Below are 115,343 nucleotides of genomic sequence, written 5' to 3'. Positions count from 1 at the left end.
GAACAAACCTTTGTAGCTTCCATTAAATGGTCGAATAAGTTTTCGTTTTTAATGGCTGCTTCTTGTAATTTGTTAAGATGCTCGTTTACTTTTGCTTCGTGAAACTGGTGCAAGTTATCGAGCATCGTAATCTGATATTGTTTTTCTTCTTCGGTGGCGCGAATTACTTCTGCCGGAATTACCGTTGGAGAACCTTTTGAACTCAGGAACGTGTTGACACCCACAATTGGGAAATCTCCGTTGTGTTTCAGGGTTTCGTAATACAAACTTTCTTCCTGAATTTTAGAACGCTGGTACATCGTTTCCATTGCACCAAGAACACCTCCACGTTCTGTGATTCGGTCGAATTCTTGCAGAACTGCCGCTTCTACCAAATCCGTCAATTCTTCGATTATGAAAGATCCCTGAATTGGGTTTTCGTTTTTCGCCAGACCTAATTCTTTATTAATAATCAACTGAATTGCCATCGCACGACGCACAGATTCTTCGGTTGGTGTTGTAATTGCTTCATCATAAGCATTTGTGTGCAATGAATTACAGTTGTCGTAAATCGCATACAAAGCCTGCAAAGTGGTTCTGATATCATTAAAATCAATTTCCTGCGCGTGCAACGAACGTCCCGAAGTCTGAATATGATACTTTAGCATTTGTGCTCTTTCGTTGGCCCCGTATTTGTTTTTCATGGCTTTTGCCCAGATTTTACGTGCCACACGACCAATAACCGAATATTCAGGATCTACTCCGTTCGAGAAGAAGAACGATAAATTAGGTCCAAAATCGTTGATGCTCATGCCGCGGCTCAAATAATATTCTACGTAAGTGAAACCATTAGAAAGCGTGAATGCCAATTGTGTAATTGGGTTCGCTCCTGCCTCGGCAATATGATATCCTGAAATCGAAACCGAATAGAAATTACGAACGTTTTTGGTAATAAAATATTCCTGAACATCACCCATTAATCTCAATGCAAATTCGGTGGAGAAAATACAGGTGTTTTGCGCCTGATCTTCTTTTAGAATATCGGCCTGAACCGTACCACGAACTTGCGATAATGTTTTGGCTTTAATATCATTATACATTTCCTGAGGCAAAACCTGATCTCCGGTAACTCCCAAAAGCATTAATCCTAAACCATTGTTTCCTTCTGGTAAATCGCCTTGATATTTAGGGCGTTCTAATCCGCTTTCTTTGTATATTTTGTTGATTTTAGCTTCAACTTCTTTTTCAAGTTCGTTCGCTTTGATATAATATTCGCATTGCTGATCGATCGCCGCATTCATAAAGAATCCCAACAACATTGGCGCAGGCCCATTTATGGTCATACTTACCGATGTCAAAGCATGAACCAAATCGAAACCTGAGTATAGCTTTTTGGCATCATCAAGACAACAGATCGAAACTCCTGCATTTCCAATTTTTCCGTAAATATCAGGACGAATATCCGGATCATTTCCGTATAAAGTCACACTATCAAAAGCTGTCGAAAGTCGTTTTGCCGGCAATCCTGCGCTCACATAATGAAAACGTTTGTTGGTTCTTTCCGGTCCACCCTCGCCTGCAAACATTCTTGACGGATCTTCGCCTTCACGTTTAAAAGGATACAATCCTGAAGCAAAAGGAAATTCTCCCGGAACATTTTCCTGCAAATTCCAACGCAGGATATCACCCCACGCTTCGTATTTAGGCAAAGCTATTTTAGGAATCTGTAAATGTGATAAACTCTCTGTATGTGTCGCGATTTTAATTTCTTTATCACGAACTTTAAACGTGTAAACCGGATTTTTGTATTTGTTTACTTTCTCGTCCCAATTCAGGATAATTTCCCAATTGTAGGGATCTAAGTCCATTTTTACTTTATCAAATTGATTCAGTAAAAGGTTAAGAAAGATTCTATTTTCGTCAAGTCCTTGCGCTGCACTCAGGATGACACTATCGTCATCGATTCCTGCTTTATTGATTTGCGGAACTTTTCCTGAAACCGATTCTATGGTTTTAAAGATTCCGTATAGTTTCTGCGCTACTTTTTGTTGCGAAAGTGCACTTTCGTCATACGATCTGTTACTCTCTGCAATTTCAGATAAATAACGGGTTCTGTGTGGTGGAATCACGAAGATTTTCTCGCTCATTTCGCGTGTGATCTCAAAAGTCGATTTTAATTCAGAATCTGTTTTTTCGACAATCTTATCCATGATCGCTTTATAAAGCGTGTTCATTCCCGGATCGTTAAACTGTGAAGCAATGGTTCCAAATACCGGCATTTCGTCAGGATTTTTATCCCATAAATTATGGTTTCTTTGGTATTGTTTTTTAACGTCGCGAATTGCGTCAAGTGCGCCTCTTTTGTCAAACTTATTCAACGCTACTAAATCAGCAAAATCAAGCATGTCGATTTTCTCCAATTGTGTTGCTGCTCCAAATTCTGGCGTCATTACATATAAGGATACATCAGAATGATCCATAATCTCAGTATCTGATTGCCCAATTCCTGAAGTTTCCAAGATAATCAAATCATATTTTGCTGCTTTTAGAACCTGAATCGCTTCGGCTACATATTTTGACAAAGCCAGGTTTGATTGACGTGTTGCCAATGAACGCATATAAACGCGAGGATTATTTATGGCATTCATTCTAATTCTGTCTCCTAAAAGTGCTCCGCCCGTTTTACGTTTCGAAGGATCGACAGAAATCAATCCGATAGTTTTCTCCGGGAAATCAATCAAAAATCGACGAACCAATTCATCTACCAAAGATGATTTTCCTGCTCCACCAGTTCCGGTAATTCCAAGAACCGGAATTTTAGAGTTGGTATTGCTGGTATGTATTTTATCAAAAACAGGTTTTGCAATCTCAGGGAAATTCTCCGCTGCCGAAATTAATCGTGCAATGGCGGTTGGAATTTTGTTTTCGATGTGATCGATTTCTCCGTTTAGTTTATCCCCAATAGGATAATCTGAACGTTCTACCAAATCGTTGATCATTCCTTGTAAACCTAAAGAACGACCATCATCAGGAGAATAAATTCTGGTAATACCATAATCCTGTAATTCAGCAATTTCGCTTGGCAGGATTACACCGCCTCCACCGCCAAAAATCTTAATATGTCCCGCTCCTTTTTCCTGAAGCAAGTCATACATATATTTAAAGTATTCATTGTGACCTCCTTGGTATGAAGTCATTGCAATGGCATTTGCATCTTCCTGAATAGCGGTATTTACCACTTCTTCGACACTTCGATCGTGACCCAGATGTATCACTTCGACTCCGGTTGACTGAATAATACGACGCATGATATTGATCGCTGCGTCATGGCCGTCAAAAAGAGATGCTGCTGTAACAATTCTTACTTTATTTTTAGGAATATATGGTATTTGTTGCTCCATTTTATGAATATGATAATTTTAAGGGAGCAATTTACAAAATATTTTAATATTTGGTTATTGTTATAGCTTTATGTTAACAAAAAAATAAATGTTTTTTTAATCTATACGTGTAACTATTTCAATCGTTATCGTATATATCCTATACAAGTATTATAGATTTTTTGATAACATGGTAATCTTGAAAAATTTAAACAGAATACAACAACTTGTTTTCCAGCATCATAAAGTAATTTAGCAGGGTAGAAAAGCCCCAAATTTTTACCTAAAACTTTTACATTAAATAGTAAACGTAAAAATTTAAAAAAATGAAAACATTATATCCAATCGCCCTAATTTTAAGCTTGAGTTTTTTTGTATCTTCTTTTAAGACATCTGAAAACGAAATCCTTTTACACAAAAAAACTTCAACTATTGCAACCATTTACAACTCAGATTCTGATGTAGACGCACTTTCGAATGATTTCTTTAAAAGATATTCGGATTTAAAAAAATATAAATCTGATGTAATGTCATTATACAAAAACAGAACTTTGGGAACTATATGGTTCGATGAAGATGACATTAACGAATTTGGATCTGTATTATATGAGAAAGCAAAAAAAACGAATGATTTAGCTATTCCTTATCAAAATGAAATTGACGCGCTTTTTTCTTCATCAGAATCAAAACTATCAAAAACGGATGCAGATATGCTTTTGAGTTCTTTATATGTTGCTTATGCAAAAAAAACAAATTCAGACTCTAAGAAAAAAGTGTCCTATGATGCTATGTTGAAAGATTTTTTAAATTACAGCACGATCGAAGAAGCAACTGCTTCAACAACAACTGTAGATGCTAAAGTAGAATATGATCAGTATTATAAATTGCAGGACGTTCTAAAAAAATATAAAAAAATGGAACGTTCTAATAAATGGAAACCTATTGTTCCGGAAGAAACACATTATAAAGATTTACGTCCGGATGCCGTTTCGAAAACAATTGCACAGGTTAGAACCCGTTTGTACTTATTAGGAGATTTAAAAACTAACTCTAAAAGCGATGTTTATGATCGTGAATTGATGGATGCCGTAATGAAATATAAAGTTCGTAATGGTTTTAAACCTAACTATATTTTAGCAGAGGAACATATCAAGGAAATGAACGTACCGCTTTCTGATAAAATGGAGACGCTAAAACTTAATATGGAAAGATGTCGCGCTATTTCGGCTCAGATTGCTGCCAGCGATGAGTATGTTTTGGTAAATGTTCCGTCGTATGAATTAATTTATGTTAAAAACGGAAAGGTACAATTGACCTCAAGTGTATTTGTTGGCGCGCCATTGACTAAAACAACCATTTTTAACGGTGAAATTGACAGAATCGTTTTTAGTCCTTACTGGACTGTTCCGCAAAGTATTGTAAACAATGAATTGAAAGGTAAAATTGCTGCAGATAAAAATTATCTTGCAGATAAAAATATGGAAATAGTAAATGGTCAGGTAAGACAAAAACCGGGACCTGATAATTCTCTGGGATTGGTAAAATTTATGTTTCCAAATCCAGATGATATTTATATGCATGATACACCGTCTAAAACATTGTTCGATTTCGAGAAAAGAACTTTCAGCCATGGTTGTATCAATGTAAAAATGGCAAAAGAACTAGCGATTGCAATGCTTAAAGATTATCCGGAATGGACTCCCGACAAAATTGATAAAGCTATGGAAGGTAAAACAGAAAACAGTTTTAAATTATCTAAAAAAGTGCCTATTTACATCACTTACTTTACTTCATTGGTAAATGAAAATGGAGAAATTGGTTTCTATCAGGATGTTTATGAAAGAGATAGTGATTTAAGTAAAACTCTTTTACCTCAGTCAGAAGTGGTGGCTAACTAACAACATAATTTAAAATATTAAGTGGCTTGTTTCTTTTTTGAAGCAAGTCACTTTTTTTATGTCATTTATATTTCAGCTTTATATTTTCTAAGATAAAATCAGAATCGAATTTAGTCTTAAAATTATATCTATCAAAAAAACTTACTTCCCTGAGCGTCATCTGTAAAAATAAAAAAATACCCTAAATTATTATTTTAAAAACTTTTATTGATAATAATACTTAGTAATTAAAAAGACTTTTGCACTATAAATTGATAATGAAACTAAGATTGCTTTTTCAAGACAAAAATATCTTACGATTACCAGTCAATTTTAATTAAATGGATTTTTAATGAAGACATCAAAGATTATAAAAGTTATAATTTCTTTACTGCTTATTATCCTCTTGGTATGGATCATATCTTCGATGGTAGTTCCTTCCAGCGCTCAGGGCTTAAATATAATGAGCATACTTCTTATCTCTCCTTATATTTTTTTAGCAATATTACTTTTTTCGATTATAGCGATATACCGCAATAAAAAACAAAAAACCTGGTGGGTTATTTTAGTAATAACGATTGTACTGCTTGCGATATCGATTATTTCTTTATCGGTCTTTTTAGGATTACCATTTGGAGCCGGAACAAACTAATTTTTGAAGATGAAAAATAACAAAAAAATTGCCCTAATCTTAAGTCTGATCTCTCTGGTATTATTAATTAGCACGATGATATTTAGCTATATAGTAATAGAATCTGACAATGTAGATATAAATCCTATTAGTGCAGCTTGTATATATCCTCTTCTTCTTTTATCAGCATTGCTATTATCCATAATAGCGGTTAGCCTAAACAAAAAACAAATTCTGGGATGGATAATATTAATATTAGTTCTAATACCATTTATAATGTCAATTTATTTATTTGCGGGCTTAGGAGATCTTCCGCTGGGAGCTGGAACTCGCTAAACTTTATACAATAAAACAATAATTAAAATGCAAGACAAACATAAAAAAGCAAAAATTCTAAGTACAATTTCAATAAGTATAATTGCTGTTTTGGTATTGTTGGTATTGATCGCACCAACCGGATTTGAATATTTTAGCAAAATAGCAATATTGACCAATTCTATCGTTCCGCTTACCGTTTCATCTTTATTAACCATAATAGCACTATTTCTAAATAAAAAACAAGTATTAGGTTGGCTCTCATTAGTATTTAATATCGCTTTCTTTTTAGTAGCGATTTATTACATAGTTCTGATGAGCCGACTATTTTGCTAAATAGACTTTTATTTTTTTTCGAATAAAGAACAAGTCATGCACCCGGAATATTATTTAAAAAAGGAAAAATTGCAATTGTTAAAAAAACACCCAAAATGAGAAAATTCGATTTAGAAGCATTTGAAAAACATAAAAAAGATAACAATACCTACTGCCGATATATTACTAAAAATACTAATGGCGATACTATTGAAATTTTCCTTACAGAACATAAAGACTCTTATCAACAAACGATTATTTACTTAAATACACCTATAAAACAGAGATTTATGTATCATAAAAAAACGTTGACTCTAATAAAAGAAATAGAAAGTTTTTATGATTGTATTATTGGTTTTCAAAGAGAATACGATGATGAACAGGAACTTATAAAAGAAATCAATAATGATGAGCCTTATAAATTTAGCTGGCAGGACTTGGTAAACAAAATGAAAAACGAATACCAAATAGACTTGATGGATGAAAAAGAACAAATTAAAAACAATACTCAGGTGACATTTTTATCCAGAAACTCTCAAACAATGAAGTATTCTATTAGTATGCCATGCGAATTTACTCCACATGGAGTAATTGAAGAAAAATTCGAGATTGACGCCATTACAGGAAATACCATTTATCATATTGGGAACAAAAGAAACAAACATTCCGATTTATTATAAATATTATCATAATAAAAGAAACAGCATATAAATTGCGATTCCTTTTCAAAATAATCAGTTTAACATCGAGTTCTTTCTCAAAAATATTAATAACAAAACCTTTTAAACCATGAAAATCACAACCATTAAATCATTTTTATTCTTTATTGTTTTAGGCTTAACAGCTTGTTCTTCTAATGATTCTGACAATGACGAAACTACTATTCCTAAACAAAATTCGTACGATTATTATGTTGATGCAGCAATGCAAAAATCAATCAACCAACTTGGTATAACCATTCACAAAGGTTCGACTCCTCCTAACGTAGAAGGCATTTATAAAATTGATCCCTTTCGCTGTACTATGTCTAATTTTACTGATGCATTGTTAGGTGTCACTCTTGGTACATCAACACTTACATTATCCAACCAAAATACAGCCAAATTAAGTGTTGATTTCAAAAATCTTACTATTTACACTAATGACTCTACAAATGAAATATGGGAAGGAAAAGGTTCTTTTATATCTGGTGAAGGCAATAAATTCTCAATCCTGCTGCATAGCAATGGCGAACTAGACAGAGGCTCTTATATCGCAAAATACCAAAATCTGATTATTTTATCCGGAGAACTTGACATACAAAACAATCAGATTAAAGGAATCAAAGATGTACAAATGGCATCGATTATGTCTGATGATTATGGCGATCCACATACCACTTTGATAGAAATTGGACAAGGCCGTTTGTTTACTAATAGTTATGCCGCCGTGAAGTAATTAAAATTCGTTTAAATAGAATTATCTTGATTTTCAATCTAAAAATCATTTGTATTTAAATCTTAATTAACAGTATCTTTCTATCTTTAAACCTGAATCTAAAATAAAATTTATTTATGGAAGACGATTATGTTGAAGTAAGAAAAAGTTGGTGGGAGAGAAACTGGAAATGGTTTGTACCAACAGGATGCGTAAGCCTATTGTTGATTTTTGTACTGTTTATAGTCAGTATTTTCTTTGGAGTTACCTCAATGATGACAAATTCTGATGCTTATAAAGAAGCAATGACCAAAGCACAAAAGAACAAAGTGGTAATTGAAAAACTGGGAAGTCCCATTGAAGATGACGGAATGACTTCGGGCAGTATTAATACAGCAAACGGCGACAGCGGAAATTGTGATTTACAAATTCCGATCAAAGGACCTAAAGGAAAAGCGACTTTATTTGTTGTTGCTGAAAAAAAAGGTACCTGGAAGTATAGCGAAATGACGGTTGTTATTCAAAATACAAAAGAGGAAATTGATTTACTCAAAAAATAATTACATAAAAATTCAGGCAGATTTCTTTAATTAGGTATCTGCCTTTTTTATTGATAAAATAAAACCAGATATAGTATCTTTATAGGCAACAAATTTCCAATCATGAATATCCGCCTAATAGCTTTATTATTTTTTTTAAATTTTTATCCCTCAGTATTTTCTCAAACAAATACCATAATTCATAAAACAGTAAACCAATCCTCTGCAGAGAATGACAATCAGGATATTTATATAAAAATATTGTGGTTAGACCAAAACGGTAGTCTCCAGCTTAATACGAATTATATTAAAACATTAACAGAGCCGCAACGCGCAGCCTTAGGATACATTGCAACTGATGTTAGTAATGAATGTTATTGGGATGGAGAAAAAAAAGCAGATGAAAGTAATTTAAAATGTAAATTTCTCTCGGCGCTAAATTTAGGTTATCAATGCTCTGAAAAACATGTATCATTTTTGAAAAAATGGTTTAGCGAAGATCAAAAAGTTTTGGCAAGACTGCAATATTGTCAAAAAACAGAATCCTCATCAAAAATTCAGGATCGTTTTTCCGAAATTAAAATGATTACTACTAAGGATACCATCAAAATTCTTTACAGTGCAATTGGTGAAGATTCTGAAAAACAAAAAATATGGAGATGGCAAGAAGAATCAACTTATTCTTTTACAAAAACCGGAATTAAACAAATAAACCGTAAAAACATTAATGGCGAGTATAACTAAAACTGTATTTACTGACCAAAAACAAATGAAATTATTTTTGTTATATCTTAGTTTTCTGCAATGTATTTGCGCAACTGCACAATCTGACGCTCAGTATCATGCCTACACAAACAGTATAAAACAATTCTCAAAACCTGTCCGGATTTTATCTAATTATATTAATAAAGAAGGTAATGGCCCGATTGAATTTACAAATGCTAAAAAACAAATACTACGTTTTAGGGTAATGAATCAAAAATTACAAATACAACATGGCGGCGTTGTTTATCAGCTTTTTTATTATAAAAATGATTATTTACAGCGAATTGAAACATTTGATATTAATGGCAATTTAGCAGGAGAAAGAGAATCAAAAAATGAAGCCGGAATAACGTTTATTATTGAAAAGCCAGCTTTATACTTAAAGAAAAAGAAACTCATTGATGCTGAAGAAGGAAACATTGATTTAAAGGATGATACCAGCGAAAAAATTATAAGGGTAGAATTATTCGATCATAATAATCTGCCCATAAGAGAGTTTCAACCTACTTATATCTCAAGCAAAATGTATTGGAATTATAATGTCAGGATGTATTGGCCGTAATTTTAAGGTTCTGAGTGGCTAAGATTCTAAGTTATTTCAAACGTAATTTATCTCATTCCGGAGATAAAAGATCACAAAACCTTGCAAAATTAATTAGATCAAAATTATGGCAAAAGAGCTAATCGCTGCCCAACTAACTTCTCTTTGGATTGGTGGTTTTTTCTTTTGGATCATAAAAGGTTTCAAAGGAAAATTAAAGGACCAATTTATATTACAATTCGAAAAAAGAAACATTTGGTCGGGTTATGTTATCCAACTCCTACTTGTAGTGATATTTGCTTTTTTAATGATTCGACAAGAACTTTAAAAATACAAAAACCGTAATATAATGAGAAACATAAATCTTCTAATCCAGCCCAATAGAACTGAAAATCCTTTTGCTTTTTCCTTTAAAAAGTATAAGAGCACTTCACTTAATATTTATTTTATTTGGTGTTCAGTGAACCTCGTTTAAAACGGACGCCAGCACTAATGTTAATTTTAAAACAAATTGTTTGTTCTGCCTAAAGAAAATTGTGGCTTTGTTTTTGAATAAGTAGTATTTTTGAAACTTAATAAAAACTACTAATGAAAAAGATTTTAATATTATCTCTTCTATTTTCTCTAATTTCCCATGCTCAGGTAAAGGAAACTTTAGCACAAAAACTATCAAAATTATCTACTCAACTTTCAGGAGTTGGCGGAGTTGATATTGCTTCTGGATTAAAAGAGGCTTTAAATAAAGGAATTACACAACAAGTGAGTAAATTGACTGCCGAGGATGGTTTTTATAAAAATGAAGCTGTAAAAATATTAATGCCGGAAGAATTGCAAAAAGTCGATGCTACATTGCGCAGAATCGGATTATCATCTCTTGCTGATGAAGGGATTAAAGTATTAAATCGTGCTGCTGAAGATGCTGTAAAAGAAGCTACTCCAATTTTTGTTTCGGCTGTAAAAAACATGTCGTTTACAGATGCTAAAAACATCTTATTAGGAAATGAAAGTGCTGCAACCAGTTATCTGCAAAAAGGTACTACAACTGCTTTGTACGGAAAATTTAATCCGGTAATTAAAAGCTCTTTCGCAAAAGTGGGCGCTGATGTAGTCTGGAAAAATATCATCAATAAATACAATACTATTCCTCTGGTAAAAAAAGTAAATCCTGATTTGACTGATTATACAACGAATCAAGCATTGGCGGGTGTTTTTAAAATGATTGCTGTCGAAGAAAAAGATATTCGTACCAATATTAATGCAAGAACAACGCCTTTACTACAAAAAGTATTTGCAATGCAGGACAAAAAATAATTTTTTTGTCGTTTAAACCGTTTTATCCGTAATTACCGGTCGTGCATTTAAGCGATTAAACAAATTAACAATTAACCGATTAACTATTAACTTGAAATGCAAAAAATAACCATTCTGATTCACTGCAAAGACCAAAAAGGAATTATCGCCGCAGTGACGACTTTTATCGCTAAAGTAGAAGGAAACATAATCTATATCGACCAACATGTTGATGTAGAACAAAATGTATTTTTTATGCGATTAGAATGTGAACTGACCAATCATAATATAACAATTGAAGGTCTGAAAGCTGATTTTGATAAAACTATTGCGTCTGATTTTAATATGTCTTGGGATTTGTACAATCAGGAACAAAAACCAAAAATGGCATTGTTTGTATCTAAATACGACCACTGTTTATTCGATATTTTAGGACGTTACAGTGCCGGGGAACTAAATGTTGAAATTCCGGTAATTATAAGCAATCATAATGATTTAAGATCGATTGCAGAACGTTTTGACATTCCGTTTCACTGTGTACCTTTTACAAAAGAAACTAAGGAAGAAGGCGAAGCCAAACAAATTGAATTATTACAGCGATATCAAATTAACTTTATCGTTTTGGCCCGCTATATGCAGATTATTACACCTAAACTGATTGCACTTTACGAAAATAAAATCATCAATATTCATCATTCGTTTTTACCTGCTTTTCCAGGTGCAAAACCGTATCACTCCGCTTTTAAACGTGGTGTGAAAATTATTGGGGCAACCAGTCATTATGTTACGGCAGAATTAGATGAAGGTCCGATTATCGAACAGGATATTGCGAGAGTTTCACACATACATTCCGTTGATGATTTTATCATGAAAGGTCGTGATTTGGAACGTATTGTTCTGGCTCGCGCTATAAAGCTGCATGCAGAACGTAAGACAATGGTTTATAGTAACAAGACAGTTGTTTTTTCTTAGTAACAACTAAGTTTCTAAGTTTTTTTTAACCGTAAAATACGCGAAAAGTTACGCAAAGGCCGCTAAGTTTTTTATGTTTAATGTTGATGATTTTACGAAGATCGCAAAGCTTTGTCTATAATTATTGGCCACGGATTAGGCAGATTTAGACTGGTTTTCACTGGTTTTCACTGGTTTATTTTCTGTAAATCTAACTATTAAACCAAACTGAATCCGCCCCCTACACTATAGATAAAGTCAAAGGCTTTTATAGTTCCGAAGGAACAAATTATATTGTAGGGCTGGACTTTAGTCCAGTTTACATAAAAATATTTATTTATATCAAATAGCAAACCCGATAAATTTTAAAGATCTATCGGGTTATTTTTTTGAAATATGTTGAGGATTTAGAAAACCGAATCTTTGTCAAAATTTAAAACTTTGATAAAGATTGTTGTCTCTATAAAAACCTATCTCACTTCGATTAGTAATCTTGGATCAGAAAAATTATTTACTTCCTCCATGGTCATTCCCAGCGCATTTGCAACTCCTGTTCCGTATGCCGGATCAGCTTTATAGCAATTTCTGATGTGACGTACCTGAATGAATTTCTGCGCCCCTCCTACTTGTCCGGCGGTATTTTTGAACAACAATTGTTTTTTCTCATCGGTTAGTAAACGGAATAATAAACCTGGCTGAGTAAAATAATCGTTATCATCATCCCTGAAATTATGCGCATATGCATCGCCATGAAGTGCCAATGGTGGTTCTTTGAATTCAGGTTGTTCCTGCCATTCTCCAAAACTATTTGGTTCGTAATGTTTACGTCCTCCATTATTTCCGTCTACACGCATTGCACCATCTCTGTGAAATGTATTATACGGACATCTGGATGAGTTTACGGGAATTTGATAATTGTTTACTCCTAAACGGTAACGATGCGCATCTCCATAAGAAAACAAACGCGCCTGCAGCATTTTATCCGGCGAAAAACTAATTCCGGGAGGTACGTGCGCCGGATTAAAAGCAGCTTGTTCTACCTCAGCAAAATAGTTTTCAGGATTTTTATTTAATTCGAACTCTCCAACAGGAATTAAAGGAAAATCTCCTTTTAACCAAACTTTAGTCAAATCAAAAGGATGGAAACGATATGTAGATGCTTGTTCTTCGCTCATGATTTGAACGAACATTTTCCATTTTGGAAAATTACCTTCTTCTATCGCATCAAACAAATCTCTTTGATGACTTTCTCTGTCGCCACCTACTAACACAGCAGCTTCTTCATCAGATAAATTATCAATTCCTTGTTGCGATACAAAGTGAAATTTTACATAATTTCTTTCGTTTTGAGCATTCAGGAAACTAAAAGTATGACTCCCAAATCCGTGCATTTGTCTGTACGATCTCGGAATTCCCCTATCACTCATTACAATTGTAACCTGATGTAAAGATTCAGGTAATAAAGTCCAAAAATCCCAATTGTTATCAGCACTTCTTAAATTAGTTCTTGGATCACGTTTTACAGCGTGATTTAAATCTGGAAACTTCATTGGATCACGAAAAAAGAAAACGGGTGTATTATTACCTACCAAATCCCAATTTCCTTCGTTTGTATAAAATTTCAAAGCAAAACCACGAATGTCTCTTTCGGCGTCAGCGGCACCTCTTTCACCTGCAACTGTTGAAAAACGGGCAAACATCTCTGTTTTCTTTCCAATTTCCGAAAATATATCAGCTCTTGTGTATTTTGAGATATCATGAGTTACAGTAAAAGTCCCATAAGCCCCGGACCCTTTCGCATGCATTCTTCGTTCCGGAATTACTTCGCGGTCAAAATGCGCCATTTTTTCTAAAAACCAAAAATCTTGCAATAAAACAGGTCCACGAGGTCCTGCTGTTTGAATATTTTGATTGTCCGGAACGGGAGTTCCTGTTGCAGTTGTTAATTTTTTGTTTAAATCCATATTGCTGATATTTAATGTTTTATCAAATATACAAACTTATATATACGATATTCATAACCAAAATTGATTGTTATTATATTTTAATAATTAAAAACTATTTAATATTACAGAAAGCTCAGAAACAAGTATTCTAAAATCTTAACTTATGTTCAACAAAGTAATAACAAAACCTTAACAGCTAAACGTTCATATATATCTGATCTTTGTAGTGTAATAAACTGGTTATTTATTATTTTGGTTTTGGTTAGTTAAATGATGCCGGCGTCTTCGAGATGCCGGCATTCTTTTTTTATAGCAAGTTTTGTTTTTTGCTCCAAGTTTTCTTTGTTTCAGGTTTTCTTTGTTTGCTTCGCCTGTTCGGCTTTCAGCCTCGGGTCAGGTTGCTTGACTTTGAACTTAGTTTTACCACAGAGTTTCACAAAGTATTTTCTATTATACAATATAGTATACATAAAGCTTTGTGAAACTCTGTGAAATCTTCGTGTTACTCTGTCGTAAAAAAATGTGGTAAAAAAACTATCCAACAACTTGAAACCTGACCCGAGTCTGAATACAACCTGAAACTTCCTTTCCTCATTTTGGATACAACTACAAGAGATTTAGATACTTTATAAAAGTAATACTCACGGATCTTTGTCTTATAATTTTCAAACTAAAAACTTAAAACAGAAATTATGAGTACTATCCACAAAATAAAATTAGGAAATCAAGGGCTTGTTGTTCCCAATATTGGTTTAGGCTGTATGGGAATGACTCAGATTGCCGGTGCTGACATTTATGGTAAGGCCGATGAAAAAGAAGCGATTGCTACTATTCACCGTTCGCTTGAATTGGGCGGAAACTTTTTAGACACCGCAGATTTGTATGGACCTCTACACAACGAAAGATTAATTGCAAAAGCCATAAAAGGCAATAGAAACGCTTATAGTATTGCTACTAAATTTGGTTTTGAAATTGACGATAACGAACAGCTTACCTGGAAATTTAACGGTAAAAAAGATTATGTAAAGAAAGCGGTAGAACGTTCTCTAAAAAACTTAGGAACAGATTATATCGATTTGTATTATTTGCACAGACTTGATCCAAATACACCAATCGAAGAAACTGTTGCTGCTATGGCAGAATTGGTTAAAGAAGGAAAAGTAGGTTATATTGGCTTATCTGAAGTTTCATCCCAAACCATTCGCAAAGCCCATGCAGTTCATCCTCTAACTGCTATTCAAACCGAATATTCTTTATTTGAAAGAAGTGCCGAAGATGATGGAATATTAGAAACCCTTAAAGAATTAGGAATTGGTTTTGTTGCTTATTCTCCGCTTGGAAGAGGTTTTATTTCGGGAGATATTAAAAGCCCTAATGATTTCCCGGATGATGATTTTAGAAAAGCGTTACCTCGTTTTCAGGGACAACAATTCGAGAAAAACATTCAATTGGTAAATGAAATCAAAAAAATGGCTGAAGAAAAAGAAATAACAGCTTCTCAATTGGCAATTTCATGGATTGTTTCGAAAAATATCCTGCCTATTCCGGGAACAAAACGAGTAAAATATGTCGAAGAGAATATTGCCGCAGCCCAAACAACGCTAACTAAGCAAGAAATGGATCGTTTAGAAAAAATCATACCACTGGGAACCGAAACCGGAATGCGTTATGATGCCGCTAATATGGCTTCTGTTGACCAATAATACTTTGAGATGTCGCGCAGATGGTACTGATTCGCTAAAGCGAAAACGCAGATTTATAAAGATTTTTTTATCGTAAATTTTATTGTTTGCGTATTTCAGGCAAAGCCGAAAGTTTGAAAGTAATCATAAAACCAAATCATTAATTTCTTAGGAAAAGTTATCTTTACGATAGCTTTTCCTTTGTATATTTTATTTGAATATCCTATCTCTCTTATCATGAAAAAAGAAGCCCATATTCCGTATACTATTCACTCGATTTCAGAAATGCATTCCCTGCTAAAGATTCCAAAGCCGGAACATCCTTTAGTAAGTTTTGTCGATTTAAGTAAAATAAGCTGCCATTTTGATGACAATCTAAAAAGTGTTGTTTATGATTTCTATACGGTTTGCATTAAAAAAGGTTTTACCGGAAAAATGCGATACGGACAAAATTATTATGATTTTGATGAAGGCGTAATGACTTTTATGTCACCCGGACAGGTTATTTCTACTGAAGTTTCTGTTGACACTTCTGTGTATGGAGCCATGTTGGTGATTCATCCTGACTTTATCCAAAACTATCCTTTGGCCAAAAACATTAAAGATTACGGCTACTTCTCGTATGCAGTAAATGAAGCTTTGCATCTTTCTGACAAGGAGGAAACGATGGTTAGAAACATTATGCAAAACATCGAACAAGAATACACGTCCTCTATTGATGCTTTTAGTCAGGACGTCATGGTTTCGCATATCGAATTGCTTCTTAATTATTGCAATCGTTTTTACAACCGCCAATTCATCACCCGAAAAAGTGCCAACAACACACTTTTGACTAAATTAGAAACCTTGCTTTGTGACTATTTTGAAAGTGATAAAGTACAGCAATTCGGATTGCCAACTGTCGCTTATATCTCTGATGAATTAAATGTTTCCCCTAATTACCTTAGTGATATGTTACGTTCTCAAACTGGTCAAAGTACACAACATCACATTCATAATAAAATTATCGAAAAAGCAAAAGAATTGCTCAGTACCACATCTTTAAGCGTAAGTGAAATGGCGTATCAACTGGGTTTTGAATATCCGCAATCTTTCAATAAATTATTTAAAAGCAAAACCAATGTCTCGCCTTTAGAATTCAGAAGTTCGTTTAATTAATTTTTAAATTAAAAAACCTATTTTATTCGCAAAGATTCGCAAAGACTTACGCAAAGTTCGCAAAGGTTTATTTGATAATATATAAGTAGGTAAAGTTCGAAAAGCTAAATCAACACAAAACTTTGCGAACTTCTCTTTTTTATAAAAACTTAATAGTAAAAAACTTTACGGACTTTGCAGTAAAATTATGTTCTAAGTCATGCAAACCTGAAACTTGAAACAAGATAAACCTGAAACTAATTTTTCAGTCTTTCGTGCAGAATTTTAAAATACGGAAAAGCCTTGAGTAATCTACTCCCGTGCCAGGAGAACATTTCGCCATCTACAAAAATAGTTTTGGCGTGATGTGTAAATCTTCCAATCTCAAAAGCGTCTTCTTCTTTAAAAGGATAGGGTTCTGATGAAAGTAAAACCAAATCAGGATCACCTTCAATGCGCATTTTTTTTATTTCGACTTCAGGATAACGCCCTTTGTCTTCGTAGATATTCGAGAAGTGATTTAACTTTAATAATTCATTAATATAAGTATCTTTTCCTGCTACCATAAACGGATTTTTCCAGATAAAATAAGCTGCTTTCTGTACCGGAATATCCTGAACATATTTTTTGAAATCGCTTAAAGCGAAAGCCAGTTTGTCATTCCATTTATGAGATTCTGTCCTGCAATTAAAGAGTTGTCCAAAATCTGAAATCATTTGAAAATTATCTTCTATCGTAATAATATTCGTTACCCAAACCGGACAAATCGCACTTAATTGATCGACGATTTCCTGTGTGTTTTCTTCTTTATTGCAAATAATAATATCAGGCTGAAGCAATTTAATCTTCTCAAAATGGATTTTCTTGGTTCCACCCACCATTTTCTTAGTCGATTTTAAATGATACGGATGTACACAAAACTTGGTGATTCCTATGATTTTTTCTTCTAAACCTAAATCATACAGTAATTCTGTTTGAGAAGGCACTAAAGAAATAATACGTTTAGGGGTTTTCTCAAAAGAATGTAAAGTACCAAGCTGATCAGATAATTGTTTCATTTGAATTTTGTTTCAGGTTTTCTTTGTTTCAAGTTTTATGATTGTGTTTTTCTACCACAGAGTTACACAAAGTTTTTCACAGAGAAACTCGAAGAAAAATAAAGCAAAAAACTTTGTGAAGCTTTGCGAAAAACTTTGTGTAACTCTGTGGTAAATTGTGTTCAAAGTAAAACCTTAAACCTGAAAGTTTAAACGAATAATTTCTTCCATTTCCTTTTGTACTTTCAATGCTTCTTCTCTTGCTTTTTCGGCAAAGTCAGTTCCTTTTGAGGCGTAGATAATCGCTCTTGCTGAATTTACTAATAAACCAACTTGATCGTTCATTCCGTATTTGCAAACTTCAGATAAACTTCCGCCCTGAGCGCCAATTCCGGGAACTAATAAGAAGCTATCCGGAACAATTTTTCTGATATCAGCAAAATATTCGGCTTTTGTAGCACCAACCACATACATTAAATTGTGGCTATTTTTCCATGTTTTAGAAGTTTCTAAAACCTGTTTGTATAATTCTTTTCCGTTTGTTGTCAACGTCTGAAAATCAAAAGCACCTTCGTTAGAAGTTAGTGCTAACATGATAGTATGTTTGTTTTCGAAAGCCAAAAATGGCTCTACCGAATCTTTTCCCATATAAGGAGCAACAGTTACACTATCAAAATTCAGGTCTTCAAAAAAAGCTTTCGCATACATGCTGGACGTATTTCCTATATCGCCACGTTTTGCATCTGCAATCGTGAAAATTTCAGGAAAATTCTCATTGATATAGTTGATTGTTTTTTGCAAAGACATCCATCCTTTTATACCATAAGCTTCAAAAAATGCAGTGTTGGGTTTGTATCCCACAGCCAAATCATGTGTAGCATCGATTATGGCTTTATTGAATTCGAAAATAGGATCTTCGGTTTCTAATAAATGAGATGGAATTTTACTTAGATCGGGATCTAATCCAACGCATAAAAATGATTTTTTTAAAAGGATTTGTTCGTGTAGTTGTTGTGTTGTCATTCTTGTTTTTTTAGTTCTTCTACTACTTTAGAAAGGATTCTATTTTAGAAGTACGCAAAAATAAAAAAAGCCATTCAATTACGAATGGCTTTTTAGTTTTATATTCAATTCAGGCTTACAAATTACCTAAATAAACAATTTCTGTTCTTCTGTTCTCTGCTCTTCCGGCAGCAGTTTTATTAGATGCAACTGGTTTTGTTGCTCCAAAACCTTGCGAAGTCAGATTATCCGGATTTACTCCTTTGGCAATCAAGGCATCCATAACTACTTTTGCTCGCGCTTCAGATAATTTCTGGTTTGCTTTAGGATTTCCAACATTATCAGTATGTCCGTTGATCGCAAATTTAGCATTTGGATAATTTTTCAAAATCTCTTTGATCGCGTCTAACCTTCCTGAGGTTACACCTTTTTTAGCATCGCTTAACGTTGCTTTTCCTGTAACGAAAAAGATCGATTTAGCTTCTACTTTTAATTTCTCCAGAGTAGCTTTTGTAACCTTAGGACAACCTTTATTTTCTGCAGGGCCAGCAATTAGCGGACATTCGTCGATATTATCCGGAACTCCGTCTTTATCTGCATCTAAAATCGGGCAACCTTTATTTTCTGCAGGACCTGCAATAGTTGGGCAAGCATCATCTTTGTCTAAAACGCCATCTCCATCTGTATCCGGCCAAGGACAGCCTTTGTTTTCTACCGGACCGGCAATTGTTGGGCAAGCATCTACATTATCGAGCAGCGTATCTCCGTCAGAATCTTTCCAGGGACAACCTTTATTCTCTGCAGGACCAGCAACATCCGGACAGGCATCGTCTTTATCAAAAACACCATCTTTATCTGTATCCGGCCAAGGGCATCCGTTGTTTTCTACAGGACCCGCTACTTTTCTACAAGCATCTTCTTTATCTATGATTCCGTCTCCGTCTGTATCTTTGAATTTCTTTTCATAAACCGGAATTTTCATCCCTAGATAAAAATCAGCTGCTTTTGAATCTTTCGAGGCTAAATTGGTAAGAATAGAACCAGAACCAATAAAGAAAGCTCCAGCGCGTAATCCTGAACCAACCTGCATTCCGCTATACTCCATATACGTTATTGGCACATAAAAACTGAACCATCTGCTTTCGTAGCGAGGTGTCAGGGTGATACGATCAGCGATTCCGTAACCATTTATTTTATTGGCAGAAACCATATTGATATCTCCGTTAAGATTCAGGTAGAATTTCTTGTACATATTCCAGTCTACATCAGCGTGAAGTGCTGTAGGCAAGTTTGTTTTTGTACCTTTTATAGAAGCTATTTTAGTATAATGCTCATTCAGGAAATCATAGAAATTGCCCGCATCATTAATCATTTCCTGAGTGATGGTACCATTTACATTGTAAACATCCTCTCTTGAATTTTTATAATTAATTGATCCGATATCGGTAACAGATAATCCAAAACGTAATTTGTATTTGTTTAAATCCCTAAAATTATTGTCGGCCGATTTTGCCTTGCTCAAATCATATTGATCATAATCCGGTCTCCATTCGTACACCAATCCAAAATCAAAACCAAATCCCATTGACTTTGGGTCAAAATCATAATCCTCTTTTGCTTCGAAATCCTGACTTGTTCCCACAGTAATTTGTCCGTTAGAGACAAGAGTTCCCTGTTCAGGATTTACTGTATTTTCATTATAGACAACACTAACATCCTTGCCTTTTACATATCCGTTTACACCACCCTGCAAATATTTGGCTGTTAAACCTCCTTTTAAAAAATGCTGGTCTTTTTGGTATAAAACTGTTGCATACGAAAGTCCAACTTCTGCCCAGGTGTTTGAAGCTCCGTTTGGATTACCGGCATTAAAATTAAAATCGCTTGCTTTATCCAGACCGTCTTTTACCTGATCTACAAGGCTACCGTTTATATTTCTTAGATTAGTCACAGATCTTGCGCGCGTAAATAACGCAATAGTATGCTTGGGAGCAATATTGAACATGAAAGAAGGTCCCATAATATCAAAATTAGCAATACCATTATTGGCACTTTTTGGCGTTATTTTAGACTGGCTGTCAAAATCATATCCTTTCTTATAAGTATCAAAAATGTTTACTCCATATAAGTCATTTCCTACTGAGCCGCTTATAGAAAACAAATTAACATCAGTTTTAAAACGAGAATCGGCAATAGAAGCCGGATTAAAAAGCACACTTTGTACACCTGCATAATTATCATGCGTATACCCAATATAAGACTGGGCTGTGGCCGAAAATGAAATTGCAATAAGTATTAAACTAAGTAATTTTTTTTTCATTAAAATTTTGGTTTTTATATAAATTCGGGGGCAAAACTACACTTTTAGATCTACACAAAGGTTACCGTAACATTGAATTCATGTAACATCTGGTATTAATTATGTAAGAAAAATTTAATGGTTGTATTCTATTTTTGATAACGAACATAAAATCAAACAATTATGACTCCACATATCGGAATAACGCCAGAAAACTTAAAGAAGAGTACCTCTATATTAGCCACGATTTTATCTAATGAAATGACGCTTTACGTAAAAACGAGAAAATTTCATTGGAATATTTCCGGAAATAGTTTTATGGAGTTGCATAAATTGTTTGAAGAACAGTATCGAATTTTAGAAGCTAATATTGATGAAGTTGCTGAACGCATTAGCCAGCTTGGCGAAAAAACGATTGGAACAATGAATGAGTTTATCGAAAATTCTACTCTAAAAGAATCTCCAAAAGAATATGCTTCGCAAAAACACATGCTTGGAGAGCTTTTAGAAAACCATGAACAATTGGTAACCGAATTTAGAGAATATGTTCCGGCTTTTGAGAGTGACAATAACAATGATATTGGTTCTGCTGATTTTGTGACTGGTTTGCTTCAACAACACGAAAAAATGGCTTGGGTTTTGCGCCGTTATCAGGTCTAAAAAAAACATCAAATGTGAATTATGAAACGCTTTTCAAAATTCATATAACAAGCAAACAAAGAAGATTTCGGAATTTTACAATATTATAAATACAAAAAACTATATCATGAATACTACAGAAATAAAAGGTAACTGGAATGAGTTAAAAGGAAAATTGAAACAACAATATGCAGATCTTACTGATGATGATTTGTTGTACGATGAAGGAAAAGAAGACGAAATGTACGGAAAACTTCAACAAAAACTCGGAAAAACTAAAGATGAGGTTCGCAAAATCATTGCAGATTTGTAAGACCTTATAAATCAACTACAAATACCGTCTAGTACAACAATATTAGGCGGTATTTTTTTGAGACTTTTATTTAAATTCATTCATATGCTTCATTGCTTGCAAGCATTAAACTCTGTAACCAAAAATAAATTAATTATCTTTAACAAAATTTCTATAAAATGAAACTATTTATAAAGTTCGACATCAACACTATTTGCTCACTTTTTTTGAAACAAAACCTGGAACAACAAAATGTTAATTTTACAACTCTGGGATTTGGCGAGATAGAAATTGCTGACAATATAGATGCTGATGCACTCGAGACTTTAAAAAATAATTTATTGCCTTGTGGTTTTGAAGTTGTTGAAAATCAGAAAAGTGTTCTGGTTCAAAAAATAAAAGACGCTATAATCGAGCTTGTTTTCATGGAAGACAGCAATAATTATAAAAGTTCTGTGTTTCTAGCAGAGAAATTAAACCACAGTTACGGCTATTTATCAAATGTTTTTTCGGAAGTGACTTACTCGTCTATCGAAAATTTTATCATTTTACAGAAAATTGAAAGAGCCAAACAATTAATTATTATTAATGAAATGAGTTTGACCGAAATTGCTTTTTTACTTAACTACTCGAGTGTTGCGCATTTGAGTACTCAGTTTAAGAATACAACCGGAATTACGCCATCGGCTTTTCAGAGGATAATTAAGAAACGTAGAGAAAATTTAAAATAAAACCCAAATACCACACTAAAATGCAAAAAAACGCATTATACATTTTATTGGCTGATGATGATGAAGATGATCGTCTTTTTTTTAAGGATGCTTTTGAAGAAATAAAAATTCAGACAAAAGTAGACTTTGTTCATGACGGAATGCAATTAATGGAGCATTTGATGGATCCAAATGCGAAATTACCCGATATATTGTTTCTGGATTTGAATATGCCTAAAAAAACAGGTAAAGAATGTTTGATCGAAATTAAAAAAACGGAACACCTTAAAAATATTATTATTGCCATTTATTCTACTTCATCATCAGAAGAGGATATTGAGGATACTTTTATTCAGGGTGCCAATATTTATATCAAAAAACCAAGCGATTTTAACACGCTTAAAAAAATAATTAATGAAGTCGTTACAGTAAACTGGCACTACCATACCTCTGGGTTAAACCGTGATAATTTTCTGCTTCGATTAAAATAATAGCATACCAATGAAATGGATACCAAATTTTAATTCTTCAAACTCATTGAGAGTTATTTTTGTAATCGCGGTTTTCATTCTGTTATTTCTTTCATCTATTGCTTACAAACACAATAAGGATTTAGACGAATCCAGCAAAGTTGTAATGCATACGTACGAAATAAACATTCAATTAGAGCGATTAATGTCGGCGATTAAGGATGCTGAAACAGGGCAGCGTGGTTATATAATTACACGAAATGCACGATTTTTGACGCCTTATATTTATTCGCGTGATAAAGTAAACACTTCATTTATTACCTTAAAAAAACTTACTACGGACAATCCGAAACAGCAAAAAAATCTTGAAAAATTATTTAAGCTAATTATTCAGCGTTTTGTTTCTTTTGAAAATTGTCTAAAATACAGCGATCCTAAAACATATGATAAGCGAAAACTCGACAATCATATGTTTGGTGGTCGAATCCTGATGGAAAACATTCGTTTTCAGGTGGACGAAATGAACGATATCGAGAAAAATTATCTGGCAAAAAGACTTAAGATTTATGCTGCAGAAATTTCCTTGAGTCCCCTATTTTCTATTTCCCTGTTTTTGGTTGCGTTACTTTTTATTCTGTTGGCTTACAGACAAATTAGCCGTGATTTTGAACGTTTGAAAATCTACAATAAAAAACTTTTGATTTCGAGCGGACTAATGGCTGAATCTGAAAGCATTGGTAAATTCAGCACCTGGCAATGGGATTTAGATTCTGACAAAATCGATTATTCAGACAATCAATATCGTTTACTGGGTTATGAGCCAAATGCGTTTGTGCCTGTAAAAGAAACTTTTCTTGAGTTTGTACATCCTGATGACAAAGAAAAGGTAGCGAAATCTATGGAAAACATTGTCGAGAAAAAACAACTACCATTTGTTTACTATAAAATTACACGTCCGGATTATGAAATAAGATATTTTAAATCTACCGGAAAACTTTTGACGGATCAACAAGGAAGCAAAATTTTACTTGGAATTAATTTTGATATTACCGATGAACATTTACTGAACATCGAACTTCAGGAACGTAACAGAGAATTAGAAAAAAGCAATAAAGAACTGGCGTCATTTAATCATGTTGCAAGTCATGATTTGCAGGAACCTCTTAGAAAAATACAAACTTTTGTATCCCGAATTTCTGAAGCCGATAAAGCGGTTTTATCTGAAAGTGCCAAAGCTTATATTTCTAAAATAGAAGTTTCGGCAAAAAGGATGCGTGTTTTAATAGACGACTTACTTTTATTCTCGAGAACGAATACAACCAAAAAAGAGTTTATAAAACTAAGCTTAAATGAACTTCTTGAAAATGCCGAATCTGAACTGGCTGAAATCATCGAAGAAAAGAAAGCTGTTATTACAGTTTCTAAATTGCCTAAGCTGGCGGTTATTCCGTACCAAATCGAACAGCTTTTCATAAACCTGATTGGAAATTCCTTAAAATACAGTCAACCGGATACGGTACCTGAAATTAAGATTGAAAGTGAAAAAGTAAACTCGGCAGATTATCCGGATTTATTAGAGCCCAATGTAAAGAAATTTCATAAAATTACCTTTACTGATAACGGAATGGGGTTTGATCCTCAGTTCAAGGAAACCATATTTGTTTTGTTTCAGCGTTTGCACTCTAAAACAGATTATCCCGGAACCGGAATTGGCCTGGCGATTTGCAAAAAAATCGTAGACAATCACAAAGGTCATATTATAGCCGATAGTACACCTAATAAAGGTTCGGTTTTTACAGTGTTTCTTCCGGAGTAGTTTTTTTTAGTTTACAGTTTACTGTCGCAGTTTACAGTTTAAAAAAAAATTGCAGTCACAGCTTACAGTCACAATTTTAAACTGATCACTGAGACTGATTACTGACACTGATTACTGAGACTAAATACTGATCACTGAGGCTGATTACTGAGACTGAAAACTCCCCAAAAAAAAATCTGTAAGAAAAAGAATTTTACTTTATTATAAAAAAATATAAAAGGAAGCCATCAGTCGAACTGATGGTTTCCTTTTTTTATGGACAAATTTTTCTTCAATAATTACCTGTAAAACAAAGAACTGAAAGCGCAAATAATCTCATTATGGGAATTATATAAACATTCGTTTTTATGCTGTAAAGCAAAACGTATGATTCGTTAGCATCTTTGTAATGTAATACTTTATGAAGTAATAATGAAAGCAGCGCCCCAATTGAAAGCGATATTTTTTAGATTTTTTTTATTGATAATTTTAGTTTGTATTTCATCATGCAAGAAAACCAATCCAATAGAAAATTCATTAAAAAGTGAAGCTTTTGTAAAAACGGAAAAAGAAGAAATCGAAGCTTTCTTTTTTATTGCAACAGCAAATGTGACTAAATCAATTATTTCAAAAAGCCAAATTGCACAACAAAAAAGTTCAGATTTTGCGATACAGGATTTAAGTCGAAAAACAGAGATCGAACAAACAGAATTGTTACAGGAAGTTTCAAAATTAGCCAATAAAAAGCTCATTATTATTACTGAAATAAATGCAACACACAAAAGAGATTTATACGATTTGATCGATTCTAACATTACAAGTTTTAACAAAATTTATTTGACTTCTATGGCTGAATCTTTAAAAGAACAAATTAATCTGTTTGAATCAATTTCGAAAGAGACGAACGACAAGGAAATACTAAAAATTGTATTGCACTATTTACCTGAACAATATCAGATCTTACGCGAAATGCAAAGGATCAACAACGAGATTATTTAAATGCCTATATATCTATTATTAACTAAATTATTTTAACTATGAAAATGCAATCAAATTTTTTATGCGCCTTAACACTTTTTTTAACAGCTTCATTTGGAATGCTACACGCTCAGGACAATAATGTAAACACAGAATTTGGTATAAAGGGAGGATTCAATATGTCGAACCTATATCAAAGCAATGCTGATGACAATAATGTATTATACGGATTTAACGCCGGGGTTTATGCAACATTACCTATTTCTGATTATATCGCCATTCAACCAGAGATTTTGTTCACTACAAAGGGTGCAAAATTAGAATATGACAGTGCTTTACTTTCTGGAGACGCAAAATTCAAACTTAATTATATCGAAGTTCCTTTATTAGTAAGAGTAAATATTACTAAAAACTTTAATATTCATGCCGGTGGTTATGCTTCATATTTAGTAAGTTCTAAAGTAACTGGTAGCGGAGATGTTAGTTTTGAACAAGACATTGACAGAGATGACCTCAACAAGTTTGATGCTGGTATTGCAGCAGGTGTTGGAGTAGATTTTGACCCAATCAGTATTGGTGTACGTTACAACTACGGATTAACAAATGTTGGTAAAGAAAGAACTGATGCAATAACAGGAACAACTTATACATTTCCGGATGCAAAAAACAGCAACCTGACTGTATACTTATCATACAAGTTAAACTAGAAAACAATTATTAACCCCTTAATATAAAAACCATGTCTAATTTATTATATACAATCGCAGTAATTCTGGTTATTCTTTGGGCTCTTGGGTTCTTTGTTTATAGCTTAGGAAGTATCATTCATATATTATTAGTCATTGCCATTATCGCAATACTATTCAGACTTATCAAAGGTCGTGAAGTTTAAAAAAAATCAACATTATAAATAATAATTATATTAATCACTAAATCAAATATTATGAAAGCAAGTAACACAATTTTAGGAATTTTAGGAGCTGCAGCTGCAGGAGCGTTTTTAGGTGTATTATTCGCACCGGACAAAGGATCAAACACTAGAAAAAAAATCAAAGATAAATCGAAAGATTACGGAGATGATTTAAAATCAAAACTTGACGGTATCGTTAGTACTCTTTCTTCAAATGGTAAAGAAATCATCGAAGAAGGAAAAGCAAAATTCAACCAGGCAAAAGAAGATTTTAATGCTGTCAAAGATGAAGCAAAAAATGTAAAAACGAACTACTAAGAAGTGAAATTTTTAAATCATAAATACCCTCTATCATGGAATCAGATGCAACAACAAACGAGAACTTAAATCTTTATGAAAAAGCAGAAAACTATACCAAAACGAGTTTAGAGTTAATTAAACTCAAAACGGTATCAGCCACAGCAGATGTCTTATCAACATTAACATCAAGAATAGCAGTTGGCGCTGTTGTTGCATTTTTTACCTTGTTCCTGAACATTGGGATTAGTTTATGGCTTGGAAAAGTACTTGGAGAGTATTATTACGGTTTTTTTGCCGTGGCATTATTTTACCTCATTGTTGCCATTGTCATGCACAAGGCGCAGCATAAGCTTATTAAAACTCCTATTGGAAACATGATTGTTTCCAGTATTCTTAAAGAAACTAAAAAAGACATTAAATCTGATTCAAATTAATCGAAAAACTAAAAAAGACTGTTATGGAAACTATTTATACACTTGATTCATTAGATCAGAAGATACGTTTATTAGAAGATCGACAGGACGCCGAGTGGTGCGCCATTAAGGATGAAATCGATGAAATTAAGCACAACTTAAAACCTCTTAACCTCATCAGGAATACCGTTGAAGAAATCAACGAAACAGTAGGTTTCAAAAGCAATCTGGCACAATCTGCCATAAGCATCGGGATAGGTTACCTCGCAAAAAGATTTGTTGTAGGTAAAAGCACTTCGATGTTCAAAGGCATTTTTGGATCGCTATTGCAACTTGTCGTTACTAATTTAGTTTCTAAACCACATCATGAATCCCCAAACGAGGAATCATCACAAAAAGAATAATCAAAAGAGTAATTGTCTAACTAAAAATTATATATTATGGAAAAGCTTAGCGAAATAGTATTAAAAAATGGTGTGTACATGTACTCAAATCTATATAAATGTTTTGAATATACGAGAGTATTTCTAGGTATCTAACTTGCTTTATACGTTTTATAAACAAACGGTTAAACAGTTAATATCCTTCACTATATATTTTTTTATTAAGGTTCAAAGGTACTAAGTTACAAAGGCGCAAAGGTTTCTTTGCAAGTCTAAAATAAGACTTATTACTGAACCAAAAAAGAGACTATTTCATATCTGAGATAGTCTCTTTTTCTTTAGAAGTGCAAAGGAACTAAGGTTCAAAGCGACAAAGGTTTCTTTGTAATCGTATAATAAGACTTCACTTCTTTTTCTCTATGGTTTTTTCGTTGATGAATATCTAAGTAAAAAAGATAACAAAAATCAAATCATTCGAACAAAAAAACAGCCTGTTTCACACAAGTGAAACAGGCTGTTTTTATAATTTAAAGAACTCCTAAAAGACACATTTGCTTTGCCTCCCTAAAACCTTTGAACCTTTGAACCTTCTTTAGAAAACTTCCGAAGCTTCTTTCAATTTCTCCATATTGTTTACCAATTGTAACTCGGCAACAATTTTCTGAATGTCACCATTCATAATATTTCCTAAATCGTATAATGTCAAACCAACTCTGTGATCTGTCACACGACCTTGTGCGTAGTTGTAAGTACGAATCTTAGCAGATCTGTCTCCAGAACTTACCTGAGATGTACGTTTTGTAGCATCTTCGGCCTCTTTCTTCGCCAATTCTTGTTCGTATAAACGAGAACGTAAAACCGTTAAGGCTTTATCTTTGTTTTTATGCTGTGATTTCTGATCCTGACACTGCGCCACTAATCCCGTAGGAATGTGCGTTAAACGTACCGCAGATTTCGTAGTATTTACAGATTGTCCGCCAGGTCCTGATGAACAGAAGAAATCAACACGAACATCGTTCATATCAATTTGTACATCAAACTCTTCCGCTTCCGGCAAAACCATTACCGTTGCTGCAGATGTATGCACACGACCCTGAGTTTCTGTCTGAGGAACACGTTGTACACGGTGTACTCCGGCTTCAAACTTCAAAGTTCCGTAAACATCCTCTCCGGATACCTCAAAAATAACCTCTTTGAAACCTCCAGAAGTTCCTTCGTTCATATCAACCACAGATGTTCTCCATCCTTGGTTCTCGCAATACTTTGTATACATTCTAAATAAATCTCCTGCAAAGATACTCGCTTCATCCCCACCCGTTCCGGCACGAATCTCGACCATCACGTTTTTAGCATCTTCTGGATCTTTAGGGATCAACATAAACTTGATTTCTTCCTCAAGTTCTGGCAATCTTTGTTTTGCTTCATCTAGTTGCATTTTGGCCATTTCGGTCATATCTGCATCACTTCCATCCGCAATAATTTCGTTTGCCTCATCTATATTAGCCATCAAAAGCACATATTCATCACGCTTTTCAGCCAATGCTTTCAGGTTTTTGTACTCTTGATTCAATTGCACATAACGTTTCTGATCAGAAATAACATCCGGCTGGATAATTAAGTCTGAAATCTCGTCGAAACGTTGTTTTACTATTTGAAGTCTATCTAACATTTTCTAATTCCTTTTATTGGAGTGCAAATTTACGAAATTTTTGTTTAAAATTCTATTATTGATTTATTGTGTTTTTTGAGGGGGAAATTTAGTGGGATTGTGATTGTTTTTAGGAGCCTGTTTCCTGCTATCCGTTACAATCTTTTGTTCCGAACTCCGGCACAAAAGGATTTTCACTTCTATCAGGGCTAGGGGTTTTATATCCTTTTCAGTGGTTTTAGAAATGAAGATTACAAAGTAGTTTTAGGATCAATTCTATTTTTAGCATTAAGTATATTCCTCCACATTCTTAAACTTCGCACGGTTAATGAAATTATTGTTGTAGAAGATGGTTTACAAAAAACAACTTTAGTTTCAGGTAAGGTAGAATTTATTCCTTTTTCGTCAATTGTAAGTATTCAAACAGAACGCATTCAAGGATTTTATAGTGAGTTAGGACAAATTACTATAGGTTATTTTGAAAGTACAGTTCTTCTTGAAAATGGTACACAATTATTTATTAACCCAGACTATGACAATCATCTGGAGATTGTTGTCGCAGTTAGGCATAATATTTAAAAAATGAAAACTCATTTTATAGACTCGTTGACTAATGAAAATTTTAAGGAAATCCAGCCGCAGTCTGTTTCCACCCGATTACGAAGTATTGCTGCTTAAAATCGTAATCATATCTGTAAATTCGAAAAAGCTAGATTCCTATTGTCGCTATTTTAAATTTGAATAACTTCACAAAATACAAAAAGTCTTAAATTTAAAGTTCGAACAGCATTTAGAAACAGTTTATGAAAAACAATTTTACATTGGGAATAATAGTCTTTTTAATAGGTATTATGACTAGCTGCAAAAGCGAAAATCAGGATTTTAAATTGTATTCCTGCGAATTTGATCAGTTTCAATATAACGACTCCCTCAACTACAGCAAATGGATTGATAACAAAGAAGATGCCCTGAAGACAAAACTTAATTTTGGTTCAGCACTCGACAAAAGAAATCTGGATAGTTTATACAAAGAAACTGCACAGTTTTTATTTATAGTTGGCGGCGGCGGAATCTATGTAGATATAGGTGATTGCACACCGAAAATTAAAAATGATACCTTACTTATAAAATACAAAGTAGATTTTACTACTGGTGCTGTAGGCGAAGCAGCTGCAACTTTTGCTTGTTTAGAAATCAACAAACAAAAATATCCAAACTACAAAAACATGAAAGTAATATATGTAAATCAGGATTTATAAAATGAAAATTATTCTGGAAAGAAATTTAGATTTCAAACAATTTCAAAATTTAATTGCTTTGACTTTTGTCACGGGAATGATGTTTTTGGGAATGGTTAACTCGGTTGATTTTAAATCTTATTATAGTTTTGAGATCATTTTATTTTTTTTGACTGCAATCTTCATTTCGATCTTATTTACCAAGAAAGGTTTATTTATAGAAAACCATAAACTTTATAATGTAGTTTTTTTATTTGGATTCAAGCTTCGAAAAACCCTTATCGAGATCTCAGATTTTCAACAACTTTTTGTGACCCAAGGAAACCTTTCAACTAATTATGCGTATACTTACAACATAAAAGCATTACGTAATTGGGAGCCGGATTTAAACTATTCGATACGTTGTTTTAATATATTTACGGCTGACGAAAATAAAACTAATAAAAAAAAGATTTTGACTTTGACTAAACCTGAAAAAGTAAAATTGGCAATTGATTTTATCGTTAAAAACACAAAACTAAATTATTAGCAAAACCATACTATTAGTGCAACTACGACCCCCTGACTACGAAGTATTTCTTCTTAAAAATCATAATCACACCTGTAGAGTCTAAAAAGCTGACATTCCTAATTGGCGCAAGCCTTATGACAACCTAAAAAAAAATACATTGGCAGAAACATATTTGACATCAATAAAGAAAAAAGAATATTGGACATATTATGTTTTAGGGATTTTAGCCTTTTTATCTCTAGCCATATTCTGTTTTACTAAATATACGCCCGAAAATCATTCAAGAAACATCTGCCTTATTTTATCCATCGTATTTATAATTATCTCTTTAATTTGTAGTTATAATCTAATTTCAATAAAATCCTTTTGTATTGCAAACAACAATTTAACTGTTACGTTATATGGAAAAGTAATAAAAAATTATAATCTGAATGATGTGGAAAGTTGCACCCAAAAACAACATAAAGGAAGATATGAAAAATGGGAAACCTTAACATTGTATATTAAAACTGGTGAAAAAATAAAAATTTCAAGCAGTATTTATGATAATTATTTCGAACTAAAAAATGAACTTACAAGAAACAAAGTTCGAAATTTCAAGATCGAAGAATTAACGGAACAAAAATTCGGTTTAAAAGTAGCTTTGTTCTTATTACTAATAGGGTTTTTATTCCTTTTCGGTGCTTACAATTCATCACAAGTTAAAGATATCAACGTCCAAGATATTATTGTTTTTGGTGATAAAACTTCAGAACATATTCAATACATTAAAAATAAAAATAGCTATATCAAGATTAATGTAGAAAACTACCCTAATTTAAACTTCATAATAAATGGCAACGAGATAAATGCTACTTCTAGAAACGATTTAATGGATAAGATAAAAGTAGGAGATTCTATATTTATTGGAATTAATAAATCCGAATATAAACGAAAATTAATTAAAGTAGACTCCTTATCATTTGCTGACAAATATTTTTTTAATGAAAACATTAACATTGTTAGTTTAAAATCATCAAAAAAAGATTACTTAAAATTATCGGATGTAAATACTATTCAATCAGATCGTAAATATTGGAACTTTGTTATATTTGGCTTTTTCGGACTAATAATGATTCTGGCAGGAATATTTGGAATACAAAAATCAATAGAAAATCAGGATTTGTAATTAACATCACCAAAATTCCAAAATAAACGAACTAAAAACATCATGAAAAAACTATACTTTAACCTTTTATTACTAACGCTTTTTCCGTTGCATTCCTTTTGCCAACAAAACCTAGTTAATTCTTCTTCGATTAAGGAAGAGATAATAGATCACGAAGACGGAAAAATTGAAGACGGCAAGTACAAATGCAACTTATTCGATTGGCAAATTGAAATTCCCGAAGGCTTTATAATAACATCAAAAGAAAGAGCAAAAGAATTAGAAGACAAAGGTTACGAAGCTATGAAGGAACATGCCACAGAAGGAAAAAATATTACCCGAACTAGTACAACTTTAATCAGTTTTGAAAAAGACAAATTCAATATTTTCAGCGCCAACTACGAGTCTTTAATCGGTAAAAAAAAGATGACGTTTGATGAATACAAAGCTTTTATGCTTAAATTACTGGATGAAACCTATTCTGGTAAAGGAATAAAATATGACATTGCAAAAAGTGATTTAAAACTAGGTAAATATGACTTTAATAAAATTTTAGTTCATCTGTATCATCCTAAAACTGACGTACTAATTTTAACTCAGGAATTTTACAGTTCTTATATAAACAACCATTTGTATACGGCTGGTATCAACTATCAAAGCGAAGATTTAGGTTATATTCTAAGCTACAATTTTATTAAATCTTTTAAATCAGTGCAATAGTCATTCTTGGGTAAAAAACTCCCCGCTCTGCGATCGCCGTGGCGAAGTCTCCCGACTTCATGCCCACTTCAATAAACCACAAAGAAATAAAATCATATTATTGCAATAAACTTTAGGCAAAATAAAAAAAGCTACCAGAAAATAATTCCGGTAGCTTTTATAAAATAATGAAATCTTTGAACAAGCTTTTACAACTTTGCGTTCTTCGATAAGATATAATCGTTGTATTAAAGAGAACTTATATAAGTAGCACTTGTATCTTTATTTGGTTTCCAATTAGCATTTGAATACTCTACATCATCTACTATTATTTTAAGAGTAGGCGCGTTATCTAATAAATTAATTCCATTAATTTTTTTGTTATTACCATTTTTTAAATTTAATATAGTTAATAGATTGTTATTACAAGCAAAATAATTTCCCTCTACCGCCGCAACAAGCGGATTTTTAGAAAGATCTAAAGAAATCAATTTATTATAAGGACAATGAAAATTGGTTAGTTTTGGATTGTTGCTCAAATCCAAACCAGAAATAAGATTGTTTGGACAATATAATGTTACAAGGTTGACATTTTTACTAACATTTAATGTCGTTATTTTGTTTCCACTACATGTAATCATAAATAAAAGTGTGTTCGCACTCAAATCTAAGGTTGTTAGATTATTGCCATCACAAGATAGATTTTTTAGAGCTGCATTTTTAGAAAGGTCTAGCGTAGTTAGATTGTTGTTCTCTGTCCATAAGACTTCTAAAGCAGTATTTTTAGAAACATCTAACGCATTCAATTTACCACCTTCGCTAAATAGCTTTAATAGTGCTGTATTTTTAGATAAATCTATAGTAGTAATATTACCACTGAAACTTAATTCTTTTAATAAAGTATTCTTAGAGAGATCTAAAGTAGTTAGCGGATTTTTGCTACATTGTAATGTAGTCAAAGCAGTAAGATTTGAAAGATCTAAATTGGCGATTAAATTATCACTAATTTTTAATATTTCTAAAGCGGTATTTTTAGAAATATTTATTGTCGTTATTTTGTTGTATGAAACATTTATTTCTTTTAAGGCAAGATTTTTAGAAAGGTCTAATGATGTTAATCTTATATTAGAAGTAGTGTATAAGTTTGAATAAAAGAAACTTTCTAAAGCTTTAAAATCCTGAATCCCTGTGAGATCTGCAATGCCTGAATCATTTATATTCAACTCTTTAACCTTACTAATTTTATAAGTTGGTATACTTCCGTCAACAGGGGCAACATCATACCCATATTTAATTAATACTTCTTCAAATTTAGCATCTGGTATTAGGGTCTTTAGGGAAGGATCACCTCCCATAATTACCGATACATTTATTGTCTGTCCGGCTAGTACAACAGCTGGAGTAGTTTGACTAATATACAAAGGAAAGGAACTTACCAAACTAATGGTTCCTGCTGGTATGTTGCTAAATGTAAAATTACCATCAGCTCCAACAGTAGCACTTTTATCTTCCTGACCTGTTTGTTTTAAAATTACAGTTACGCCTACAAGATAATCACCATTTTCTACTGTAGTTATATTTCCTTTTACTGTACCAGGAGATGGTTTTATTACATCTGGAGCGTCATCTTTATTGCATGAAGTAGTTAAAGCAAATAGTGATAGAAATAAGAACAGGATCTTGCTTAATTTTTCAAATTTAAAAAATTCAATTGTGTAATGTTTTGTCATAGGTTTTGAGGTTAATTAGTTCGCATTTTTGCTAATTTCAAAACTAGGGTAATTAATAGACATTTTTTTACGGCTTCACGTAATGAACTTAAATTCAAACCAATTACTTTTGATAAAACCTTTTGATTCTTTTTTTTAACCAACAAAAAACCAAACTAATGAGACTATTACTAACAACCTTATTTTTAATTTTCAATCTAACAATATTCGCACAATCGAACAATTTCGCTGGCAATTATACGCGTTCACTAGACGAAGAAGGAAAACATATCATAGAATATAAACTGACCTTAAATCAGGACGGAACATTCGAATTTCATTCGTATTCGAAAATGCAGGGCGGAACTCCACCGGAAGTCAATAAATACGGAAAGGGAAAATGGAGTGCAAAAGATAATATGATTACTTTTTCTTCTAACAAAAATGAAGATTTTGATGAAAAATATACGCTGGATTTTAATAAATCAATGGCAAGATTCATAACCAAAAATCCAAGAGACAAAAGTGACAAAATAGTAAAAACAAAACTTCAGTTTTTAGAATCAGGAATTGACTGGATGGAAAGAATCGATGTTTTTAAAGTATAAATAATTCAATTTGTCATCAGTAAAAAAAAGCCACAAGAAAAACTTTTTGTGGCTTTTTTATAACAGGAAAAAATCAATCTTTGTGTAAACGGGAGACTTTGTTTTGCATACATATAAATTAACAATAATTTTATGAACGACCGTAATAAAATAAACATAAACCAGAAATGAAAAATATTATTACAATACTTCTTTTATTAAGCACTGCAATGTTTACAAGTTGTTATGGACAGACCAAACCCATTGGAGAAGAACCTTTAAACTTAGAAAGCTTTGATTTTGATACCAAGATATTAGACTTATATCCTGAGAAAAACAAGAGTAAAGAATATAACGGTTATTATGAAATAAAAGGAACGGTACATTCTCAATTGGTCGCAAAAGACACTACTTATATAAATGAATATTCAGAAAATAAAAAAGCAATTGGTTTAGAGTATTGTCAAAAAAGTTCAACCTCAATTGATACAATGGCAGTATTTGAAAATCAGCAGTTCCAGAAGGTTAATGTAGCCACAACAATAAATGGTACAATAAAAGTAATAAATGCTGTTGCTGATGAAATTACGTCAAAACAATGTGATGGATTAATTACCAAATTAGTCAAAAAATATGGCAAGCCTAAAAAATTGAAGAATAATTGGAATGAAACTTTTACAATATATGAGTGGACCACTAAAAACAAAATTATAAGGTTTGTGTCTGCTTTTGATGATGAAAGCACAACTATGAAAATAGTAATTCATAAAGAGAATAAAACGATTGCATCGGGAGAGAAAGAACCACACTATGTTGGTTATTTGTTCATCATCAACCCTTTATTAAAAGCCGAAGTTTTTGGTAAAATGAAAACAGGAGATTTTGTTTATCTTGACGAAAAAATGGACTAAAAACTACCTTCACAAAAAATGAAAAAAATTGTATTTAAGTTTTGGATAATTAATTTCCTGATAAGCGTTGCATTATTTTTTATCTATAATATGGTGATTGCAGCAACAAAAACGGTGGATGGAAATTTATTCGAAAAATTGATCCAGATTTTAGAACTGTTATTAAATATGGGATTTGCATTTATATATTTTATTGCGATGGCTATTTCTTCTTTTGTACTTCTTCTAAATTTGGTAGAAAAGATTAGAAATAATTTCTATCTGTCACTTTCAACATTTTTAGGAATACCACTATTTTGTTTTATCCTTATCATTAGTAATGTATTGATTGATATTCGCTTACATAATTTTACTATTTTGACAACGCTTGCCATTTTTTCAACAATTGGTTTGTTGCTTACCACAATACAATTTTTATTGTTCAGAAAAAGAATTAACAAAATACAAGTTCAATAAAAAAACTGCTTACAAAACGAGTTTTTGTATCAAACAGACTGAAGTTTAAAATTTAACAACCCTTTTTCAATTGAACTTTAGTAACAATATTGGCTTTATACTTCAATTTTTTGACTGATCGCAAAGTACCTAAATCATTATATACAAACACAATGAGACATTATATACTTACAACCATTTTACTTTTGGCTTTTTGTGCTTGTAATAACCTTGACAAACAAAAAAAGAATGTTGCAATAATCTCTAATGATAGTTTTTTGCAAGACAAAAATGACAGTACAAAGACAACAAAGCAAATTCTTAATAAATTATTACCGAGTGTTTTAGCATTAGCTAAAGCTGACACTTCCGCATTTTATTATGGTAAAAATGTAATCGAAAAAGACAGCTTATCGAGGCAATTATTAGTGGTTAAATAGTAACTTCGTCATCCAGTAACATGAATGGCAACTCGTGGAAAGAAATTTATTATTATTCAGACAAAACTAATACGATCAAATATGCAGGTTCGTTTTCAACTGACTATGAAGTAAAAAAACAAAAAAAGCAAATCGAAGAAACATACGAAGGCAGCTGGTATATGGATCAATCCAAAACACTTTATGAGTGGCGTAGCGAGAAGTTAGTTCCAATAAAACAAATTATCCTGGCTCACGAGCAAAATACTTATGAAAACGGAAAACTGACTTTTGAGTATTACGAAAATTCGATCAATGAAATTGAAGGACTGAAATTGAAATTTAAAGAACCTTACACCAGTGACAAAAAACAAAAAGATCTTTGGGACAATTTTTTTACCAAATAATAAAAGATTGCTTGCCTGTAACATAGCAACTTTTGTATAAATTCCCGACCACAGAAAAACATTTAAAAATCTGTACATCAGCTTAAAAAAAAAGTACCAAAATGAAAACACTTGTTCTTATATCAATTTTAGTATTCTGTCTTTCTTGTAATAACAAGAATACAAAAACAGTTGAAAAATCAGGCCATCCAAAAGAGGTAAAAAAAACAATTTATGAGACTAAAATTAAATCCGACAGTACTGTTATTAAAGATTTCCTAAATGAAGTTATGAAAGAAGAAGATATTCTTTTTAACGGAAAATTAAAAAGATATTTTTCTATAAGTGAATTTGAAGAAGTATTTGGAAAAGCAGACAGCATTAAATTAATATCAGAAGAGGGACCTTGCTTTTCTATTTTCGAAAACAAAGATGGAAGTTCAGATATGGAAGATAAATATCTGTATAAAGATGGTTCACGATTTGAAAACACAAAAGACAAAGTAGCCGTTGATAAATTTAGATTTACAGAAAATAATTTTATTTTGTTTAAAGGAATCAAATTAAACTCGTCTATACCAATAAGTGACTTACAAAAAATATTTCCGAATGCAACAAAAAGCATCGGAAATATGGATGTATATAAAGAAGGAAAACTACAAGTAATTCAGTTAAGAGAGGACGAAAATAATATTTATTACGGATACATAAATTTATTTATTAAAAATGGAAAATTATATTTTATGCATTGGTGGTATCCTTGTTAAAAATACCTAACATACAACATTGGCTCAGCTGAATTTAAAAAATACTCAAGAATAAAACACTAAATAAAAAAGCTACAAAAATTATTGCACTTTTTTGTAACCGGAAAAAACCAATCTTTGTCAAAACGGATTATATGTTTTATTATCTAAAAAAAAACTATAATTTTAAAAATATACAAATGAAAATACTATTGTTCCTTCTCTTTAACTTTTCATCTCTTTTTGCTCAAAATAAAAGTATTACAGTTTATAAAGAATATTATGAGAACAGTTCGGCAATTAAAGTTAAAGGTTTCATGTCTGACAAAGGCACTAAAGAGGGTTTATGGAACTCATATACAAAAAATGGTATGCTGGTAATAACAGGGAATTTTGAAAATAATCGAGAAATAGGTGTTTGGAAAGAATTTTACGACAGTGGAAAAATACTGAAAACCCTAAACTATATAAATGGGAAGAAAGCTTTGCAAAAATATTATTATGAAAACGGAACACTAATTTCTGAAACAGACTATATCAATGGAAAAAAGGAAGGTGAAGTAATTGTTTATTGGGAAAACGGAAAAATAAAATCCAAAGAGAATTATCTACATAATAATCAAATTGGTAAGTTCAGTGTTTTTTCTAAAAATGAAATTTTGGTAGTTGAAGGAACTTACTCAAACGACTCAAAAGAAATAGGAATTTGGAAATACAATTTCTCTGATGGAACCTTACGCCAAGAGATTGATTATACCTCAGAAATAGAAAAAAAAGAAACCACTTATGACAGTAGTGGGAAAATTACGGACATTAAGTACGAAAAACGATTATAGTATATTTTATAAGACACACTATCAATAAAAGCCAAAAAACATGCCCCAAACCACTACCGAAACATTAAAACCAAAACAACATTTTGAAATCCTGGACGGATTAAGAGGAGTAGCCGCTTTGGCAATTGTCTTTTTTCATTTTATGGAAATCGTTTATCCTCCCAAAGAAAATTTTATCGCCCACGGTTTCCTCGCAGTTGACTTTTTCTTTTGTCTCTCGGGATTTGTTATTGCTTACGCTTACAATGACCGTATTGACAAAATGAAACTTACCGACTTCTTTAAATTAAGATTAATCAGATTACATCCTTTGGTTGTTTTTGGCTCTGTATTGGGTTTGTTGACTTTTTTATTTGACCCGTTTGGCGGACATCCTGAAGCCTACGAAACCGGCAAAGTGATATTGATCTTTCTGGCTTCGGTTTTTCTAATTCCGTTTCCGGCAATGGCAGATCGTTATTTCAATTTATTTGGTTTAAATGCGCCTGGCTGGTCCTTGTTTTGGGAATATGTGGCTAATATTTTTTATGCCCTTTTTCTATACAAACTAAGCCGTCGTTCCCTTTTTATATTAACCCTTTTTGCAGCAGCAGGAATATGTTTTGTCAGTCATCGTGCGGGAGGTTCCCTAATGGGCGGATGGAGCGGAGAAACCTTTTGGGATGGCTGTGCCCGTATTTCGTACTCGTTTTTAGCAGGAATGCTCATCTACCGCTCCAATTGGATTATTAAATCAAAACTGGGGTTTATCGGTTTATCTGTATTATTGCTTTTAACGTTCTTTATCCCTTTTTCAGATTTCAATTGGCAAACAGAACCTTTTGTAGTACTACTCTATTTTCCATTACTGATCGTATTAGGCGCCGGAGCAACTCTAAAGCCCGTATTCAGAAAACTATGTATCTTCTTCGGAAAAATATCGTATCCGTTATACATGACGCATTACGCAGCCATGTGGATATTTGCCAACTATTACACCAAATATAAACCTGAAACAGGTCAACTGGCTTTGATTATGTTTATTGGAACATTGCTTTTATTAGGTGTTGCCTATTTGACAATGATTTTCTACGATATCCCTATTCGAAAATATCTTACGGATAGGAGAAAGAAGATTTAAAATACATTTCGCGTAAAGTTTTATTTAAAGCCACTGATTAAAAGGATTGAAGTGATTTTTTTGTTTCACGCAGATTTAAAAAAATATTTAAGCAGATGGTCGCAGATTTATAGAATCAAAATTAGATATGACTTAATTTGCACGATCTGCGCGAAAACAAAAAACTTTGCAACTCTGGGCGATTAAATTTTAAGCATATTAAACTTAGTAATCTGAGAATTTGGCGCAAAGTTCAAAATTTTAACACAGAAAAAAATTAAGTTTCGGCAAGATTAACAAAACTGCTTGAAAACTTTGCGCCTTCGAGCCTTTGCATGATTAATTTTCAATATCTTTTAATCCCACCACTTCCAATTGCATCCCAAAACTCCAATTCAAAAAAAATATAAAGAATATTTGCGTCTCTGATCCCGATAGCCATCGAGATTCGAGATCGTAATATAAAAAAAAGTGCCTTAGTGGTAAAAACAAATAAACTAATGAAAGTAAAAAACTTATTGATCCTGATTTTTCTAATATTTACAAAACAGGTAAAATCTCAAAATAAGATTGATGGAATTTTCAAAATAAAAATTGAAGAATCTATGATTTCGAGAGGAGACAATTTTCCTGATTTTGAAGTACAAAAAGATAGTTTAGATAAGCTTTTATTTGCGCTTCATAAAGGTTTCTCCCTAAACAATTTTCAAGATTTCGCAAAGTTTGATGATGAAAAAATGTCAAAGTTAATCGCCTTTTTAGAATCTAAAAATTGGCTTCATAAGATCAATAATCAATACAAACCCACCGTTTTTATTTCTGATGCAAAAGACGGAGAGTTACTTTATAAATATGCAAAACCAATTTCAAAAAAAATAACTAAATCAATCTTTAAAAAATTACCGGAAATAAAATCGTTATTCGAAAAAACGGCAATTTCAAAAACTGAAAGTTTTGAAAAATGGTCCTTTCTTATTTTAAGTGATGTCTTACTGGATTCCTGGCAAATTAATAATGTAGAAAAAGAATTTCTTAAACAAAACAACAGGCCTTTAAGAAATGGAAACCATTATTATTTCAGAATCAGCGAAAATACAAATTCGCAAATTGAATCTTTTGGAATTTACGGTAATCAAACGAAGGAAATTGATAATAAATATATCAGTGTTTATGGCAATAACAGAAACAATCTGAAAACTGCCTCGATCGAAAATAATATTACGAAATCAGCAAAAAGACCTATGTAAAATTAGGTTACAACAAAGAGATCTCTTTTGAAGAATTTTTTATTTGGCGGTATCATTTCATTTATACACAATCGACAAACGAAATGAACAAAAATGGAATTCTAACAATCCCGGCATATGGCAATTTTGAATATATTTTAGAAGAATAAACAAATACTCAAAGAAATATTCCTTTTGGCAAGATTGAAAAAAAATCACTTCACACAGATTATACAGATTAAAGTTTTCTTTCACGCAGATTTAAAAAGATTGAAGCACATGCTCGCAGATTTATATAATCAAATTTAAATCTGCCTTAATCTGCACGATCTGCGTGAAATAAAGAAAAAAAATTGCGTCTTTGCTCCCGATAACTATCAGGATTGCGCGATTAAAAAAACCTTTGTCCCTTTGCCTGTTTGCCACTTTGTCCCTATATAATTTCAATACCAATTTCTAAATCCCTAATTTCGCATTCAAATAAGAAGGAGAAAAATGAAGGTCTGTATTGCTGAAAAACCAAGTGTAGCACGCGAAATCGCATCCGTTTTGGGAGCCAATACCAAACATGATGGATATTTTGAAGGAAACGGTTATGCGGTGACCTACACATTTGGGCATTTATGTACCTTAAAAGAACCAAACGACTATAAACCGCACTGGAAAAGCTGGGATTTGAACAACTTACCTATGCTTCCGGAGAAATTCGAAACCAAAGTAGTTCAGAATTCAGGAATCCAAAAACAGTTCAAAATTGTAAAAAGCTTATTCGACAAAGCCGAGTTGGTCATTAACTGCGGGGATGCCGGGCAAGAAGGAGAACTGATTCAGCGTTGGGTTATGAACGAAGCCAATTACAAAGGCGAAGTACAGCGTTTATGGATTTCGTCCTTAACAACCGAAGCGATAAAAGAAGGTTTCGAAAACTTAAAACCCTCTGAAAACTACGATAATTTATTCTACGCCGGATTTTCAAGAGCCATTGGCGACTGGTTATTGGGTATGAATGCCACACGATTATACACCGTAAAACATGGTGGATACAAACAAGTTTTGTCTATTGGCCGTGTACAAACGCCCACATTGGCAATGGTTGTAGATCGCTGGAAAGAAATTGAAAATTTTAAACCTCAACCCTATTGGGAATTACAGACTCTATACAGAGAAACCCTTTTTAGTTATGAAGATGGTCGTTTCCTGAAAAAAGAAGATGGAGAATTATTAGCCAATAAAGTCAAAGAAAGCGAATTCGAAATTGTTTCGGTCGAGAAAAAGAACGGAAATGAGTTTGCGCCTAAACTATTTGATTTAACGGGTTTACAAGTATATTGCAATACCAAGTTTGGGTTTTCGGCAGATGAAACGCTTAAAATCGTGCAGACTTTGTACGAGCAAAAAGTAGTGACGTATCCCAGAGTTGATACGACTTTTCTACCCAATGACATTTATCCGAAAGTACCGGGAATTTTGCAAAAATTAACCAAATACGCCGAATTAGCGCAACCTCTTTTAGAAAAAAAGATTAAAAAATCACCTAAGGTTTTCAACGATAAAAAAGTTACGGATCACCATGCTATTATTCCAACCGGAATAGAAAGTAATTTACAATACAATCAGCAGCAGGTTTACGATATTATTACAAGACGTTTTATTGCCGTTTTTTATGATGATTGTCTGGTGGCCAATACTACAGTAATTGGAAAAGCAGCCGAAGTACACTTTAAAACCACCGGAAAAGAAATCCTAAAAAAAGGATTCCGTGTTGTTTTTGAAGACCCGAATGCCAAAGAAAAAGAAGCCGATTTGTTACCGAGTTTTGTTGTGGGAGAAAAAGGTCCGCACGAACCTTCGTTTTTAGAAAAAGAGACCAAACCACCCAATCAGTTTACGGAGGCAACTTTACTGCGTGCCATGGAAACTGCAGGAAAACAAGTAGATGACGAAGATTTGCGAGAATTGATGAAAGAAAATGGTATTGGTCGTCCGTCTACACGTGCGAATATTATCGAAACACTTTTTAAACGTCAGTACATTGTTCGAAATAAAAAACAGGTTTTACCAACACCAACAGGGATTCAGCTTATTGATACGATTCAGAATGAATTGATCAAATCGGCTGAATTGACAGGTTCCTGGGAGAAGCAGCTTAAAGATATCGAAAAAGGCACTTTTACCGCTGGAGCGTTTATCAAAAACATGAAGCGAATGGTCGAGGCTTTGGTTACCGAAGTACGAAGCGAAACCCGACATGCTAATATTTCGCATGCTGCCGCTACTCAAAAAGAAGTAGTGAAAGTTGAAAAAAAGAAAGCTGCAGGAATTCTGGCTGAAACTTGTCCGAAGTGCCAGAAAGCAACTCTTATAAAAGGAAAATCAGCCTACGGATGTGGAAACTATAAAGCAGGTTGTGATTTTTTACTACCGAATACTTTTGCAGAGAAAAAAATATCCGAAAACCAATATTTAAGATTGGTTCAAAAAGGATCAACCGTAAACATAAAAGGTTTCAAAACCGATGAAGGAATTGTTGAAGGCTTGATTCGTTTTGAAGAAAACTACAAACTAAAATTAGAAGTCAAAAAAACAGCTCTAAAAGCCAAACCTGTCGCAACAACAGATTCTGATGCCTTAACGTGCCCAAAATGTAAAAAAGGAACGATCATGAAAGGAAAAACGGCTTATGGTTGTGGAGATTATAAACTGGGTTGTGATTTTAAAGTGACTTTTGATGATGTTAGGGCAAAACTAAAAAATCAAAAACCTACTAAGGAATTGGTATACGCTATATTGAGCGAGAGTATATAATTTTTTTAGCCACGAATTGCACAAATTAGCACGAATTTTTTTTTACGCAGATTTAAAAAGATTTAATTTTGATTTAATTATATAAATCTGTGAGAATCTGCTCAAATCTTTTTAAATCTGCGTGAAATAAAATCATTTCAATTTATAGCGAGTTTTCTATTTACAATTTGAATAATAATTCGTGGAAATTAGTGCAATTCGTGACAAACTTTTTTTTAATATCTTAGCTTCTCAATTTAACATCAAAAACCGTAAATATGTTTCAGAAAATTACTCTTTTAATGCTTTTAGTTACCGTTATTTCTTGTCAAAAAAAAGAATCTGTAGAAAAAGATAAAATCAAAATAGCAGATTGGCTTATCGGAAACTGGGAAAACAAATCTCCGGATGGTGTTATAACAGAAAGCTGGACAAGACTTAACGATAGCTCTTTTACTGCCTCTTCTTATTTTATTAAAGGAAAAGATACTTTGCATTTCGAAACCATTGTTTTAGCTCAAAAAGGAGAAACACTGACTTATTTTGCAACCGTAAAAGGTCAGAATGATGATAAACCGGTAGCATTTCCTTCAACCGCCGAATCTGACAAGCAATTGGTTTTCGAAAATCCAAAACACGATTATCCTCAAAAAATCACTTACACAAAAGGAGCTGATAATACTTTGACTGCAGAAATTTCAGGAAAATTAGATGGAAAAGTAAGTTCTGAAAAATTTGTTTTGGTTAAGAAATAATGATCTCACGAAGTCTTTTTTTGACGCGTATAATCATAATTTAATTTGACTTTTTTTAATGCACATAATCGTAATCGAATTTGATATTTTTTTTAACTGGACTTCAGTCCAGCCCTAGAATATTGGTCGAGCCTACGGCTTTTTTTGGAGTCTTAAAATTTCTTAGGAATCGATTATAGTATAGCAATGTCTGAAACTTCGGGATTATAATTAGACTTATAAAAGCTTCTTATTAATCTAATTTCAACCAAACTCTAGTATATAAAGAACCTTCGGTTCGATTCATTTTGTAAGGCTGGACTTTAGTCCAGCGCAAAAAAGTCGATAAAAAAAAACTACTCATTCTCCCCAATCTTATTCACCATCAAAATCATCAGGATACCTAAAAGTGCCATGATCAAAAACGCCCATTTCATACTTAAGTATTCAGAGATAAACCCCACCATTGGCGGCACCAATAAAAAACCAAGGTAACCAATAGTAGAAATCGATGTTAATGCAGAACCACTGCTTAGTTTCGACGATCTTCCGGCAATACTAAATACTAACGGAACCACACATGAAACCCCAACGCCAATTAATACATATCCAAAAATTGTTGGGTAAATAAAAGGCAATAGAAAACAAACTAAAAACCCTACAGTGATAAAAATACCACTGTAAAGCAAGATTCGTTTCGTACCAAACTTCATCACTCCATAATCGCCAAACAAGCGTCCTAAGGTTACCGCAGTAGCGAAAAATACAAATGCAGCACTGGTTAACTTTGGAGAAGCGTGCAGTATATTTTCAAAATAGATCCCACTCCAGTCGTACATCGTATTTTCGCAAGCCATAGAGACAAAGCAAATTATGGCAAACTTGACCAGATTTTTTTCCGGCATCGAAAAGAACTTCTTTTTTACCGGTACAGGCTGATTATGAATACTCAATGGATAAAAACAAGCCGTAAGACCGAGCATAAAAATACTTACTCCCAATAAATGTTCTGATGGTGCAATATGCTTGGTTACCATAACATATCCTAAACCAGCTCCTGCAAAAACGGCAATACTCCAAACGGCATGAAAACGGGTTATGATCGATTGCGGATATAATTTTTGAACCTCAAGCGATTGTGCATTAATAGACAGATTGAAAATATTACGAGATGCCCCAAAGATTAAAAGGATAATCACCAATTGCCATACAAAAGCAGCTAAACCAGGCAAAGCCAATACAATATTAAACATGATGGCTCCTAACAGCATCACATACCGACTACTGTATTTATTTAATAGTTTTCCTGTAAACGGCATTGTGAGCATTAAACCAATCGGAAAAGCAAATAAAACAGTTCCAAACTGAGCTTCAGATAAATGCAACTGTGCTTTTATATGCGGAATTCGGGAGACCCACGAAGAATATCCAAATCCGGAAAGGAAAAAAAATACAGTGTTGGCTATACGGAATCCCCTGGGGGTGTTTTGTAATTTTTTAAAAAAGGGTAAAATCATGAAGAGCATTTCTTTATAAGGCTACAAAATTAAGGTTTTGAAGTGTAACTTCTACCCTTTTCATGTTTTTTAATAAAAGCCCGAAAATATTATTTGTCTTGTTATTTTGAATAAATTCTAAAATAAAATTGACAAAATATGGCAATAGGCAGATTAAATCAAGTCTTTGCAAAACCAATTAAAGAGTTCAGAATTTGATACAGGTGCAAATTATTTAGATAAAATTCTATGTTCGAAAACAATGATTTTTTACATTTCATCGTGCATAATGCTAAGCTAATTTATCATGACCAGAAGTGCTTTTGATCTGGGAGAAAAGTCAAGATTATAACAAACGAAATTGTATTGTTACTCTTTTTTTAAGTTTTTATTTTTAATTATTCTAAATAAGACTTAAGTTTGTGAAAAATATTTTAATTAATAAAATTTAAACTTCATCCTATGAAATCTAAAACTTTAAAATCAATAGCATTTTTACTTTTAATGTTGGTTGCCACCCCACAATTATTTGCTCACGCTCTCTGGATCGAAACCAAAGCTACCGGAACAAAAGGAAAAGCTCAGGAAATTTCAGTTTATTTTGGAGAATTTTCAGATAATGACATTACAAAAGCAGACAAATGGTTCTCTGATTTGAAGGACTTTACTTTGGTATTGGTTTCTCCTTCAAAAAAGGAAACAAAACTTACTTCAAAAGCTTTAGACAATAAATATCAAGCGTTTTTTACTCCGGATGAAGATGGAGTTTATACTGTTGTAATGCACCACAAGGTAAAAGATGTTTACGGAACTATGGTTTTAGATTACAATTCAAGCGCTACTGTTGTAGTTGGAAATAAAACTGCAGGAAATTATGCAACTGCCAACAATAATGTTATTGGTGTGTTTAGCGAAAATGCTGACATAGCAAAAAAGAATGTCAAAATTGATGGTTTTGCATTATATGAAGGTGTTGCTGCAAAAGAGCAAAAAATAAAAGTAATTGCTCCCAATGGTTGGGAAAAAGAATTATGGACAAACGACAAAGGTCAATTTTCATTTACACCAATCTGGACTGGAAATTATATGGTAGAATTTGCTTATACTGAGAAAGCTGCCGGAGAACACAATGGCAAAAAATACGATGAAATCTGGAAAATGGCTACTTACTTTGTTACAGTTAAATAATTTTCAAACTGCTTTTTTCAGCTAAAAAATAAAGAAATTTTTCTTCACTCAAAACCTTGTTCTCTTAACAAGGTTTTTTTGTACAAAGACGTGACATAATTCAAAATATTATTTAGAACTATTCTTTATTAATAAAGAATTAAAATCGGAATAGCAAAATCTTAAGCTAATCTTAATAAAAAACTAAGAAAGATTTAAGCGAGAAAATGTCTTGTTAAATTTTGTTAAAACATCTATGTGCCCTTATATTTGCAAAAAAAATAGTTATTCTTATTCAATCTAAATAAATACCATGAAATATAATTTACTACTCGCTTTATCCTTGCTTAGTTTTGCCTCATATAGTCAGGAGTACGCTGCTGCAGAAAATACTTCGGCTGTAAATGATACTGTAAAAAACAAAAAGGGAGAAACTCTTAATGAAGTTTTAATTACTACAAACAAACCTAAAAAGCCAATTGAAGCTGCTCGTTCAGGTATTAAAGTAATGGACTTGCCACAAAGTGTTCAGATTATTGGAAATGATGTTATCATACAACAACAAGCTATCAGACTTAGTGAAGTGGTAAAAAACCTAAATGGTGTTTATGTAGGATCAGCTCGTGGTGGTGCTCAGGAGTCATTCTTTTCAAGAGGTTATGATATGGGTGCCAATAATATGTTTAAAAACGGTTTTCGTTTCAGCAGCGGATCTATGCCTGAAGTTTCTTCTTTAGAAAAAGTAGAATTCTTAAAAGGAAGTGCTGCTTTATTATACGGTAACGTTGCTCCGGGAGGAATCCTGAACATGGTTACAAAAACACCTCAGTTTACAAAAGGTGGAGAAGTTTCTATGCAAATGGGAAGCAATTCTTTTTATAAACCATCAATTGATATCTACGGGCCATTAAATAAATACATTGCTTTTCGTTTTACAGGTACGTATGAGAACTCAGAAAGCTTTAGAGATATCGTAAAAAACGAACGTTATTACATCAATCCATCGTTTTTATTTAAAGTAAGCGACAAAACTCAAATTACACTACAAGGAGATTATCTTAGTTATGACTGGACTCCGGATTTTGGAACTGGAATTATTGGTAAAGAAATTGCTGATGTGCCACGAAGCAAATACTTAGGAGCACTTTGGTCTTACGGAAAAACAACTCAAACAAGTATTTCTGCTTTAGTAAACCATAATTTTAATGATAACTGGAAATTGAATTTCAATACTTCATTCCAAAACTATGACAGAACTTCTAAAGGAACTGAACGTGTTTCTATTGATATTACGATCCCGAATTATAAAGATGGAGATTACATTCGTCCGTTAGGTCAAAATCACAACTTTGAGCAAATCATGGGACAACAATTGAGCTTACAAGGGATTTTTTATACTGGAAAAGTGAAACATCAGGTTTTTACCGGTGTTGATTTTGAAAACTCATTTACACAAGCCTATACTTATGCCTTTGATGAAAAAATGGTAAAAGATGCTAAAGGAAAATTCATTGCAAATGCATACGATCGCGTAAATATTTATGACCTTATTTACGATAATCAACGTATGGATATCCCAAATGCAAATGCAACTAAACTTGTAAATACAGATTCGAATCGTTTTGGGGTTTACGCTCAGGATTTAATCTCGATTACAGACCAATTTAAAGTTTTAGCAGGATTACGCTGGTCATGGCAGGAAACTCAAGCAACAACAACTGATTATACTAAAACACCAATTACAGTTGCAGAAGGACAAAAACTAACAGATCAGGCTTTTTCTCCTAAAGTAGGTTTAGTATATCAGCCAACAAAAAACACGTCTTTGTTTGCAAGTTATTCTAACTCATTTACGCCAAACACAGGAACAACTGTTGATTTACAACCAATAAAACCATCTATTATTGATCAATACGAAGCAGGTATCAAGAAAGATTTCTGGAGAGGTTTATTGAGCACAAACGTTACAGTATACCAGATCACAAACAGCAACCTGGCACAAACAGCTGAATTTAAAGCTGACGGAACGCCAAACTCAGATACAAACGTAAAAGTATTAAGTGGAGAAACTAAAAGTAAAGGTGTTGAAGTTGATATTACAGCAAGACCAGTTGAAGGTTTGAACATTATTGCAGGTTATAGCTACAACGATATGCGCTACACAAAAACTTCAGGATTAAACGGAAGTTTTATCGAAGGGGATCGTTTAGTAAGAACACCGGCAAACACGGCAAATTTAAGTTTCTTCTACACGCTGCAAGATGGTTTCCTTAAAGGTGTTTCTGTTGGAGCAATAGGTAATTATATCGGAAAAAGAACCGGTGGATGGAATAACCTAATAGTAATTAACCCTACTACAGGAGTTCAAACTATCAATGATAGAGAAATTCCTTTAGAAGCTTACACAACAATTGATATATCTGCAGGATATACCTGGAGAAAGATCTCAATATTATGCAAATTATCAAACATTACAAACGAATTGAATTATACGGTTCACGAAAATTATAGTGTGAATCCAATTGCACCACGTCAGGTAATGACAAGCTTAAGATATAAGTTCTAAAAATTTGAATTAGATTTTAATCTGCCAGGGCTTTTTCTACCTTTTTGAAGAATAGAAGAAGCTTTTGGACTTTAATACAAAACCTCATTTATTATCGTTAAATGAGTTTTTTTGTTTTTAATCGTCAAAATTTTAATTCGTGAATTCGTGACAGAAAATATTCATACAAAATAAAACCCGACACATTCAAAAAAACATGTCGGGTTTGTATCTAAAAAGTAAAACTGATCTTATTTCAATCCAGCAATACTTTGCTCTATAGTAGTGATTTTTGCTAAAGCATCAGCTTCTTTTTGTCTTTCGTTAGCCAAAACTTTTTCCGGTGCACCACCAACAAATTTTTCATTTGATAATTTTGACTGAACTGATTTTAAGAAACCTTGCGTATACACCAACTCTGCAGTTAGTTTTGCAATTTCAGCTTCAACATCAATATTTCCTCCTGAAATTGGAATGAAATATTCATTTGATTTTACACGAAAAGACAATGCTCCGTCTACTTTAGCAGAAACATATTCGAAAGCCGAGATATTTCCTAGTTTCGTTACGATTGTATCGAAGTAAGTTGTAAGACTCTCACTATTGATTCCTTTTAATTCGATAGCATCTTTAAACGGAATATTTTTATCTTTTCTAATGGTTCTGATTCCTGAAATTACTTCAATAGTACTTTCAAAATCAGTAATTAAACCTGCGTTAAAAGGTTTTAATTCTGGCCATGTCGAAACGATCAAAGCTTCTTCAGGAGTTCTGTCAGCAATTAAATGCCAAATTTCCTCTGTTAAGAAAGGCATGAAAGGATGAAGTAATTTTAAATTACTTTCTAACATTTCGATCGCTTTATCAAACGTTGCTTTGTCAATTGGCTGTTGGTATGCAGGTTTGATCATCTCTAAAAACCAAGAACAGAAATCATCCCAAACCAATTTGTAGATCGCCATTAAAGAATCTGAAATTCTGTATTTTTCAAAATTATCTTCGATATCAACTAAGGTTTGCTGCAACTTGGCTTCGTACCATTCGATGGCTACTTTTGATGATTCCGGTTGTGGAATAGTTTCAGAAACTTCCCATCCTTTTATCAATTTAAAGGCATTCCATATCTTATTAGAGAATGCTTTTCCCTGATTACATAATTCTTCATCAAACATAATGTCGTTTCCTGCAGAAGCACTTAAAAGCAATCCTACACGAACACCATCTGCACCAAATTTCTCGATCAAGTCTAAAGGATCAGGAGAATTTCCTAATGATTTAGACATTTTACGACGTTGTTTATCACGTACTAAACCTGTTAGATATACATTTGTAAATGGTTTTTCACCAGCATATTCATAACCGGCAATAATCATTCTGGCAACCCAGAAAAACAAAATATCCGGACCTGTAACCAAGTCGTTTGTTGGATAATAATACTTAAAATCTTCACTTTCAGGATCCATGATTCCGCCAAAAACTGACATTGGCCATAACCAGGATGAGAACCATGTGTCTAGAGCATCAACATCTTGTCTTAAATCTTTTGTTTCAAGTTTTAGGTTTGAAGTTCTTTCTTTAGCTAAAGCTAGCGCCTCTTCGATAGTTTCTGCAACTACAAAATCTTCTTTTCCGTCTCCGTAATAATAAGCCGGAATTTGTTGTCCCCACCATAACTGACGGGAAATATTCCAATCACGAATATTGTTTAACCAATGTGCGTAAGTGTTTTCGAAACGTTTTGGGTGTAATTTAATATCTCCATCAACCAAAACAGATTTAATTGCGGGTTTTACTAAATCTTCCATTTTCAAAAACCATTGATCTGATAATCTTGGTTCGATTACCGCTTTAGTTCTTTCAGACGTTCCAACTTTATTTAAGTGGATTTCGGTTTTTGCCAAAGCTCCAATTTCTTCTAATTCTTTTGCAATTTCGATACGAACCACAAAACGATCTTTCCCTTGGTAATGCAATCCAAAACTATTTAATGTAGCATCTTCATTAAAAATATCAACGATTTCAAGATTGTGTTTCTCTCCTAACGCTTTATCATTCATGTCATGCGCCGGAGTTACTTTTAAGCATCCGGTTCCAAATTCTACATCTACATATTCATCTTCGATAATCGGGATTACTCTTCCACAAATAGGGACAATCGCTTTTTTACCTTTCAAATGAGTAAAACGTTCGTCATTTGGGTTGATACAAATAGCAGTATCTCCAAAGATAGTCTCAGGACGTGTTGTCGCAATAGTCAAGAAATCTTCTGAACCTTCGATTTTATATTTCAAGAAAAATAATTTTCCTTGTTGTTCTTCATAAATAACCTCTTCGTCAGACAAAGTTGTTTTTGCTTCAGGATCCCAGTTTACCATACGGTACCCTCTGTAGATTAATCCTTTATTATATAGGTCAACAAAAGACTTAATTACAGAAGCTGACATATCAGGATCCATAGTAAATTTCGTTCTTTCCCAATCGCAGGAAGCACCTAATTTTTTAAGCTGATCCAGGATTACTCCACCATATTTATCTGTCCATTCCCAGGCATGTGCCAAAAATTCTTCGCGGGTTAAATCATTTTTATTGATTCCTTCTGCTTTTAATTTTGCTACAACTTTGGCCTCAGTTGCAATAGAAGCGTGATCCGTTCCCGGAACCCAACAAGCATTGAAACCTTTAAGACGTGCTCTACGAATCAAAACATCCTGAATGGTATTGTTCAGCATATGCCCCATGTGCAAGACTCCAGTGACATTTGGTGGCGGGATTACAATTGTATAAGGTGTTCTATGATCTGGTTCTGAATGAAAATAGTTGTTTTTCATCCAGTAATCATACCATTTATTCTCGATCGTCTTAGCGTCAAATTGTGCTGGAATACTCATTTATTATAGATATGTTTAATCGTTAATTCGTTTTAATTGTTTAACCGTGGATTTGTTTAACTGTTTGTTTTTTTGCGTCCGTAACAAAATTTACAGAACTTCAATTGATTAAACAAATTAACATTTAAACAATTAAACAAAAACTTGGTTCAATTTTTGTAATTATATTTGACAGCAAAAGTAAATAATTAAGTACACTATAAAAAGAGAATTAATAATTTGTGTGTTAATTAAAAGAATGTATATTTACTTACAACTTAAAAACAATTTCAAAATGAAAAATGTAGCCTCTTTTATTGCTGTCGTATTGTTTAGCGCAATAGGTTATGCACAAAACGGCCCAAAAATTGAATTTGCAGCCCAAGACAATACCATTGATTATGGTAAAATTTCAAAAAGTGACAACGGAGTTCGCTCTTTTGAATTTACAAACACAGGAGATGCACCGCTTTTAGTAACCGGCGCAGAATCTACAGTAAGTTCTATAGTAGTCACCAAACCCGCAGCAGCAGTAATGCCCGGTAAAAAAGGTAAAATTGATGTAAAATACAACATGGCTTCCGGTCCAATTCGCAAAACAATTACCGTTGAAACCAATGCTGTCAACTACCCTGATGGTAGAGTCGCCTTAAAAATCAAAGGTGAAGTTTTATAACAAAACAAAAATCTAAAAATAGTAAAAGCCGTTCTTAAAAGGAACGGCTTTTTTTGTAACTATATTTTAAATTAAACCCGACAGGTTATTGAAATCTGTTGGGTTTGCTTATAGATAGTGAGTATCTAAATTGTCAAATCTTTGTCAAAGTTCTAAAACTTTTAGTAACAGCATTACTTGTGTGATTTCTCCTCTGTCGAAATGAACAAGATTGTGGCTAGTTTTGTGCTTTCTCAACGCATTCAGAAGTTGAAAATTTATATTTTACACGATCAAAATCGATAGGTTTATCTTTTACCAAATAAGTAACGCCCATCGTAGTTTGCATGGTTCCGTTTCCTAAAATAAGTTGGTTGTCACGTTTTAAAAATGCCATCGGATTTTTGAACGTCTGATTTTTATTTGTTTTTTCCTTAAAAGTATAATCTACAAATAATGTATCTCCTTTAAATTCTCCTTTAAGTTCTCCTATTTTCTCTGGCGCATTAGCAACTTTCATTACCATATCCCCTCCAATTTTACCGTTCTTTAAAGTATTTAATTTTAAATCGATTGTATCTTTTTCATACACCGCTTTATAGCATTCTGTACTTACGACTTTTTCAGCTTCGGCCTGAGCAGCTTCAGCTTCTTTTTTTTGTTTTTCATCATTTTTACAGCTTTGCAGTCCAATCAAAGACAAAAGCAAACAAGATATGACTAACTTTTTCATAGATTATTTTTTAGGTTCGTTGTTATCTTATAAAGTTAAATAAAAAAGAAGCTAAAAAAAAGACTTCTGAATTAAAATTAAAAAACTAACAAGTTTTAATCCCGAGGCTTCGGGCAATGTCATTAAGTTAATGAGAAATCAAGAAAATTATTTAACCGTTTAATCAAGAAAGTAATTAGAAAAATCCATTTTTATCAGCGTTTTCGCTTTAGCGAATCAGTAAAATCAGCGTCTAATTTTGACGCGGATAAAACAGATTTACTTCGTAAAAACGCAGATAAAAAACAGATTTGATTTGCAATAATTTTATTTTCTAAAAACTTAAATTAATGAAATCGGGTTTCAGGACTTTTAGGTTAACTTATTGTAAGTAAAAGAAGTCTATAAATTCTTAATAACAAATTCAGATCTTCTGTTTAATTCGTGCTCTTCCTCTGAGCAGGCATCATCTGTTTTGCATTTTATGATAGGCACAGATTCTCCGTAACCTTTTGCCTGAACTCTCTTTGCATTAATCCCTAATTCTATGATAAAATCCCTGGTTGAATTAGCTCGTTTTTGAGACAAATTTTCATTAAACTTTTCATTTCCCCGAGAATCTGTATGAGATCCTATTTCGATAACCATGTCAGGATATTTCTTCATTAATGCTACAACACGACCTAAAATAACTTTAGATTCTTTACGGATGTACCATAAATTGTAGTCAAAATAAATAGGATCCGTTTTTATGATTAATCTGTCTTTGTTGTCTTTAATAACGTCCTTTTCTTCTACTAAAATCTGTTTTATTTTTTCCTTTTTCTTGATTTCTGTTGCTGCAGCTTCTTCAGCTTTTTCTTTCTTCTTTATTTCTGCTGCTGCAATCTGATCTTCTTTCGTTTTTTTCTGCGCTACTTTTAACGCAATAACATCTAATGCTTCCCTTTCTTTTTTACGTCCTCTTTCAAGTTCTTCCTCTTTCTTTTTTGTTTCTGCAATTTGCTGTTGTTCTAATTTTATAATCTCAACAGATTTCAATGCCATCGAAGCATCATTGCTTGCGTTTCTGGTTTTCCCAGAAGATAATGATCTCGATTCGCTAGTATACTTTTCTTTAGAAGCCAAAACCGTAAACGAACTCTCGCAAGAAACTGTAAAACTAAATTTTCCGTCTGCTGCTGTAGTAACTGTCTTCAAAGTCTTTTTATCAGTATCCTGCAAGATTACAATTGCATTCTCTAAAGATAAATGAGTATCAATATCTGTAATCGTTCCTGCAATAAACTGTTTGCAATCTTCTACAATCAATTCTTTAGTTTCTTTAAACCAATAAATATCGTCACTCCCTTTTCCGCCTTCCCTATTCGATGCAAAAAAACCTTCTTTAGTATTTGTATCTATAATAAACGAAAAATCATCGCGATTTGAGTTTAATGGCAAACCTATATTTACAGGTTTCGAATATTCATTTCCGCTAATTTCCGAAACAAAAACATCAAGAGATCCATATCCTAAATGCCCATTCGAAGAAAAATAAAGTTTGTTATCTGACAAAGCAAAAGGAAACTGCTCTCTTTTATCTGTATTAATAATAGGCCCCAGGTTTTTGGGTGTATCAAATGCTCCTTTATTAATATTGACTGAATAAATATCGAAAGAACCAAATGTTCCCGGCATATCTGAAGCAAAATACAGTACTTTTTCATCAGTGCTCAGAGCTGGATGTTCTACTGAATAATTAGGACTATTAAATGGTAGTGATACAACATTTACCCATTTTCCATTAATCAATTCAGCTTTAAAAATTTGAAGGTTTGAGATTTTTTTATCGTCTGTTTTCTTGCTTCCTTTTTTAGAATTATTTCGCGTAAAATAAATTGTCTTGCCATCTTTTGTAAAAACAGCGTTGGATTCATGCATTCCCGTTTTTAATTCTTTAGCAAAATAATGTACAATAGAATCGGCTGAATTAATATTCTTTATCGGAATTTCGACTAAATTCAAATAGGTTTCATTGTCCCATTTGAACTTTTTATCAAACAATCCCGGTTTGAGTTTTACGCCTGCAAAAACCAGATTATCATTATACTTTACAGCTCCAAATTCAGAATTTGGTGTATTGATGGCTAAATTTTTAATATCAAATCGTTGCCCGATTGCAGAAACATTTTCTAATATCTTAATCTCTTTTTCAAAATTAGCAACATCATTAGCATTTGCAGATTTTGCATAATAGTCTTTTAATGCTGCATCTGCATCTTCATAACTATTGCTTGCTTTTAAAGTCTGAGCATACCTGAAATAATAATTCCTATCTAAATCATTATTATATTTTTGAATTAAAAGTCTGTAATAGCGTTGCGCTTTTATCAAATCGTTGGTATAAAAATAAGAGTCAGCAAGATTTTTTATAACTTCCTGTGAAGGTTTGTTCTCAATCAACTTTTCATATAAAACAATTGCTTCACTATAATAAGTTTTGTCAAAAAATCTTTTTGCCCTTGCCAATTCAAGATCCTGAGCATTTATAAACTGTATTGAAAATACGAATATAATAACGAGTAGTTTTTTCACATTTTTCATTTTAGAAGAATCTTGGTGATTTATCATATCCTTTTCCTAATAAATCCAAATTAAAAAGCAGCATAATTTCATGTGTTCCGGAATTAAACTGCCCCATATTCGAAAGTGTATGATCATACGCATAACCAACTCTAAGTGAAGGCGTAACATTTATATTCATTAAAGCGCTCACGGCATCGTTTACTCTGTAAGCAGCACCTAATTCGAACTTATTATTATACAAAACATTGGCTGTAAGGTCTACAGAAATTGGAGCGCCTGATACAAACCTTGACATAAACGCCGGTTTTAGCTTTACCATATCATTGATCTCAAAAACATATCCTGCAGTCAAAAAAGTATGAATTGCTTCTGATCCGTAAGCATTAATCCTTGATTTCTCTTCGATGTGTTTTGAACTTAATAAATTTGGCGCTGATAATCCTACGTAGAAATTATCCCTAAAATAATAGGCACCTACTCCAATGTTGGGTCTCGTCACGTTTATATTATCGGCGAAAGCCAAATCTGTTTCCGCGTCACTAAATTTAAATCCGTTAAAATTAGTTTGAAGCGAAGTAAAACCTGCCTTTAGCCCTAACGAAAGTTTATTTTTCCCGCCTAAATTTAAGACGTAAGCAAAATCAGCGTAGAAATTATTCTCCTTTTTAGCGCCGTCACCAATATCATCTGAAACTAATGACAAACCCACCTCGACTTTATCAGTCACAGCAGTATGCCCAAAAAAAGTAAATGTTTTTGGAGCACCAACAGCGCCCACCCATTGCGTTCTGTACAATCCACCAAGGTTTAACATTGCAGGAACTCCAGTTGCATAGGCCGGATTTACAACACTCATATTGTACATATAATGTGTGTATTCCGGATCTTGTTGCGCTGAGGCTGATGTTATATAAAAGAGAAAAGATATAAAGAGTATTATTTTTTTCATTTGAAAATTATATTAATAATATAAAAAGAAATTATCGGTTTAGGTAAAGTCGGCCTTGTTGCGCTTTTCTATTGTCTTTATTAAAATTGACAATATAAAAATAGACTCCATTTGGCGCTATTCCGCCACCAAAACCTGCCGATTCAGAATTTCTTCCGTCCCAATTGGCTGTATTTGCATTTCCTTTAAACATTACATTTCCGTATCTATTGAAAATTTCAATCGTATAATCCGGATATAAAAATTCAATATCAGGAATCCTGAAAGTATCGTTTACATTGTCTCCGTTTGGCGAAAACCCGTCTGGAATAAAAAATGCATATTGCGCAGGATCACAATCTGATAATGAAACTGAAACTTCCAGATAATCATCAGAAATACAATTAGTCACATTCGAAAGATCAAATCCGTAATAAGTCGCTTTATGAACCAATAATGTTGTCGAAGTCAGTAAATTTCCATTATTTTCAGCATCATACCAGGCAACGCTGGCACCTACATTGGTAGCTTTTGATAAATCAGCAACAGTTGGATTTTTCAAACCACAAAAATCTGTACCTCCGGGATTTAAAATGGGAGCCGGTACATCATTTACAAGCACCGAAATCATATTAGGAGGCGATATACAACTTGCAGGAGAGGTTTCTCTTATATAATAATCTTCTGATTTCAACACATAGCTATCAGCAAGCGGCGTTGTTGACGTTGCAGAACTATACCATTTATATTGAGAACCCCGTGGAGTTAAATTTGCAATTGTCGCTCTGTCGACTTTGCAAAATTCCTGATTTCCGGCAATTGGCGCGGCCGGAATAGAATTTATTATAAAACTATCTAATACACTTACCAAAGTACTACCACAACTTGTTGCATCATTTGTTACATAAGTAATCGAGATTGTAGTAGAACCTGTGTTTACAAGTAAATTTGATGGAATTACAAAACTGGCATTTCCGTTTAAAACATTCAAATCCACGTTTTGTTCTACCGAAGGATTACTCTCTAAAAGCAAATAAGAAAGTTTTGCTTTGGCTAAATTTCCTAATCCTGAAACTACAGCGGTAAACACTCCGTTTAAACAATTATTATTGACTAATATTTTTATATTTGCAGCAGCAGGCAAAGGATTAATAGTCACGTTGCCAATAACATTTGCTGTATTAGTACATTGCGGAGTTGGGTTTGTAATATTGGTGATAGTAGTAATAGTAATTACAGACAATCCGCTTTTTGCGTTTAAGTTTCCAGGGATTTCAAAAGTTGCTTTACCACCCACAGCCTTAATATTTGCCGTTTGCGCTGTCGCTAAATTATCGCCATTGATATTGTAAACAATACGATAATCACCATCAGTTAATTGAGTTGCATTCGAAATTTGAATTGTTGCATTATTATTTTGACAAACTGGACTGGCGGTTATTACAGCATTATTCAAACGCGGCAACGGATAAATATTTAAATCAGAAGAAAAAGGACTAAACATATTGGCACACAATCCTTTGCCACTTAGCGGGATAATACTTGTAACAGTTACAGTATATTTACCGACTCTTTTAAAATAAGAAGATTCGATTAGAAAATCAGCTATTCCGTTTATGAAATTTGCTGTTATACTTTCTGATCCTCCGGTTGGTCCTGCAACACTATATGTAATTTTATATTCTCCATTGGGAATATTCTGTGGTCCTTGCGTAATTTTTGCAGAATAAGCAGCAGTAGCAATATCGCTTTCGCAAATATCCTTAGCTATAGCAATTTTTGTACCTGTAAAATCAATCTTTTTTTCGAGTGTAATTGTTACATAGGCAGTTTTATCTTTACAAACATTCTGGTTAGGAACGGCAAAAACAGTATACTCATAATTATATTGGCTCGCACCGTAGGTATCAAACAATTGCTTAAGATTGATATTATGATCGGATCTTGTCGTGATATCAGGACCCTTCCAAACACCGTCAGGATCTTCACCTGTAAGCAGTTCGAACATATCAAAGTTAGTGTAACCGTCCAGATCAGTAGTACCGCATAATCGTAATTCTATTGATTTCCCCTGTTCAGGTGTCCTTACTATAGTTACAAATACAGTTGTAACGAGTGGTGTTAACGGGCACTCAGGCACGACTGGCACTTCATACGTAAATTTACGGGTTATTGTTTCTTCTATTTTTCCAATTTCTAATAAGGACGATCCTAAAATTCTCCCTGAAGCATCTCTCCAGATTCCGTTTTCATGCGGTCCCATAACTGTACTATCAAATGCCGTAAAAAGATTAAAACCTCCCGCTTCACTACATACAGTAGCTTTAGATCCAATTCCTGCATAAGCGCCAATAGTAAGAGTTATAGTCGATTTATTATCTACACATCCTGCAACATCGGGAGCAGTATACGTATAATGATAAACACCACCTTTTCTAATAAGCTGTGCGTTTAGATTTCCTGTAATCGAGTCCAGGCCTCTAAAGTTATTATCGTCAGACCATTTTCCTCCTGCAATAGGAGAACCGTCTAATAAGGAAAATAAAGAAAGGGTTTTATTAGCTGCATCCTGAATATCACAAATTATTTTTTGTGCATCATTCCCTGCACATTGTGCAGCCATTTGTGAAGGTAAAACCGATAAAAAAACAAAAAACAATACAAATAGTAAGAAATTAGTGTAGTTTTTGATCATAAAATGCTATTTTTCGATAAACATAATAAAATAATAATGTTCATACATCAAAAAACATGATTTAATAGTCAAATTTTCACAAAATTCAATCAATTCCGAAAATATACATTAATCACAGATAATTTTGTTTAAATCTTAAACAATTATGAATAAGTATTTTACAACTCATCTTCAAGCTTAAATCTGAATTTTAAAATCACACTATTTCTTTCTACTTCGAGATTAATCCAAATATCTTCTTCTGATTTTAAAAGTGTATTGATCTGTTGCAATGAATATTTATAGGGAACATTTTTATTGATACTCACTATAATGTCCCCTTTTTGCAAACCGCATTTTTCTGCTGCAGAATTTTTACGAATATTTACAATCTCATAAACAGGTTTTAAGGAAAACTTATATTTAAACTCCCCATCTTTTTTATTATCAGCTTGAACCTCCTCTAAAGTCGTCGCAACTTTTACCATTTCTAAATGAACCGTTTCCTGAACCCATTGCAGTCCGTTGTGCTGAATGGTAATTCCACTTTTATTATATGTGAAGGGTTCTGAAAATTTATTGTTTTTTTTAAGATATAGCTTCTTATCCGCATAATCTAAAACCACTGTAAACCTTTTTAGAACTTCCCCCCCAACAGACCCAATCCGATCCGGAACCATATTTACGTTCTTGATAGAACTTGAATCCGGAAACGATACAATTGGCTTTTTAAAATTAAAGTCGGCAATTAAAAAATTATCAATTTTAGCGCGATGCCCTTCGATATCCCCACTAAAACCTTTTCCTAAAAAATCAGGAAAATTCTTTTTAGGTAACTTAATTTTATTGTTTTCAAAAATCCAAAAAGCATCACTATTTCCTATATCAATAAGTAGTTTTGCAGGTATGGTAACTGTATCTACAATTGCTTTGGCATAAATATAGGGCTTAGATCTTTCGATAGTTATGGGAATTGCTTTAAACTTCTTATCCAGCCTTTTACGAGTTTCCTCATTATTAAGATAAACTACAATTCTCTTTTTTTGATAATTGACCTCTACTATATTATTTTTAAAAAATTTATATCCTATAATACCATTTACCGGAATACCTATATGTGAAGACAAATTAAAACTTTGATCTAAAATTATATACACTAAATGATTTCCTGATTTTAAACCATGCGTTTCTAAAATATTATTGGTCGATTTTAATCCTTCGATTTCTACTTCACTCCCTAATCCTCTCAGTTTTATTTTTTCAATGTTTTTAAAACTCACTTCCTGTCTTTCTTCCATACTGAACAAAATTGTTTCTTCGACACCGGAATCAAGTAGAAAGTTTAATTCAATGCCGTTTACTTTTATAGGAATAAAAACAAGGTTATTAATCAGCTTAAAAGGAATAGTAACCTTCTTATTGCGGTTTTCGATTAAGAAATCACCTTGGGCCAAAAGCGTAAAAGATGTTAAAAGCCCAAAAAACACTATAAAATATTTTTTCATTGATAATATTTTATGATAAAATTACTAAAAATATTGATATTTGACACATTTTAATAAGTACCCGTAATGTTTACGTTAAATTCGAAAAAAAAACGCAAATTTGCACTTCAATAATAAAAACTCATGCCAACAATTTCTCACAAAGGCAGAAACATGCCCGAATCACCGATACGTAAACTTGCTCCTTTTGCAGATGCTGCAAAACAAAAAGGAAAAAAAGTGTATCATTTAAACATTGGTCAACCGGATATCAAGACACCCGAAGTGGCCATCGAGGCGGTAAAAAATATTGATTTAACTATTATAGAATACAGTCCGTCTGCAGGATATGAAAGTTATAGAAAAAAATTAGCAAATTTTTACCAGCGTCAAAACGTAAATGTTAACTCAGAAGACATCATTATTACTACTGGTGGCTCTGAAGCCTTATTGTTTGCATTAGCCACAATTACAGATCCGGGAGATGAAATTATTATTCCTGAACCTTTTTATGCGAACTACCATGCATTTGCCTCTTCTACGAGCGCAACTGTAGTTCCTGTAATTTCGACTATCGAAAGTGCTTTTGCTTTGCCAAGTATCGAGACGGTTGAAAAATTGATTACACCAAAAACAAAAGCGATATTAATTTGTAATCCCGGTAATCCAACGGGTTATTTATATTCAGAAGGTGAAATTAAGCAACTAGCAGGTTTAATTAAAAAACACGATTTATATTTAATTGCTGACGAGGTATATCGTGAGTTTTTATACGATGGAGATGATGTTCATTTTTCTGTAATGAATCTTGAAGATGTACAGCAAAATGTTATTATGGTCGACTCTGTTTCAAAACGTTACAGTATGTGTGGCGCAAGAATTGGCTGTCTGGCAACAAAAAATAAAGACGTACTGTCTACGGTAATGAAGTTTGCCCAAGCGCGTTTAAGCCCGCCTACAATTGAGCAAATTGCCTGCGAAGCTGCAATAGACACACCACAGAGTTATTTTGATGAAGTAATCTCTGAATATAAAGGACGCCGCGACACACTAATTACTGAATTGAATAAAATTGAAGGTGTTATTGTCACTAAACCAAAAGGCGCATTTTATTGCATTGCACAATTGCCAATAGAAAATGCCGATGATTTTGCACAATGGCTTCTTGAAACGTATGACCTGAACGGAGAAACTGTAATGGTTGCTCCTGCTGCCGGATTTTATTCGACACCGGGAATGGGACTTAATCAGGTAAGAATTGCCTATGTCTTAAACAAAAAAGATTTAATTACTGCTGTAAACATTTTAAAAGAAGCTCTTTTAGTTTACAACAAGAAATAATAACAAAAATCAAGGACTCTCAAAAGGCAATAACGTACTATGTTATTGCCTTTTGTATTTTATAAAAAATTAGCATTTTGATTTTAATTTAAATTATATCTAAAAAGGAATAATTAAATAGTAAAAACGATAGAAAAGGTTTCCTTTTTATTAATTATCTTTACCGCCTTAAAAAGATATACCCATATTAATAGTAGTTTTTAATGATAAATAACGAAGATTTTTTAGACGAAATAGGAGACAATCATTTTAGCAGTAACGCACAAAATCCTGTAAGACAGGATGCTTTCGACTTAAGTGATGAAGAAAAAATAGAAAAAATAAAAAAAGATGTTGAAAACATTCTACAAACTTTAGGAATGGATTTGACGGACGACAGCATAAAAGGTACTCCAAACCGAGTTGCAAAAATGTTTGTTAAGGAAATTTTTGGAGGTCTTAACCCTACAAAAAAGCCAAAAGCTTCAACTTTTGACAATAATTACAAGTACGGCGAAATGTTGGTAGAGAAAAACATTACTGTTTATTCTACCTGCGAACATCATTTATTACCGATTATCGGACGTGCGCATGTTGCCTATATTTCAAGCGGAAGAGTGATTGGTTTGTCTAAAATGAACCGAATTGTAGAATATTATGCTAAGAGACCTCAGGTTCAAGAGCGTTTGACGATGCAAATTGTTCAGGAATTACAAATCGCTTTAGGTACAGATGATGTTGCTTGTGTTATCGATGCCAAACATCTTTGTGTAAATTCAAGAGGAATTAAAGATATCGAAAGCAGCACTGTAACGTCTGAATTTGGTGGAAAATTTAAAGATCCTCAAACAAAAAGAGAATTTTTAGACTACATTAAATTGGATACACAGTTCTAAAAAAGTTTATTGTTTATAGTTTGTTGTTATGGCAAAAATAGAAAAATTCGAAGATTTAGAAATTTGGAGATTGGCCTGGACAATCTGTCAAAAAATCGAATTCCTAATCCAAAATACAAACTTAAAGACAAATTATTCTTTAAAAGATCAAATTGACAGAAGCTCAGGTTCTATTATAGACAATATTGCTGAAGGTTTTGAACGAAATGGTAATAGAGAATTTATTCAACTTCTGAGCATTGCAAAAGGTTCAGCCGGAGAAGTAAAATCGCAATCGTATCGAGCTTTTTGATAAAAAAAATGATTATGAAGAGCAACATTTAGAATTAAATGAAATAGCTGAATTAGAAAAGAACAAAATCGGAGCGATGATGAACTATTTAAACAATTGCGAAATCAAAGGATTAAAATTCAAATAGTTTTTTTCCGACTCAAAACTAAAAACAACAAACCATAAACAACAAACCATAAACAACAAACGATAAAGTAAATATGCCACTATACACAAGTCAACATCTAAAAATATACAATTCACTTTCAGGTGAAAAAGAAAATTTCAATCCTATTCATGAAGGAAATGTTGGAATGTATGTTTGCGGACCTACAGTTTATAGCAATGTGCACTTAGGAAATGTGAGGACTTTTATGTCTTTTGACGTGATATTCAGGTATTTTTCACATCTTGATTACAAAGTTCGTTATGTTCGAAATATTACTGATGTTGGACATATTGTAGATGATGTAGATGAAGGTGAAGATAAGATCGCTAAAAAAGCGCGTTTAGAGCAACTTGAACCTATGGAGGTTGTACAGCGCTATACGGTAGATTTTCATGATATCCTGAAATCTTTTAACTTTTTGCCGCCAAGCATCGAACCAACAGCGACTGGACATATTATTGAGCAGATCGAAATCATCAAAAAAATTATCGCTACCGGAATTGGTTACGAAGCCAACGGGTCTGTTTATTTTGATGTTGTAAAATATAATGAAACAAATAATTACGGAATATTAAGCGGTAGAAATATCGAAGATATGCTAACGAATACCCGTGATCTTGATGGACAATCTGACAAAAGAAACCCACAGGATTTTGCACTTTGGAAAAAGGCAGAACCAGAGCATATCATGAGATGGCCTTCGCCATGGAGTGATGGTTTCCCGGGCTGGCATCTTGAATGTACTGCTATGAGTACCAAATATCTTGGGAATCACTTTGACATTCACGGAGGTGGAATGGATTTAAAATTTCCTCACCATGAATGCGAAATCGCTCAGAACGAAGCTTGTACAGGTCAGTCTCCGGTAAATTACTGGATGCATGCCAATATGCTGACTCTGAACGGAAAGAAAATGGCTAAATCGACTGGAAATAACATTTTACCAGGCGAAATTTTAAGCGGAAATAACAACATTTTAAGCAAAGCATTCTCAGCATCGGTAACTCGTTTCTTCATGTTACAGGCACATTACAGAAGTATTTTAGATTTTTCTGATGATGCAATTGTTGCTGCCGAAAAAGGATATAAAAGATTAATGGAAGCTGTTGACGCATTGCCTGCTATTTCAGCAAGCGCAACGAGTTCTATAGATATTGCTTCCTGGAAACAATTATGTTACGATGCAATGAACGACGATTTTAATACTCCTATTTTAATCGCACAATTGTTCGAAGCTGTTCGTTATATCAATTTATTAAAAGAAGGTAAAGAAACTATCTCTACTGAAGATTTAACTTCATTTACAACCGCAATGAATGCTTTTGTTTTTGATGTTTTAGGCTTAAGCGATGAGAAAGCTGCCGATGCCAATAATGATAAATTAGAAGGCGTTGTCAATATGCTTATCGGAATGAGAAATCAGGCAAGAGCAGACAAAAACTTTGCCCTTTCTGATCAGATTCGTGATCAGTTGATTACTTTAGGTATTCAGCTGAAAGATGGTAAAGAAGGTACAAGTTTTTCTATATAACTATTTATTTTCTAATAAATCATGAAAGTAATCACTCCATTTGTTTTATTAGTACGCTTTTATCAAACTGCAATTTCACCTTTTACACCGGCAAGCTGCAGATTCGAACCTACATGCTCGACTTATATGATTCAAGCCTTGCAAACACACGGATTATTTTATGGCGGCTATCTGGGAATGAAACGAATTTTGAGTTGTCATCCCTGGGGAAGAACTGGCTACGATCCTGTTCCTGAGAAGAAATGTTCACACAAACATTAACTTTTTATAAAGAGGAACTCTGTTTTTAATATTTATTTTTACAAGACACAAAAACAATTTAATATATGACACACTCCTTAAATATCATTTGGAATCCTTCAGAAGGAATCGACTTAGGATTTTTTATGATTCGTTACTACAGTTTAATGTTCGTAATTGCTTTTGGCTTAGGCTGGTTCCTAATGAAAAAGATTTTCGAACGCGAAAATGAATCTATCGACAAATTAGACTCTTTATTTATCTGGACTGTATTAGCTACTTTAATAGGTGCTCGTTTAGGACATGTATTGTTTTATGACTGGGAATATTTTAGAAATCACTTACTTGAAATATTTTTACCTTTTAGATTCGAACCAAAATTTGAATTCACAGGTTTTCAGGGATTAGCAAGTCATGGTGCGGCAATCGCCATTATCATTGCAATGTACTATTACAGCAAAAAAATCTTAAAACGTCCGTTATTATGGATTTTAGACCGTGTAGTAATTCCAGTTGCAAGTGGTGCTATCTTTGTTCGTCTGGGAAACTTTTTTAATTCTGAAATCATTGGAAAAGAAACTGATTCTGCATTTGGAATTCGTTTTTTACACGATCAATTCAGCAAATCCGAAGCTGTAAACGCAACAGGTATTGCAGATCCAAAAGCGGCTTATACAGCAATTGCAACAGACCCTAAGTTCGCTGATTTATTAGCTCAGGTTCCTATAAAACATCCCACACAATTATACGAAGGTATCGCTTATATCTTTGTTTTTGCTATTCTGTATTTCTTGTACTGGAAAACAAATGCAAGACTTAAATCAGGATTATTATTCGGATTGTTTTTAGTTCTTTTATTTGTAGTACGTTTTATCGTAGAGTTTGTAAAAGAAAGCCAAGGCGGTTTCGAGAACGAATTAGGCATTTTCTCAACAGGACAATGGCTAAGCATACCTTTTATCATTATCGGGCTTTTCTTTATCATCAGAGCACAAAGAAATCCTTTAGCAGCATCTTAAAATTTAAACCTCAATATTGTGATAAGCCCGATTTTTGTATCGGGCTTTTTTTTTGCACAAAAACAAATATTTCAGTCTTATTTTTCCAGCAGTTACGATAAGAATTTCATTATTTTAAGAAGCAGAGATTATCCTTGTCAAAACAACTTTCACTCCCGCTGTACACTATATCTTTTCCCTCCTAAAGAAGCAGGAAAAAGGATATCGTTTCCATCCTACCGTGTGGACACAAGTACAAAACAAACACGAATTTCACTAATTGACACTAATTTAGTTTGTGGAATTAATTTCACAAACTAAATTAACCTATTAAAATTTGTGCAAATTCGTGTTCAAAATTGATTAATAATATTTGTGTCCAGACGGTAGGTTTCCATCGGGGCTAAACCAGAACTTTCTGTTTGCAAAAGACGTTTTAGTAAGACTGCATACAAACTTTTCACAATCAACATTACCATAAATCAATACAGAGAAACATACACATACACAGAACTGTAACTTTCATCGAATAAAAAATATAATGCGATAACAAAGCACAAAAAAAAAGATCCGGCTTACGCCGGATCTTTTCATATAAACTAAGATTTTAATTAAACCTTATTATGCTTGTCTTCGATTGTATGTTTTTCATCACCTGAAATCGTGTCTACCAATACTGGTGTAGCGATAAATAATGAAGAATAAGTTCCTACAACAATACCAATCAACATTGCGAAGATAAATCCTCTGATAGACTCACCACCAAAGATAAACATTGTCAATAATACAATGATCATCATTAATGAAGTATTCAACGTTCTTGATAAAGTAGTATTAATAGAAGCGTTTACAATATCTTCAAAACTACCTTTACGGTTTCCGATGATAAACTCTCTAACCCTGTCAAATACAATTACAGTATCATTCATAGAATAACCAATAACGGTAAGAATCGCAGCGATAAAGTGCTGATCCATTTCCATGTGGAAAGGCATGAATTTATAACATAAAGAGTAAATTCCTAATACAAAGATAACGTCATGCGCTACAGCTGCGATCGCACCTAATGAATATTGCCATTTACGGAAAGAAACCATTAAGTATAAGAAAATAGCTGCCATTGCACCAAGAACCGCCCAGTAAGAGTTTGTTTTGATATCCTCAGAGATAGAAGCTCCAACTTTAGACGCTTGCAAAACACCGATTTTTTTACCATCAAACGAGTTGATGAATTTATCGTAAGAAGTGTTTGGGTAATACTTTTGCAATGCATTGTATAACTTTTGATTCACTTCTTCGTCGATAGCAACACCATCTTCTTTAATCTTATATTTTGTAGTGATTTTTAATTGATCATCATCACCTAAAATTTTAGCTTCAACAGGAGTTCCAAAAGCCGCAGATAACTCATCTGAAACTACAGTAGCATCTACCGGTTTTTCAAATTTCACCTGGAAAGTTCTTCCTCCAACAAAATCAACACCTTCATCTAATCCGTTAACGAAGAAAATAGAAGTTAAACTTACCACAACTACAATTGAAGAGAAGATGTAAGTGAATTTTTTGATTTTAATAAAGTCAAAGTGGAAATTAGTAAACCAGTTTTTAGTAATTTTTGTAGAGAAAGTTAAATCTCCTTTTCCAGCAATATTTCTGTCGATAAAGATTCTAGCGATAAAAATTGATGTAAACATTGAAGTTACGATACCAATAAGTAAAGTTAATGCAAAACCTTTAATTGGTCCTGTTCCAAAAATAAACAAGATTGCTCCAGTTAAAACGTGCGTTACGTTCGCATCAATAATAGAACGCATTGCTCCGTGCCATCCGTAAGATTCAGCAACTGCTTCAGATAAAGATTTACCTTCACGCAATTCTTCTTTTGCTCTTTCAAATATAATAATATTCGCATCTACCGCAGTACCTAATGTAAGTACGATACCTGCAATACCTGGTAATGTAAGTACAAAACCAAAACTTGCCATAATTCCGAATAAGAAAAGTAAGTTTAATAATAATGCAAGATTAGCGTACCAACCTGCTTTACCATAATAGAATACCATCCATAAACAAACTAATAAAAATCCTAATACAGATGAAACTGTTCCAGCATCAATTGCAGCCTGACCTAGAGATGGTCCTACAACAGTTGATTGAACGATATCTGCAGAAGCCGGTAATTTACCTGCATTTAATATGTTAGCTAAATCTTTAGTTTCAGCAACATCAAAAGAACCTGTAATTTCAGATCTTCCTCCTGCAATTGGTCCACTAGTTACACCTGGAGCAGAATAAACAATATCATCTAAAACAATAGCAATATAACTTTTTTGAGAAAAAGCTCTACCTGTTAATTCTTCCCAAACTTTAGCTCCCTGACTGTTCATTTGCATAGAAACAGCTGGTTTTCCTAATTGGTCAAAAGTATCTTTTGCATCAGTAACAACACCACCGCTCATCGCAGGAACGTTATCTCTGTTTCCTTTTAATGCATATAATTCAACAGCTTCAATACTTTTTCCTTTAGCATCATTTATAGTAGTTGGCTTACTCCATACAAATTTTGCATAGTGTTGGTCAGCTCCTAATAAAACTCTGATATCTGATCTTTTTAAATACCCGTTTACTACAGCAGTATCTTTTGGAGCGAAATAACCTAAAATTGGTCCACCACCCTGACCTAACATTTTGTCAAATAATGGGTTGTTTCCTTTTTTAGTATCAACTGAATCTTTAGCATCTGTTAATAAAGCATTCAATGAATCTTTAGCAACAACTTTAGTTTCAATTTTTTTAATTTCAGTCTTTTTTAGCGCTTCGTTAGCAGCTACTAAAAAGTTTCCAATTTCTTCAATTTTATAAGTTTCCCAAAACTCTAATTGAGCTTTACCACCTAATAGTTTTTTAATTCTATCTACATCCTTAGCACCTGGAAGCTCTACTAAAATTCTTCCTGTTTCTCCTAATTTCTGGATGTTTGGCTGTGTAACACCAAATTTGTCGATACGCTCTCTTAATACTTTAAAAGCACTTTCAACAGACTCATCAACTTTTCTTTTAATTACTTTTTGAACTTGCGAATCAGACATTTGAAAATCGATTCCACCTTCTCCCTGCAAACTTCTGTTTGCAAAAATATCAGGTGAAGCTAATTTTACAGTTCCTTTTGAATTCGCTTCAAAAGCTTCAAAAAACTTACTTAAATAGGTTTTATTTCCTTCTAAATTTGCAGACGCATCGGCTAATGATTTATTAAATACCGGATTTTTAGAATTATTAGCTAATCCTTTCAAAACATCCTTAATAGAAATTTGAAGAATAACGTTGATTCCTCCTTCTAAGTCAAGACCTTTGTTTAGTTGTTTATTTTTTACTTCATTGTAAGTAAAATCTGAAAAACCAAGATTAAATACTTTTTCTTTACCAATAGAGTCTAAATATTTTAGCTCTTTATCAGGATTATCTCCTGCAAAAGCCTTAGCCTCACTTTTGACATTATTTGCCACAAAAGTGAACGAGAGTTGGTAAATACTTACCAATGCAAATAGAATTGCGAAAAATTTAATAAGTCCTTTATTCTGCATTATTACTAAAAATTAATTATGTTTTATAGTTTGTTTTTGTTTTAAAGTCCCATAAAATAAGCCCTGACATGAATTTTTAAAACTAAAAAATCGAGATCACGAATTACCACATTTTTTTTAAACCGAGCAAATATATAATTAACGAAAAGATTAACCAATTTATTTATTAATTAATCTTAAAAAAAAGACTGCAAAAGTGCAGTCTTTTCCCTTTTTTACGAAAATCGTTATACTAAAATCGATTTTAGAGCATCATTCATACCTCTAACTGCATCTGCACTTTTTGCAAACAAAGCTTTTTCGTGGTCATTTAATTTGATGTCTAAAATTTCTTCAACTCCATTCTTTCCAATTATACATGGAACTCCAATACATATGTCATTTTGCCCGTATTCTCCTTCGACAAAAACAGAACAAGCAATCATTTTCTTCTGATCGTTTAAAATACTGTCGACAAGATACGCAACAGAAGCTCCTGGCGCATACCATGCTGATGTTCCTAAAAGACCTGTAAGAGTAGCTCCGCCAACCATTGTATCAGCAGCTACTTTTTGCAATACCTCTTCTGAAAGAAATTCTGTTACCGGAATTCCGTTATAAGAAGCCAAACGAGTTAAAGGAATCATAGTCGTATCACCGTGACCACCAATAACCATTGCTGAGATATCATTTGCAGGCTTATCAAGAGCCAAAGAAAGATACGTTCTGAAACGAGAACTATCTAACGCTCCACCCATACCTATAATTCTGTTTTTTGGTACTCCGGTAGCTTTTAAAGCTAAATAAGTCATAGTATCCATTGGATTTGAAACTACAACTATTATAGTATTTGGGGAATGTTTTAGAACATTTTCAGCAACTGTTTTCACAATTCCTGCATTTATGCCAATTAATTCCTCACGAGTCATTCCTGGTTTTCTTGGAATTCCTGATGTAATTACTACTACATCACTTCCGGCAGTTTTAGAATAATCGTTAGTCACGCCAGACACTTTGGTATTAAAACCTGTATTTGTCGCACATTGCATAATATCCAACGCTTTCCCTTCGGCAAAACCTTCTTTAATATCCAACAACACTACTTCGCTTGCAATTCCTCTATAAGAAATAACATCTGCACATGTAGCTCCAACATTTCCTGCTCCTACAATGGTAACTTTCATATTTTATACTTTATCGGTTATTAATTAATTTATTTGATAAATAAACAATTCGTTTAATCGTTTAAGTAAATTTAAACAATTAAACGAATTGATGACTAAATATTATTATGCATCGATATTAGCGTAGACTGCATTTTTCTCGATAAATTCTCTACGTGGCGGAACTTCATCTCCCATTAACATTGAGAAAACTCTATCAGCTTCAGCCAGACTATCAATAGTTACCTGACGTAAAGTTCTAAAGCTCGGATCCATTGTAGTTTCCCACAATTGCTCTGCGTTCATCTCTCCAAGACCTTTATAACGCTGAATTCCGGCACTGCCTCCCATTCTTTCGTTTGCCTGATCGCGCTGAACATCATTCCATGCGTATTCTTTTTTGTTTCCTTTTTTAACTAAATATAAAGGTGGTGCTGCGATATAAACGTGACCTTCTTCGATCAATTCTTTCATAAAACGGAAGAAGAATGTTAATATTAAGGTAGAAATGTGACTACCATCGACATCGGCATCACACATGATGATTACCTTATGGTATCTTAGTTTTTCAAGGTTTAATGCTTTACTATCTTCTGCAGTACCTACGGTAACTCCTAAAGCGGTAAAGATGTTACGAATCTCTTCGTTTTCGAATACTTTATGGTGCATCGCTTTTTCGACATTCAAAATCTTACCACGTAATGGTAAAATCGCCTGAAATGCACGATCACGACCTTGTTTTGCTGTTCCACCAGCCGAATCTCCCTCGACAAGGTAAACTTCACATCTTGCAGGATCCTGCTCAGAACAATCTGAAAGTTTTCCAGGTAATCCACCGCCACCCATAACGGTTTTACGCTGTACCATTTCACGTGCCTTTTTAGCAGCATGACGGGCTTGTGCAGCCAAAATTACTTTTTGGATAATGATACGGGCATCATTTGGATTTTCTTCCAAATAGTTTTCTAACATTTCTCCAACTGCCTGAGAAACCGGAGAAACTACTTCTCTGTTTCCTAGTTTTGTTTTGGTCTGACCTTCGAACTGAGGTTCTTGTACTTTTACCGAAATAATAGCCGTTAATCCTTCACGGAAGTCATCTCCCGAAATTTCGAATTTCAACTTGTCCAGCATCCCGGAAGCATCTGCATATTTTTTAAGGGTTCTTGTTAAACCACTTCTAAAACCTTGTAAATGTGTTCCTCCTTCGTGCGTGTTGATATTATTTACATAAGAAAAAATATTCTCTGTATAACTTGTATTATAAATTAAGGCAACCTCAACCGGAATCTCACCTTTTTCGTGGTCCATGCTGATTACGTGAGAGATAATTGGCTCACGGTTACCATCTAAATAACGAATATATTCTTTAAGACCTTCATCTGAATGAAAAACTTCTACTTTAAATTCGCCTTTTTCATCGACTTCTCTTTTGTCCGTAAATGTGATTGTAATTCCTTTATTCAGGAAAGAAAGCTCACGCATACGAGCTGATAGAGTATCATAAGAGAACTCTGTAGTTTGCGTAAAAATTGTTTCGTCAGGATAAAAAGTTACAATAGTTCCTCTTTTTGTAGTTTCTCCAATTTGTTTTACCGGATAAAGCGCTTTTCCTTTTTCATATTCTTGCTCGTACACTTTTCCGTCACTACTGTGAACAGTTGCACGCAAGTGATTTGACAAAGCATTTACTACCGAAACTCCAACACCGTGCAAACCTCCGGAAACTTTATAAGAATCCTTATCAAATTTACCTCCGGCACCAATTTTAGTCATAACAACTTCTAGTGCAGAAACTCCTTCTTTTTTATGTATGTCTACCGGGATTCCACGACCATTATCTTCGACGCTTACAGATCCATCTTCGTTTATTGCAACACCAATAGTATCACAATGCCCTCCCATGGCCTCATCAATAGAGTTATCTACAACTTCATAAACCAAATGATGCAGTCCTCGAACACCCACATCTCCAATATACATCGATGGACGCATTCTTACGTGCTCCATACCTTCTAATGCCTGAATACTATCTGCTGAATAATTGTTCTTCTTGATTTCTTCGCTCATATAATTTATTCTAAAAATGTAATTATTGTCTAACACGCAAATATATAAAAACGCAAATTATATATCCGTTAAAATACTGTTTAAAGCACTTAAGTTATTAACACAATTGTCTTAAAAACCAAAAATAAACTCCAAAAGCCAACTTTAAATTCCAAACTTCATAAATTCCAAATTCCAAATATAGGAATAACACAAAAAAATCAAATAACAACATCTATTATAATCTTGAGAGCAGGATGAAATAAAAAATCCGAAACAACAATTTTAATGTCATTTCGGATTTAAGATTTGGAATTTAAGAAAATTGGAATTTTTCTTTTTTACTATTTCTTATTAAAATCTCCAACATAAATCGAGGTCATTTTATCCAGGCTCAAATACTTTTTCAAAACCGCATTTACCTCTTCTACTTTTAAGGCTTTTACTTTAGTATCCAGAGCATCATAATCTTCCAGAGGAATACCATATTGAAGATAAGTGTTTGTCAAACTCATTAAGGTATCATCAACTCCCAGTCTGGTTTTTCTCTCATTTTGCCAGCTAACCAAATTTGATTTTAATTCATCTGCTGTAAATCCATCTTTTAATGCTTTTGCAATTTCTTCTTTCGTCGCGGTTTCAACGGCATTCTTTTTTGTTGGATTTAAAAACGCATAATAACTCCATGAAGCCACATCACTTATCAATGGTACATCAATAAAAGAGCCTGCTCCATAACTTATTCCTTCTTTTTCTCTTAATCTCATAGGAATTCTGGCACTCAAAAACCCTCCGCTTCCCAGTATCTCATTTGCCATAATAAAGGCAGGATAATCAGGGTTGTTTCTGTCCATTTTAAAATTTATTCTTCCTATGGCAACAGCATTTTCTTTATCAGGAGTAATTACATCCTTGTCCAGTTTCGCTGTTTCAAAATAAGTAGGTAAAGCAAGTTCATATTTCGATTTAGAATTCCATTTTCCAAACGTATTTTCTAAAATCTCTGCTGTTGATTTAGCATCAAGTTCTCCTACAATACTTCCTACCCCATTATTTCCTCCTAAAATATTGGTGTAAAAATCAACTATTTCAGATTGTTTGATCTTTTTAAAAGCATCGATCTGTTCTTGAATTGTCAAGGTATAAAAAATACTTTCTTTAGGGTATTTTGTCGTTTGTCTTGAAATCTCTGTAAACGCGACTGACTGGGGATCATTTAAGTTCGATTCTAAATAAGTATTATAATCACTGATTGTTTTTGTTAGTTCATTTTCCGGAAAAGTAGAATTAACCAGTAAATCTCCCAAAATCTCCATTACCTCCTTAAAATTCTCTTTATAAGTACTAATATTCATGGACAGGGTTTGTCTTGTAAAATTAAAATTGATACTTGATTTTAACTGATCCAGTCTATCCTGAATTTGCTCTTTGGTTTTGCTTTTAGTTCCTGTTTTCAGTAATTGGGCCAGAATACCACCGGCATCAGTTTTACCTGCTAAATCTTTTTGATTGCTTACCGGAAATTTAAAATTAGCCTGAACTTTTCCTCCTTTAATTTCTTTTTTAATCAATCCGTATTTTGCACCATTACTTAGTTTTCCTTCAACTAAATTTTGTTTCAAATTTTTAATCGAAGCTTCAAATGCAGCTGTTTCTTTTTCTAAAGCTTTTCCTTTGTAATCTTTTGTAAAAGCAACTAATTGTTCGTCTGTATATTCAGCAGGTTTTACTCTTTGTTCGTCTTTTGACGGAATAAATACTCCAACTGTTCTATTGTTACTTCTAAAATATTTCTCGGCCACTCTTTGTATATCTTCTTTTGTTAAGTTCTCGACAGCATCCCTGTACAAAAATCCTAATCTGTAATCTCCTGCTCCAATAACTTCAGTAAGATTTATTGCAAACGAAATGGTATTGTTTTTTACACTTTCGATTTGTGTAATAATTTTAGCTTTCGCTCTGCTTACATCTTCATCTGTGTATTTTGTTGAACCTATTTTATCCAGTTCGTCTCTTACAATTTCCTTTGTTGCCTTAATATCTTTATCATTTGGAACTGCTACCCCAAAATATAAAAAGCTGGCATCTCTTGTAATGGGCTGCCAAAAATAAATACTGGATACTTTTTGTGTTTCGACCAATGTTTTATACAAGTAACCTGATGGATCAGCCGTTAAAATCTCTCCTAATGCGTCGATTGCAGCATAATCTTTATCTACATAAGCTGCAGTATGATATAAAGCTCCGATATTTTTGCTGTCTCCTGCTCTTTTAAGCTCTACATATTTTTCGCCATCCTGAGCTGGTTCTATAGTATAAGTTTTATCTAAAACTCTTTTAGGTCTTGGAATCGCACCAAAATATTGCCCTACATATTGTAATGCTTTTTTCTCATCAAACTTACCGGCAATTATTAAAGTTGAATTATCCGGCTGATAATATTTTTCATAAAAAACCCTAAGTCTATTCGCTTTTACGCGTTCAATATCTTCTTTACTTCCAATAGTACTTCTGCCGTAATTGTGCCATAAATAAGCCGCAGAAAGTATTCTTTCCTGCAAAACCCCATCGGGATTGTTTTCTCCTATTTCAAACTCATTTCTTACTACTGAAAATTCCTTACTAAGATCCGTTTGCAAAATGGTCGAATTAACCATTCTGTCTGCCTCCATTTCTATACTCCACTTTAAATTCTCATCATTAGAAGGAAAAATTTCGTAGTAATTAGTGCGATCTAACCAAGTAGTTCCGTTTGCATTTCCTCCTTTATCAGAAAGCATTTTTTTGATGTCACCTAAATTTTTAGTGCTCTTAAAAAGCATGTGCTCCAGTAAATGCGCCATACCTTTTTCTCCGTAACCTTCATTTCTGGAACCTACATTATAAACAATATTTACAATCATATTGCTTTGAGAAGCATCCGGAATCAACAGTACTTTTAATCCGTTATTCAATGAATACTCTTTTACACCTTCTACATTTTTAATGTATTTAGGAGTTTCAATCTTTTTTTGTGCATAAACCGAACTCAATGAAATAAGCGAACAGCATAAAATACTACTTAATAATAAGTTTCTCATAGATTACATTTAAAATTAATTTATTCTTTGGCAATCAAATATAGTATTTTTCTGAACATCAAATTCTAATTTTTATCCCTGAGTTTTGGGACAAAATTCTAAAAATGAGACATAAAAAAATCCGAAACAACATATCTCATGCTGCTTCGGATTTTAAGTATTTATTCTCCAAATTGGAAATTATTTTTTTCTCTTTTTAAAAATTTACGCTACAACTCCCGCTTTAGAAATTTCAATATCTGCTTTTACGTGTGCAGCATTTGCTCTTCCGCTCGGATCCTGATTTTCCTGCCATTTCGGAATCCATTTTCGAACCGTTTGTGCAGCACTAACCTGTGGATAGAATTTATGAAAAATAGATCTGTATAGATAAGCTTCTTTTGTTGTTGGTGAATTGTATGGAAATTCAGCACTTGCTCCGGCTAATTGTTCATCAGAAACCTGGGTAGCACAATATTCAATTAATTCGTCAACCCATTTATATCCCACTCCATCAGAAAACTGTTCTTTTTGTCTCCATAAAATTTCAGTTGGCAAATATGGGTTTTCGGGGGTATCAAATGCTTTTCTTAAAATATATTTTTCAATACCATCATATGTCTTTGGTTGTTTTTCTTCTGTTTTAATTCGAATTGAAACATCTAAAAAATCTTTGTCCAAAAATGGAATTCTAGCCTCTAGTCCGTGTGCCATTGTTGTTTTATCAGCACGTAATAAATCTGCGGTAAACAATTTCTGAACTCTTTCGATTGTTTCATCCTGAAATTCTTCTGTAGATGGCGCATTTCTAAAATACAAATGACCTCCAAAAACTTCATCAGCTCCTTCTCCTGAAAGAATTACTTTAATTCCCTGATCAGCTACTGCTTTTGATAACAAATACATTGGTACGCCAGATCTTACCGAAATGATATCATAAGTTTCGATATGATAAATCACTTTTTCTAAAATAGCAACACCTTCTTCTACCGTAAAATGTATTTCATGATGTTCTGTTCCTAAAAATTCAGCTGCTTTTCTTGCTGCACTATTGTCAGGAGAATCAGTATCTAAACCAATAGAGAAAGAATGTAGTTTTTCTCCGCTTTCCTTCAACAATCGCGCTGCAATTGCTGATGTTAATGAGGAGTCTAATCCTCCTGAAAGTAAAACACCTACCGGCACTTCGCTCATTAAGCGTTTACGAGTTGCCTGTATTAACGATTCACGAACCAGATCAAGATCTAATGCCTGATTAGCATTCGAATGATCTTCATAATCAGGATTATAATATTTTACGAAACCTGTTTTTCCTGTGTAATAATGTCCGGGAGGAAAAGTTGAAAACGATTTGCACTGATCTGCAATTGATTTCATTTCTGACGAAAAATAGATTCTTCCTCTTTCATCCAATCCGTAATATAATGGTTTAACACCAACTGCATCTCTGGCGGCAATATAATTATCACCATCTATGATGACAAAAGCAAAATCGCCATCAAGCATATTACAAAACTTGTATCCAAATTCTTCATACAGATGCACAATTACCTCTGAATCTGATTTTGCTCTAAACGTATGATTTTTTAATACTGTATCTTTTAATTCCTGATAATTATAGATTTCTCCATCATGCACCATCCAGGCTTTATTAGTTCCCTGAATTGGCTGTTTACCCGATTTTAAATCGATAATCGACAGGCTTTCATGACAAATAATACTGCCATTCTCCATAATATGCAAATCACGTTCATCAGGACCACGATGCGACATTCTTTTAGAAAGCTCTTTTACGAGTTGCGGGTCTTTTCCTTTACCAATAACGGCCAATAATCCAGACATACTATTCTATTTTTTATTTATTTTAATTTTCGCTCACATCAAAACAAAGTAAGCCGGGAATAATTTCCTTTATAATCTTCTAATTTTCAGCCCAAACTAATACCAAATAATCTATTTCCTGTAATTATATAGCTACAATACAGGTGATTTGTTTTATTTCAGCGAATGCCAAATATAAAAAAGAAACTTAAACAATTGCTGAAAAAAAAATTTTAAGTATCTGAAATAATAGTTTTTAACATTATTAGACAAGAAAAACGTCCTCAATACTGAGAACGTCTTTCGGAAAAATAATATATACTAATTCTAATAATTCCTGTTTATGCTTGCGCGTAAGCGTCATCATGTACACTTGCCACTGCTCGTCCTGAAGGATCGTTCATGTTTTTGAAAGCTTCATCCCACTCCAGTGCAATTTTTGTACTACAAGCAACACTTGCTTCCTGAGGCACACATAAAGCTGCAGCATCACTAGGAAAATGTTCTGCAAAGATCGAACGATAGTAATATTCTTCTTTAGAAGTTGGTGTTTGCAAAGGGAATTTGAATCTTGCATTTGCCAATTGCTCATCTGAAACTTCTTTGGCTACCACTTCTTTCAAAGTATCAATCCAACTGTATCCTACTCCATCAGAAAATTGCTCTTTTTGTCTCCATGCTACACTTTCCGGCAACATATCTTCAAAAGCTTTACGAACTACCCATTTTTCCATTGGGTGCTCTTTGTTGATCATTTTATCTTGTGGGTTGATGCGCATCGCAACATCCATAAATTCTTTGTCTAAAAACGGAACACGCCCTTCGATTCCCCATGCTGCCAAACTTTTGTTCGCACGCAAACAATCGTACATGTGCAGTTTGCCTAATTTACGAACGTTTTCTTCGTGAAATTCTCTTGCATTTGGCGCTTTGTGGAAATATAAGTAACCTCCAAACAACTCATCTGCACCTTCACCTGATAATACCATTTTGATTCCCATTGATTTAATAACTCTCGCCATTAACCACATTGGAGTTGATGCTCTAACCGTAGTTACATCATACGTTTCCAGGTTATAAATTACATCACGAACTGCATCTAAACCTTCCTGAATTGTAAATTTGATTTCGTGGTGAATTGTTCCGATATGTTTTGCTACAATTTGAGCTGCTGCTAAATCAGGAGAACCATCTAATCCTACTGAGAAAGAGTGCAATTGAGGATACCACGCATCTGTAGTATCATCTGACTCAATACGTTTTTGTGCAAATTTTTTGGCTACAGCCGAAGTAATAGACGAATCTAAACCTCCTGAAAGTAAAACTCCGTAAGGAACATCACTCATTAATTGTCTGTGAACCGCCGCTTCAAGTGCTTCTTTAATTGCAGGAATACTTGTTTCGTTGTCTTTTACAGCATCATAATCTACCCAGTCTCTTTTGTACCATTGTACAAATTCACCGTCTTTACTTGTCATATAATGTCCCGGAGGAAATAACTCAATTTTTGTGCAATATCCTTCTAATGCTTTCAATTCTGAAGCTACATAAAAAGTTCCGTGCTGATCCCAACCAATATACAGCGGAATAATACCCATGTGATCACGAGCAATAAAATACTCATCTTTCTCAACATCATAAATAGCGAATCCGAAAATTCCGTTCATTTCGTCTACAAAGTGTGGTCCTTTTTCTTTGTAAAGTGCTAAAATAACTTCACAGTCACTTTCTGTCTGAAAGTTATATTTTCCTTCAAATTGTTTACGTAATTCTCTGTGGTTGTAAATCTCACCATTTGCAGCCAAAACCAATTTTTTATCTTCTGTAAATAAAGGTTGTTTTCCTGAAGCTGGATCTACAATTGCCAAACGCTCGTGTGAAAGAATTGCTTTATCATTGCTGTAAATTCCGCTCCAGTCCGGTCCGCGGTGACGAATGATTTTAGACATTTCTAATACTTGAGGTCTTAATGTTTCGGCTTTTTGTTTTAGATCAAAGGCACATACGATTCCACACATAACTATATATTTTTATTTGTAAATTTTTATTTTGACAAGGCAAAGATGCGGTATTGGTTACAATTGAAAAACATAAAAGTTTATTTCAGTTATAATTTAAAACCAAAAACTGATATTTACATATAAAATGTAAAATTTTAACAGTAAAAAAAGGCCTGAACTTGAAAATTTCAATTTCAATCTTAAACAAGACACAAAACACAAGGTTTTAAAGAGATATTTGAATTAAATTTCATGATATTCGAAAATCACTGAAAGATTCCTAAAGAGAAGAAGAAAAGTGGATTGGTAATTATTGTTTTCGTCTAATTTAACTAAGTCAAGAGTTTTTAGTTTGTCATCTTGACGAAGAAAAGATCACACTAGAAACTCGACAAAGATTAGCGAAACAGAACTTTCTTCGATTTTTCTTGTCAACCCGATTTCTATAATAATACCTAATCTTTTTTTCAGGAGCTAATCCCGCACCCGAGCCTGAAAGTACGAACTGGCGAAGCAATCCGTTGCAATCTTTTGTAGCTCCCGATAGCTATCGGGATGCCACAAAAGGATTTCCACTTATCGGGGCTAGGCCAGTCATTTCCATAAGAATGTTTTCGGTTAGTATTTCATTTCGAAAAGATTGTGTGGAATCTCTTTATTTATAATCCTGTGTAGTCCCTACGGGACAATTTCATCATGTGATCATTCTTTTTTCTACCGATATTTAACTCCTAAAGGAGTATATATTGTAGAGAAAAAATGTCGGTAGAAAAAATAAACGCGGGAATAAAATTGTCCCGTAGGGACTACACAAAAAATCAAACCTTACAAAACACTCTCAATCGTATAATGCGTCTTATTGATTTCAAATTTAAACCCCACTTTATTCCCCATTAAATGAGATCCAAGGGGAGATTGAGGAGAAAGTGCAATAACATTGATTTCGTCAATTGCAATTTTAGGAAGTGCCACGATTACATACAAATAAATTCCGTTGGCTTTTACCAAGCTGCCCAAAATAATATTTTCAGTAGTTTTTGACGCATCAATTTTATCTAAAATCGCTTTTTGGGTTATCGCTTCTTTTAGTTTATTGGTGAGTTTTTCCTGCTCGATATGCATCATCGACAAAGCCGTTTCGTGTTTGTCACCGGCAGAACCTTTGGCATCGTTTTTAGAATCTTCAGTCAAAGCCGAAATCATATCTCTGAAAACATCTATGCGGTCCTGAACCATTTGCAGGTAATGTGAATGTATTTTTTGTTTGAATTCCATATTGTAGTTTAACCGCAAAGAGCGCTAGGTTTTACGCAAAGGTCGCAATTTTTTTCGCCACGAATTACACAAATTTTCACTAATTATAAAAACAAAGTTCGCAAAGTCTGATATTGAATCAGCTTTGCGAACTTTACATTTTCTCAACATAATGTGAGATAAAATTCCTTGCGGTCTTTGCGGTTAGGAAACCTTAAAAATCAAATTTATAATTTGCTCCTACTAACACCTGAAATCCTTGTACAGGATAATTCAGCCATTTTTCGTACGCTTGGTTTCCTATATTATTCAATTTTAAGAAACAAGTCAAACGTTCGTTGTATTTGTATCCTAAATGTGCATTGGCATCAAAATAACTTTTAAGAGTTGTAATAACCGGATCAGTTCCTAAATCAAGATTCGATTGCATGTCTTTACGCTCTCCTACAAAGAAAACATTCAAACCAGCGTACCATTGTTTTGTAATGTTTACATCAAGATTCGAGCTTATTTTCATCGACGGTAAATTCCAAGCTTCAATTCCGTCGTATTTGTAACTATTAAAAGTTCCGTTGATTCCAAAAGATACATTTCTTGAAAAATCAGCTTTTAATTCCCCATAAAAACGAAATGTTCTAACGTCGTCATAAACTACTCCAAATGAGTTCCCAAAAGCATAATTTTGATTCGAGAAATCCTCTGTATAATCATTCCCTTTGTATAGTGCTTTATCTTTTTCATTCAGATAAGATCCCGTAAGGCTATAATTGATATTGTTTGCTAATTTACCTTTTAAACCTGCAAAAACAGTATATTGATTATTCGTAGGTTTCATATTTAATGTTGGCGATAAAAACGGATTATCGTTTACAAAATCAGCATAAGAATTTTGTTCTAAACCTCCATTTACTCCTGTGTAAAAAATCATCAAATCACCAACTAATTTATACGACGCATTTACTTTTGGATAGATATAAAACTTATTTCCACTGTTTTCAGAATCTAAACCATAGAACAATCCTGCTCCTAATTCTAATGTCCAGTCGTTTTCAAGAATAACAAAACTTGGTTCAATACCAAAATTCGTCAAACTGTATTTTAGAGGTTGTGTATTGTCACGCGCATAATTATGTTCGAAAGATCCGCTTACGTGATCTACAATAATATTGGTGTTGATCGATTGATCCATAACTTCTACTTTGAAAGAAGGCTTTACATAAAAGCGATTCTCTGAAGAAGAAAAACTATCTGAAAAATGCGTAAATTTAGTTGATATTTTACTAAAAATCCCTTCATTAAATTCGACATTTCCTCCTAATGAAATAGTGTTATAAGAATGATTCGGGTTGATTCCTCTAATTAAATCATTACGGGTTTGTCCCGCCAAAGTCGAACCAAATTCAGCCGGTAAACCATACCAGTTGTACAATTGATTTTGGTATCCTAAATCAACATTCCACGACATGTCACGATTGTTTACGCCGTAACCTACATTTAATGCTGTATCATAAAACTCATCATTAAGGTCTACACCTTTAATTCCGCCCTGAGACGAATGGTGACGAAACATTCCTGCTACGTAATCATTATTTCCCAAATCCTGATTTACGAACAATTCAGCATTTAAAGTCCCATAATTACCAACTCCCAAAGTCGCATAATTATTAAATAGTTTTTCTCTTTTTGATTTCTCAACACCTTCTGCTTTTCCTTTTGAAGGCGTAAATGTAGAAGCTACAGGAACTGACAGAATACTATATTTTATAGTTTCTTTAGGCTGATTTCCTGTATCGTCAAGTGACGGAGTTTCTTTTATCTTAAAAGCATCCGAAATTGTTGGCGAATAAGGCTTTACCACATTTACCGTTTCTGTACCTATAGTTTCCTCTTTTTTAATCTGAGAAAACGAAACCTGAACAACAAACAATACTAGTAAAATGATGATTTTATTATGGCAATTAATTTTCATATTTCTTCTTTTTAAGAGTATAGAGAAAAGAATATAGAAAATAGACTATGCTAAATCCTCTTTATTCTACTCAAACTCTTTGTTCTTTATTCTAAAATCTATATTCTATTCTCTTTATTCCTAAGCTTCCCATTCACCTTTTGCAACAAATTGAGCCTTTCCTCCTATTTGAATATCAAACTCGTTGTCGTTTAAACTTCCTTTAAAATAAATCTGAGAGGGACGACCGATATAATCTCCCTGATAATTAATCAATTCAAATTCAGGTTTATGATATTTTAACAAAAAAGCCTGCAAGCATGTACTCGCGCTTCCTGTTGCAGCATCTTCGATCAATTGATTATGTTCAATACACAACATTCTGCTAAACAATTTAAAACCTTCTAAATAATAAAAATATAAAGCCTGATGAGCTGTTTTGCAATTATTTTTAAGCCATTTTTGTGTTTTATCTTTGTCTAAAACCAAATTTTCCAACGCTCTTTTACTGCTTAATCCAACCATTACAAAAGCACTTCCGGTGGTTACTTCCTGAATAGGAAATTGATTTTCAAAATCATGGTTTTCCAGATTACTAAACACTGTAATATCTTCTTTCGAAAAAACATCCCAAAATTTTGGCTGTGCTGCTTTTAACCAAATCAAACCTTCAGACTGATGAATTGCAATTGGCCCAATTGGAACATTTAATTTTATATTCTCCGGCGAATTATTAAATACTTTATTCATCAAAACCCATGAAGTCCCAATTATCGGATGTCCCGCAAATTGCATCTCCTGAGATGGGGTAAATATTTTTATCTCGGCTTTATTATTTTCTTTATCAAGTTTGGTGATAAAAGTGCTCTCGGCGAAGTTAATCTCGCGAGCAATTTGCTGCATTTCTTCAGCACTTAATTTTTCCGCATCCATAAAAACCGCCAATTGATTTCCGGCATATTTTTTATCAGCAAAAACATCAACTATATAAAAGGGTAAACTCATTTTTCTTAAAAGATTTTAAGAGAATAGAATATAGAGAATAGACTTTCCAATCTTTGCTCTTATATCTATTTTCTTTGTTCTATTTTCTTTATTCTATTCTCTTTATACTATTTTCTTTATTCTATTCTCTTTATTCTTTATTCTTTGCTCTTTATTCTATTCTCTATAATTCTTACTTATTAATCGACGAATTCGTTTTAGCTTCTTCTGCTTTAATCGCTGCCAATTCTTTTTTAGCGTCTTCGACAACATCAGGATAATCGGTAAAATTGTTTATTACGTTATCTAAAATGTAAGTTGCCTGATAACTGTCTTTTAATCCGTAGAAGTTTTTAGCCATTAAAACCAAACTCTTCGCTCCGTAATATTTATAAGCTGAATAGTTTTTTGCTAATTTCTGAACTGAAACATTCGAAGCGTCAAACTTGCCTTCTTTCGTTTTAAAATAAGCGTCATAAAACAATGCTTCTGCCGCTAATTCTCCTTTTGATGTTGCTGATAATTTAGCATAAGCAGCTTTTGCTTTGTCTTCATCACCAGTTTGCATTGCCGCGCGTGCTACAATAATCTGAGCATCGGCTTTTACATTTGCATCAGCTTTTATATTTTGCGATACTTTGTCAGCATACACAACTGCATTGTCATAATCTTTTTTATCATAATAACATTTCATCAGGTTTGCTTGTGCAAAGCTTTTGTTTTGAGAGGAATCAGATTCATTTTCTAATCTTACTAAAACCGGAATTGATTTATCACAATCTTTTGCTTTCAGGAAAATCTGCGCTAATTTAGTTAACGATTTCTCTGTAAATTCGTTTCTTGGCTGATCAATTACATATTGATAATTGGCAACTGATTTTGTTTCTGAACCTTCTGTGTAATACAATTGTGCCAAATAATAATTAGCTTCCAGTGAATGTAACCCTGTTGAAAATTTAGTGATATAACCCACAAAACCAGTAATCGCCTGTTTGCTGTTATTTTGGCTGTATTGTTTAAAAGCAGCATCATAAGTATCATTATCCAGTTCTGCATCTGTAACGGCAACAAAGTCCAGAGTACGAACCCATGTTGCATATTCATCTACTTTTCCTGAGTCTACATAAATTAATCTGGCTGTCGAAACTGCTTCCAGAGCTTCCGGTGTTTTTGGGAATTCTGCGGCTACTTTTTTGAATTTTACCAAAGCCTGGTCCTCACGATCTGAGTTGTAATAAATCAAACCTTGTTTGAGAATTGATTTTGAAGTAAAGGCAGCGTTTTTATATTCAGAAATTAACTGATCATAGGTTTTTAGGGCAAGATCATTCTTTTTTTCTGCCACATAACTATTTCCTAATTCATATAAAGCATCATCACGATATTCTGATTTTTTATACATCTGAAGAAAATTATTCAACTCGCCGATTTTCTTATCATTTTTAGACATAAAACCGTACGACATCGCTTTTTGAAACTGAGCATAATCAGCATCAACACCTCTTGCTTCAATTGCTTTTGCGTAAGCTTCATTTGCTGCCGTGTATTTTGACGTTACAAAACGACAATCTCCTAAACGTAAATATGAATCATTCAAACGAACTTTATCTTCTTTAGAATTGTCGATTTGTGCCTGAAACGAATTTCCTGCCTGATCGTATTCTTTTAGTTTAAAATAAGTATATCCAATATTATAATTGATGTTTTTATACTCAGCTGTACTTTTTGATGCAGCCTGGCCTGCAAATTGTTTGTAACTCAATAATGCATTCTGAAAATCACCGGTAACATATTCTGTTTCTGCTTTCCAGAAAGTGGCACGTGCCGTAAACTCAGGTGTTTTTTGTTCGCTGATTGCGCTTTTGAACATTTTTCCTGCTTCCTGATATTCTGATTCGTTATACAATTCTATACCTCTGTAGAAAAGTACTTTTTGATAGGCAGTTTTATTCTCTGCCGATCTGTTTTTCTCTAATAAAACTAAAGCTTCTTTGTAATTTTTAGTCGAAATATAAGAATCTACTAATAATTTCTCTACTTCAGATCTGCTTGAATTGTTTGGGTATTTTTTTAGAAAATCAAGTAAAATTCCCGGAACAGTTTGATAAGCATTTCCGATATCATAACTTACTTTAGCATAATTTAAAGCTGCATCTTCCTGAATTTGTGCATTAAAATCCATTTCAGAAGCATTTTTAAAAGCATTTAATGCTTCTTGCTTTTTACCCGTATTTAAATAACTTAAACCTAAATGGTAATAAGCGTTTTGAGCTACGAAATCTTTTCCTTCGATAATTTTATTGAATTGAGAAATCGCTTTTTCATACTCTTTCTGCTCATAATACGCATATCCTAACTGGTAAAAATCAGTATTGCTCCACTTCCCTTTTTTACCTGCATATTGCTCTAAAAATGGAATCGCTTTGTCATATTGCTTTAGATTGAAATAACTTTCTCCTATAATTTTATTCAGTTCAGATTTTTCAAGTGCATTGGATTTGCTCATTGCTTTCTGCCCCAAATCGATTGCTTTCTGGAAATTTCCCAACTTGAAATTCATGTCAGCCTGATAGTACGAAAGCTTTTCTTTGTACTTTTCTTCGCCTGAAACTTCATCAAAATATTTGGTTGCTTCTTTATAATCATCACCTTCATAAGCCATGAAACCTAAGTAATATTTGGCCTGAGAACCAAATTCAGCAGAGTTTACGACTTTGTTAAAGTAGGTTGTAGCTTCTTTTTTCTTTTTAGCATTGAAATAACTGTAACCTTTCTGGAAATTAAATTTATCCGATTCGGATTTGCTCATGTAACTTTCGTCTACTTTATCAAACCATTGCAACGCTTTAGGATAGTTTCCCTGCTCGAAGAAATATTGAGCAACCTCGATATACGCCTGATTTTGCTTGGTACTTGTTGGATAATCGGTAACAAATTTTTCCATCAGAGCATCAGCATTTGCTTTATTGGTTCTAATGGCGCAATTGGCGATGTAATATGCACAATCAGACTGAACTTCTTCTGTCGTGGCATTGTTTTTTACATACTCAAAGATAAGTTGGGCCGATGCATATTGTTTGTCATTATATAAAGCCAGTGCTTTGTCAAAATCCTTTAAATCATAAGTATAAATAGCCGATTTTTGTGCCGAAACTATGGTCGAAATAAGGATAATTGGTAATAAAAAGAACCAGGAAAGTTTACGCATTTTAATTATATTTAGTATTCAAATGTATCATTTTATACCGTTTATAACGAAACGTTTCAAGCTTTTATTATGAACAAATATTTAACAATGCTTATTTATAAATTAAGTTCAAACCATATAAGACATATAAGTAATTATAAGTTAGGAGTTTTACGGACTTCTTTTCGATAGTAAATCATATACGTTGGTAGAAAGAATTTTTTCAGCATTACGTATCTAAAATGAACTTATATCACTTATATGGTTTAAAATTCATTTCGATATTTTATAAGAAATGATTCAAATTTATTTTGAATACAAGCGTTATCTTATTACTTTTACCAATCAAATCAATTTATTATGTCACAAACCGTACTGTCTCTTAAAGAAGTTACTATATATCAGGAAGGAAGAAAAATTTTATCCCATATTAATTTAGATGTTAACCACGGTGAGTTTATCTATATTATTGGAAAAACAGGTTCCGGAAAAAGTAGTTTCCTAAAAACTTTGTACGGGGATTTGCCTTTAACTGAAGGTGAAGGTCATATTGTTGAATTTGATTTGGCTACTTTAAAAGAAAAAGACATTCCGTATTTGAGACGTAAAATCGGAATTGTATTTCAGGATTTCAAATTACTGCCGGACCGTTCCGTAAAAGACAATATGCTATTTGTTTTGAGAGCTACAGGATGGATTGATAAAGAAGGAATGGAACGCAAAATTGATGAAGTTCTGGACAAAGTTGGTATGAAAGATTACACCAATAAAATGCCACATCAGCTTTCAGGAGGAGAACAACAACGTGTTGCTATTGCAAGAGCTTTATTAAACGATCCTGAATTTATCTTGGCTGATGAACCAACAGGAAACCTTGACCCACAGACCAGTTCTGAAGTTCTGGAAGTATTAAAAAAAATTAACGCAAACGGTAAAACCGTGATCATGGCAACTCATGATTATGCTTTATTGCTAAAATTCCCGTCTAAAACATTGAAATGCGAAGACGAAAGAATTTTTGAAGTAGTACAACGCAGCGTATAATTCTTTCTATTTTAATTCTAATTCTATCCTAATTAAATGTTTTTTGTGCTTGTTCAGCATTTAAAACTACAATTCTGTGATTTTAGGAATTCAATATAAAATCATAATCAGAAATAAAAATTTATTTGGGGAAACACTCTGATAAGTTTGTCATTCTTTTATTCCTTTTATCTCCAAATAAGCAAAGTAATTTTAAGAATGCATAATGTTGCGAAACAATTATTTGTGATCAAATGCCGGTAAAAACCATTTGAATTTTACTGCTAATAATCGAACGGTAATAATAACCACAGAAGTTACGACGTATAAAATATCGTTATCAAGATTCAGTTTTTTTAGTGCAAAAAAGACGATTCCGCCCAAAATACATATGGTAGCATAAATTTCTCTTCTGAATATTGTTGGAATTTCGGTACACAAAATATCACGTGTTACACCTCCAAAACAAGCTGTCATAGTTCCTAAAGCAATACAAATTACAGGATGCAGTCCCTTTTCAAGACCTTTTTCAAGACCTATTAAAGTAAAAACACCAAGTCCGATAGTATCAAACAAAAAAAGAGAAGTCCTTAATCTGTCAAACTTTTTTCTGAAAAGAATGGCGAAGCCAAAACCTAAGATTATTACATAAACATATTGCAGATCCTGCATCCATCCTACCGGAGTTCTGCCTATCAAGACATCACGAAGCGTACCGCCACCAACCGCCGTAACAAAAGCAATGATAAAAACACCAAACGGATCAAGCCTTTTATGCATAGCCGTTAAGGCACCTGACATTGCAAAAGCCATTGTACCGATAAGATCTAATAAATGAAACATTCTAATTTTTTAAGTTGCAAAGGTACAAAGATACAAAGGTTCAAAAACTGAATTGATTATTTAGTTTTTGAACCTATATATTTATTTCTATTTGAGGATTAACGCTCTTAATAGCTTCAATAAATCTAAGTCTGTCTTTTGGAGAGATCAAAACTGTATCAAACTGATTGTAAACAATCTCAATTCTGTCAAACGAAAGTGCTGGCGAACTTATAACGTTATAGCTTTTAGTTATTTTTTTTATACTCTGAATTTCAATTTTCAAATTAATAAAAAAGCCACATTTAATAGTCAACTTATCATTTTCGATTATATAATATGTATTCAAAAAGACATGCAAAATAAAAGCAACTACGAAGAGTATAAATACAAAACCAATCCACTTTTGATCGTACGCTAAATTAATCAAGACAGCACCAAAAATCACTACTAAAAATAGTATCAGCCAAACATCTGCTTTAGACTTGAATTGCTCCATTTCTACTTATTATCTTTTTACATAGATCGGACTTCTTTTCAATAAATATGAAATAGAATCGATCCAGCTGTCTTTTATATTTAGGAAAGGTTTACGGGTTTGTGAGTAAATTTTGGTTCCGTTTTTATACATATCAAAATAAACCATGTAGTTATAGTACGTTTGTGTACTGGCATTTGTTGTAGAAATGTCGCTTGTTTTTAATTTTTTATTATTGTCGCTTACTTTAGCGCTTCCACTGTTGTAAGTTGAAGCTGTTGAACCTTCTGTAATTGTATAAGAAACTTTTGCTGCAACGATATTATCTACTCCAAGGATTTTTTGAAGATCTTCGATTGGAGTTTCATCGATATTTTTATAATCAATTCCGGCTTTATGCAATAAACTATTTGTAACTCTTAAGTCCTGAACAGTTAACGGAAATAGATTTGCAGATTTGTCTAACAACTTATTATAAAGATCACTTTGCGCAAACTTTGCCATTTCTTCAGAACTCTCCATAGTACCTGAATTTACATACGGAACTGGTAATACAGCAATTGTATTGGGTTTCATTTCGGCAGAAGTTATAATATGACCTGAATCATCCGGAGAAACAGTGTTTGCATTATTTGCAGATATATCAAAAGTTTGAGAACGGCCACTGGCAAAATCAATTCTGGCAATTTGAGATACTTCAAGCGCTATTCGCATTGTTTCTCCCGGTAAAGAATATTCAACCTCTTTGTCAGACATTTTAGCAATCGTACATTCAATAATCTGATAATCTCTTTTTATTATTTTATCCAATTTTTTACCTCCTTGGGCGAAAGTAAAAACGGAAACAAACATTATTAATATTACGGTAATAACTTTTGTAAAGTTCATGGTATTTAAATTAAATTTTCCTACTCTTTGGCTTTTCGGATCCGCCTTTTCTAAAATATACTCCCTAAATTTATAAAATAGAAGCATACTCAAAGTTACGAAATTCAGAACAAACAGGCACAAAAAACCAAATTAACTACATATTCTGCGTGTAAAAATTGTAATCTTTCAAAATCACCCTTAAAAAATCGTTTTCGCTGCCGGATTGATTTTTAATTCCCGTTACAGTTTCAATCTTAGCTACCAATTTATAAATAACTTCCTGATCATTTCTTGCCTCGGCATTTTGAAAAGTCTCTTTAATAATTCGCATATCATTATCAGATAATTTAATTACCAAAGGATAAGTAGGCACGTACGACTCTCCTATTTCTTCGAGAATAGTATGACTGATGTTTATTTTATTTTTTAAAGTTATAACCGCAGTTCCCGCAACCATATCACCTAATCTTTGAGCTTTTTTACTCGAAATAACACTTACTACTGCCACTATACCATATAAAAGTGTAATATCTACCAGTCTAAAAAACCAGCGCATTAAGTAATCCCCAAATCCTGCCTGATAACCGTCTATTTTCACGACTTTGATCCTGACTAGTTTTTTCCCGATGGTTTGACCTTCAAAAATGCTTTCTAAAGTTAGCGAATAAATGAAAAATGGGAAATAAAGGATCAAAACTATCGAACCTTTTGACCAATTGTCTAACGTTTGAAATAATTTATCAAAATTTAACCAATAAAAAAAAACAAGGGAAACCACCGCCACATAAGCAACTTTGATAGCCAGATCTATAAAATAAGATCCTATTCGTTCTCCGGGAGAAGCGGCAATAAAATTTATTCGAACATTTTGTGTTGTATTAATAGATAATTCTGACATATTTTATATTTTAGCCTACAATGAGAGAAGTCGCCTTCATAAAACAAAATAAAGAAAAATGGCTTGAATTCGAGCTAGCAATTTTTGGTAAAGCTAAAAAAAATCCTGATGAGTTAGCTAATTTGTACATTCAAATGATGAATGATTTATCTTACGCTCAAACGTATTACCCAAAAAGTAAAACAGTAGTGTATTTAAACCATCTTGCCTCGCAGATTTATCAAAAAATTTATAAAACCAAGCGTACCGAAAAAAACAGATTCCTGGAATTCTTTAAAACCGAAGTTCCTTTACTCCTTTATGAATACAGGAGGTATTTGCTGTATGCCTTTATTTTATTTTTTGCAACGGTTGCCATGGGAGTAGTTTCGGCACGATATGATCAAAATTTTGTCAGGTTGATTTTAGGAGACGGTTATGTCAACATGACGCTTGACAATATCAAAAAAGGAAATCCAATGGCCGTTTATGAGTCAGGAAGCAATTGGGGAAGTTTTATTGGCATCACGATAAACAACCTTTATGTAGGCGCAAGATGTTATATTTATGGAATTTTTGGCGGTCTGGGAAGTTTTTACATTTTTCTTCAAAACTCATTGATGTTAGGGGCTTTTCAGTACTTTTTTTATGAGCAGGGCGTTTTCTGGAAAAGTGTTCGCGGCATCTGGATTCACGGCTCAATGGAAATTTTTGCTATCGTAATTGAAACTGCTGCGGGATTTATTCTGGGAGCTTCTATCCTATTTCCTAAAACATACTCGAGAATAAACTCCTTTAAAATAGGGTTTAAAAACAGCTTTAAAATATTTCTGAGCACACTTCCTTTTACCATAAGCGCAGGATTTCTTGAAGGCTATATTACCCGATATTCTATCGATATGCCCAATTGGCTGAGCAGTTTTATCATTCTAATTACATTAGGGATAATTTCATTTTACTATTTAGTTTATCCCTTTATTGTTCACAAAAAAACAACCTCATTATAATGTTTGAACTTTTCAAGAAACGAGAACTCGGCGACTATATCATAGACTCTTTCACCTTTTTTAAAACTTTTGGAAAGCATTTTTTCAAGATTTTTTTCATAATCAATACAGGAATGCTTCTTGTAACGGGCGCTTTAATGTATTGGTTTCTAAAAATTAATTTTAGGTTTTTATTCAATGACAATCTAAAAGGTGTGCCAACAGATTATCTTTTAAAATATTTCAACAATAACTACCCGCTCCTAATTGCTGTAGTGGTGCTTTTTGTTCTTATCCTGTTAATTGTATCTCTGTTCAACTCATCCTATCCTATTTTATATTTAAAACTGATCGCCGAAAAAAACACAAATGATTTTACCGCAAAAGATATATTATCTGCTTTTAAACAGAATATCTGGAAAATGTTTAAGTTTAGCTTTGGTTTGGTTTTTATCCTGTTCCCTGTCTTGGTTGTAACTGTTCTTTTATTGTTTTTCCTGTGCTTTGTTTTAATTGGTTTCCCGTTATTAATAATTGCGATTCCGGCTCTATTTACTTTTATAAACTTTAGTTTTTATAGCTATCTTATTCAGGAAAAAAGCTTTTTTCAGTCTTTAAATCACGCTTATATTTTACTAAAAAAGGATTTCTGGGCGATAATTGGTGCCACTTTTATAGTAATGGTAATAATCCAAATGATACAGGGATCTATAACATTGTTCTTTTATTTTGTGGGAATATTTATTTTTCTGGGTACAGTATTAGTAAATCCTAATTTTGATGTAAAACCAGTTGAGGATTCGCCAATACTCTTATTCACGATTTCATTGATCTTTATTATACTACTTGCAATCAGTACTATTTTTAATAACATACTAGTTATTAATCAAGGGATTATTTATTATAGTTTAGACACAGAAAACAAAACTTCGACTACTGATATTGATTTAATTGGATCCAATGATGTCTAGAATTCTCCTTATCCTTTCTTTTCTTTTCTTCTGGGGCAATGTTATTGCTCAGGATTCTTTGGATACAGTTGATCCTCCAAAAATAACGGCTGTTCAATACACTGAAAAAGACATTCAAATTGATTCTGACACTGTAGAAGCGAAAACTTTTTCTAAAGATTTTAAGAAAAAATATACCGGTTCAGATTTTATGTACGAATATAAAGTTCCTGAAAAAGGTTTATGGCAACGTTTTGTCGAATGGCTTGCTAAAATTTACCGAAGTATTTTTAAGGAACACAATACAGAAACCTCCATCAATTATGTTGGGATTTTTCTAAAAACAATTGCAGTTCTAATTATTGTTTTTGTAATTTATTTAATAGCAAAAGCCCTGATTAATAAAGAAGGACAATGGATTTTTGGAAAAAACGCCAATAAAAGAAATATCTATTACTCAGATATAGAAAAGAATATTCATCTTTTGGATTTTGAAAAACTAATCAAAGAAAGCCTTCAATCCGGAGAAAAAAGGGTCGTTATTCGCTATTATTATCTTTGGTTATTAAAGGTTATGGCGCAAAATCATTATATCGAATGGGATATAGAAAAGACAAATTCTGATTATTTATACGAACTTCAAAAACCAATTCATAAAGAAGAATTCACCTATTTATCCTATCTATACAACTACATCTGGTATGGTGAATTTGATATCGATGAAACCTCATTTATAAAAGCCGAAAGCCGATTTAAAAATGCTATAAAAACCTTTAGTAATGGATAAAAGTATCAAAATATACATTGCTGTTCTGGTTTTTATTCTAGCCTTAATTTTAATAGCAGACCGTGATCAGCCAAAACCTATTGACTGGAGACCAACTTATGCTGTCAATGACAAAATTCCGTATGGATTATATGTTTTTGATAAGGAAATCAATGGCTTTTTTAAAAATCACAAAGTAGAGAGAGTTTCCGCTCTTACGCCTTATGAATTTTTAGACTCGAAATACGACGAAGACAGTCTTGCTCAAAATTATAAAATCAAAGGAACCTTCATCAACATATCTGAATTTAGTACCATTGATGATCAATCGGCTAAAGAACTGCTTTATTTTGTGTCGCACGGAAACAATGCTTTTTTAAGCATGAAAACATTGCCGGGACCTATATTAGACAGTTTGAAAATCGATATCGATTCTGATTCACAATACTTCGTAAATAAGATAAACACATTTTGGTTCGCAAATAAAAAATTAGATTCAAAAAAACACCATTTAGTCGGAGGAATGGGAGATTATTTTTTCTCAAAAATAGATACACTTAATACAGTTGTTCTGGGTTATCAGGGAAATACAAATAAACTAACGCCTAAATTCAAAGATGTCAATTTTATAAAAATTCCTTATAAAAACGGTTATTTTTATTTACATACACAGCCTGCCGCTTTTACTAATTTACACTTATTAAAAGGAAATGATTACGAATATGCACAAAGCTTGCTTTCCTATATTCCGAAAGGAGATATTTTCTGGTATACAAAAGGACAGCATAACGAAAGTATTTCCGGCTCGCCTTTGCGTTATATCTTAAGTCAGCCGGCATTAAAATGGGCATGGTATTTCTTTTTAATCGGAATGTTGATTTTTATTATTTTTAATGCCAAGCGAAAACAACGTATTGTTCCGATCCTGAAACCTTTACCAAATTCAACAATTGATTTTACAAAAACAATTGGAAATTTATATTATCAGGAAGGCGATCACAAAAATATTATCGATAAAAAAATCATTTACTTTTTAGAAAAAATCAGAACCGAATATTTGATTGATACTACAAAATTAGATGATACTTTTATTAAAAAACTGCATTATAAAACAGGAAAAAGCGAAACGGACATACAAGAACTTATATTTTTGATCAACGAACATCGCAATAGCTATCACGGCAGTCTTGAAGAAGATTTAATCAGAATTAATAATGCAATAGAGAAAATTATACATTAGATAAGAATAATACAATTTCTTGTCATTTCGACGAAGGAGAAATTACATACGAAGAGAACACAAGTAAAATAGCACAAAGAGAAAAACGGTGCGGAATATTGGATGTGATTTCTCCTTCGTCGAAATGACAAAAAGTAACCAAAATATATAAAGAAAACATACCAAACATGGACGATATCAATACAACAGAAACAGAAATCACAAATGAAAATGTGAATTTTGAAACAAGAATAAATTTAGGACCGCTTCTGGATCACGTTAACAACATCAAGAAAGAACTTGAAACAGTAATTGTAGGACAACACAAAATGATCGATCAGCTTTTGGTTGCCATTTTATCAAACGGTCACGTTTTGCTTGAAGGTGTTCCGGGAGTTGCTAAAACTATTACAGCTAAATTGTTGTCAAAAACGCTGAATATTGGTTTTAGCCGAATTCAGTTTACTCCGGATTTAATGCCATCTGATATTTTAGGAACTTCGATTTTTAACCTGAAGAATTCTGAGTTTGAGTTTAAGAAAGGACCTATTTTCTCTAATCTGATTTTAATTGATGAGATCAATCGTGCTCCTGCTAAAACGCAAGCTGCTCTTTTTGAAGTTATGGAAGAGCGCCAGATCACAATTGACGGATTTGCGTATCAGCTTGAAACTCCATTTTTAGTTATTGCAACACAAAATCCAATTGAGCAAGAAGGAACCTATCGTTTGCCGGAAGCACAATTAGACCGTTTTTTATTCAAAATCACGATTGACTATCCAAAACTAGAGGAAGAAATCCTGATCATACAAAGAGAACATTTGTTGCAGGATCATGGAAAACTGGAAGCTATAAAAACCATACTTTCGGGAGCTGAAATAAAAGAATATCAGGCTTTGGTCAAACAAATTAGAGTAGAACAAAATCTATTGGAATACATTGCCAGAATTGTGGTAAATACGCGCGAAAATGCCTTTTTGTATTTAGGAGCTTCGCCTCGTGCTTCGATTGCGATTTTGAATGCGGCAAAAGGTTTCGCAGCCATTCGAGGACGTGATTTTGTTACACCTGAAGATATTAAAGAAGCAGCAACTCCGGTTTTGCAGCATCGCGTGATTGTAGCTCCGGAACGTGAAATGGAAGGAATTACAAGCTCTGAAATTATCAAACAAATTATTGAAACTGTAGAAATTCCAAGATAGTTTTAAGCCGCAGTTTTAAGTCGTTATATTTTAAATAATAATCTTTTTTTTAATGAAATTTTCTAAACTATTATTTTTATCACTTTTTTGTATTTCATTGGTAAGTTTTAAACCAATGGATGTTAAGCCTTTGAAAAAAATAAATGCATCAATCTATTTTTTAAGTGATAAGCAGCAGCTTGAATCCTTACTCAGAAAAACTTATGAATGGATTGAGACTAAAAGTTCGAAGATGGACTTTGATGTTGTTGAAAATAAGAAAGGAGACAAATACATTGGCCTGAATTTAAAAGCACATACCAAAAGATTAGAAGAACTAAAAAAAACGAACTTTTTTGCACAAGAATTTCTTGATAATTACAATAAGATCGGGTTAAAAATTGGCGACAATCTTAAAACTAATAAAATGGAATACCTTGTTGGAGATTTGCCTCCTTATGGCAATGATGCCAATATGTGGTGTGATTGCCAGGACAGCCCTGACGAATATTGGAAAACCATGAAGATCAGCATCGTGAAAATAGATAACAACAAAGCTACTTTAAATTGGACGTGGACGGAATGGAAGGATAAATCTAAATATAACGTAAAAGCAATTAAAGAAAACGGTATCTGGAAAATCTCCTACTTAGAAGGATTTGATTATAACAGCCTGACTAAAATATAGAATTAAGAAATTAAACTTTAAATATTTTTTAAATTGAAATTCATAAAAAGCCTTTACCTCAATAACTTCTTCTTCTATGTGCTTTTAGGCATTATTGGATTGTTTGTCTGCGCTTTTATTTTTCCTAATTTATACAATGCCGTTTGGTTTGTAGTTTTGGTTTTAGTTACTTTTTCAGGAATCGATATTCTGCTTTTATATATAACCAAAACGGGAATAGAGGCAGAAAGAATAACACCGGAAAAACTTTCTAACGGTGATTTGAATCCTGTAAAAATTCAAATAAAAAACCACTATACGTTTAAGATTTCAGCTAAAATCATAGACGAAATTCCGTTTCAGTTTCAGGTAAGGAATTTCAAAATTGTAAAGACAATTAAAGCTTCTGAGCAAAAAGAATTTGGATATGATTTACGTCCAACAGAACGTGGCGAATATTATTTTGGCTATCTGAATATCTATGTTTCTTCTCCTTTAAAATTAATTTCCAAGAGATATTCTTTCGATAAAGATAAAATGGTTCCCACCTATCCGTCTTATATTCAATTGAGAAAATACGATTTATTGGCTTTTTCGAATAATTTATACCAATACGGAATCAAGAAAATTCGCCGAATTGGCCATACCATGGAGTTTGAACAAATTAAAGAATATGTTCAGGGCGATGATCTCAGGACTTTAAACTGGAAAGCGACGGCAAAGAAAAATTCACTGATGGTCAATCAGTTTCAAGACGAAAAATCCCAATCGGTTTATATGGCGATCGATAAAGGCCGTGTCATGCAAATGCCTTTTGATGGATTGAGTTTACTGGATTACGCTATAAATTCGACTTTGGTTTTAGCAAATGTTATTTTGAAAAAGCAAGACAAAGCAGGTATTTTTGCTTTCTCTAAAAAAGTAGAAAACAGAGTTTTTGCAGAAAAAAAATCGTCTCAGATGCAAAAAATTCTGGAAACCTTATACAACATCAAAACTGACTTTTTCGAAAGTGATTACAGCCGTTTGTATGTAGACATCAAGAAAAACATTAACCAAAGAAGTTTAATCATTCTATATACCAACTTCGAAACCATGGACGGTTTAAATCGCCAATTACCTTATTTAAAAGGAATTGCAAAAAGTCATTTACTGGTTGTTGTTTTCTTTAGTAATACTGAACTGAATGCGATTATCAACAAAAAAACGGATACAATTCAGGAAGTTTATGATAAAGTAATTGCCGAAAAATTCATGTTCGAAAAACGACTTATCGCAAACGAACTTAAGAAATACGGAATACATTCTGTTTTGACACAACCTGAAAATCTTACTTTGGATGCAATCAATAAATATTTAGAAATCAAAGCGAGAGGAATTTTATAGAAGCAAAAATGATAACGCTTTTTTTGTCTATATTATTAAAACATCAAGTTCCTGACATCAATTAAAAATAGTTAAAAAATCTTTGAATCTTTGTTCTTTTGAACCTTTATAACTCTAAAAAAATGAAAAAACTGATTTTAATTCTATTCGTTTTTACAAGTCTTTTGTCTCATGCGCAAAAGACAGAAAATATCATTATTATTACTACTGACGGTTTTAGATGGCAGGAAATCTTTAAAGGAATAGATCCCGCAATTGCCAATGACAAAAAATTCAATCAGGGAGACAGCACTTATATTTATAAAAAATATGCCGCTGCTGATTTTACAGCATCACGTAAAAAAATCATGCCTTTTTTATGGTCTGAAATTGTTACGAAAGGTCAGATTTACGGCAATCGTGATTTAGGAAATAAAGTAGATGTTTCAAACCCATATTGGTTTAGCTATCCGGGATATAGCGAAATTATGACCGGAAACGTTGATGTTGCTGTGAATTCTAATAGTTATAAAGCAAATCCGAATGTCAATGTTTTGGAATTCCTAAACCAACAACAAAAACTAAAAGGTAAAGTTGCCGCTTTTGGCGCATGGGATGCTTTTGACCGAATTTTGAATGAACAAAGAAGTGGTTTTCCGGTAATTTCTGCCTTTGATAATGTGGGAGGAAATAAACCTACAGCAACTCAGAAACTATTAAACGAAATGCGTAATAATTCGTTTAAACCCTTTCATGAAGATGAATGTCTGGATGTTTTTACACACTATCAGGCATTGGATGAACTGAAAACAAAGAAACCAAAAGTACTTTATATCGCTTATGGAGAAACTGATGAATGGGCACATCACGGTCACTACAGATCGTATCTTGATGCTGCAAACCAAGTCGACAAATGGATTAAGGAAATCTGGGATTTTGTACAAAATGATCCTCAATACAAAAACAAAACTACTTTATTAATCACCGTTGATCACGGCCGCGGAGATAAAACAAAAGCACAATGGACAGATCATGGAGCTGATGTTCCGGGTGCATCTGAAATTTGGTTTGCCGCAATTGGGCCAGAAATTGCACCTAAAGGCGAAATAAAAACAGAATCTCAATTGTATCAAAAACAGATCGCACAAACCATTGCAAAAATTATGGGATACACATTTACAACCTCACATCCTGTTGCGAATGAGATTTCAGAACTGCTTCAGAAATAATTAAATCAATCCAAAATAATAATCAACCAAAACCAATTTATTCAAATGAAAAAAACACTATTGTTTCTTTTTTTAATGACCATTTTCACACCTCTTATTGCCCAGGAACCTAATAACGATGAGCTTTTTGAGAAAACATTAAATTATCAATCAGGAAAAATTACGCTGCCGGAAGGAGACGGAACACTAAATGTACCAAAAGGTTTTAAATTTCTTAACGCAGAACAAACACAAGGAATTTTGACCAATTTATGGGGAAATCCGGAAGATAAAAGCGTTTTAGGCTCTCTTGTTCCTGACGGAAAAGGAGTTACACACAGCAATAGCTGGATGTTCGTCATTAGTTATCGAGGAGATGGCTTTGTCAAAGACGATGATGCCGGAGATATTGACTATGATGATTTGCTAAAAACAATGAAAGAAGATGTAACAGTAGAAAATGAAGAACGCAAAAAAGGCAATTATCCTGAAGTACAATTAGTAGGATGGGCATCAAAACCTTACTACGATAGTAATTTAAAAGTTTTGCATTGGGCAAAAGAACTAAAATTTGGAAAAGACGAAGCAAATACTTTAAACTATGATTTGCGAGTTTTAGGACGAAAAGGAATGTACAATATCTCTGCCGTTGCAGGAATGGATCAACTTGCAGAAGTAAAAGCCAGTATTCCGCAGGTATTAAAAAGTGTTGAGTTTAATGACGGACACAAATATCTTGACTTTGATGCTGATACAGATACTGTCGCAGCATGGACTATTGGCGGATTAGTTGCCGGAAAAGTTTTAGCAAAAGTAGGTTTCTTTGCTATCATTGCTAAATTTGGTAAAATCATATTTTTAGCTATTGCAGCAGGTTTTGCGGCCATGAGAAAGTTTTTCTTTGGCAAGAAAAATCAGGTAACCACAAGACCACAAGAAGAAGAAACGGCATTATTAGAAGAAAATAATCCTACAGAAGAATAAGTTTTTTTGCCACGAATTTCCGCTAATTTTCACCATCATTACGCAAAATATTAATTCGTGAAAATTCGTGGAATTCGTGGTATCTTTTTTTATAAAACAATGATAAATTAACACAATGATAGATTGGGATGAAATAAAATGGATTTTTGAGCCAGATGGAGCATTGATCGATATTTATGTTCAAAATGTAAAAATTGAAGATTGGAAAATTTTAATTAATTACCTCAATGCAAACCACATTGTGAATATGGTCTGTCAGGAGAAAATAAAGAGGTTAATAAAATTGATTTAGAATATTTAATTCAATATCTGAATGATAAAACGGGAGAATTTGAAGCAATAATTTCATCTATCATAATTGACGATATTATCATAAATCTTCATTTTTTTTCAGTTGAGGAAATTGAATTTGATATTGATCCGAAGGAAATATATTCATTTGATAATTATAAAAAGATTTTAGGTTTCATGAACCAAGTGAGTAAAATTTTAAATAAACCATTGATTTTGACTGGTGAAAACCAAAGTGATTTTCCACTAATAAATGTAGATTTTTCAAAAAACTTAATAAAGACTTTGACAAAAAAAGAAGCCAAAGAATTATGGAAGCAATTTAAACCTAAGAGATTTTAAAAACCTCGAAGGATGCAGACAAAAAACTTTGAACCTTTGGTGCTTTGTACCTTTGTACCTCTTTAAAAAATATCATTACCTGTAATCCCCATCCATCTTAAATGAAGAAAATACTATTGTTTTTATTTCTATTTTTTGAAATAATAGTTACAGCCTAAGCTCAAAATGCCAATTTTGAAAAGCAAATTGATGCTCTTATTTCTGCTAAAACAGAAAAACCTTTTAACGGAATAATTTTTATTTCTCAAAAAGGAAAAACAAAATATTTTAAAGCTTTGGGTTATTCTGACCTGAACAAAAAAGCATCTTTACAGCTTAATGATCAATTTGTAATTGGCTCTATAAGCAAACAATTTACTACCGTTCTCTTACTTAGAGAATATGACAAAGGACGTGTTGAACTATTTGTACCGATTCATCAATATTTACCTGAATTAAAACAGTCTTGGGCAGATACAGTTACGGTTCATCAATTACTGACACACATGCATGGCATCGTTGAATTAGATAAACCAACTGCTTTTAAACCTGGAACTCAATATGCTTATTCGCAAATTGGTTATGATTTACTCGCTAAAATTATTGAGAAAACTTCTGGTGAATCATTTGCAGGGCTATCAAAAAAAATGTTTGAAAAATGTGGAATGAAACATACTTTTCATCCTGACATTAAGCAATATAAAAATTTAGTTAAAGGATATACGGAAACTGAAAATGGTACAATTGAACTCGAAAATAAAAGTTTGCAAAATTATGCCGCTGCCGGCTCTTTTATATCAAACTGTAGTGATTTAAACTTATGGAATGAGCAATTCTATGGTGGAAAATTATTAAAAAAAGCAACCTTGAAAATGCTGGAAACGAAGCAAAAAAATGCGATACGTAATCATCCTATTTTCGGAAAAACGCCATATGGCTACGGGATAACAATAGATACAATAGATGGTATATTACAATATGGACAAACTGGGTTTTGTCCGGGATTTGTTTCTATGAATTATTATTATCCTAAAACTAAAACAAGTGTTATTGTACTTGAAAATATTGCCTACTATCCTGATGAAATAAAAAAGACCTTTTATTATCATACCGAAATCTTAAAAATAATAAGACCCAAGTTGAAAGGATAAATATTTTTAAACCTAAAGACTTTGAAAAACCTCGCAGGACAAAATCTTTGAACCTGTAAACCCTTGACGCTTTTTAAAAAAAATCTCAGTATCTTAGCGCCTTAGAAACTCAGTATCTTTAAGAATGAAACAAATTACTTCAATACAAAATCCGTTTATAAAATCACTCGTTTTACTGCAGGAAAAGGCAAAAGCCAGAAAACAAACCGGAACATTTTTGATTGAAGGCTTACGCGAAATTTCATTAGCAATAAAAGGCGGTTACGAAATAGAAACCGTTCTGTTTTTACCGGAACTGGTCACTGAAAATCAGATCAATAAATTGGTTAACACGCCGGTTCAGTTAATCGAAATCAATAAAGAGGTTTACCAAAAGCTAGCCTATCGCGATACAACCGAAGGTATTCTGGCTATAGCCAAAACCAAATCGATGTTATTATCTGATTTAAAATTATCAGATAATCCGTTGATTATTGTCGCCGAAGCACCTGAAAAACCAGGAAATATTGGAGCCCTTTTGCGTACGGCAGATGCTGCAAATCTTGATGCCGTTTTGATTGCCAACCCAAAGAGTGATTTATACAATCCAAATATTGTGCGATCAAGCGTTGGTTGTTTATTTACCAACCAAATTGCCACAGGAACAACGGCCGAAATCATTGCTTTTCTAAAAGAAAAAAAGATTGATTTTTACTGTGCTACATTACAAAATTCAACCTCTTATCATACACAGGATTTTACAACTCCAACCGCTTTGGTTGTAGGCACAGAAGCCACAGGATTGACACAGGATTGGCGCGATGCTGCAACTCAAAATATTATTATACCTATGCAGGGCGAAATCGACAGTATGAATGTCTCCGTTGCGGCAGCTATTTTAATTTTTGAAGCCAAACGCCAGCGAGGATTTAACTAAAAAAATCACATCATGAATTACAAATTATCTCTTTTAGCATTATTATTTAGTTTCTCCGTTACGGCACAAATAACCAATCAGGAAGTAGATGAATTGGTAAATCGTACCATAAAAGCTTTTGATGTTCCCGGAATTGCAGTTGCAATTGTAAAAGACGGAAAAGTAGTTCTTGCAAAAGGATATGGTGTAAAATCAGTTGTAACCCAACAAAAAGTAGATGCAAATACACTTTTCGGAATTGCTTCAAACAGTAAGGCTTTTACAACAGCTGCACTTGCAATGCTGGTTGATGAAGGCAAGATAAAATGGGATGATAAAGTAACCCAATATCTACCGGATTTTAAAATGTCTGATGATTATGTAACCCGAGAATTCACAATTCGTGATTTATTAACACACAGAAGCGGACTTGGACTTGGTGCGGGAGATTTGATGATCTGGCCTGACGGAAGTGACTTTAAAGCACAAGATATTATTCATAATTTAAGATATTTAAAACCCGTTTCCAGTTTTAGAACTAAATACGATTATGATAATCTAATGTATATTATTGCCGGCGAAATTATTCATGTTGTCACCGGAAAAACCTGGGCAGATTTTGTAGAAGAACGCATCATGAAACCTTTGGAAATGAATAACAGCGTGGCTTCTGTAAAACGTTTAAAAGACACAACAAACGTAATTACACCTCACGTTCCGCTTGATGGCAAACTAAAAACCATCAAACGATATGAAAATCAGCTTTTTGATGGCGCAGCAGGAATTTATTCAAGTGTAAATGATTTGAGCAAATGGGCTATTTTGCAAATTAATAATGGAAAATACAGCGACAATAAACAATTATTTTCAGAGAAAGAACACGATGAAATGTGGCAATTGCAAACCATAATTCCAACTAAAACAAAACCTCCTTACAATACTCATTTTAACGGATATGGCCTGGGTTGGTTTTTAAACGATGTAAAAGGATACAAGCAAGTTTCGCATACCGGCGGTCTGGAAGGAAATGTAACCCAAACCACTTTAATTCCTGAACTAGGTTTAGGAATTATCGTTTTGACCAATCAACAATCCGGAGCCGCATTTACAGCCATAACAAACACTATCAAAGACAGTTATCTAGGCATTAAATCTGATGATTATGTAACTCTTTACAGCAATAGGATGAAAGCCAGTGAAGCATCTGCAGATAAAGTTACTGATGAAGTTTGGGCGACTGTTGTAAAAAATAAAAAAGATAAAATAAAAGTTGATTTCTCTAAAATTACCGGAACTTATAAAGACAATTGGTTTGGAGAAGTTACCATTACCGAGAAAAAAGGAAAAGCCTATTTTGCATCAAAACGTTCGCCACAACTTGTTGGTGAAGTTTTTTTCTATAAAGACGGAAACTATCTCGTAAAATGGAATAACGCTTTTTTTCATGCTGATGCTCATTTACTTTTCAAATACGACCAAAACGGAAAAGTTATTAACCTAAAAATGCTTCCAATTTCTGAGTTAACAGATTTTAGTTATGATTTTCAGGATTTAGATTTTACGAAAGAGTAATTTCAAAGTTTCAGGTTTCAGGTTTCAGGTTTCAGGTTTAAAAGTGGGCGAGAAAATAGTGCTCAAAAACCTGAAACCTGAAACTTTAAACAAAATAAACTCCTTCTAAAATCAACTCTCCATTCCCTTGCGTATATTCAAACTAATTCTTATTTTTAGTACTTGAACCATGCCGTTATGATAGAAATAGATATTGAAAAAGAAAACAAAGCAATTGCCCAAGAGTACAAAGAATTACTTCGAATCAGTTATCAGACTTTAAGTCCAACCGACAAAAAACTTATCCGTAAAGCATTTGACGTTGCTGTTGATGCACATAAAGAGCAAAGACGTAAATCTGGCGAAGCGTATATCTTTCATCCTATTGCAGTTGCAAAAATTGTAGCTTCTGAAATTGGTTTGGGAGCAACCTCTATTGCTGCGGCTTTATTGCACGATGTTGTAGAAGACACTCCTATGACAGTCGAAGATATTGAGCGATTATTCAACCCAAAAGTAGCTCAATTAGTCGAAGGCCTGACGAAAATTTCATTGGTTCAAAAAGATCTGAATGCTTCGATGCAGGCAGAGAATTTCAGAAAAATGATCCTGACGCTGAACGATGATGTTCGTGTAATTTTGATAAAACTGGCAGATCGTTTGCACAATATGCAAACTATGGATTCGATGGCAGAATACAAGCAGACTAAAATTGCCTCAGAAACACTTTATATCTATGCTCCTCTCGCCCATCGTCTGGGACTTTATAATATCAAAACCAAATTAGAAGATTTAGGTTTAAAATATACAGAACCTGCTGTTTACAATGATATTGTCAGCAGAATCAGAGAAACGAAAGAAGAACAAGATGCTTACATCAAAGATATTTCTGAAGTTTTAAAGAAATCTATGGATAATGAAGGCATCGATTATGTAATTAAAGGACGTCCGAAATCTATCTATTCGATTCGTCGAAAAATGCGCGCTCAAAATGTAAGTTTTGACGAAGTTTATGACAAGTTCGCTTTAAGAATTGTCTATAAATCAGACCCGCACGATGAAAAATTTGTCGCTTGGAAAATCTATTCGATCGTAACAGATCATTACAGACCAAGCCCGAGTCGCTTGCGTGACTGGATTTCTTCGCCTAAATCAACTGGTTATGAAGCTTTGCACATTACCGTTATGGGACCAAAGGGCCGCTGGGTCGAAGTACAGGTTCGAAGCGAGCGTATGGATGAAATTGCAGAGAAAGGTTACGCTGCACATTATAAATACAAAAATGGCGCAACCGAAGAAAGCGGTTTGGATGTCTGGCTGAATTTGCTTCGTGAAGCACTTGAAAATCAGGAAACCAATGCGGTAGATTTTGTAGAAGATTTTAAAATGAATTTATATTCAAAAGAAATCTTTGTTTTTACACCAAAAGGAGAAATTAAATCACTGCCTAAAGGCGCTACTTCACTTGATTTTGCTTTTAGCATTCACTCCGAAATTGGAATTAAAACCAGAGGAACCCGTGTCAACGGACGTTTGGTTCCCTTAAATCACGAACTAAAAAGTGGTGATCAGGTCGAAGTTATTACCTCTGCAAATCAAAAACCAACCATAAACTGGTTAGAATACGTAACGACTTCGAGAGCCAAAAATAAGATTAAAAACGTTCTAAACGAGAACACCAAAAAAATTGCCGAAGAAGGAAAAGAATTACTTACCCGAAAACTTCGACATTTAAAAATAACAATCAACGAACAAGTTATCAATGAACTGGTCAACTTTTTCAAACTTAAAACCAGTTTAGATTTATTTTACAGAGTTGGACTTGGAGCAATTGAAAATCAACAATTAAAAGATTACGCTGCGCAGAAAAGCAATAGTTTTATCAATTTCTTTAAAAATAAAATTAAACGAAATAAAGAACCAACTGCCGCAGAAGACATTCATAAACCTGTCATGAGCAGTAATTATGATATGTTGGTTTTTGGTACTGAACATGACAAACTTGATTATAAACTCTCGCCATGTTGCAACCCAATTCCGGGAGATGACGTTTTTGGATTTGTAACAATAAACGAAGGAATAAAAGTTCATAAAAAAGATTGCCCAAACGCAATCGGAATGCAGTCAAATTACGCTTATAGAATTATGAGCGCCAAATGGATTGATTCTTCACAAGAAGAATTCAAAGCCATTATCAATATTACCGGAATGGATGTTTTAGGACTTACCAATCAATTGACAAGAGTAATTTCGAACAATATGAGTGTGAATATTCAGAGTATTTCGCTGAGTACAGATGCCGGAATTTTTCATGGACAGATTGCAGTAATCGTTCAGAACAATACGATCTTAAAGAAAATGATCAATGCCATTAAAAAAATTGACGGGGTAGACAAAGTTACAAGAGAATACAGAACCTAAATCAACACTTTCCATTTAGAAACGGAATATAAATAGGATTAAATAATGGCAAACGATGATTTAGAAATTCCAAAAGTACATTTTGATCAAAATGGTGAACTTTTAATTATTGCTTCTGAATCTTCCTCAAAAGATGATTTTGATTTTTTTCAAGGAAAATCAAATATTCGAAATAAAAAATTAAAAAAGAGATTTGCAAATTGTACGGAATGGATCGAATTTCCCTCAACTCAGGAAATGTATAAGATTTTGAACGGAATTGGTAATATCGATAATTTTCTTACCACATTTGATGGTGAACCTTTTGAAGGAATGACGGTTAGATTATTTAATCCTCGCACAAAATTGTGGAGTATTTATTGGTCAGATTCAAATACAGGCGTTTTAGACAAACCGGTAGTTGGTTCTTTTGAAAATAAGATTGGACATTTCTATTCTAAAGATGTTTTTGAAGGCAAAGATGTATTACAGGTATTTCGTTGGGATGCCAGAGATAGTAAAAATCCAGTTTGGAGTCAGGCCATGTCTGATGATAAAGGAAAAACATGGGAATGGAACTGGTACATGTATATGTCTAAATAGACAAATGTTAGTTTTATCATAAATAAAAATAATTATGTTAATTAAGTTAGTTTGCGTAACGGAAATTTTATCAGCTCAAAAGCCTGCAAATAGTGCCTTATTGCTGATCAAATACCTCATGAACGTTAAACTTTAAACCCGAAACTTTTATTCATTAAAAATAAAAAATTATCTTTGCAGGATATGACACTCATTTCAACTGACAACACTAAGAATCAAGAAATTGTAAAAAATGTTTTTACAATGTATCTTGAGCAAAAAGGGCATCGCAAAACTCCTGAGCGTTATGCTATACTTCAGGAAATTTACGATAGCGAAGAACATTTTGATATAGAAAACTTATATATCAAAATGAAAAACAAGAACTATCGTGTGAGTAGAGCTACATTATACAACACGATCGAGTTATTGTTAGACTGCGCTTTGGTTAGAAAACATCAATTTGGGCAAAATCAGGCTTACTACGAAAAATCATATTTTGATAAACAGCATGATCATATTATCATGACTGATTCTGGTGAGGTAATCGAATTTTGCGATCCAAGAATTCAAACCATCAAAAAAACAATCGAAGAAATATTTGATATCGAAATCACGAATCATTCATTGTATTTCTACGGAAACAAAAAGCAAAAACAATAATCCGGAAAGGCATTATTTAAAAAATAAAAAAAAGAAAATTAACTACATTAATCAGTAGGGCAATTTAGATTGCCTCAACGCAAATTAAAACAGAATGACCGTAGATTTATTACTAGGATTACAATGGGGAGATGAAGGTAAAGGGAAAATTGTTGACGTTCTTACCTCTAATTATGACATTATTGCACGTTTTCAAGGAGGACCAAATGCAGGACATACTTTAGAATTTGACGGAATCAAACATGTACTTAGAACCATTCCTTCTGGAATTTTTCATAAAAATTCAATAAACATCATTGGTAATGGTGTTGTAATAGATCCGGTAGTTTTTCAAAAAGAAATTGAAGGTTTAGAGAAATTCAACCTTGACATCAAAAACAAATTGATCATTTCAAGAAAAGCACATTTAATTTTACCAACTCACCGTTTACTTGATGCTGCTTCTGAAGCATCTAAAGGAAAAGCTAAGATTGGTTCTACCCTTAAAGGAATTGGTCCAACTTATATGGACAAAACCGGTAGAAACGGATTACGCGTTGGTGATATCGAATTAGAAGATTTTAAAGAACGTTACAGAGCATTAGCAGACAAGCATGAAGCAATGATTGCTTTTTATGATGTAGCGATTCAATATAACTTAGCTGAACTTGAAAAAGAATTTTTTGAAGCTATCGAAGAATTAAAAAAATTAGATTTTATTGACAGTGAAGAATATATCTACCAAGCACAAAAAGCAGGTAAATCTATTTTATGCGAGGGAGCACAAGGTTCTTTATTAGATGTTGATTTTGGAACTTATCCTTTTGTAACTTCATCAAATACTACTGCTGCCGGAGCTTGTACAGGCTTAGGAATTGCTCCTAACAAAATCAAGGAAGTATACGGAATTTTTAAAGCGTATGTTACCCGTGTTGGTAGCGGACCTTTCCCAACTGAACTTTTTGACGAAGTTGGTGCTACAATGGCAAAAGTTGGAAACGAATTTGGATCTGTTACAGGAAGACAAAGACGTTGTGGATGGTTAGACCTTGTGGCTTTAAAATATGCTGTTCAGGTAAACGGAGTTACACAATTGATGATGATGAAAGGCGACGTTCTTTCAGGATTCGAAACTTTGAAAATCTGTACAGAATACAACTATAAAGGACAAAACATTTCTCACTTTCCTTATAACATCGAGCCGGAAAACGTAACTCCTGTTTATAAAGAATTTAAAGGATGGAAAGCTGACTTAACAGGATTGACCACTTACGATCAATTACCAATTGAGCTAAAAGAATATATTCAGTTTATTGAAGAAGAAGTTGGAGTGCCAATTAAGATTGTATCAGTTGGCCCGGACAGAAAGCAAACAATAACAAAATAATACATCTAAACGCTCTGATAACCAGAGCGTTTTTTTATACAAAGATTTCTAATTATGAAAAATCCAGAAATTAAAATTACTGACACAACATTACTTTCAGATAATTGGTACATATTAAACAAGGTCACTTTTGACTACCAAAAGAAAGATGGCAAAGTAGAATCTCATATTCGCGAAGTATACGACCGCGGAAACGGAGCTGCTATTTTATTGTATAACACTGCAAAGAAAACAGTTATCCTGACAAGGCAATTTCGTTTACCAACCTATCTTAACGGAAATAAAACCGGAATGATGATTGAGGTTTGTGCAGGACTTCTCGATCAGGACAATGCAGAACAAGCCGTTATTCGCGAAACCGAAGAAGAAACAGGTTATCGCTTACAAAAAGTTCAAAAAGTAATCGAAACTTATATGTCACCAGGTTCCGTAACAGAGATCCTTTATTTATTTGTGGGTGAATACGACGAAACCATGAAAGTAAATGATGGCGGAGGATTAGATGCTGAACAGGAAAACATTGAAGTTCTGGAATATACTTTTGATGAAGCTTATGCAATGATTGAATCCGGCGAAATTACAGATGCCAAAACTATTTTATTGCTGCAACATGCTAAAATAAAAGAATTGATATAAGATTTGTAATACACGATTACTTAAATGAAAATCAAACAAACAATTCAAGAAATTGTGTAATTCATATTAGACACTAATAAAATAACTTTACAGTAATAAAAAACCAGTTTATGAAAAAGTTATATTACACATCAAATATCGTACTTGTATTAATATTAGTTTTATTAGGTTCATGTAAAAAAAATGAATCAACTGAAACCTCAAAAAAAATAAAACCAAAAAAGGTAATTGAACATATAAAGCCAAAATCTGTATCCTATCATTTTGAAAAAACAAAGGACTGGCTAAAAGCAAATGAATCTGACAGTACAAAACTTCGTATTGCCTATGCCATAAACAGAACTGATAAAGCAAACTTTGCAAAATTGGATTCAGTTGTTGTTCCTGCAGATTTTACTGGCGATAATGTTTATTATCTGCCATTTCCTCTACATATAAAAGCTTTAGAAGAAGTTTCAAAAATAATTATCTTCTCCTATCCTACACAAGCATTTGCTGCTTACGAAAATGGAGAATTAGTCCGTACCGGGCCATCAAATATGGGAAGAAAAAAAGACCCTACTCCAACCGGATTATTTTTTACCAATTGGAAAGCAGAAAAAACAACCAGTACTTTTAATGACGAATGGGAATTAAAATGGAATTTTAATATCGAAAATAAACTGGGTGTCGGTTTTCACGAATACGCATTACCAGGTTATCCAGCCTCACATTCTTGTTTACGACTTCAAGAAAATGATGCAAAATATCTTTATAAATTTGCAGATGAATGGATTTTACAAGACAAGGAAAATGTAAAAGTAAAAGGAACTCCGGTAGTTGTTTTTGGAAGTTATAACTTTGACGGACCAAAACCATGGTTCGAATTAGTAAAAGATCCAAAAGCTCTTGACATTTCTGAAGCTGAAATAGAAACACAAACTCAACCTTTTATACAAAAGATTTTGGAGAATCAAAAAATTAGAGAAGCAGAACAAACTGCAACTCCCTAAATATTGTTATTAAAGAAAAAGCTGCTAATATAATTTTGACGAATTATATTAGCAGCTTTTTTATGTTTTATGGTTTTATGCTACGAAGTTTTTTTTAGAATTTCAATTACATTTGACTAAAGCCTATTTCTTTATCCCCTTTCGTCCTCCAGCTAAAGCTGACGACTATTCAGCTAAAACCCAATTTAGACATACTGCTTTTCGTCTCAACTGAAACCTTTGCTCCTCTGTTCCTTTGAACCTTTGAACCTTTTTTTTATAATAAATAAGCGAACGTTCATTTATTATTAATATCTTTGTACCATAATTAATTCGAACAATGAGAACCAGAGACACTAATAAAGAAGAAATTGTAAAGCAAAAAGCAATCGAAATGCTGGTTTCACAAGGCGTAGAAGGTTTTGGGATGAATCGTTTAGCCAGAGAATGTGGCGTTTCTGTAGCGACCCTTTATATTTATTATTCAGACAAAGAAGATCTTATCCGTAAAATTGGAATCGAAATTGGAAAAAATTTCTTTAATGAAATGTTAGTTGGTTTTTCTTCAGAAATGTCGTTTGTAGACGGTTTACGCAAGCAATGGGATAACAGATCTAAATACACACTAAATTTTCCACTTCAAACGGATTGCATCGAACTTTTGAAACATTCTACTTATGGTGATGCCATTTTATCTGAAATCACAACAGACTTTAAAGATGAAATGACAAAATTCATTACCAGGGCTATCGAAAAGAAAGAACTTCTCCCTATCACCTTCGAAGTTTTTTGGAGTATTGCTTACGGATCGCTTTACTCTCTTTTGGAATTGCACAGAGAAGGAAAATCAATGTCCGGAAAACCTTTTGCTTTTACAAAAGAAATTAGCAACGAAGCATTTAATCTGGTTATTAAAGCATTAACTCCCTGATAAAAATCGATCGTAATATCAATTGCAATATTAACCTCAATTTTAATGTTAATTTAAATATCAAAATAAACTCAATCACAACAATATCAATTAAATAAAAATCAAATGAACACTTCACTTATAAAAAATAAAAAGGTAGCCATCATTGGTGGCGGACCTGTAGGTTTAACAACAGCCAGAATATTACAAATAAACGGAGCTGAAGTAACAGTTTACGAAAGAGATTTAAATGCTCAGGCAAGAACTTCAGGCGGAACGCTTGACATACATGCAGATTCAGGACAAAAAGCAATCAAAAAAGCGGATCTAATGGACGCCTTTTATCAGTACGCAAGACCAACCGGAGAGAAAATGGCCGATATGCATGGAAATATTACTTCAGAAGAAATGCCAACTGAAGAAAATGGATATCAAAGACCTGAAATTGATCGAAATGATTTGAGAAAAATCATGCTCGAAAACCTTGAGGAAAATACTGTTGTATGGGACAGTCAATTGACGGACATTCAAAAAATCGATGAACAGTATTATCTGGAATTCAAAAATGGCAATAAAACAATTGCTGATTTTGTAATTGTTGCAAACGGAGGAAGATCAAATGCCAGAAAATTTGTTACGGACAAAGAACCTCAACTTTCAGGAACTTATATTATTCAGGGAGAAATAGAAAATCCGGATCGTGATTATCCTGAATTTAAACCTAAATACGGTGACGGAAACGTAATGGCAATGGGGGAGAAAAAAATGTTTTATACCCATACTTTACGCGACGGTTCCGTGCATTTTGGAGTTTCTTTTAAAGCTGATGAAAATTGGGTTTTAAATAACGAAATTGACTTTGAAGACAATGCTGCAGTTATTGCTTTTTTACTGAAAAAATTTGAGAACTGGAACGAGGATTACAAAAAATTCTTCGTTGCTTCAACTGATTTTACAGGATTGCCTTTGCGCCTATTTTCTCTTGAAGAAACCTGGAAAAAACATTCAAACATAACCCTTGTAGGCGATGCGGCACATGTAATGCCACCGTTTGCAGGCGAAGGTGTAAATATGGGTTTGATGGATGCTTATCAGTTAACAGAAAACCTAACAAACGGGCAATTCGAAACCTTGCAGGACGCTATTGACGATTATGAACAAAAAATGTTTGGTTATGCACTGGAGGCACAACGCACCACCTATCAAATGGAGGAATTACTTCATTCTGACGTGACTACTGAGAAAATATTAAATAGTCGTGGCGGAGTTTAATAATTTTCTTTCTTTGTTATTTATGTTCATTTCGACGAAGGAGAATCACACTCCATAATAGACAAAGATTGGCGACTTTCTTTGCGGAATTTCTAGTGTGATTTCTCCTTCGTCGAAATGATAAGATTATGCAAAACCTATCGGCTTTAAAATCGGATAGGAGCCTAGGGATTAATTCCCTAGGCGGCCTTCCACACCACCCGGCATACGGATCCGTACCAAGGCGGTTCTTAATTTACGATACATTTTAAGATAGATACCTAACCTAAAGTACTTCCGTGA

At 33.2% G+C, this 115,343-nt stretch carries 98 protein-coding genes and 1 pseudogene (1 of these 99 running past the window's edge); 70 read left to right on the top strand and 29 right to left on the bottom strand.

What is annotated here, in order from left to right; translation table 11 throughout:
• A protein-coding gene (locus ACQKCJ_RS15340; RefSeq protein ID WP_271335871.1) for a methylmalonyl-CoA mutase family protein crosses the window boundary here: on the bottom strand, window positions 1–3,380 show its 5' portion. It extends 61 nt beyond the left edge of the window; 3,380 of the gene's 3,441 nt are visible here — the first part of the coding sequence; the start codon lies at window positions 3,378–3,380; the stop codon falls past the left edge of the window.
• A 305-nt stretch (window positions 3,381–3,685) separates the two neighbouring features.
• Here ACQKCJ_RS15340 and ACQKCJ_RS15335 point away from each other — a divergent pair, with 305 nt between their 5' ends.
• From ACQKCJ_RS15335 to ACQKCJ_RS15325, 3 genes are all read left to right on the top strand, one after another.
• Window positions 3,686–5,257: a L,D-transpeptidase family protein gene (locus tag ACQKCJ_RS15335; protein WP_427402336.1), complete on the top strand. Its 1,572-nt coding sequence runs from the start codon at window positions 3,686–3,688 to the stop codon at window positions 5,255–5,257.
• 331 nt (window positions 5,258–5,588) lie between these two features.
• Entirely contained in the window at window positions 5,589–5,888 is a 300-nt protein-coding gene (locus ACQKCJ_RS15330; protein WP_271335869.1) for a hypothetical protein, read from the top strand.
• Window positions 5,889–5,897: 9 nt separating this feature from the next.
• Window positions 5,898–6,203, top strand: a complete 306-nt coding sequence (locus ACQKCJ_RS15325; protein WP_271335868.1) for a hypothetical protein — start codon at window positions 5,898–5,900, stop codon at window positions 6,201–6,203.
• Here ACQKCJ_RS15325 and ACQKCJ_RS15320 read toward each other — a convergent pair.
• A complete protein-coding gene (locus ACQKCJ_RS15320) occupies window positions 6,200–6,400 on the bottom strand; it encodes a hypothetical protein (RefSeq protein WP_271335867.1) in 201 nt (66 codons plus the stop codon). The genes ACQKCJ_RS15325 and ACQKCJ_RS15320 overlap by 4 nt on opposite strands.
• Before the next feature lie 213 nt (window positions 6,401–6,613).
• Here ACQKCJ_RS15320 and ACQKCJ_RS15315 point away from each other — a divergent pair, with 213 nt between their 5' ends.
• From ACQKCJ_RS15315 to purU, 8 genes are all read left to right on the top strand, one after another.
• Window positions 6,614–7,177 (top strand): hypothetical protein, encoded by a 564-nt coding sequence (locus ACQKCJ_RS15315; RefSeq protein WP_271335866.1) that lies wholly within the window; start codon window positions 6,614–6,616, stop codon window positions 7,175–7,177.
• Window positions 7,178–7,286: 109 nt separating this feature from the next.
• Window positions 7,287–7,934 carry a hypothetical protein gene (locus ACQKCJ_RS15310; RefSeq protein WP_271335865.1) on the top strand — a complete coding sequence of 216 codons (648 nt, stop codon included), beginning with the start codon at window positions 7,287–7,289 and terminating at the stop codon, window positions 7,932–7,934.
• A gap of 116 nt (window positions 7,935–8,050) precedes the next feature.
• The gene (locus ACQKCJ_RS15305; protein WP_271335864.1) at window positions 8,051–8,473 is read left to right on the top strand and encodes a cytochrome c oxidase assembly factor Coa1 family protein; all 423 of its coding nucleotides are present in this window, start codon (window positions 8,051–8,053) and stop codon (window positions 8,471–8,473) included.
• A gap of 102 nt (window positions 8,474–8,575) precedes the next feature.
• Window positions 8,576–9,196: a hypothetical protein gene (locus tag ACQKCJ_RS15300; RefSeq protein ID WP_271335863.1), complete on the top strand. Its 621-nt coding sequence runs from the start codon at window positions 8,576–8,578 to the stop codon at window positions 9,194–9,196.
• A 25-nt stretch (window positions 9,197–9,221) separates the two neighbouring features.
• Entirely contained in the window at window positions 9,222–9,779 is a 558-nt protein-coding gene (locus ACQKCJ_RS15295) for a hypothetical protein (protein ID WP_271335862.1), read from the top strand.
• 106 nt (window positions 9,780–9,885) lie between these two features.
• On the top strand, window positions 9,886–10,086 hold the full coding sequence (locus ACQKCJ_RS15290; protein WP_271335861.1) for a hypothetical protein: 201 nt from the start codon (window positions 9,886–9,888) through the stop codon (window positions 10,084–10,086).
• Window positions 10,087–10,346: 260 nt separating this feature from the next.
• On the top strand, window positions 10,347–11,069 hold the full coding sequence (locus ACQKCJ_RS15285; RefSeq protein ID WP_271335860.1) for a DUF4197 domain-containing protein: 723 nt from the start codon (window positions 10,347–10,349) through the stop codon (window positions 11,067–11,069).
• A gap of 96 nt (window positions 11,070–11,165) precedes the next feature.
• Complete coding sequence (gene purU / locus ACQKCJ_RS15280) at window positions 11,166–12,020, top strand: formyltetrahydrofolate deformylase (protein WP_271335859.1); 855 nt, start codon at window positions 11,166–11,168, stop codon at window positions 12,018–12,020.
• A gap of 449 nt (window positions 12,021–12,469) precedes the next feature.
• Here purU and ACQKCJ_RS15275 read toward each other — a convergent pair whose 3' ends face one another.
• The gene (locus ACQKCJ_RS15275) at window positions 12,470–13,963 is read right to left on the bottom strand and encodes a catalase (protein ID WP_271335858.1); all 1,494 of its coding nucleotides are present in this window, start codon (window positions 13,961–13,963) and stop codon (window positions 12,470–12,472) included.
• A 674-nt stretch (window positions 13,964–14,637) separates the two neighbouring features.
• Between ACQKCJ_RS15275 and ACQKCJ_RS15270 the strand changes: the two genes are divergently transcribed.
• Together ACQKCJ_RS15270 and ACQKCJ_RS15265 are read left to right on the top strand one after the other, a co-directional pair.
• On the top strand, window positions 14,638–15,648 hold the full coding sequence (locus ACQKCJ_RS15270) for an aldo/keto reductase (protein WP_271335857.1): 1,011 nt from the start codon (window positions 14,638–14,640) through the stop codon (window positions 15,646–15,648).
• Window positions 15,649–15,864: 216 nt separating this feature from the next.
• Window positions 15,865–16,785 carry a helix-turn-helix domain-containing protein gene (locus tag ACQKCJ_RS15265; protein WP_271335856.1) on the top strand — a complete coding sequence of 307 codons (921 nt, stop codon included), beginning with the start codon at window positions 15,865–15,867 and terminating at the stop codon, window positions 16,783–16,785.
• A 236-nt stretch (window positions 16,786–17,021) separates the two neighbouring features.
• On the opposite strand, the gene ACQKCJ_RS15260 is transcribed toward ACQKCJ_RS15265, so the two are convergent.
• The 3 genes from ACQKCJ_RS15260 to ACQKCJ_RS15250 all read right to left on the bottom strand — a co-directional run bounded on the left by ACQKCJ_RS15260 (window position 17,022) and on the right by ACQKCJ_RS15250 (window position 21,123).
• Entirely contained in the window at window positions 17,022–17,822 is an 801-nt protein-coding gene (locus ACQKCJ_RS15260) for an ABC transporter substrate-binding protein (protein WP_427402335.1), read from the bottom strand.
• A 174-nt stretch (window positions 17,823–17,996) separates the two neighbouring features.
• Window positions 17,997–18,824 carry an orotidine-5'-phosphate decarboxylase gene (gene pyrF / locus ACQKCJ_RS15255; protein WP_271335854.1) on the bottom strand — a complete coding sequence of 276 codons (828 nt, stop codon included), beginning with the start codon at window positions 18,822–18,824 and terminating at the stop codon, window positions 17,997–17,999.
• 115 nt (window positions 18,825–18,939) lie between these two features.
• Window positions 18,940–21,123 (bottom strand): DUF5723 family protein, encoded by a 2,184-nt coding sequence (locus ACQKCJ_RS15250; protein ID WP_427402334.1) that lies wholly within the window; start codon window positions 21,121–21,123, stop codon window positions 18,940–18,942.
• Between the two features lie 162 nt (window positions 21,124–21,285).
• Here ACQKCJ_RS15250 and ACQKCJ_RS15245 point away from each other — a divergent pair, with 162 nt between their 5' ends.
• From ACQKCJ_RS15245 to ACQKCJ_RS15195, 11 genes are all read left to right on the top strand, one after another.
• Entirely contained in the window at window positions 21,286–21,762 is a 477-nt protein-coding gene (locus ACQKCJ_RS15245; protein WP_271335852.1) for a Dps family protein, read from the top strand.
• A 106-nt stretch (window positions 21,763–21,868) separates the two neighbouring features.
• The gene (locus ACQKCJ_RS15240) at window positions 21,869–22,054 is read left to right on the top strand and encodes a CsbD family protein (RefSeq protein WP_055098382.1); all 186 of its coding nucleotides are present in this window, start codon (window positions 21,869–21,871) and stop codon (window positions 22,052–22,054) included.
• A 158-nt stretch (window positions 22,055–22,212) separates the two neighbouring features.
• Window positions 22,213–22,764, top strand: coding sequence for a helix-turn-helix domain-containing protein (locus tag ACQKCJ_RS15235; RefSeq protein WP_271335851.1), 552 nt, complete (start codon window positions 22,213–22,215; stop codon window positions 22,762–22,764).
• A 20-nt stretch (window positions 22,765–22,784) separates the two neighbouring features.
• The gene (locus tag ACQKCJ_RS15230) at window positions 22,785–23,234 is read left to right on the top strand and encodes a response regulator (RefSeq protein WP_271335850.1); all 450 of its coding nucleotides are present in this window, start codon (window positions 22,785–22,787) and stop codon (window positions 23,232–23,234) included.
• Window positions 23,235–23,244: 10 nt separating this feature from the next.
• Window positions 23,245–25,029, top strand: a complete 1,785-nt coding sequence (locus ACQKCJ_RS15225; RefSeq protein WP_271335849.1) for a sensor histidine kinase — start codon at window positions 23,245–23,247, stop codon at window positions 25,027–25,029.
• 411 nt (window positions 25,030–25,440) lie between these two features.
• On the top strand, window positions 25,441–26,007 hold the full coding sequence (locus ACQKCJ_RS15220) for a DUF4142 domain-containing protein (protein WP_271335848.1): 567 nt from the start codon (window positions 25,441–25,443) through the stop codon (window positions 26,005–26,007).
• A gap of 38 nt (window positions 26,008–26,045) precedes the next feature.
• A complete protein-coding gene (locus tag ACQKCJ_RS15215) occupies window positions 26,046–26,693 on the top strand; it encodes a porin family protein (RefSeq protein WP_271335847.1) in 648 nt (215 codons plus the stop codon).
• A 32-nt stretch (window positions 26,694–26,725) separates the two neighbouring features.
• Window positions 26,726–26,878, top strand: coding sequence for a lmo0937 family membrane protein (locus tag ACQKCJ_RS15210; protein ID WP_109746162.1), 153 nt, complete (start codon window positions 26,726–26,728; stop codon window positions 26,876–26,878).
• Between the two features lie 51 nt (window positions 26,879–26,929).
• Complete coding sequence (locus tag ACQKCJ_RS15205; protein WP_271335846.1) at window positions 26,930–27,214, top strand: YtxH domain-containing protein; 285 nt, start codon at window positions 26,930–26,932, stop codon at window positions 27,212–27,214.
• Between the two features lie 35 nt (window positions 27,215–27,249).
• Window positions 27,250–27,630, top strand: coding sequence for a hypothetical protein (locus ACQKCJ_RS15200; protein WP_271335845.1), 381 nt, complete (start codon window positions 27,250–27,252; stop codon window positions 27,628–27,630).
• 23 nt (window positions 27,631–27,653) lie between these two features.
• A complete protein-coding gene (locus ACQKCJ_RS15195; RefSeq protein WP_271335844.1) occupies window positions 27,654–28,013 on the top strand; it encodes a hypothetical protein in 360 nt (119 codons plus the stop codon).
• A gap of 571 nt (window positions 28,014–28,584) precedes the next feature.
• On the opposite strand, the gene prfA is transcribed toward ACQKCJ_RS15195, so the two are convergent.
• Window positions 28,585–29,661 (bottom strand): peptide chain release factor 1, encoded by a 1,077-nt coding sequence (gene prfA, locus ACQKCJ_RS15190; protein ID WP_271335843.1) that lies wholly within the window; start codon window positions 29,659–29,661, stop codon window positions 28,585–28,587.
• Window positions 29,662–30,443: 782 nt separating this feature from the next.
• Here prfA and ACQKCJ_RS15185 point away from each other — a divergent pair.
• The 4 genes from ACQKCJ_RS15185 to ACQKCJ_RS15170 all read left to right on the top strand — a co-directional run bounded on the left by ACQKCJ_RS15185 (window position 30,444) and on the right by ACQKCJ_RS15170 (window position 33,256).
• On the top strand, window positions 30,444–30,899 hold the full coding sequence (locus ACQKCJ_RS15185; protein WP_271335842.1) for a hypothetical protein: 456 nt from the start codon (window positions 30,444–30,446) through the stop codon (window positions 30,897–30,899).
• Between the two features lies 1 nt (window position 30,900).
• Window positions 30,901–31,407, top strand: coding sequence for a hypothetical protein (locus tag ACQKCJ_RS15180; RefSeq protein WP_271335841.1), 507 nt, complete (start codon window positions 30,901–30,903; stop codon window positions 31,405–31,407).
• A gap of 139 nt (window positions 31,408–31,546) precedes the next feature.
• Window positions 31,547–32,557, top strand: a complete 1,011-nt coding sequence (locus ACQKCJ_RS15175; protein WP_271335840.1) for a hypothetical protein — start codon at window positions 31,547–31,549, stop codon at window positions 32,555–32,557.
• 42 nt (window positions 32,558–32,599) lie between these two features.
• Window positions 32,600–33,256 (top strand): hypothetical protein, encoded by a 657-nt coding sequence (locus ACQKCJ_RS15170; RefSeq protein WP_271335839.1) that lies wholly within the window; start codon window positions 32,600–32,602, stop codon window positions 33,254–33,256.
• A 227-nt stretch (window positions 33,257–33,483) separates the two neighbouring features.
• Here ACQKCJ_RS15170 and ACQKCJ_RS15165 read toward each other — a convergent pair whose 3' ends face one another.
• The gene (locus ACQKCJ_RS15165) at window positions 33,484–34,965 is read right to left on the bottom strand and encodes a carboxypeptidase regulatory-like domain-containing protein (protein WP_427402333.1); all 1,482 of its coding nucleotides are present in this window, start codon (window positions 34,963–34,965) and stop codon (window positions 33,484–33,486) included.
• Window positions 34,966–35,123: 158 nt separating this feature from the next.
• Here ACQKCJ_RS15165 and ACQKCJ_RS15160 point away from each other — a divergent pair, with 158 nt between their 5' ends.
• The 11 genes from ACQKCJ_RS15160 to ACQKCJ_RS15110 all read left to right on the top strand — a co-directional run bounded on the left by ACQKCJ_RS15160 (window position 35,124) and on the right by ACQKCJ_RS15110 (window position 45,128).
• Complete coding sequence (locus ACQKCJ_RS15160) at window positions 35,124–35,552, top strand: copper resistance protein NlpE N-terminal domain-containing protein (protein ID WP_271335837.1); 429 nt, start codon at window positions 35,124–35,126, stop codon at window positions 35,550–35,552.
• A gap of 167 nt (window positions 35,553–35,719) precedes the next feature.
• Window positions 35,720–36,442 (top strand): hypothetical protein, encoded by a 723-nt coding sequence (locus ACQKCJ_RS15155; protein WP_271335836.1) that lies wholly within the window; start codon window positions 35,720–35,722, stop codon window positions 36,440–36,442.
• Window positions 36,443–36,460: 18 nt separating this feature from the next.
• Window positions 36,461–36,898 (top strand): hypothetical protein, encoded by a 438-nt coding sequence (locus ACQKCJ_RS15150; RefSeq protein ID WP_271335835.1) that lies wholly within the window; start codon window positions 36,461–36,463, stop codon window positions 36,896–36,898.
• Window positions 36,899–37,050: 152 nt separating this feature from the next.
• Window positions 37,051–37,317 carry a hypothetical protein gene (locus ACQKCJ_RS15145; protein ID WP_427402332.1) on the top strand — a complete coding sequence of 89 codons (267 nt, stop codon included), beginning with the start codon at window positions 37,051–37,053 and terminating at the stop codon, window positions 37,315–37,317.
• 20 nt (window positions 37,318–37,337) lie between these two features.
• A complete protein-coding gene (locus ACQKCJ_RS15140; protein ID WP_271335833.1) occupies window positions 37,338–37,703 on the top strand; it encodes a hypothetical protein in 366 nt (121 codons plus the stop codon).
• A 101-nt stretch (window positions 37,704–37,804) separates the two neighbouring features.
• Window positions 37,805–38,449 (top strand): hypothetical protein, encoded by a 645-nt coding sequence (locus ACQKCJ_RS15135; protein ID WP_271335832.1) that lies wholly within the window; start codon window positions 37,805–37,807, stop codon window positions 38,447–38,449.
• Window positions 38,450–38,583: 134 nt separating this feature from the next.
• Window positions 38,584–39,264: a toxin-antitoxin system YwqK family antitoxin gene (locus ACQKCJ_RS15130; RefSeq protein ID WP_427402331.1), complete on the top strand. Its 681-nt coding sequence runs from the start codon at window positions 38,584–38,586 to the stop codon at window positions 39,262–39,264.
• Between the two features lie 40 nt (window positions 39,265–39,304).
• Window positions 39,305–40,384, top strand: coding sequence for an acyltransferase family protein (locus ACQKCJ_RS15125; protein ID WP_271335830.1), 1,080 nt, complete (start codon window positions 39,305–39,307; stop codon window positions 40,382–40,384).
• 479 nt (window positions 40,385–40,863) lie between these two features.
• Entirely contained in the window at window positions 40,864–41,610 is a 747-nt protein-coding gene (locus ACQKCJ_RS15120; RefSeq protein WP_271335829.1) for a hypothetical protein, read from the top strand.
• 474 nt (window positions 41,611–42,084) lie between these two features.
• Entirely contained in the window at window positions 42,085–44,394 is a 2,310-nt protein-coding gene (locus ACQKCJ_RS15115) for a type IA DNA topoisomerase (protein WP_271335828.1), read from the top strand.
• Window positions 44,395–44,651: 257 nt separating this feature from the next.
• Entirely contained in the window at window positions 44,652–45,128 is a 477-nt protein-coding gene (locus tag ACQKCJ_RS15110; RefSeq protein WP_271335827.1) for a DUF6265 family protein, read from the top strand.
• 335 nt (window positions 45,129–45,463) lie between these two features.
• Here the strand turns inward: ACQKCJ_RS15110 and ACQKCJ_RS15105 are convergent, their stop codons facing one another.
• Window positions 45,464–46,624 (bottom strand): MFS transporter, encoded by a 1,161-nt coding sequence (locus ACQKCJ_RS15105; protein WP_271335826.1) that lies wholly within the window; start codon window positions 46,622–46,624, stop codon window positions 45,464–45,466.
• Window positions 46,625–47,065: 441 nt separating this feature from the next.
• On the opposite strand from ACQKCJ_RS15105, the gene ACQKCJ_RS15100 reads away from it, so the two are divergent.
• Both ACQKCJ_RS15100 and ACQKCJ_RS15095 read left to right on the top strand, forming a co-directional pair.
• Complete coding sequence (locus tag ACQKCJ_RS15100) at window positions 47,066–47,791, top strand: hypothetical protein (protein WP_271335825.1); 726 nt, start codon at window positions 47,066–47,068, stop codon at window positions 47,789–47,791.
• 292 nt (window positions 47,792–48,083) lie between these two features.
• On the top strand, window positions 48,084–50,336 hold the full coding sequence (locus ACQKCJ_RS15095) for a TonB-dependent siderophore receptor (RefSeq protein WP_427402330.1): 2,253 nt from the start codon (window positions 48,084–48,086) through the stop codon (window positions 50,334–50,336).
• A 230-nt stretch (window positions 50,337–50,566) separates the two neighbouring features.
• Here the strand turns inward: ACQKCJ_RS15095 and ACQKCJ_RS15090 are convergent, their stop codons facing one another.
• Window positions 50,567–53,203 carry a valine--tRNA ligase gene (locus ACQKCJ_RS15090; RefSeq protein ID WP_271335823.1) on the bottom strand — a complete coding sequence of 879 codons (2,637 nt, stop codon included), beginning with the start codon at window positions 53,201–53,203 and terminating at the stop codon, window positions 50,567–50,569.
• Window positions 53,204–53,477: 274 nt separating this feature from the next.
• Between ACQKCJ_RS15090 and ACQKCJ_RS15085 the strand changes: the two genes are divergently transcribed.
• Complete coding sequence (locus tag ACQKCJ_RS15085) at window positions 53,478–53,858, top strand: DUF1573 domain-containing protein (RefSeq protein WP_271335822.1); 381 nt, start codon at window positions 53,478–53,480, stop codon at window positions 53,856–53,858.
• A gap of 217 nt (window positions 53,859–54,075) precedes the next feature.
• Here ACQKCJ_RS15085 and ACQKCJ_RS15080 read toward each other — a convergent pair whose 3' ends face one another.
• The 5 genes from ACQKCJ_RS15080 to ACQKCJ_RS15060 form a co-directional block, all read right to left on the bottom strand.
• Window positions 54,076–54,570 (bottom strand): hypothetical protein, encoded by a 495-nt coding sequence (locus ACQKCJ_RS15080; RefSeq protein WP_271335821.1) that lies wholly within the window; start codon window positions 54,568–54,570, stop codon window positions 54,076–54,078.
• 381 nt (window positions 54,571–54,951) lie between these two features.
• On the bottom strand, window positions 54,952–57,135 hold the full coding sequence (locus ACQKCJ_RS15075; protein WP_427402329.1) for an OmpA family protein: 2,184 nt from the start codon (window positions 57,133–57,135) through the stop codon (window positions 54,952–54,954).
• A gap of 1 nt (window position 57,136) precedes the next feature.
• Complete coding sequence (locus ACQKCJ_RS15070) at window positions 57,137–58,066, bottom strand: PorP/SprF family type IX secretion system membrane protein (RefSeq protein ID WP_427402328.1); 930 nt, start codon at window positions 58,064–58,066, stop codon at window positions 57,137–57,139.
• 31 nt (window positions 58,067–58,097) lie between these two features.
• Window positions 58,098–60,740, bottom strand: a complete 2,643-nt coding sequence (locus ACQKCJ_RS15065) for a gliding motility-associated C-terminal domain-containing protein (protein ID WP_427402327.1) — start codon at window positions 60,738–60,740, stop codon at window positions 58,098–58,100.
• Window positions 60,741–60,898: 158 nt separating this feature from the next.
• Window positions 60,899–62,224: a PDZ domain-containing protein gene (locus ACQKCJ_RS15060; RefSeq protein WP_271335817.1), complete on the bottom strand. Its 1,326-nt coding sequence runs from the start codon at window positions 62,222–62,224 to the stop codon at window positions 60,899–60,901.
• A gap of 123 nt (window positions 62,225–62,347) precedes the next feature.
• Here ACQKCJ_RS15060 and ACQKCJ_RS15055 point away from each other — a divergent pair, with 123 nt between their 5' ends.
• From ACQKCJ_RS15055 to lgt, 6 genes and pseudogenes are all read left to right on the top strand, one after another.
• The gene (locus ACQKCJ_RS15055) at window positions 62,348–63,544 is read left to right on the top strand and encodes a pyridoxal phosphate-dependent aminotransferase (protein ID WP_427402326.1); all 1,197 of its coding nucleotides are present in this window, start codon (window positions 62,348–62,350) and stop codon (window positions 63,542–63,544) included.
• 203 nt (window positions 63,545–63,747) lie between these two features.
• Window positions 63,748–64,419: a GTP cyclohydrolase I FolE gene (gene folE / locus ACQKCJ_RS15050; RefSeq protein ID WP_271335815.1), complete on the top strand. Its 672-nt coding sequence runs from the start codon at window positions 63,748–63,750 to the stop codon at window positions 64,417–64,419.
• Between the two features lie 28 nt (window positions 64,420–64,447).
• A pseudogene (locus ACQKCJ_RS15045) lies at window positions 64,448–64,838 on the top strand (four helix bundle protein).
• 73 nt (window positions 64,839–64,911) lie between these two features.
• Complete coding sequence (gene cysS, locus ACQKCJ_RS15040; protein WP_427402325.1) at window positions 64,912–66,390, top strand: cysteine--tRNA ligase; 1,479 nt, start codon at window positions 64,912–64,914, stop codon at window positions 66,388–66,390.
• Between the two features lie 21 nt (window positions 66,391–66,411).
• Complete coding sequence (yidD, locus tag ACQKCJ_RS15035; protein ID WP_068843653.1) at window positions 66,412–66,651, top strand: membrane protein insertion efficiency factor YidD; 240 nt, start codon at window positions 66,412–66,414, stop codon at window positions 66,649–66,651.
• 65 nt (window positions 66,652–66,716) lie between these two features.
• Window positions 66,717–67,649 (top strand): prolipoprotein diacylglyceryl transferase, encoded by a 933-nt coding sequence (lgt, locus tag ACQKCJ_RS15030; protein WP_427402324.1) that lies wholly within the window; start codon window positions 66,717–66,719, stop codon window positions 67,647–67,649.
• A 590-nt stretch (window positions 67,650–68,239) separates the two neighbouring features.
• Here the strand turns inward: lgt and secDF are convergent.
• The 10 genes from secDF to ACQKCJ_RS14980 form a co-directional block, all read right to left on the bottom strand.
• Window positions 68,240–71,212 carry a protein translocase subunit SecDF gene (gene secDF, locus ACQKCJ_RS15025; protein WP_427402323.1) on the bottom strand — a complete coding sequence of 991 codons (2,973 nt, stop codon included), beginning with the start codon at window positions 71,210–71,212 and terminating at the stop codon, window positions 68,240–68,242.
• Between the two features lie 227 nt (window positions 71,213–71,439).
• The gene (mdh, locus tag ACQKCJ_RS15020) at window positions 71,440–72,375 is read right to left on the bottom strand and encodes a malate dehydrogenase (protein ID WP_271335811.1); all 936 of its coding nucleotides are present in this window, start codon (window positions 72,373–72,375) and stop codon (window positions 71,440–71,442) included.
• Between the two features lie 105 nt (window positions 72,376–72,480).
• Entirely contained in the window at window positions 72,481–74,424 is a 1,944-nt protein-coding gene (gene gyrB, locus ACQKCJ_RS15015) for a DNA topoisomerase (ATP-hydrolyzing) subunit B (protein WP_271335810.1), read from the bottom strand.
• 323 nt (window positions 74,425–74,747) lie between these two features.
• Window positions 74,748–77,483 (bottom strand): M16 family metallopeptidase, encoded by a 2,736-nt coding sequence (locus ACQKCJ_RS15010; protein ID WP_427402322.1) that lies wholly within the window; start codon window positions 77,481–77,483, stop codon window positions 74,748–74,750.
• Window positions 77,484–77,687: 204 nt separating this feature from the next.
• Complete coding sequence (gene asnB / locus ACQKCJ_RS15005; protein ID WP_427402321.1) at window positions 77,688–79,304, bottom strand: asparagine synthase B; 1,617 nt, start codon at window positions 79,302–79,304, stop codon at window positions 77,688–77,690.
• 320 nt (window positions 79,305–79,624) lie between these two features.
• Window positions 79,625–81,301 carry an asparagine synthase B gene (asnB, locus tag ACQKCJ_RS15000; protein ID WP_271335807.1) on the bottom strand — a complete coding sequence of 559 codons (1,677 nt, stop codon included), beginning with the start codon at window positions 81,299–81,301 and terminating at the stop codon, window positions 79,625–79,627.
• A gap of 807 nt (window positions 81,302–82,108) precedes the next feature.
• Window positions 82,109–82,558: a hypothetical protein gene (locus ACQKCJ_RS14995; RefSeq protein ID WP_427402320.1), complete on the bottom strand. Its 450-nt coding sequence runs from the start codon at window positions 82,556–82,558 to the stop codon at window positions 82,109–82,111.
• A gap of 193 nt (window positions 82,559–82,751) precedes the next feature.
• Complete coding sequence (locus ACQKCJ_RS14990) at window positions 82,752–84,506, bottom strand: TonB-dependent receptor (protein WP_427402319.1); 1,755 nt, start codon at window positions 84,504–84,506, stop codon at window positions 82,752–82,754.
• A 120-nt stretch (window positions 84,507–84,626) separates the two neighbouring features.
• Window positions 84,627–85,490, bottom strand: a complete 864-nt coding sequence (locus ACQKCJ_RS14985; RefSeq protein WP_427402318.1) for a PhzF family phenazine biosynthesis protein — start codon at window positions 85,488–85,490, stop codon at window positions 84,627–84,629.
• Between the two features lie 172 nt (window positions 85,491–85,662).
• On the bottom strand, window positions 85,663–88,677 hold the full coding sequence (locus ACQKCJ_RS14980) for a tetratricopeptide repeat protein (RefSeq protein WP_427402317.1): 3,015 nt from the start codon (window positions 88,675–88,677) through the stop codon (window positions 85,663–85,665).
• 339 nt (window positions 88,678–89,016) lie between these two features.
• On the opposite strand from ACQKCJ_RS14980, the gene ACQKCJ_RS14975 reads away from it, so the two are divergent.
• Window positions 89,017–89,700, top strand: coding sequence for a cell division ATP-binding protein FtsE (locus tag ACQKCJ_RS14975; protein ID WP_271335802.1), 684 nt, complete (start codon window positions 89,017–89,019; stop codon window positions 89,698–89,700).
• Between the two features lie 219 nt (window positions 89,701–89,919).
• Here ACQKCJ_RS14975 and ACQKCJ_RS14970 read toward each other — a convergent pair whose 3' ends face one another.
• The 4 genes from ACQKCJ_RS14970 to ACQKCJ_RS14955 form a co-directional block, all read right to left on the bottom strand.
• Entirely contained in the window at window positions 89,920–90,522 is a 603-nt protein-coding gene (locus ACQKCJ_RS14970) for a trimeric intracellular cation channel family protein (protein ID WP_271335801.1), read from the bottom strand.
• A gap of 73 nt (window positions 90,523–90,595) precedes the next feature.
• Window positions 90,596–91,000: a PH domain-containing protein gene (locus ACQKCJ_RS14965; RefSeq protein WP_271335800.1), complete on the bottom strand. Its 405-nt coding sequence runs from the start codon at window positions 90,998–91,000 to the stop codon at window positions 90,596–90,598.
• Window positions 91,001–91,009: 9 nt separating this feature from the next.
• The gene (locus ACQKCJ_RS14960; RefSeq protein WP_271335799.1) at window positions 91,010–91,867 is read right to left on the bottom strand and encodes a hypothetical protein; all 858 of its coding nucleotides are present in this window, start codon (window positions 91,865–91,867) and stop codon (window positions 91,010–91,012) included.
• Window positions 91,868–92,003: 136 nt separating this feature from the next.
• Window positions 92,004–92,747, bottom strand: coding sequence for an RDD family protein (locus ACQKCJ_RS14955; protein WP_271335798.1), 744 nt, complete (start codon window positions 92,745–92,747; stop codon window positions 92,004–92,006).
• A gap of 20 nt (window positions 92,748–92,767) precedes the next feature.
• Between ACQKCJ_RS14955 and ACQKCJ_RS14950 the strand changes: the two genes are divergently transcribed.
• The 21 genes from ACQKCJ_RS14950 to ACQKCJ_RS14850 all read left to right on the top strand — a co-directional run bounded on the left by ACQKCJ_RS14950 (window position 92,768) and on the right by ACQKCJ_RS14850 (window position 115,061).
• A complete protein-coding gene (locus ACQKCJ_RS14950; protein ID WP_271335797.1) occupies window positions 92,768–93,733 on the top strand; it encodes a stage II sporulation protein M in 966 nt (321 codons plus the stop codon).
• A gap of 113 nt (window positions 93,734–93,846) precedes the next feature.
• Window positions 93,847–94,683: a hypothetical protein gene (locus tag ACQKCJ_RS14945; RefSeq protein WP_271335796.1), complete on the top strand. Its 837-nt coding sequence runs from the start codon at window positions 93,847–93,849 to the stop codon at window positions 94,681–94,683.
• Window positions 94,673–95,449: a DUF4129 domain-containing protein gene (locus ACQKCJ_RS14940; RefSeq protein WP_271335795.1), complete on the top strand. Its 777-nt coding sequence runs from the start codon at window positions 94,673–94,675 to the stop codon at window positions 95,447–95,449. Before ACQKCJ_RS14945 ends, ACQKCJ_RS14940 begins: the two co-directional genes overlap by 11 nt.
• Window positions 95,442–96,668 carry a DUF4350 domain-containing protein gene (locus tag ACQKCJ_RS14935; protein ID WP_271335794.1) on the top strand — a complete coding sequence of 409 codons (1,227 nt, stop codon included), beginning with the start codon at window positions 95,442–95,444 and terminating at the stop codon, window positions 96,666–96,668. The genes ACQKCJ_RS14940 and ACQKCJ_RS14935 overlap by 8 nt, the downstream gene beginning before the upstream one ends.
• A gap of 167 nt (window positions 96,669–96,835) precedes the next feature.
• The gene (locus tag ACQKCJ_RS14930) at window positions 96,836–97,849 is read left to right on the top strand and encodes an AAA family ATPase (protein WP_427402316.1); all 1,014 of its coding nucleotides are present in this window, start codon (window positions 96,836–96,838) and stop codon (window positions 97,847–97,849) included.
• A gap of 52 nt (window positions 97,850–97,901) precedes the next feature.
• The gene (locus ACQKCJ_RS14925; protein ID WP_271335792.1) at window positions 97,902–98,516 is read left to right on the top strand and encodes a hypothetical protein; all 615 of its coding nucleotides are present in this window, start codon (window positions 97,902–97,904) and stop codon (window positions 98,514–98,516) included.
• 33 nt (window positions 98,517–98,549) lie between these two features.
• Window positions 98,550–99,881, top strand: coding sequence for a DUF58 domain-containing protein (locus tag ACQKCJ_RS14920; RefSeq protein ID WP_271335791.1), 1,332 nt, complete (start codon window positions 98,550–98,552; stop codon window positions 99,879–99,881).
• Window positions 99,882–100,003: 122 nt separating this feature from the next.
• Window positions 100,004–101,089 (top strand): phosphoglyceromutase, encoded by a 1,086-nt coding sequence (locus ACQKCJ_RS14915; protein WP_427402315.1) that lies wholly within the window; start codon window positions 100,004–100,006, stop codon window positions 101,087–101,089.
• A gap of 45 nt (window positions 101,090–101,134) precedes the next feature.
• Window positions 101,135–102,052, top strand: a complete 918-nt coding sequence (locus ACQKCJ_RS14910) for a DUF2167 domain-containing protein (RefSeq protein ID WP_271335789.1) — start codon at window positions 101,135–101,137, stop codon at window positions 102,050–102,052.
• Window positions 102,053–102,167: 115 nt separating this feature from the next.
• Window positions 102,168–102,344 (top strand): hypothetical protein, encoded by a 177-nt coding sequence (locus ACQKCJ_RS14905; protein ID WP_427402314.1) that lies wholly within the window; start codon window positions 102,168–102,170, stop codon window positions 102,342–102,344.
• A gap of 526 nt (window positions 102,345–102,870) precedes the next feature.
• Window positions 102,871–103,815: a serine hydrolase domain-containing protein gene (locus ACQKCJ_RS14900; protein ID WP_427402337.1), complete on the top strand. Its 945-nt coding sequence runs from the start codon at window positions 102,871–102,873 to the stop codon at window positions 103,813–103,815.
• Between the two features lie 124 nt (window positions 103,816–103,939).
• A complete protein-coding gene (locus ACQKCJ_RS14895; protein WP_271335787.1) occupies window positions 103,940–104,731 on the top strand; it encodes a TrmH family RNA methyltransferase in 792 nt (263 codons plus the stop codon).
• 12 nt (window positions 104,732–104,743) lie between these two features.
• The gene (locus tag ACQKCJ_RS14890) at window positions 104,744–106,282 is read left to right on the top strand and encodes a serine hydrolase (RefSeq protein WP_427402313.1); all 1,539 of its coding nucleotides are present in this window, start codon (window positions 104,744–104,746) and stop codon (window positions 106,280–106,282) included.
• 177 nt (window positions 106,283–106,459) lie between these two features.
• On the top strand, window positions 106,460–108,682 hold the full coding sequence (locus ACQKCJ_RS14885) for a RelA/SpoT family protein (RefSeq protein ID WP_271335785.1): 2,223 nt from the start codon (window positions 106,460–106,462) through the stop codon (window positions 108,680–108,682).
• Between the two features lie 45 nt (window positions 108,683–108,727).
• A complete protein-coding gene (locus ACQKCJ_RS14880) occupies window positions 108,728–109,264 on the top strand; it encodes a hypothetical protein (RefSeq protein ID WP_427402312.1) in 537 nt (178 codons plus the stop codon).
• 183 nt (window positions 109,265–109,447) lie between these two features.
• On the top strand, window positions 109,448–109,906 hold the full coding sequence (locus tag ACQKCJ_RS14875; protein WP_026981862.1) for a Fur family transcriptional regulator: 459 nt from the start codon (window positions 109,448–109,450) through the stop codon (window positions 109,904–109,906).
• Window positions 109,907–110,000: 94 nt separating this feature from the next.
• On the top strand, window positions 110,001–111,272 hold the full coding sequence (locus tag ACQKCJ_RS14870) for an adenylosuccinate synthase (RefSeq protein WP_271335782.1): 1,272 nt from the start codon (window positions 110,001–110,003) through the stop codon (window positions 111,270–111,272).
• Between the two features lie 54 nt (window positions 111,273–111,326).
• Complete coding sequence (locus tag ACQKCJ_RS14865) at window positions 111,327–111,908, top strand: NUDIX domain-containing protein (RefSeq protein WP_271335781.1); 582 nt, start codon at window positions 111,327–111,329, stop codon at window positions 111,906–111,908.
• Between the two features lie 110 nt (window positions 111,909–112,018).
• The gene (locus ACQKCJ_RS14860) at window positions 112,019–112,900 is read left to right on the top strand and encodes a L,D-transpeptidase (RefSeq protein ID WP_427402311.1); all 882 of its coding nucleotides are present in this window, start codon (window positions 112,019–112,021) and stop codon (window positions 112,898–112,900) included.
• Window positions 112,901–113,219: 319 nt separating this feature from the next.
• Complete coding sequence (locus tag ACQKCJ_RS14855) at window positions 113,220–113,810, top strand: TetR/AcrR family transcriptional regulator (protein WP_271335779.1); 591 nt, start codon at window positions 113,220–113,222, stop codon at window positions 113,808–113,810.
• A 105-nt stretch (window positions 113,811–113,915) separates the two neighbouring features.
• A complete protein-coding gene (locus ACQKCJ_RS14850; protein ID WP_271335778.1) occupies window positions 113,916–115,061 on the top strand; it encodes an FAD-dependent oxidoreductase in 1,146 nt (381 codons plus the stop codon).
• Window positions 115,062–115,343: the final 282 nt, after the last annotated feature.

Origin of the sequence: Flavobacterium sp. NPDC079362 (assembly GCF_050267765.1) — a bacterium.
Lineage (GTDB): Bacteria > Bacteroidota > Bacteroidia > Flavobacteriales > Flavobacteriaceae > Flavobacterium > Flavobacterium azizsancarii.
Note: the sequence above shows the minus strand (reverse complement) of the source record. Positions and strands in the feature narration are given on the sequence as shown.

Excerpts from the sequence above, each read along its gene's own strand:
- ACQKCJ_RS15140 (WP_271335833.1), top strand. The coding sequence starts at position 37,338 with ATGAATGGCAACTCGTGGAAAGAAATTTATTATTATTCAGACAAAACT.
- folE (WP_271335815.1), top strand. The coding sequence starts at position 63,748 with ATGATAAATAACGAAGATTTTTTAGACGAAATAGGAGACAATCATTTT.
- ACQKCJ_RS14950 (WP_271335797.1), top strand. The coding sequence starts at position 92,768 with ATGAGAGAAGTCGCCTTCATAAAACAAAATAAAGAAAAATGGCTTGAA.
- ACQKCJ_RS14940 (WP_271335795.1), top strand. The coding sequence starts at position 94,673 with ATGATGTCTAGAATTCTCCTTATCCTTTCTTTTCTTTTCTTCTGGGGC.
- ACQKCJ_RS15075 (WP_427402329.1), bottom strand. The coding sequence starts at position 57,135 with ATGAAAAATGTGAAAAAACTACTCGTTATTATATTCGTATTTTCAATA.
- ACQKCJ_RS15240 (WP_055098382.1), top strand. The coding sequence starts at position 21,869 with ATGAATACTACAGAAATAAAAGGTAACTGGAATGAGTTAAAAGGAAAA.
- ACQKCJ_RS14955 (WP_271335798.1), bottom strand. The coding sequence starts at position 92,747 with ATGTCAGAATTATCTATTAATACAACACAAAATGTTCGAATAAATTTT.
- ACQKCJ_RS15270 (WP_271335857.1), top strand. The coding sequence starts at position 14,638 with ATGAGTACTATCCACAAAATAAAATTAGGAAATCAAGGGCTTGTTGTT.
- ACQKCJ_RS15210 (WP_109746162.1), top strand. The coding sequence starts at position 26,726 with ATGTCTAATTTATTATATACAATCGCAGTAATTCTGGTTATTCTTTGG.
- ACQKCJ_RS14905 (WP_427402314.1), top strand. The coding sequence starts at position 102,168 with ATGATAGATTGGGATGAAATAAAATGGATTTTTGAGCCAGATGGAGCA.
- ACQKCJ_RS15155 (WP_271335836.1), top strand. The coding sequence starts at position 35,720 with ATGAAAAATATTATTACAATACTTCTTTTATTAAGCACTGCAATGTTT.
- ACQKCJ_RS15055 (WP_427402326.1), top strand. The coding sequence starts at position 62,348 with ATGCCAACAATTTCTCACAAAGGCAGAAACATGCCCGAATCACCGATA.
- ACQKCJ_RS14945 (WP_271335796.1), top strand. The coding sequence starts at position 93,847 with ATGCTTCTTGTAACGGGCGCTTTAATGTATTGGTTTCTAAAAATTAAT.
- mdh (WP_271335811.1), bottom strand. The coding sequence starts at position 72,375 with ATGAAAGTTACCATTGTAGGAGCAGGAAATGTTGGAGCTACATGTGCA.
- purU (WP_271335859.1), top strand. The coding sequence starts at position 11,166 with ATGCAAAAAATAACCATTCTGATTCACTGCAAAGACCAAAAAGGAATT.
- ACQKCJ_RS15180 (WP_271335841.1), top strand. The coding sequence starts at position 30,901 with ATGAAAATTATTCTGGAAAGAAATTTAGATTTCAAACAATTTCAAAAT.
- lgt (WP_427402324.1), top strand. The coding sequence starts at position 66,717 with ATGACACACTCCTTAAATATCATTTGGAATCCTTCAGAAGGAATCGAC.
- ACQKCJ_RS14895 (WP_271335787.1), top strand. The coding sequence starts at position 103,940 with ATGAAACAAATTACTTCAATACAAAATCCGTTTATAAAATCACTCGTT.
- ACQKCJ_RS15300 (WP_271335863.1), top strand. The coding sequence starts at position 8,576 with ATGAATATCCGCCTAATAGCTTTATTATTTTTTTTAAATTTTTATCCC.
- yidD (WP_068843653.1), top strand. The coding sequence starts at position 66,412 with ATGAAAGTAATCACTCCATTTGTTTTATTAGTACGCTTTTATCAAACT.
- ACQKCJ_RS14915 (WP_427402315.1), top strand. The coding sequence starts at position 100,004 with ATGAAAAAACTGATTTTAATTCTATTCGTTTTTACAAGTCTTTTGTCT.
- ACQKCJ_RS15295 (WP_271335862.1), top strand. The coding sequence starts at position 9,222 with ATGAAATTATTTTTGTTATATCTTAGTTTTCTGCAATGTATTTGCGCA.
- ACQKCJ_RS14985 (WP_427402318.1), bottom strand. The coding sequence starts at position 85,490 with ATGAGTTTACCCTTTTATATAGTTGATGTTTTTGCTGATAAAAAATAT.
- ACQKCJ_RS15120 (WP_271335829.1), top strand. The coding sequence starts at position 40,864 with ATGAAAGTAAAAAACTTATTGATCCTGATTTTTCTAATATTTACAAAA.
- ACQKCJ_RS15065 (WP_427402327.1), bottom strand. The coding sequence starts at position 60,740 with ATGATCAAAAACTACACTAATTTCTTACTATTTGTATTGTTTTTTGTT.
- cysS (WP_427402325.1), top strand. The coding sequence starts at position 64,912 with ATGCCACTATACACAAGTCAACATCTAAAAATATACAATTCACTTTCA.
- ACQKCJ_RS15135 (WP_271335832.1), top strand. The coding sequence starts at position 37,805 with ATGAAAACACTTGTTCTTATATCAATTTTAGTATTCTGTCTTTCTTGT.
- ACQKCJ_RS15010 (WP_427402322.1), bottom strand. The coding sequence starts at position 77,483 with ATGAGAAACTTATTATTAAGTAGTATTTTATGCTGTTCGCTTATTTCA.
- ACQKCJ_RS14990 (WP_427402319.1), bottom strand. The coding sequence starts at position 84,506 with ATGAAAATTAATTGCCATAATAAAATCATCATTTTACTAGTATTGTTT.
- ACQKCJ_RS15105 (WP_271335826.1), bottom strand. The coding sequence starts at position 46,624 with ATGATTTTACCCTTTTTTAAAAAATTACAAAACACCCCCAGGGGATTC.
- ACQKCJ_RS15205 (WP_271335846.1), top strand. The coding sequence starts at position 26,930 with ATGAAAGCAAGTAACACAATTTTAGGAATTTTAGGAGCTGCAGCTGCA.
- ACQKCJ_RS15315 (WP_271335866.1), top strand. The coding sequence starts at position 6,614 with ATGAGAAAATTCGATTTAGAAGCATTTGAAAAACATAAAAAAGATAAC.
- ACQKCJ_RS14885 (WP_271335785.1), top strand. The coding sequence starts at position 106,460 with ATGATAGAAATAGATATTGAAAAAGAAAACAAAGCAATTGCCCAAGAG.
- ACQKCJ_RS15305 (WP_271335864.1), top strand. The coding sequence starts at position 8,051 with ATGGAAGACGATTATGTTGAAGTAAGAAAAAGTTGGTGGGAGAGAAAC.
- ACQKCJ_RS15275 (WP_271335858.1), bottom strand. The coding sequence starts at position 13,963 with ATGGATTTAAACAAAAAATTAACAACTGCAACAGGAACTCCCGTTCCG.
- ACQKCJ_RS14995 (WP_427402320.1), bottom strand. The coding sequence starts at position 82,558 with ATGGAATTCAAACAAAAAATACATTCACATTACCTGCAAATGGTTCAG.
- ACQKCJ_RS14925 (WP_271335792.1), top strand. The coding sequence starts at position 97,902 with ATGAAATTTTCTAAACTATTATTTTTATCACTTTTTTGTATTTCATTG.
- ACQKCJ_RS14960 (WP_271335799.1), bottom strand. The coding sequence starts at position 91,867 with ATGAACTTTACAAAAGTTATTACCGTAATATTAATAATGTTTGTTTCC.
- ACQKCJ_RS15290 (WP_271335861.1), top strand. The coding sequence starts at position 9,886 with ATGGCAAAAGAGCTAATCGCTGCCCAACTAACTTCTCTTTGGATTGGT.
- ACQKCJ_RS14850 (WP_271335778.1), top strand. The coding sequence starts at position 113,916 with ATGAACACTTCACTTATAAAAAATAAAAAGGTAGCCATCATTGGTGGC.
- asnB (WP_427402321.1), bottom strand. The coding sequence starts at position 79,304 with ATGTCTGGATTATTGGCCGTTATTGGTAAAGGAAAAGACCCGCAACTC.
- ACQKCJ_RS15250 (WP_427402334.1), bottom strand. The coding sequence starts at position 21,123 with ATGAAAAAAAAATTACTTAGTTTAATACTTATTGCAATTTCATTTTCG.
- ACQKCJ_RS14865 (WP_271335781.1), top strand. The coding sequence starts at position 111,327 with ATGAAAAATCCAGAAATTAAAATTACTGACACAACATTACTTTCAGAT.
- ACQKCJ_RS15150 (WP_271335835.1), top strand. The coding sequence starts at position 36,461 with ATGAAAAAAATTGTATTTAAGTTTTGGATAATTAATTTCCTGATAAGC.
- ACQKCJ_RS15325 (WP_271335868.1), top strand. The coding sequence starts at position 5,898 with ATGAAAAATAACAAAAAAATTGCCCTAATCTTAAGTCTGATCTCTCTG.
- ACQKCJ_RS14875 (WP_026981862.1), top strand. The coding sequence starts at position 109,448 with ATGACACTCATTTCAACTGACAACACTAAGAATCAAGAAATTGTAAAA.
- ACQKCJ_RS15085 (WP_271335822.1), top strand. The coding sequence starts at position 53,478 with ATGAAAAATGTAGCCTCTTTTATTGCTGTCGTATTGTTTAGCGCAATA.
- ACQKCJ_RS14890 (WP_427402313.1), top strand. The coding sequence starts at position 104,744 with ATGAATTACAAATTATCTCTTTTAGCATTATTATTTAGTTTCTCCGTT.
- ACQKCJ_RS15200 (WP_271335845.1), top strand. The coding sequence starts at position 27,250 with ATGGAATCAGATGCAACAACAAACGAGAACTTAAATCTTTATGAAAAA.
- ACQKCJ_RS15230 (WP_271335850.1), top strand. The coding sequence starts at position 22,785 with ATGCAAAAAAACGCATTATACATTTTATTGGCTGATGATGATGAAGAT.
- ACQKCJ_RS15145 (WP_427402332.1), top strand. The coding sequence starts at position 37,051 with ATGAGACATTATATACTTACAACCATTTTACTTTTGGCTTTTTGTGCT.
- ACQKCJ_RS15165 (WP_427402333.1), bottom strand. The coding sequence starts at position 34,965 with ATGACAAAACATTACACAATTGAATTTTTTAAATTTGAAAAATTAAGC.
- ACQKCJ_RS15130 (WP_427402331.1), top strand. The coding sequence starts at position 38,584 with ATGTTTTATTATCTAAAAAAAAACTATAATTTTAAAAATATACAAATG.
- ACQKCJ_RS15110 (WP_271335827.1), top strand. The coding sequence starts at position 44,652 with ATGTTTCAGAAAATTACTCTTTTAATGCTTTTAGTTACCGTTATTTCT.
- ACQKCJ_RS15260 (WP_427402335.1), bottom strand. The coding sequence starts at position 17,822 with ATGAAACAATTATCTGATCAGCTTGGTACTTTACATTCTTTTGAGAAA.
- ACQKCJ_RS15095 (WP_427402330.1), top strand. The coding sequence starts at position 48,084 with ATGAAATATAATTTACTACTCGCTTTATCCTTGCTTAGTTTTGCCTCA.
- asnB (WP_271335807.1), bottom strand. The coding sequence starts at position 81,301 with ATGTGTGGAATCGTATGTGCCTTTGATCTAAAACAAAAAGCCGAAACA.
- ACQKCJ_RS15320 (WP_271335867.1), bottom strand. The coding sequence starts at position 6,400 with ATGGTTAATAAAGATGAAACGGTAAGCGGAACGATAGAATTGGTCAAT.
- ACQKCJ_RS15245 (WP_271335852.1), top strand. The coding sequence starts at position 21,286 with ATGACTCCACATATCGGAATAACGCCAGAAAACTTAAAGAAGAGTACC.
- ACQKCJ_RS15080 (WP_271335821.1), bottom strand. The coding sequence starts at position 54,570 with ATGAAAAAGTTAGTCATATCTTGTTTGCTTTTGTCTTTGATTGGACTG.
- ACQKCJ_RS15285 (WP_271335860.1), top strand. The coding sequence starts at position 10,347 with ATGAAAAAGATTTTAATATTATCTCTTCTATTTTCTCTAATTTCCCAT.
- ACQKCJ_RS15115 (WP_271335828.1), top strand. The coding sequence starts at position 42,085 with ATGAAGGTCTGTATTGCTGAAAAACCAAGTGTAGCACGCGAAATCGCA.
- gyrB (WP_271335810.1), bottom strand. The coding sequence starts at position 74,424 with ATGAGCGAAGAAATCAAGAAGAACAATTATTCAGCAGATAGTATTCAG.
- ACQKCJ_RS15215 (WP_271335847.1), top strand. The coding sequence starts at position 26,046 with ATGAAAATGCAATCAAATTTTTTATGCGCCTTAACACTTTTTTTAACA.
- pyrF (WP_271335854.1), bottom strand. The coding sequence starts at position 18,824 with ATGACAACACAACAACTACACGAACAAATCCTTTTAAAAAAATCATTT.
- ACQKCJ_RS14935 (WP_271335794.1), top strand. The coding sequence starts at position 95,442 with ATGGATAAAAGTATCAAAATATACATTGCTGTTCTGGTTTTTATTCTA.
- ACQKCJ_RS15335 (WP_427402336.1), top strand. The coding sequence starts at position 3,686 with ATGAAAACATTATATCCAATCGCCCTAATTTTAAGCTTGAGTTTTTTT.
- ACQKCJ_RS15225 (WP_271335849.1), top strand. The coding sequence starts at position 23,245 with ATGAAATGGATACCAAATTTTAATTCTTCAAACTCATTGAGAGTTATT.
- prfA (WP_271335843.1), bottom strand. The coding sequence starts at position 29,661 with ATGTTAGATAGACTTCAAATAGTAAAACAACGTTTCGACGAGATTTCA.
- ACQKCJ_RS15090 (WP_271335823.1), bottom strand. The coding sequence starts at position 53,203 with ATGAGTATTCCAGCACAATTTGACGCTAAGACGATCGAGAATAAATGG.
- ACQKCJ_RS14980 (WP_427402317.1), bottom strand. The coding sequence starts at position 88,677 with ATGCGTAAACTTTCCTGGTTCTTTTTATTACCAATTATCCTTATTTCG.
- ACQKCJ_RS15220 (WP_271335848.1), top strand. The coding sequence starts at position 25,441 with ATGAAAGCAGCGCCCCAATTGAAAGCGATATTTTTTAGATTTTTTTTA.
- secDF (WP_427402323.1), bottom strand. The coding sequence starts at position 71,212 with ATGCAGAATAAAGGACTTATTAAATTTTTCGCAATTCTATTTGCATTG.
- ACQKCJ_RS14855 (WP_271335779.1), top strand. The coding sequence starts at position 113,220 with ATGAGAACCAGAGACACTAATAAAGAAGAAATTGTAAAGCAAAAAGCA.
- ACQKCJ_RS15170 (WP_271335839.1), top strand. The coding sequence starts at position 32,600 with ATGAAAAAACTATACTTTAACCTTTTATTACTAACGCTTTTTCCGTTG.
- ACQKCJ_RS14965 (WP_271335800.1), bottom strand. The coding sequence starts at position 91,000 with ATGGAGCAATTCAAGTCTAAAGCAGATGTTTGGCTGATACTATTTTTA.
- ACQKCJ_RS15060 (WP_271335817.1), bottom strand. The coding sequence starts at position 62,224 with ATGAAAAAATATTTTATAGTGTTTTTTGGGCTTTTAACATCTTTTACG.
- ACQKCJ_RS15265 (WP_271335856.1), top strand. The coding sequence starts at position 15,865 with ATGAAAAAAGAAGCCCATATTCCGTATACTATTCACTCGATTTCAGAA.
- ACQKCJ_RS14930 (WP_427402316.1), top strand. The coding sequence starts at position 96,836 with ATGGACGATATCAATACAACAGAAACAGAAATCACAAATGAAAATGTG.
- ACQKCJ_RS15195 (WP_271335844.1), top strand. The coding sequence starts at position 27,654 with ATGGAAACTATTTATACACTTGATTCATTAGATCAGAAGATACGTTTA.
- ACQKCJ_RS15160 (WP_271335837.1), top strand. The coding sequence starts at position 35,124 with ATGAGACTATTACTAACAACCTTATTTTTAATTTTCAATCTAACAATA.
- ACQKCJ_RS14880 (WP_427402312.1), top strand. The coding sequence starts at position 108,728 with ATGGCAAACGATGATTTAGAAATTCCAAAAGTACATTTTGATCAAAAT.
- ACQKCJ_RS14870 (WP_271335782.1), top strand. The coding sequence starts at position 110,001 with ATGACCGTAGATTTATTACTAGGATTACAATGGGGAGATGAAGGTAAA.
- ACQKCJ_RS15235 (WP_271335851.1), top strand. The coding sequence starts at position 22,213 with ATGAAACTATTTATAAAGTTCGACATCAACACTATTTGCTCACTTTTT.
- ACQKCJ_RS14975 (WP_271335802.1), top strand. The coding sequence starts at position 89,017 with ATGTCACAAACCGTACTGTCTCTTAAAGAAGTTACTATATATCAGGAA.
- ACQKCJ_RS15100 (WP_271335825.1), top strand. The coding sequence starts at position 47,066 with ATGAAATCTAAAACTTTAAAATCAATAGCATTTTTACTTTTAATGTTG.
- ACQKCJ_RS15185 (WP_271335842.1), top strand. The coding sequence starts at position 30,444 with ATGAAAAACAATTTTACATTGGGAATAATAGTCTTTTTAATAGGTATT.
- ACQKCJ_RS14970 (WP_271335801.1), bottom strand. The coding sequence starts at position 90,522 with ATGTTTCATTTATTAGATCTTATCGGTACAATGGCTTTTGCAATGTCA.
- ACQKCJ_RS15330 (WP_271335869.1), top strand. The coding sequence starts at position 5,589 with ATGAAGACATCAAAGATTATAAAAGTTATAATTTCTTTACTGCTTATT.
- ACQKCJ_RS15310 (WP_271335865.1), top strand. The coding sequence starts at position 7,287 with ATGAAAATCACAACCATTAAATCATTTTTATTCTTTATTGTTTTAGGC.
- ACQKCJ_RS14910 (WP_271335789.1), top strand. The coding sequence starts at position 101,135 with ATGAAAAAAACACTATTGTTTCTTTTTTTAATGACCATTTTCACACCT.
- ACQKCJ_RS15125 (WP_271335830.1), top strand. The coding sequence starts at position 39,305 with ATGCCCCAAACCACTACCGAAACATTAAAACCAAAACAACATTTTGAA.
- ACQKCJ_RS15070 (WP_427402328.1), bottom strand. The coding sequence starts at position 58,066 with ATGAAAAAAATAATACTCTTTATATCTTTTCTCTTTTATATAACATCA.
- ACQKCJ_RS14860 (WP_427402311.1), top strand. The coding sequence starts at position 112,019 with ATGAAAAAGTTATATTACACATCAAATATCGTACTTGTATTAATATTA.